Source organism: Scytonema millei VB511283 (assembly GCF_000817735.3).
Lineage (GTDB): Bacteria > Cyanobacteriota > Cyanobacteriia > Cyanobacteriales > Chroococcidiopsidaceae > Chroococcidiopsis > Chroococcidiopsis millei_B.
The window spans coordinates 748,602-863,944 of record NZ_JTJC03000002.1; the positions used below are offsets into that span (position 1 = coordinate 748,602).

At 45.4% G+C, this 115,343-nt stretch carries 105 protein-coding genes, 2 pseudogenes and 2 riboswitches (1 of these 109 only partly in view); of the genes and pseudogenes, 58 read left to right on the forward strand and 49 right to left on the reverse strand.

The window, feature by feature from the left end:
• On the forward strand, positions 1-840 hold the 3' portion of the coding sequence (gene mraY, locus QH73_RS11135; protein ID WP_039716371.1) for a phospho-N-acetylmuramoyl-pentapeptide-transferase. 270 nt of this gene lie to the left of the window's left edge; 840 of the gene's 1,110 nt are visible here — the last part of the coding sequence; its start codon lies beyond the left edge, outside the window; its stop codon occupies positions 838-840.
• A gap of 115 nt (positions 841-955) precedes the next feature.
• On the opposite strand, the gene QH73_RS11140 is transcribed toward mraY, so the two are convergent.
• The 3 genes from QH73_RS11140 to psb28 all read right to left on the reverse strand — a co-directional run bounded on the left by QH73_RS11140 (position 956) and on the right by psb28 (position 2,896).
• On the reverse strand, positions 956-1,642 hold the full coding sequence (locus QH73_RS11140) for a hypothetical protein (protein WP_039716370.1): 687 nt from the start codon (positions 1,640-1,642) through the stop codon (positions 956-958).
• Between the two features lie 399 nt (positions 1,643-2,041).
• A complete protein-coding gene (locus tag QH73_RS11145) occupies positions 2,042-2,545 on the reverse strand; it encodes a MogA/MoaB family molybdenum cofactor biosynthesis protein (RefSeq protein ID WP_039716369.1) in 504 nt (167 codons plus the stop codon).
• A 15-nt stretch (positions 2,546-2,560) separates the two neighbouring features.
• The gene (gene psb28 / locus QH73_RS11150; RefSeq protein WP_039716368.1) at positions 2,561-2,896 is read right to left on the reverse strand and encodes a photosystem II reaction center protein Psb28; all 336 of its coding nucleotides are present in this window, start codon (positions 2,894-2,896) and stop codon (positions 2,561-2,563) included.
• Positions 2,897-2,970: 74 nt separating this feature from the next.
• Between psb28 and QH73_RS28745 the strand changes: the two genes are divergently transcribed.
• A complete protein-coding gene (locus QH73_RS28745) occupies positions 2,971-3,096 on the forward strand; it encodes a hypothetical protein (protein ID WP_286194085.1) in 126 nt (41 codons plus the stop codon).
• Positions 3,097-3,135: 39 nt separating this feature from the next.
• Here QH73_RS28745 and QH73_RS11155 read toward each other — a convergent pair whose 3' ends face one another.
• From QH73_RS11155 to mtnA, 5 genes are all read right to left on the reverse strand, one after another.
• The gene (locus QH73_RS11155) at positions 3,136-4,902 is read right to left on the reverse strand and encodes a tetratricopeptide repeat-containing S1 family peptidase (RefSeq protein WP_052290148.1); all 1,767 of its coding nucleotides are present in this window, start codon (positions 4,900-4,902) and stop codon (positions 3,136-3,138) included.
• Positions 4,903-5,007: 105 nt separating this feature from the next.
• Positions 5,008-5,781, reverse strand: coding sequence for a S1 family peptidase (locus QH73_RS11160; protein WP_201278073.1), 774 nt, complete (start codon positions 5,779-5,781; stop codon positions 5,008-5,010).
• Positions 5,782-5,878: 97 nt separating this feature from the next.
• The gene (locus tag QH73_RS11165) at positions 5,879-6,541 is read right to left on the reverse strand and encodes a COP23 domain-containing protein (RefSeq protein ID WP_132866917.1); all 663 of its coding nucleotides are present in this window, start codon (positions 6,539-6,541) and stop codon (positions 5,879-5,881) included.
• A 313-nt stretch (positions 6,542-6,854) separates the two neighbouring features.
• The gene (locus QH73_RS11170; protein ID WP_052290146.1) at positions 6,855-8,291 is read right to left on the reverse strand and encodes a serine/threonine-protein kinase; all 1,437 of its coding nucleotides are present in this window, start codon (positions 8,289-8,291) and stop codon (positions 6,855-6,857) included.
• Positions 8,292-8,397: 106 nt separating this feature from the next.
• Positions 8,398-9,462 carry an S-methyl-5-thioribose-1-phosphate isomerase gene (gene mtnA / locus QH73_RS11175; RefSeq protein ID WP_039716366.1) on the reverse strand — a complete coding sequence of 355 codons (1,065 nt, stop codon included), beginning with the start codon at positions 9,460-9,462 and terminating at the stop codon, positions 8,398-8,400.
• A gap of 19 nt (positions 9,463-9,481) precedes the next feature.
• On the opposite strand from mtnA, the gene QH73_RS11180 reads away from it, so the two are divergent.
• On the forward strand, positions 9,482-9,685 hold the full coding sequence (locus tag QH73_RS11180) for a hypothetical protein (protein WP_132866919.1): 204 nt from the start codon (positions 9,482-9,484) through the stop codon (positions 9,683-9,685).
• A 44-nt stretch (positions 9,686-9,729) separates the two neighbouring features.
• On the opposite strand, the gene dxs is transcribed toward QH73_RS11180, so the two are convergent.
• Positions 9,730-11,640 (reverse strand): 1-deoxy-D-xylulose-5-phosphate synthase, encoded by a 1,911-nt coding sequence (gene dxs / locus QH73_RS11185; RefSeq protein ID WP_039716365.1) that lies wholly within the window; start codon positions 11,638-11,640, stop codon positions 9,730-9,732.
• A 373-nt stretch (positions 11,641-12,013) separates the two neighbouring features.
• Here dxs and QH73_RS11190 point away from each other — a divergent pair, with 373 nt between their 5' ends.
• Positions 12,014-12,904: a trypsin-like serine peptidase gene (locus QH73_RS11190; protein ID WP_165587662.1), complete on the forward strand. Its 891-nt coding sequence runs from the start codon at positions 12,014-12,016 to the stop codon at positions 12,902-12,904.
• A gap of 19 nt (positions 12,905-12,923) precedes the next feature.
• The gene (locus QH73_RS11195; protein ID WP_132866921.1) at positions 12,924-13,313 is read left to right on the forward strand and encodes a hypothetical protein; all 390 of its coding nucleotides are present in this window, start codon (positions 12,924-12,926) and stop codon (positions 13,311-13,313) included.
• Positions 13,314-13,412: 99 nt separating this feature from the next.
• Here QH73_RS11195 and cobS read toward each other — a convergent pair whose 3' ends face one another.
• From cobS to ftsH3, 3 genes are all read right to left on the reverse strand, one after another.
• On the reverse strand, positions 13,413-14,165 hold the full coding sequence (gene cobS / locus QH73_RS11200) for an adenosylcobinamide-GDP ribazoletransferase (RefSeq protein WP_039716363.1): 753 nt from the start codon (positions 14,163-14,165) through the stop codon (positions 13,413-13,415).
• A gap of 133 nt (positions 14,166-14,298) precedes the next feature.
• Positions 14,299-14,673 carry a type IV pilus biogenesis protein EbsA gene (gene ebsA, locus QH73_RS11205; protein ID WP_039716362.1) on the reverse strand — a complete coding sequence of 125 codons (375 nt, stop codon included), beginning with the start codon at positions 14,671-14,673 and terminating at the stop codon, positions 14,299-14,301.
• Between the two features lie 230 nt (positions 14,674-14,903).
• Positions 14,904-16,742 carry an ATP-dependent zinc metalloprotease FtsH3 gene (ftsH3, locus tag QH73_RS11210; protein ID WP_039716361.1) on the reverse strand — a complete coding sequence of 613 codons (1,839 nt, stop codon included), beginning with the start codon at positions 16,740-16,742 and terminating at the stop codon, positions 14,904-14,906.
• A 289-nt stretch (positions 16,743-17,031) separates the two neighbouring features.
• Here ftsH3 and QH73_RS11215 point away from each other — a divergent pair, with 289 nt between their 5' ends.
• Positions 17,032-17,889: an EamA family transporter gene (locus QH73_RS11215; RefSeq protein WP_039716360.1), complete on the forward strand. Its 858-nt coding sequence runs from the start codon at positions 17,032-17,034 to the stop codon at positions 17,887-17,889.
• A gap of 44 nt (positions 17,890-17,933) precedes the next feature.
• Here the strand turns inward: QH73_RS11215 and QH73_RS11220 are convergent, their stop codons facing one another.
• Positions 17,934-18,791: an aminotransferase class IV gene (locus QH73_RS11220; protein WP_039716359.1), complete on the reverse strand. Its 858-nt coding sequence runs from the start codon at positions 18,789-18,791 to the stop codon at positions 17,934-17,936.
• Between the two features lie 189 nt (positions 18,792-18,980).
• Between QH73_RS11220 and QH73_RS11225 the strand changes: the two genes are divergently transcribed.
• Both QH73_RS11225 and QH73_RS11230 read left to right on the forward strand, forming a co-directional pair.
• Positions 18,981-19,235 (forward strand): DUF4212 domain-containing protein, encoded by a 255-nt coding sequence (locus QH73_RS11225; protein ID WP_015156119.1) that lies wholly within the window; start codon positions 18,981-18,983, stop codon positions 19,233-19,235.
• A 9-nt stretch (positions 19,236-19,244) separates the two neighbouring features.
• The gene (locus QH73_RS11230) at positions 19,245-20,921 is read left to right on the forward strand and encodes a sodium:solute symporter family protein (RefSeq protein WP_039716358.1); all 1,677 of its coding nucleotides are present in this window, start codon (positions 19,245-19,247) and stop codon (positions 20,919-20,921) included.
• A 61-nt stretch (positions 20,922-20,982) separates the two neighbouring features.
• On the opposite strand, the gene QH73_RS11235 is transcribed toward QH73_RS11230, so the two are convergent.
• Both QH73_RS11235 and QH73_RS11240 read right to left on the reverse strand, forming a co-directional pair.
• A complete protein-coding gene (locus tag QH73_RS11235) occupies positions 20,983-21,588 on the reverse strand; it encodes a hypothetical protein (RefSeq protein WP_039716357.1) in 606 nt (201 codons plus the stop codon).
• 131 nt (positions 21,589-21,719) lie between these two features.
• Positions 21,720-22,457, reverse strand: a complete 738-nt coding sequence (locus tag QH73_RS11240) for a hypothetical protein (protein WP_039716356.1) — start codon at positions 22,455-22,457, stop codon at positions 21,720-21,722.
• 238 nt (positions 22,458-22,695) lie between these two features.
• Here QH73_RS11240 and QH73_RS28135 point away from each other — a divergent pair, with 238 nt between their 5' ends.
• Positions 22,696-23,169 carry a tetratricopeptide repeat protein gene (locus tag QH73_RS28135; protein ID WP_236146964.1) on the forward strand — a complete coding sequence of 158 codons (474 nt, stop codon included), beginning with the start codon at positions 22,696-22,698 and terminating at the stop codon, positions 23,167-23,169.
• 14 nt (positions 23,170-23,183) lie between these two features.
• On the opposite strand, the gene cimA is transcribed toward QH73_RS28135, so the two are convergent.
• Positions 23,184-24,842, reverse strand: coding sequence for a citramalate synthase (cimA, locus tag QH73_RS11250; RefSeq protein WP_039716355.1), 1,659 nt, complete (start codon positions 24,840-24,842; stop codon positions 23,184-23,186).
• A 94-nt stretch (positions 24,843-24,936) separates the two neighbouring features.
• Here cimA and QH73_RS11255 point away from each other — a divergent pair, with 94 nt between their 5' ends.
• From QH73_RS11255 to QH73_RS11275, 6 genes and pseudogenes are all read left to right on the forward strand, one after another.
• A complete protein-coding gene (locus QH73_RS11255; protein ID WP_052290268.1) occupies positions 24,937-25,317 on the forward strand; it encodes a 2Fe-2S iron-sulfur cluster-binding protein in 381 nt (126 codons plus the stop codon).
• A riboswitch (TPP riboswitch) is annotated at positions 25,306-25,401 on the forward strand. Its footprint overlaps the gene before it by 12 nt.
• A 97-nt stretch (positions 25,402-25,498) precedes the next feature.
• A pseudogene (gene thiO, locus QH73_RS29145) lies at positions 25,499-26,606 on the forward strand (glycine oxidase ThiO); the annotation flags it as partial.
• Between the two features lie 167 nt (positions 26,607-26,773).
• Positions 26,774-27,601, forward strand: a complete 828-nt coding sequence (locus tag QH73_RS29150; protein WP_445263846.1) for a thiazole synthase — start codon at positions 26,774-26,776, stop codon at positions 27,599-27,601.
• Between the two features lie 156 nt (positions 27,602-27,757).
• Positions 27,758-27,937: a photosystem II assembly protein Psb34 gene (gene psb34 / locus QH73_RS11265; RefSeq protein WP_039716353.1), complete on the forward strand. Its 180-nt coding sequence runs from the start codon at positions 27,758-27,760 to the stop codon at positions 27,935-27,937.
• Between the two features lie 510 nt (positions 27,938-28,447).
• On the forward strand, positions 28,448-30,133 hold the full coding sequence (gene ilvD, locus QH73_RS11270; protein ID WP_039716352.1) for a dihydroxy-acid dehydratase: 1,686 nt from the start codon (positions 28,448-28,450) through the stop codon (positions 30,131-30,133).
• A gap of 134 nt (positions 30,134-30,267) precedes the next feature.
• A complete protein-coding gene (locus QH73_RS11275; protein ID WP_039716351.1) occupies positions 30,268-31,164 on the forward strand; it encodes a carbohydrate ABC transporter permease in 897 nt (298 codons plus the stop codon).
• Between the two features lie 49 nt (positions 31,165-31,213).
• Here the strand turns inward: QH73_RS11275 and QH73_RS11280 are convergent, their stop codons facing one another.
• Positions 31,214-32,821 carry a sodium:solute symporter gene (locus tag QH73_RS11280; RefSeq protein WP_039716350.1) on the reverse strand — a complete coding sequence of 536 codons (1,608 nt, stop codon included), beginning with the start codon at positions 32,819-32,821 and terminating at the stop codon, positions 31,214-31,216.
• A gap of 484 nt (positions 32,822-33,305) precedes the next feature.
• Between QH73_RS11280 and QH73_RS11285 the strand changes: the two genes are divergently transcribed.
• The 3 genes from QH73_RS11285 (at position 33,306) to QH73_RS11295 (ending at position 35,573) form a co-directional block, all read left to right on the forward strand.
• Positions 33,306-34,898 carry an iron uptake porin gene (locus QH73_RS11285; RefSeq protein ID WP_052290145.1) on the forward strand — a complete coding sequence of 531 codons (1,593 nt, stop codon included), beginning with the start codon at positions 33,306-33,308 and terminating at the stop codon, positions 34,896-34,898.
• A 151-nt stretch (positions 34,899-35,049) separates the two neighbouring features.
• Complete coding sequence (locus QH73_RS11290) at positions 35,050-35,280, forward strand: addiction module protein (protein ID WP_039716349.1); 231 nt, start codon at positions 35,050-35,052, stop codon at positions 35,278-35,280.
• On the forward strand, positions 35,277-35,573 hold the full coding sequence (locus QH73_RS11295; RefSeq protein WP_039716348.1) for a type II toxin-antitoxin system RelE/ParE family toxin: 297 nt from the start codon (positions 35,277-35,279) through the stop codon (positions 35,571-35,573). The genes QH73_RS11290 and QH73_RS11295 overlap by 4 nt, the downstream gene beginning before the upstream one ends.
• A 233-nt stretch (positions 35,574-35,806) precedes the next feature.
• Here the strand turns inward: QH73_RS11295 and glcD are convergent, their stop codons facing one another.
• Positions 35,807-37,279 carry a glycolate oxidase subunit GlcD gene (gene glcD, locus QH73_RS11300; protein ID WP_039716347.1) on the reverse strand — a complete coding sequence of 491 codons (1,473 nt, stop codon included), beginning with the start codon at positions 37,277-37,279 and terminating at the stop codon, positions 35,807-35,809.
• A 485-nt stretch (positions 37,280-37,764) separates the two neighbouring features.
• Here glcD and QH73_RS11305 point away from each other — a divergent pair, with 485 nt between their 5' ends.
• The 3 genes from QH73_RS11305 to QH73_RS11315 all read left to right on the forward strand — a co-directional run bounded on the left by QH73_RS11305 (position 37,765) and on the right by QH73_RS11315 (position 42,883).
• A complete protein-coding gene (locus QH73_RS11305; protein WP_165587663.1) occupies positions 37,765-37,923 on the forward strand; it encodes a hypothetical protein in 159 nt (52 codons plus the stop codon).
• A 193-nt stretch (positions 37,924-38,116) separates the two neighbouring features.
• Positions 38,117-41,776: a chromosome segregation protein SMC gene (gene smc, locus QH73_RS11310; RefSeq protein ID WP_132866923.1), complete on the forward strand. Its 3,660-nt coding sequence runs from the start codon at positions 38,117-38,119 to the stop codon at positions 41,774-41,776.
• Between the two features lie 99 nt (positions 41,777-41,875).
• Positions 41,876-42,883 (forward strand): PRC-barrel domain-containing protein, encoded by a 1,008-nt coding sequence (locus QH73_RS11315; protein WP_039716344.1) that lies wholly within the window; start codon positions 41,876-41,878, stop codon positions 42,881-42,883.
• 93 nt (positions 42,884-42,976) lie between these two features.
• Here the strand turns inward: QH73_RS11315 and QH73_RS11320 are convergent, their stop codons facing one another.
• Positions 42,977-44,266, reverse strand: coding sequence for a sensor histidine kinase (locus QH73_RS11320; protein ID WP_052290144.1), 1,290 nt, complete (start codon positions 44,264-44,266; stop codon positions 42,977-42,979).
• A 625-nt stretch (positions 44,267-44,891) separates the two neighbouring features.
• On the opposite strand from QH73_RS11320, the gene QH73_RS11325 reads away from it, so the two are divergent.
• The 6 genes from QH73_RS11325 to QH73_RS11345 all read left to right on the forward strand — a co-directional run bounded on the left by QH73_RS11325 (position 44,892) and on the right by QH73_RS11345 (position 49,550).
• The gene (locus QH73_RS11325; protein ID WP_039716343.1) at positions 44,892-45,575 is read left to right on the forward strand and encodes an LbetaH domain-containing protein; all 684 of its coding nucleotides are present in this window, start codon (positions 44,892-44,894) and stop codon (positions 45,573-45,575) included.
• A 101-nt stretch (positions 45,576-45,676) separates the two neighbouring features.
• Positions 45,677-45,928 (forward strand): LbetaH domain-containing protein, encoded by a 252-nt coding sequence (locus QH73_RS11330; protein WP_039716342.1) that lies wholly within the window; start codon positions 45,677-45,679, stop codon positions 45,926-45,928.
• A gap of 33 nt (positions 45,929-45,961) precedes the next feature.
• Entirely contained in the window at positions 45,962-46,324 is a 363-nt protein-coding gene (locus QH73_RS29155; RefSeq protein WP_309476472.1) for a hypothetical protein, read from the forward strand.
• Positions 46,257-47,522 carry a proton extrusion protein PcxA gene (locus QH73_RS11335; RefSeq protein WP_309476476.1) on the forward strand — a complete coding sequence of 422 codons (1,266 nt, stop codon included), beginning with the start codon at positions 46,257-46,259 and terminating at the stop codon, positions 47,520-47,522. Before QH73_RS29155 ends, QH73_RS11335 begins: the two co-directional genes overlap by 68 nt.
• Positions 47,523-47,570: 48 nt before the next feature.
• A complete protein-coding gene (locus tag QH73_RS11340; protein WP_039716340.1) occupies positions 47,571-48,662 on the forward strand; it encodes a bestrophin family protein in 1,092 nt (363 codons plus the stop codon).
• A gap of 210 nt (positions 48,663-48,872) precedes the next feature.
• Positions 48,873-49,550, forward strand: coding sequence for a response regulator transcription factor (locus QH73_RS11345; RefSeq protein ID WP_039716339.1), 678 nt, complete (start codon positions 48,873-48,875; stop codon positions 49,548-49,550).
• Here QH73_RS11345 and QH73_RS11350 read toward each other — a convergent pair.
• On the reverse strand, positions 49,534-49,692 hold the full coding sequence (locus QH73_RS11350; protein ID WP_165587664.1) for a hypothetical protein: 159 nt from the start codon (positions 49,690-49,692) through the stop codon (positions 49,534-49,536). The two genes, QH73_RS11345 and QH73_RS11350, sit on opposite strands and share 17 nt — an antisense overlap.
• A gap of 240 nt (positions 49,693-49,932) precedes the next feature.
• Here QH73_RS11350 and QH73_RS11355 point away from each other — a divergent pair, with 240 nt between their 5' ends.
• From QH73_RS11355 to QH73_RS11395, 9 genes are all read left to right on the forward strand, one after another.
• A complete protein-coding gene (locus QH73_RS11355; RefSeq protein WP_201278075.1) occupies positions 49,933-51,150 on the forward strand; it encodes a response regulator in 1,218 nt (405 codons plus the stop codon).
• 113 nt (positions 51,151-51,263) lie between these two features.
• Positions 51,264-51,554: a Mo-dependent nitrogenase C-terminal domain-containing protein gene (locus QH73_RS11360; protein ID WP_132866925.1), complete on the forward strand. Its 291-nt coding sequence runs from the start codon at positions 51,264-51,266 to the stop codon at positions 51,552-51,554.
• A 111-nt stretch (positions 51,555-51,665) separates the two neighbouring features.
• Entirely contained in the window at positions 51,666-52,058 is a 393-nt protein-coding gene (locus QH73_RS11365) for a response regulator transcription factor (RefSeq protein WP_015156147.1), read from the forward strand.
• A 25-nt stretch (positions 52,059-52,083) separates the two neighbouring features.
• The gene (locus QH73_RS11370) at positions 52,084-52,659 is read left to right on the forward strand and encodes a chemotaxis protein CheW (protein ID WP_039716338.1); all 576 of its coding nucleotides are present in this window, start codon (positions 52,084-52,086) and stop codon (positions 52,657-52,659) included.
• A 142-nt stretch (positions 52,660-52,801) separates the two neighbouring features.
• Complete coding sequence (locus tag QH73_RS11375) at positions 52,802-55,645, forward strand: methyl-accepting chemotaxis protein (RefSeq protein WP_052290143.1); 2,844 nt, start codon at positions 52,802-52,804, stop codon at positions 55,643-55,645.
• 98 nt (positions 55,646-55,743) lie between these two features.
• Positions 55,744-58,839 (forward strand): hybrid sensor histidine kinase/response regulator, encoded by a 3,096-nt coding sequence (locus QH73_RS28750; protein ID WP_039716337.1) that lies wholly within the window; start codon positions 55,744-55,746, stop codon positions 58,837-58,839.
• Positions 58,840-59,070: 231 nt separating this feature from the next.
• Positions 59,071-59,295, forward strand: coding sequence for a hypothetical protein (locus tag QH73_RS11385; RefSeq protein ID WP_132866926.1), 225 nt, complete (start codon positions 59,071-59,073; stop codon positions 59,293-59,295).
• Positions 59,296-59,338: 43 nt separating this feature from the next.
• Positions 59,339-60,601 carry an ATP-dependent protease ATP-binding subunit ClpX gene (clpX, locus tag QH73_RS11390; protein ID WP_039716336.1) on the forward strand — a complete coding sequence of 421 codons (1,263 nt, stop codon included), beginning with the start codon at positions 59,339-59,341 and terminating at the stop codon, positions 60,599-60,601.
• 129 nt (positions 60,602-60,730) lie between these two features.
• A complete protein-coding gene (locus QH73_RS11395; protein ID WP_052290142.1) occupies positions 60,731-62,023 on the forward strand; it encodes a sensor histidine kinase in 1,293 nt (430 codons plus the stop codon).
• A 48-nt stretch (positions 62,024-62,071) separates the two neighbouring features.
• Here QH73_RS11395 and QH73_RS11400 read toward each other — a convergent pair whose 3' ends face one another.
• The 6 genes from QH73_RS11400 to QH73_RS11425 form a co-directional block, all read right to left on the reverse strand.
• Entirely contained in the window at positions 62,072-62,704 is a 633-nt protein-coding gene (locus QH73_RS11400) for a Vat family streptogramin A O-acetyltransferase (protein WP_374189021.1), read from the reverse strand.
• Positions 62,705-62,967: 263 nt separating this feature from the next.
• The gene (locus tag QH73_RS11405; protein WP_071925448.1) at positions 62,968-63,135 is read right to left on the reverse strand and encodes a metallothionein; all 168 of its coding nucleotides are present in this window, start codon (positions 63,133-63,135) and stop codon (positions 62,968-62,970) included.
• Positions 63,136-63,304: 169 nt separating this feature from the next.
• Positions 63,305-63,796, reverse strand: a complete 492-nt coding sequence (locus QH73_RS11410; protein ID WP_039716334.1) for a YajQ family cyclic di-GMP-binding protein — start codon at positions 63,794-63,796, stop codon at positions 63,305-63,307.
• Positions 63,797-63,874: 78 nt separating this feature from the next.
• Complete coding sequence (locus QH73_RS11415; RefSeq protein ID WP_039716333.1) at positions 63,875-64,294, reverse strand: MAPEG family protein; 420 nt, start codon at positions 64,292-64,294, stop codon at positions 63,875-63,877.
• 5 nt (positions 64,295-64,299) lie between these two features.
• On the reverse strand, positions 64,300-64,809 hold the full coding sequence (locus QH73_RS11420) for a DNA-processing protein DprA (protein ID WP_039717630.1): 510 nt from the start codon (positions 64,807-64,809) through the stop codon (positions 64,300-64,302).
• A 366-nt stretch (positions 64,810-65,175) separates the two neighbouring features.
• Positions 65,176-65,703, reverse strand: coding sequence for a PadR family transcriptional regulator (locus QH73_RS11425; protein WP_039716332.1), 528 nt, complete (start codon positions 65,701-65,703; stop codon positions 65,176-65,178).
• Between the two features lie 161 nt (positions 65,704-65,864).
• Between QH73_RS11425 and QH73_RS11430 the strand changes: the two genes are divergently transcribed.
• Positions 65,865-66,245: a monooxygenase family protein gene (locus tag QH73_RS11430; RefSeq protein WP_039716331.1), complete on the forward strand. Its 381-nt coding sequence runs from the start codon at positions 65,865-65,867 to the stop codon at positions 66,243-66,245.
• A gap of 16 nt (positions 66,246-66,261) precedes the next feature.
• On the opposite strand, the gene QH73_RS11435 is transcribed toward QH73_RS11430, so the two are convergent.
• The 3 genes from QH73_RS11435 to QH73_RS28755 form a co-directional block, all read right to left on the reverse strand.
• Positions 66,262-67,356 (reverse strand): phosphotransacetylase family protein, encoded by a 1,095-nt coding sequence (locus QH73_RS11435; protein WP_039716330.1) that lies wholly within the window; start codon positions 67,354-67,356, stop codon positions 66,262-66,264.
• A 248-nt stretch (positions 67,357-67,604) separates the two neighbouring features.
• The gene (locus QH73_RS11445; protein WP_039716329.1) at positions 67,605-68,675 is read right to left on the reverse strand and encodes a potassium channel family protein; all 1,071 of its coding nucleotides are present in this window, start codon (positions 68,673-68,675) and stop codon (positions 67,605-67,607) included.
• 59 nt (positions 68,676-68,734) lie between these two features.
• Positions 68,735-68,860 carry a hypothetical protein gene (locus tag QH73_RS28755; RefSeq protein ID WP_286194086.1) on the reverse strand — a complete coding sequence of 42 codons (126 nt, stop codon included), beginning with the start codon at positions 68,858-68,860 and terminating at the stop codon, positions 68,735-68,737.
• A 76-nt stretch (positions 68,861-68,936) separates the two neighbouring features.
• Between QH73_RS28755 and QH73_RS11450 the strand changes: the two genes are divergently transcribed.
• Positions 68,937-71,087, forward strand: a complete 2,151-nt coding sequence (locus tag QH73_RS11450; RefSeq protein WP_039716328.1) for a polyribonucleotide nucleotidyltransferase — start codon at positions 68,937-68,939, stop codon at positions 71,085-71,087.
• A 171-nt stretch (positions 71,088-71,258) separates the two neighbouring features.
• Here the strand turns inward: QH73_RS11450 and QH73_RS11455 are convergent, their stop codons facing one another.
• On the reverse strand, positions 71,259-73,874 hold the full coding sequence (locus tag QH73_RS11455; RefSeq protein WP_201278077.1) for an EAL domain-containing protein: 2,616 nt from the start codon (positions 73,872-73,874) through the stop codon (positions 71,259-71,261).
• Between the two features lie 264 nt (positions 73,875-74,138).
• Between QH73_RS11455 and QH73_RS11460 the strand changes: the two genes are divergently transcribed.
• The 3 genes from QH73_RS11460 (at position 74,139) to galE (ending at position 76,660) form a co-directional block, all read left to right on the forward strand.
• On the forward strand, positions 74,139-74,837 hold the full coding sequence (locus QH73_RS11460) for a gamma-glutamylcyclotransferase (RefSeq protein ID WP_236146965.1): 699 nt from the start codon (positions 74,139-74,141) through the stop codon (positions 74,835-74,837).
• Between the two features lie 121 nt (positions 74,838-74,958).
• Complete coding sequence (locus QH73_RS11465) at positions 74,959-75,489, forward strand: GNAT family N-acetyltransferase (protein ID WP_039716326.1); 531 nt, start codon at positions 74,959-74,961, stop codon at positions 75,487-75,489.
• 172 nt (positions 75,490-75,661) lie between these two features.
• The gene (gene galE, locus QH73_RS11470; RefSeq protein WP_039716325.1) at positions 75,662-76,660 is read left to right on the forward strand and encodes a UDP-glucose 4-epimerase GalE; all 999 of its coding nucleotides are present in this window, start codon (positions 75,662-75,664) and stop codon (positions 76,658-76,660) included.
• Positions 76,661-76,785: 125 nt separating this feature from the next.
• On the opposite strand, the gene QH73_RS27760 is transcribed toward galE, so the two are convergent.
• Both QH73_RS27760 and QH73_RS11490 read right to left on the reverse strand, forming a co-directional pair.
• The gene (locus QH73_RS27760) at positions 76,786-80,391 is read right to left on the reverse strand and encodes a PAS domain-containing protein (RefSeq protein ID WP_052290141.1); all 3,606 of its coding nucleotides are present in this window, start codon (positions 80,389-80,391) and stop codon (positions 76,786-76,788) included.
• A 261-nt stretch (positions 80,392-80,652) separates the two neighbouring features.
• The gene (locus tag QH73_RS11490) at positions 80,653-82,260 is read right to left on the reverse strand and encodes a serine/threonine-protein kinase (RefSeq protein WP_039716324.1); all 1,608 of its coding nucleotides are present in this window, start codon (positions 82,258-82,260) and stop codon (positions 80,653-80,655) included.
• Positions 82,261-82,539: 279 nt separating this feature from the next.
• Here QH73_RS11490 and pheT point away from each other — a divergent pair, with 279 nt between their 5' ends.
• Both pheT and guaD read left to right on the forward strand, forming a co-directional pair.
• Entirely contained in the window at positions 82,540-85,029 is a 2,490-nt protein-coding gene (pheT, locus tag QH73_RS11495; RefSeq protein WP_039716323.1) for a phenylalanine--tRNA ligase subunit beta, read from the forward strand.
• 55 nt (positions 85,030-85,084) lie between these two features.
• Positions 85,085-86,413, forward strand: a complete 1,329-nt coding sequence (guaD, locus tag QH73_RS11500) for a guanine deaminase (RefSeq protein ID WP_039716322.1) — start codon at positions 85,085-85,087, stop codon at positions 86,411-86,413.
• Positions 86,414-86,430: 17 nt separating this feature from the next.
• On the opposite strand, the gene QH73_RS11505 is transcribed toward guaD, so the two are convergent.
• Positions 86,431-87,330 carry an ABC transporter ATP-binding protein gene (locus QH73_RS11505; protein ID WP_039716321.1) on the reverse strand — a complete coding sequence of 300 codons (900 nt, stop codon included), beginning with the start codon at positions 87,328-87,330 and terminating at the stop codon, positions 86,431-86,433.
• A 384-nt stretch (positions 87,331-87,714) separates the two neighbouring features.
• Between QH73_RS11505 and QH73_RS11510 the strand changes: the two genes are divergently transcribed.
• Positions 87,715-89,367, forward strand: a complete 1,653-nt coding sequence (locus QH73_RS11510) for a transglutaminase-like domain-containing protein (RefSeq protein WP_039716320.1) — start codon at positions 87,715-87,717, stop codon at positions 89,365-89,367.
• 67 nt (positions 89,368-89,434) lie between these two features.
• Here QH73_RS11510 and QH73_RS11515 read toward each other — a convergent pair whose 3' ends face one another.
• Entirely contained in the window at positions 89,435-89,797 is a 363-nt protein-coding gene (locus QH73_RS11515) for a response regulator (RefSeq protein ID WP_236146966.1), read from the reverse strand.
• Here QH73_RS11515 and QH73_RS28760 point away from each other — a divergent pair.
• Positions 89,797-89,931, forward strand: a complete 135-nt coding sequence (locus QH73_RS28760) for a hypothetical protein (RefSeq protein ID WP_286194087.1) — start codon at positions 89,797-89,799, stop codon at positions 89,929-89,931. The genes QH73_RS11515 and QH73_RS28760 overlap by 1 nt on opposite strands.
• 81 nt (positions 89,932-90,012) lie before the next feature.
• On the opposite strand, the gene QH73_RS11520 is transcribed toward QH73_RS28760, so the two are convergent.
• The 4 genes from QH73_RS11520 to QH73_RS11535 all read right to left on the reverse strand — a co-directional run bounded on the left by QH73_RS11520 (position 90,013) and on the right by QH73_RS11535 (position 94,335).
• Positions 90,013-91,992 (reverse strand): ATP-binding protein, encoded by a 1,980-nt coding sequence (locus tag QH73_RS11520; RefSeq protein WP_309476473.1) that lies wholly within the window; start codon positions 91,990-91,992, stop codon positions 90,013-90,015.
• A 128-nt stretch (positions 91,993-92,120) separates the two neighbouring features.
• Complete coding sequence (locus QH73_RS11525) at positions 92,121-92,510, reverse strand: response regulator (RefSeq protein ID WP_039716317.1); 390 nt, start codon at positions 92,508-92,510, stop codon at positions 92,121-92,123.
• A 342-nt stretch (positions 92,511-92,852) separates the two neighbouring features.
• Complete coding sequence (gene tgt, locus QH73_RS11530; RefSeq protein ID WP_052290140.1) at positions 92,853-93,956, reverse strand: tRNA guanosine(34) transglycosylase Tgt; 1,104 nt, start codon at positions 93,954-93,956, stop codon at positions 92,853-92,855.
• 97 nt (positions 93,957-94,053) lie between these two features.
• Entirely contained in the window at positions 94,054-94,335 is a 282-nt protein-coding gene (locus QH73_RS11535) for a hypothetical protein (protein WP_201278078.1), read from the reverse strand.
• Positions 94,336-94,439: 104 nt separating this feature from the next.
• On the opposite strand from QH73_RS11535, the gene QH73_RS11540 reads away from it, so the two are divergent.
• The 3 genes from QH73_RS11540 (at position 94,440) to QH73_RS11550 (ending at position 95,964) form a co-directional block, all read left to right on the forward strand.
• Positions 94,440-94,808 (forward strand): Rid family detoxifying hydrolase, encoded by a 369-nt coding sequence (locus QH73_RS11540; RefSeq protein WP_063777345.1) that lies wholly within the window; start codon positions 94,440-94,442, stop codon positions 94,806-94,808.
• A 21-nt stretch (positions 94,809-94,829) separates the two neighbouring features.
• Positions 94,830-95,297, forward strand: coding sequence for a cupin domain-containing protein (locus QH73_RS11545; protein WP_039716316.1), 468 nt, complete (start codon positions 94,830-94,832; stop codon positions 95,295-95,297).
• Between the two features lie 127 nt (positions 95,298-95,424).
• Entirely contained in the window at positions 95,425-95,964 is a 540-nt protein-coding gene (locus QH73_RS11550; protein ID WP_039716315.1) for a universal stress protein, read from the forward strand.
• A 12-nt stretch (positions 95,965-95,976) separates the two neighbouring features.
• Here QH73_RS11550 and QH73_RS11555 read toward each other — a convergent pair whose 3' ends face one another.
• The 4 genes from QH73_RS11555 to QH73_RS11570 all read right to left on the reverse strand — a co-directional run bounded on the left by QH73_RS11555 (position 95,977) and on the right by QH73_RS11570 (position 97,247).
• Entirely contained in the window at positions 95,977-96,171 is a 195-nt protein-coding gene (locus QH73_RS11555) for a hypothetical protein (protein ID WP_165587665.1), read from the reverse strand.
• Entirely contained in the window at positions 96,168-96,329 is a 162-nt protein-coding gene (locus QH73_RS11560; RefSeq protein ID WP_165587666.1) for a hypothetical protein, read from the reverse strand. The genes QH73_RS11555 and QH73_RS11560 overlap by 4 nt, the downstream gene beginning before the upstream one ends.
• Positions 96,330-96,419: 90 nt before the next feature.
• Positions 96,420-96,806, reverse strand: coding sequence for a beta propeller repeat protein (locus QH73_RS11565; protein ID WP_132866932.1), 387 nt, complete (start codon positions 96,804-96,806; stop codon positions 96,420-96,422).
• A 204-nt stretch (positions 96,807-97,010) separates the two neighbouring features.
• A complete protein-coding gene (locus QH73_RS11570; protein ID WP_132866934.1) occupies positions 97,011-97,247 on the reverse strand; it encodes a hypothetical protein in 237 nt (78 codons plus the stop codon).
• Positions 97,248-97,696: 449 nt separating this feature from the next.
• Here QH73_RS11570 and katG point away from each other — a divergent pair, with 449 nt between their 5' ends.
• On the forward strand, positions 97,697-99,925 hold the full coding sequence (gene katG, locus QH73_RS11575) for a catalase/peroxidase HPI (protein WP_039716313.1): 2,229 nt from the start codon (positions 97,697-97,699) through the stop codon (positions 99,923-99,925).
• Positions 99,926-100,072: 147 nt separating this feature from the next.
• Here katG and QH73_RS11580 read toward each other — a convergent pair.
• The 3 genes and pseudogenes from QH73_RS11580 to QH73_RS28765 form a co-directional block, all read right to left on the reverse strand.
• A pseudogene (locus QH73_RS11580) lies at positions 100,073-100,822 on the reverse strand (ISKra4 family transposase); the annotation flags it as partial.
• The gene (locus tag QH73_RS29160; protein WP_039716312.1) at positions 100,711-100,950 is read right to left on the reverse strand and encodes an IS1096 element passenger TnpR family protein; all 240 of its coding nucleotides are present in this window, start codon (positions 100,948-100,950) and stop codon (positions 100,711-100,713) included. The pseudogene QH73_RS11580 and the gene QH73_RS29160, both read right to left, overlap by 112 nt.
• A gap of 9 nt (positions 100,951-100,959) precedes the next feature.
• A complete protein-coding gene (locus QH73_RS28765) occupies positions 100,960-101,082 on the reverse strand; it encodes a hypothetical protein (protein WP_286194088.1) in 123 nt (40 codons plus the stop codon).
• Between the two features lie 94 nt (positions 101,083-101,176).
• Between QH73_RS28765 and QH73_RS11590 the strand changes: the two genes are divergently transcribed.
• On the forward strand, positions 101,177-101,665 hold the full coding sequence (locus tag QH73_RS11590) for a hypothetical protein (protein WP_039717625.1): 489 nt from the start codon (positions 101,177-101,179) through the stop codon (positions 101,663-101,665).
• Positions 101,666-101,838: 173 nt separating this feature from the next.
• Here QH73_RS11590 and QH73_RS11595 read toward each other — a convergent pair whose 3' ends face one another.
• The gene (locus QH73_RS11595; RefSeq protein WP_039716311.1) at positions 101,839-104,250 is read right to left on the reverse strand and encodes a helix-turn-helix domain-containing protein; all 2,412 of its coding nucleotides are present in this window, start codon (positions 104,248-104,250) and stop codon (positions 101,839-101,841) included.
• A 488-nt stretch (positions 104,251-104,738) separates the two neighbouring features.
• A riboswitch (Glutamine riboswitch) is annotated at positions 104,739-104,797 on the forward strand.
• Between the two features lie 34 nt (positions 104,798-104,831).
• On the opposite strand from QH73_RS11595, the gene QH73_RS11600 reads away from it, so the two are divergent.
• The 5 genes from QH73_RS11600 to QH73_RS11620 all read left to right on the forward strand — a co-directional run bounded on the left by QH73_RS11600 (position 104,832) and on the right by QH73_RS11620 (position 107,866).
• Positions 104,832-104,987, forward strand: a complete 156-nt coding sequence (locus tag QH73_RS11600; RefSeq protein ID WP_165587667.1) for a hypothetical protein — start codon at positions 104,832-104,834, stop codon at positions 104,985-104,987.
• A 29-nt stretch (positions 104,988-105,016) separates the two neighbouring features.
• Positions 105,017-105,172 (forward strand): arginine synthesis PII-interacting regulator PirA, encoded by a 156-nt coding sequence (pirA, locus tag QH73_RS11605; protein WP_165587668.1) that lies wholly within the window; start codon positions 105,017-105,019, stop codon positions 105,170-105,172.
• A gap of 223 nt (positions 105,173-105,395) precedes the next feature.
• A complete protein-coding gene (locus QH73_RS11610; RefSeq protein WP_039716310.1) occupies positions 105,396-105,881 on the forward strand; it encodes a hypothetical protein in 486 nt (161 codons plus the stop codon).
• Between the two features lie 49 nt (positions 105,882-105,930).
• Entirely contained in the window at positions 105,931-107,685 is a 1,755-nt protein-coding gene (gene ggt / locus QH73_RS11615; RefSeq protein ID WP_132866936.1) for a gamma-glutamyltransferase, read from the forward strand.
• A complete protein-coding gene (locus QH73_RS11620) occupies positions 107,672-107,866 on the forward strand; it encodes an alpha/beta hydrolase (RefSeq protein WP_236146967.1) in 195 nt (64 codons plus the stop codon). The genes ggt and QH73_RS11620 overlap by 14 nt, the downstream gene beginning before the upstream one ends.
• On the opposite strand, the gene QH73_RS11625 is transcribed toward QH73_RS11620, so the two are convergent.
• The gene (locus QH73_RS11625) at positions 107,817-111,452 is read right to left on the reverse strand and encodes a WD40 domain-containing protein (RefSeq protein ID WP_039716308.1); all 3,636 of its coding nucleotides are present in this window, start codon (positions 111,450-111,452) and stop codon (positions 107,817-107,819) included. The two genes, QH73_RS11620 and QH73_RS11625, sit on opposite strands and share 50 nt — an antisense overlap.
• A gap of 469 nt (positions 111,453-111,921) precedes the next feature.
• Between QH73_RS11625 and QH73_RS11630 the strand changes: the two genes are divergently transcribed.
• Entirely contained in the window at positions 111,922-112,323 is a 402-nt protein-coding gene (locus QH73_RS11630; protein ID WP_201278079.1) for a nuclear transport factor 2 family protein, read from the forward strand.
• Between the two features lie 271 nt (positions 112,324-112,594).
• Here the strand turns inward: QH73_RS11630 and QH73_RS11635 are convergent, their stop codons facing one another.
• Together QH73_RS11635 and petJ are read right to left on the reverse strand one after the other, a co-directional pair.
• The gene (locus tag QH73_RS11635; protein WP_132866939.1) at positions 112,595-113,314 is read right to left on the reverse strand and encodes a tetratricopeptide repeat protein; all 720 of its coding nucleotides are present in this window, start codon (positions 113,312-113,314) and stop codon (positions 112,595-112,597) included.
• Positions 113,315-113,376: 62 nt separating this feature from the next.
• Entirely contained in the window at positions 113,377-113,712 is a 336-nt protein-coding gene (petJ, locus tag QH73_RS11640) for a cytochrome c6 PetJ (RefSeq protein ID WP_039716307.1), read from the reverse strand.
• 345 nt (positions 113,713-114,057) lie between these two features.
• On the opposite strand from petJ, the gene QH73_RS11645 reads away from it, so the two are divergent.
• Complete coding sequence (locus tag QH73_RS11645; RefSeq protein ID WP_015154911.1) at positions 114,058-114,477, forward strand: BlaI/MecI/CopY family transcriptional regulator; 420 nt, start codon at positions 114,058-114,060, stop codon at positions 114,475-114,477.
• A complete protein-coding gene (locus QH73_RS11650) occupies positions 114,477-115,322 on the forward strand; it encodes a M56 family metallopeptidase (RefSeq protein WP_039716306.1) in 846 nt (281 codons plus the stop codon). The genes QH73_RS11645 and QH73_RS11650 overlap by 1 nt, the downstream gene beginning before the upstream one ends.
• Positions 115,323-115,343: the final 21 nt, after the last annotated feature.

The following is a 115,343-nucleotide window of genomic DNA, read 5'->3' on the forward strand; positions in this document are numbered from 1 at the left end:
GGTACGCCGACGATGGGTGGCATATTTTTCGTACCTGTAGCGGTCATCGCTAGCACGATCTTATCGGCGCTGGCGCTGGGAATCCAAAACCTTGCTCCTGTATTGGCGATCGCTGGAATTACCCTTGGTTACGGGTTTATTGGCTGGTTGGATGATTGGCAAATTTTACGTCGTCAGTCTAATAAAGGTATTTCCCCACGTCTGAAACTGGCTCTGCAAGTTGGTTTCGGTTGCCTATATTGCCTGTGGCTGTGGAGTCGATCGGGAGATCTGACGACGATCGCGTTACCTTTTGGGTTTGCTCTGCCCTTGGGTTTGCTATTCTGGGCATTAGCAGTGTTTGTCTTGACTGCCGAAAGCAATGCCACGAATTTAACAGACGGTGTGGATGGTTTGGCGGGAGGAACGGTAGCGATCGCGCTTTTAGGATTAGGGGCGATCGTCGCGCCTAATTTCCCCGGTTTGGCAATTTTCTGTGCTTGTTTGAGCGGTAGCTGTATCGGCTTTTTAGTCCATAACCGCAATCCGGCTCGCGTCTTTATGGGAGATACGGGTTCTTTAGCACTTGGAGGCGCGTTAGCAGGAGTCGCTCTCATGAGTAACACCCTCTGGGCGCTATTTATCCTCAGTGGGATCTTTTTTGTCGAATCTTTATCGGTAATTGCCCAGGTTAGCTATTACAAAGCCACCAAAGGAGCTGATGGTAAAGGCAAGCGTCTGTTTAAAATGGCTCCCTTCCACCACCATTTAGAATTGTCTGGGTGGTCAGAACTACAAGTAGTTGCCGTATTCTATGCAATTAATGCTTTTTTGGCTTTGGTATCTATTTGGCTGGCTTGAGCGATCTAAAAATAGATCGTACACATTTCGTAGGGGCGCACAGCTGTGCGCCCCTACAAGTTTTATGTACTGGACTGAGAATCGCTATCAGTTAAACGGCGATCGCATCTCCGAACTACATGAATCCGCCGCCAGCACCACCGCCGAAAGGATTGCCCCCGCCACCGAAGGGGTTTTCGCCACCGCCAGCACCACCACCGAAGGGATTTTCGCCGCCGCCAGCACCGCCGCCGAAGGGATTTTCGCCACCACTAGCACCGCCGCCGAAGGGGTTTTCGCCACCACTAGCGCCAACATTACCAAAGACATCTTCAAAGCTGTCGATGCCAACTTCTTGCAACGAACCCCAAGGCGATCGTTGAAAGAGGCTATCCATATCGGTGCTATCGCTCATCTCAGTGCTGTCACCACTGCCATTACTATCATCATTAGTGTCACTGTTAGGGTTTGACTCCCCGCCAGATACCTCACTAAAATCCCATGTATAGCTACCGGAATCGCCAGTAGGCGATTGGTTAGCGCCGCTATCACCAGTCAGAGAATCGCTACCTTCTGTGTCGCCCCAAGGAGCTGAGTTTGTCCCTACAATGTTGTCCGAGCTTAACTGTTCGCCTTGTGGTTGACCGCTATCATCTGTGAATTGTATTGTCATATTCGTACCTACAGCAAAGGGTTCGCTACTATCACTTGGTGGGTTGCTATCAGCAGGAAGTTGCAATGTAATGTTCGATCCAACAGCAAAAGGTGTATCTTCACTATTGGTGGTGTTGCCACCGTTATTGTCGTTTTCAGACGTTGCCATTCAACACAAATCCTCTTACTTCTATGGCTGAAATTGCCTAGAGTTCAAGCACAAATTTTTGCTGAAAATATTTTTTGATTAGCAATCTATTTGTACTTAAAGACTCAAGGATTACCTTTTTGCTTCTAGTTTTGGCACTTTAAGCTAGAAGAATGTGGAAAATAGAGCATAGCAAGCTCGACAATTTGCCCGATTGCAGTCAAATTGCAAGCTTAATTCCATCGATAAAAATGCAACAACCGCTACACTATGCCTAGCAGTTTATGCAAGTTGAGAAAAGATTACTATGAGAAATATTTAGATTGACTTGTCAGTTCTTTTGAATGGTGGAGAAACCAAGTTTTATGTTTTTACTTATATCTTTTGCTAGATGTCTGCGCATCTACCAACAATCGCCAACTACTTGCGTAACTGTCGGACTAAATGAGTCAACTCTGGCAAAATTAGCTTTTCCATTGCCAGTTGTACGGCGTTAGTAGAACCTGGAAGCGAAAAAATTAGTTTACCCTGATATACACCCGCGATCGCCCGCGAAGCTATGGCGCGGGAACCAATGTCTTGATAGCTCAGATACCGAAATAATTCGCCAAATCCTGGTAAAGTTTTCTCTAGTAAAGAGGCGATCGCGTCGTAGGTTGTATCTCTGGGGGCGATACCCGTACCCCCGTTAAAAATTGCCACATCTAAATCTACACGCTGGCTGAACGATTCTATCTGCGATCGAATTTGATCTGGTTCGTCTTTAACAATCGCATAAAATCCCACAGTATGACGCGCTGCTACGAGCAATTGCTCGATGCGGCGACCGCTTTTATCTGTTTCTGGGGAACGGGTATCGCTGACGGTGATAACAGCACAACTGATTGTCAATCCTGGTATGTCAGGGTGAGGCTGATGTGTCACAGATTCCTAAAAAAACTATGATTTGTTGAATCCCAAGCCGTGTTCGTTGGCGTATCTTTCCATAAACCGCATAAACCGATCCCACTCTTCGGTCGATTTCATCAGGTAGATCGCTTCAATGGCTTCTGGTTTGCCGTTGATAAATTTTCCCTTGACTTCACGGGTCACGAGTTCCCCTTCTTCATCAATCAAGTACATCCCCGTCACTTCTTCATTGCTACCCTCGCTCAAAATTTGGGGGTTTTGAAAATAAAAAGTTGCCGTACCATTACTCCCATCGCGCGATCGCGTCAAGCGTACATCTGGGACTGTTTCTTCGATAACACCTTTAGAAAACTGAATCTGAGCCATAATGACGATCTGTAAATTTCTATGATGAGTTGTTTAAGTATTTTCTCATCATTTTGAGCTAGGTGACGCATCAGTTGTCAGTTGTCAGTTATCAGTTATCAGTTATCAGGGAGCGGGGGAGCTGGGGGAGCAATTCAAAATTCAAAATTCTCTACACCCCACACCCCACACCCTATTGGCGACTAGCCACCAGCCACTAGCCACTAGCCACTCCCGACTTACGACTTACGACTTATCTACTACCAAGTTGAGTTATTTTCGGGTTGCGTTGGTGCGGCAGATTCAGGGACATTACCCGAATCAGTAGAGTTAGTTGGTTGAGAGTTGGTTGGTTGAGAGTTAGTTGGTTGGTTTAGATTGGTGGAATTATCTGATGGTGAAGTTGTTGTTGGAGTGACTACAGGTGCGGGTACTGCTGGAATTACGGGCATTGCTTGAATGCTCTCAATTTTTTCTAATGCTTTTTGATAATTCGTGCTGTCGTTTTTTTGTTGGAATATATTAGCAGCCAGCTGTAAGTCTGCGATCGCACCTTGGCGATCGCCTAAGTCGCGCCGCACGAGACCTCGGTTGTAATGAGCTTCGGCATTTTTCGGCTCTATGCTAATGACTTTACTAAAATCATCTATTGCCCCTTGTCGGTCTCCCAAGCGACGGCGGAGAATTGCTCGGTTGTTGTACACTGTCGTCCAACTCGGATCGAGATCTAAGGCACGACTGAAATCATCCAGCGCTCCTTTAGAGTCTCGCAACATCGTCCGAGCCAAGGCACGATTGTAATATGCTCTAGAATTATCCGGTTCGAGCCGAACAACGCGATCGAAATCGTCAAACGTTCCCTGACCGTCTCCCATACTGCGGCGAATCGCACCGCGACTGTGATAGGCTTGAGCATCGTTAGGAACGAGAGTGATGTAGCGATCGAAATTTGACAGCGCTCCCTGCTTGTTGCCCCGATTATAAAGAATCACTGCTCTTTGGTAATAAGCATTGGCATAGTTGGGGTCAAAATTCAGCGCTTGGTCGTAGTCTGCTAGCGCCCCCTGCTTGTCTCCTTGGTCGTAACGCGCGTTTCCCCGTTGATAGTAAGCGTCGGCGTAGTTAGGGTTGCGGGCGATCGCTTGAGTGTAGTTAGCAATTGCTCTCGATCGATCGCCGCGATCGCGTTCTACCGATCCTTTAGCGAAAAAGTCTGAGGCAGATTTGGGATTTTCTAACCTTTGAGCTGGTTTATCCGTACTGGGGGCAGTATCCACTGCGACTGCTGGAGCTTGAGGGATCTGCGATCGCATTGCCAAAAACGTATTAATCGGAATTGCCCCATTAAAGCCAGTTTTCATATTCACCGCCATCGTCGCGTCGCTCCCCTGCTGCTTCACGTCTACGCGATCGCTACCTCCCAACCCGTGAATCCCAACGACTCGACCATCAATATCAAAGACAGGACCACCGCTCATTCCACCTTTTGTCACTGAGTTATAACGCAGTGTATAGCCTTCTGGCGCACTGCTGGGGCGACTGGTCACGAATCCAGGCGAAAAGACAAAATCGCGGTCTGCACCAAATTTTCGATCTAAAGCAGGGAAGCCCATGACAAAAATTTCTGCTCCTACAGGCACGTTAGACGGCGCTAGCTTGGCAACGGGGTATACAGCCGCACTACTAAATGTCACCAATGCCAAATCGGGTTCATTCGGGCTTTTTTGCAATTTTTCCGTACTCACAACTGCATAACTCTGACCGTCATGAGTACGAATCGTATGCGGTGCAGGCATTAAAGCAACATGATTGCACGTCAGGACAGTGTAAGTATTGCCCTGTCGTTGAATAATCACTCCAGAACCGCCATCTTTAACTCCCATCGGAGGATTGACCTGCACCGTCATGGGACTGCCAATTTTGACAATTTCTTGCGGAGATAGAGCCACCGCTAAATTATGGCTCGTTACCAGCACCGCTAAAGTTACCGTTCCGGTCAAAAGAGGATAAGTAAAGTTTGTTTTCATAAATCAGTTATCAGTTATCAGTTATCAGTTATCAGGGAGCAGGGAGTAGTGACCAGTGACCAGTTAATTCTCTACTTACGACTTACGACTTACGACTTACGACTTCTACTTCAGTGCTTGCCAAAAAGCCGTGGCGGGGATTGCCCAGCTCAATGCTTCCATTTGTTGGTACATTTGCTCGGATGGTGCAGAGCCATCGGTAAATGTAAATGCACTAATACCTTGCGGCGGATATTTCAAGCGACCGTTGATTCCAATTAGTTGTCCTTTGCGGTTTAAAACTGGTCCACCACTCATCCCTGGATCGATCTCGTTGGTATAACCCAGTTGATATCCTTCCTGTAGAGATTTTTCTGGCAGCATTGCCACTTCACCATCCGTCACTCGTAAGGCTTTAATACCCCAAGTCCGAGTGTCCTCGACTGCATCCGCACTCGTCCATTGCCAATTAGGAAATCCAGCAGCATAGATGGAATCGCCGACAGCTACAGCTTTGGTATCGGCGATCGCCACAACTTGATACGCTGTTTTGCTGGTAAACTCTACCAAGGCTAAATCCGAGCCAGACAATACAGGCGATCGCAACCGCTTGCCTACGTGCTTTTGTCCGTCTGCGGTTAGAATCGTGAAGCGCTCGTCCTCACCCTCACCCACAATGTGAGCGCAGGTCAATATGGTGTATGTTTCTCCTCTGTGCCGCACGATCGCGCCCGATCCTGTAGCATCTGCGGCAAAAATCCGTACGGTCACTTGTCTGGCAACTACTGGCACTGCGATCGCTACGGCGGGTTCTGCACTTGTAACCTGACTCATCAGCATCGGCTGAGACTGCGATCGCGCTAAGGCTTGCCCACACTTATTCAGTATAGAAACATACACCAAAATTATAGTTATCAGTGTACTTACCAAGACTTTAACAATCAATTTGCCCCTTACCTCTCACCTCTTACCTCTCTCACCAACTACCAACTACCAACTACCAACTACTACCATTTGTCGGAACGTTAGGTTGCTGTGGAGATGCTTCGCTTGCGCCACCTGCTGATTCGTAACCAGCTGAAAAAGCCTCCTCTACTGCTGCTTCCATATCAATAGCGCCAGTAGATGTAGTCTCACCTTCACCGCTAGCACTCTCGCGAATTGCCGAATAGTCGGCACGCTGACCGAAACGCAGCAAATTGGCTAAAGCGGCACCAGGGTTTTTAGCATTTTCTGGAGAGAGGGTAAATAGCGTATTGCTTGTATCGCAGCTAGCGCCAGAATTGACATAACAGATAACCGTCTCATTTTTAATGATTCCGGTCGTCAGTAGTAAATTACTTAGTCTTCCACCATTAGCAGCAACTGCTTTAGTCAATTTCTGGGAAACTAGCTGACAGCGTTCTTGAGGTGTATATTCTGCACTGACTTGTCTCTGCCAGGTAATCATGGGAGCAGAGCGTTGATTTCCCCTAGCTGCAACCGTAGCAAAGCCATTACCAGAACGGACGCAGACAAAAGTGGTTGCCTGATTGGAGGGGTTTTGTGGGGTTGCTTGACTACGACTAGTATTCTGCGCCCCTACTCGATCCTGAAATCCTATGACACTAGCACATGTCACGCTAGTTACTAAAACAAAGATTGGAAATTTAAATTTCATAAGAAACTTTTTTAATTATCAGTTGTCAGTTATCAGTTGAAAGCGGTGCGTGGTGTGTGAAATACTTACGACTTACGACTTACGACTTACGACTTATGGCTTTCCATACACTACTCACTCTCTATACAAACTGACATCTTAAATTTTCGTGAAATGTCTCGAAGAATTTATTCAATTTTTCTTAACTTACATAGAAAATAGTACCTTTTTTCTAACCGTTCACAGAGGATTTAAGGATTTTTTCGGTTAATTTTTGTGATTTATTATACTGCAATTGTACAAGTGATTTGAGGGCTGTGGCGCGATCGCTTGCTTACCACGGTTCTAGCGGTTGTGGTGATGCGGGTGGCGTTGAAGGTGTTTGAGTGGGAGGCTTGTGTTGAGGCAGCAAAAAATATAAGTAGAAAATGCCAGCTACAAGTCCCACTCCTGCTACTCCTAACACAAAGCCCGCACTAGATAATAACCATAAGTTTCTTCTGGTTCTTTGTATTTCGCGGCTATCTTGCTGGATAGGAGGGTTTTGCAATTGAGTTTGACTTAACTGTGGCGATCGACTTAAGTTGGTTGGATTCGCGTTGCTGGGATTCAAGTTTATGGCATCGGTGTGATGAGTTGGTGGCGTATACTGCTTGGGTTGATGTTGGTGCAGATCGAAAATGCGCGTTTGAGGAGTCTGAGTTTGATTAGATGCGGGGGAAGTAACTGACGGTGGTATAGGCTTGCTCTCATCTGTAGCTGAGGTTGGCGAATTTGGGGCGATCGCCTCCTTAGTGGGTTGAAAATGGATAAAACCAGCAGTATACCCCAAAGAAGTTGGTAGCACGGATTGTAGTGCCGCGCTTAATTCCCCCACCGAGCCAAAGCGTTGCTCTGGTTGCTTGTTTAAACAGCGCATGACAATTGCTTCTAGCTCGACCGACAAGTGTTCGCATTTAGGTTGCGATCGCAATGATTGAGGCATTTGGGAAGTATGGGCAATTCCCCATGACACGCCACTCGTTTTGCGGGCTTCAGTTCCGAAGCCAAATGGATCGGAACCACTCAGCATCTCATAGAGAATCATCCCCAAACTGTAAATATCTGCCCGTCCATCGATATTTTTCTCTATTTGTAACTGTTCCGGTGCAGCGTAGCGGAACGTACCCAAAAACGTACTGGTCAGATTAGTTAACTCTAGTGCTTCATCGCGGATTTTAGCTATCCCGAAATCGAGAATTTTAACTAACTCCCCCAAAGCGGTTGGAATCAGAAAAATATTATCGGGTTTGAGGTCGCGGTGAACGATTTGGATCGGATCGCTCGTGGTGACAACTCCCTCGCGCCGAATCCTAACACCTTGGTGAGCAAGTTGCAGCCCCGCACAGACTTGACAGGCAATTTCAATCGTTCGTTCTACAGGCAATCGTGTCTCTCGCCGTAGGAGTTGACCTAGTGTTTCGCCAACGAGGTATTCCATGACGTAAAAAGGATATCCCTCTTCCGTCACGCCGTAGTCACTAATATCGACAATATGGTCGCTTTTGAGGGCAGCACAAAGCATCGCCTCGCGCTCAAAACGTTTATGCAATGGAATCGAGACAGCGAGCGTGTCTCTCAGTAATTTCAGCGCTACCTCCTGTCCCAGCCGCGTATCCATAGCTAGATAAACGTTACCCATACCACCCGCACCGATGCGCTGTTCTAGATAATAGCGTCGGCAATCGCCAATAAAACGACCGATCCAGGGATCTGAGCTTGAAGTGTTCATCAAGAAGGTGGTACGTGGTGCGTAAAGAATTCGGAATTCGGAATTCGGAATTCGGAATTAATGCGTGAATGCGTGAATTGGAAGTTGCTCCGCGACTCTCCCTTTCCTATGCTACATATTTATGCTGTAACTCTTGCTGCAACTGACTGGGAGAAAATGCCCCATGCTCGGTAATAATTGCTGTAATCAAATGAGCGGGAGTTACGTCAAAAGCTGGGTTGTAAAATTCCACGCCTGCTGGAGTCAAGATAGTATTGTCAATCTGATAGACTTCAACCGGATCGCGTTCCTCAATCGGAATTTCTCGACCAGTTGCGATCGCAAAATCAATTGTTGCTACGGGTGCAGCAACATAGAAAGGAACGTCATGTGCCTTAGCTACCAGTGCTAAGCTGTACGTGCCGATTTTATTTGCTGTATCGCCATTAGCGGCAATGCGGTCAGCGCCCACCACAACGGCGTGAATCATACCTTGCTGCATACAGTGGGCAGCCATACTATCTGTAATTACCGTAACGGGTATCCCTTCTTGGACGCATTCCCAAGCAGTTAGTTTTGCCCCCTGAAGACGAGGGCGAGTTTCATCGGCATAGAGGCGCGATAACCTACCACAAGACCAAGCAGAACGCACAACACCCAAAGCCGTACCGTAACCTGCGGTTGCTAAGGCTCCAGCATTGCAATGAGTTAAGAGATTGAGTTGGGCGGGAGTTTTTGGCAAGAGTTCCAGACCGCGATCGCCAATTGCCTGACAAGTTTGTAAATCTTCGGCTTGAATTGTCTGTGCTGTAGTTAACAAAACTTGGCGAATTTCCTCAACCGTGCCGATCGTTTCGTAGGCAGTTTTTAACATGCGGGCGATCGCCCAAAACAAATTTACCGCTGTCGGACGGGTTGTTCGCAACATCTGAGCCACTTGCTCTAGCTGCGACAAAAACTGCTCTCGATCTTGGGTTTCAATCTCTCGCGCCCCTAAGTACATACCGTAAGCAGCAGCGATCCCGATTGCTGGTGCGCCTCGGACAATCATCGTTTTGATTGCCTGTGCCATATCTTCACAGCGATGAATTTCCACAAAGGCATACTCGGCTGGCAAGTGCGTTTGGTCGATGAGTAAAACCGAGCCTTCGTACCAAATTACAGGGTAGACGTGGGTAGGACTGGAGATCATAGGGAGTTAGAGAAATTGGGTGTGGGTTCTGGGTACAAGGAGGACAAGGGAGAGAAGAGAGCTGAGGAAGCGCAAGGTTGCTGAGGGAGCTGAGGGAGCAAAACAATTCAAAATTCTTACACCCTACACCCTACACCCTACACCCCACACCCTTCTTTATTTACTCACTACACCCCACACCCTACACCCTACACCCTTTCTTCATGACTCACTAACAACTTAACCAATATAAAAAAGGTGGGCGATCGCCCACCTCAAAATCAAAAATTACGAACCTACAGAAGATAGCTGCTGGCTAAAGAAGGCTTGACGCACGGTTTCAGCAATTTGCGGACTGGTCAAACCCAAATCGGCTTTCGATTCATTTGGTTCGGCGTGATCTACCAAAGTATCTGGGATGCCAATTCGCTTGACAGGAACGACAACATTTGCGTCGAGTAAAGCTTCGGCTACCGCAGAACCAAACCCACCCATCAGACAGCCTTCTTCTAAAGTCACGACGCGCCCGATTTGCTGCGCTAGAGGTAGAATTAGCTCTGTATCTAGGGGTTTGGCGAAACGAGCGTTAATTACTGTTGCTTCAATGCCGTGTTCGCGCAAAATTTCTGCGACTTGCATTGCAGGATGAACCATCGCACCAAAACCAATTAGCAACAGATCGTCCCCATGTCGGAGGATTTCCCCTTTACCAATTGGCAAGGATTCCCAACCTTCTTCCATGAGGGGAACGCCGTAACCATTACCGCGTGGATAGCGCATGGCGATCGGTCCATCCGTGTAGTTAACTCCAGTAACGACCATTTGCTGTAACTCGGCTTCGTCTTTGGGAGCCATCAAAACCATGTTGGGCAAGCAGCGCAGGTAGGCAATATCGTACATACCTTGGTGTGTTGGACCGTCAGACCCTACAATTCCCGCTCTGTCCATACAGAAAAAGACGGGTAAGTTTTGGATGCAGACATCGTGGACTATCTGATCGTAGGCACGTTGCAAGAAAGTTGAATAGATTGCCACCACGGGACGCATTCCCTCGCAAGCTAAGCCAGCGCCTAGAGTAACGGCGTGTTGTTCGGCAATCCCAACATCGATATATTGCTTGGGTAGCTTGCTGGCAAGTTTATCCAGTCCCGTTCCTGTTGCCATTGCTGCCGTAATCCCAATAATTTTAGGGTTATTTTCGGCTAGTTTGACCAAAGTATGAGCAAAAACCTTAGAGTAGCCCGGGGGTTTGGGCTTGCTGGAGGGAATGGCTTTACCCGTTGCCAAGTCAAAGGGAGACTGGGCGTGATATCCTACTTGGTCTTTTTCGGCAATCTCGTAACCTTTCCCTTTAACTGTCGCCACGTGGACGAGTACTGGTCCTTGGATGTGATGCGCTTGCTCGAAAGTCGCAATCAATTCTGTCAAATTATGACCGTCTACTGGTCCGAGATAGGTGAATCCGAGTTCTTCGATAATTGCTCCAACTTTTGACACGGCTAGCCGCTTCATACCACCCTTAAGCCGATGCAGTTCGGGGGTGAGAGATTCGCCAACAAAGGGAATGTGTTTAACTTGTTCTTCTAAATTATCGGCAAGAAACTGTACTGGTGCAGAAAGACGCATTTTATTTAAGTAACGAGAGATTGCACCAACATTCGGTGAAATTGACATCTCGTTATCGTTCAATATCACGAGTAAATTTGTCTTAGGCAAGTGTCCGGCGTGGTTAATTGCTTCGAGTGCCATACCACCTGTCAGCGCGCCATCACCAATAATTGCTGCGACTTTAAATTTATCCCCCTTAAGATCTCGTGCCAGTGCCATTCCCAGTGCAGCAGAAATACTCGTAGAGGCGTGACCCGCGCCAAAATGGTCGAATTTGCTCTCACAGCGCTTGAGATAGCCAGCGACTCCATCTTTCTGCCGGAGAGTGTGAAACTCACTGTATCGACCAGTAATCAGCTTGTGCGGATATGCTTGATGTCCGACATCCCAAATCACCTTGTCGCGATCGAGGTCTAATGTTTGATATAGTGCTAGGGTCAATTCCACCACGCCTAGCCCTGGTCCCAGGTGTCCGCCACTAGCGGCGATCGTTTGCAAGTGTTTTTCGCGAATTTGACGAGCAATCTGTTGTAATTGACGAATCGACAAACCGTGCAACTGATTAGGATGGGTGATTTCACTCAGGTGCATATTGGGTGTTCCCTCTGCGTTGCGTCTTGTGCTTCACCGCTCGACTGTTGCCAACTGTCTTGGGTGGAGTCGTAGAGGTGAAGTATGTATTCCTTCCTCAATGTAAAAGATTTCGGGTGCAATGCATATTGGTAAATATTTTGTGTTCAGATATTTACTGCGATCGCCCTCTCTGCTATACCTTAAATTCACATCCTACAGGTTATACCCGAGTTTTAGTCATTAAATTGACATAAAAAGTTGTTGCCTTACCAAGACTTTAACTCTACTGTGAAGATTGGGTAAATAGCTAGTAAACGGTAGGAAATATGTCATCTACCTTATGTATTAGCTTTCATCCACAAATTAAGGATTATGGATGAAGGTACTCTTTATGAGTAAAAATCTTAATTGCTTAAAGTTTTTGACGAAAAACCGTAGGTTAACTGCAAGTATCTTGTCGCTTGGCAGTTGTTTGGGAGCGATCGCAACCACACTCCAATCTGCAAAAGCAAGTATTATTGGGCAAGATGACCGCGTTTTGCCTGCGTATGAGTGGTTGACAGTAGCGCCTCGTAAAGCAGTGGGGCAGTTAGAAACTCAGAGAGCAGATGGGCAATGGGGACTTTGTACTTTCACCGTTGTCGGTCGTAATATTGGCTTGACAAATAGCCATTGCGTGAGGGATGAACAAGGCAGGATACCATTACAAGCCAAAGCTTATGTGATACGCTATGGCACGACTCAATTAGCCGTAGCAAATGTTGATGCTTATTGGACAGGGCTAAAAGTTGCTCCTAAAAACGTAGAAGAATGGAAACGAGATTGGGCAATTATCCGATTTACCACAAATTTAGGAGATGCCACAGGTTGGTATGGTAATGTCGAGTGGAATCCAAACGATATTAGCAAAGCAGGAGACACTGTTGTCGGTCAGCCCACAAATTACATCGGTTATCCTACTGATTGGCCCACAGATCCAGCTTTGAAAGCCTATCAAGGATACTTACCAGCCTTGCAGGGTGGCTGTAATATTTTGAATAAAGATCCACAGTTAGAAATCCTCTTACATGACTGTGACATCATGAAAGGAACCTCTGGTTCGTCTCTATTCTCTGCGGTTTCAGAAACAGACTTTCGGACTATGGCTTTGAATAACGGTTTCTTGACATTTCCTGACGGCACATCAATTAGTACGGCAGTACCTCTAGAGCGGTTTATGCCAGCTATTCTCAAACTGAGAGCCACAGGAGCAACTAACGACACCGCAGTCCCCGTTCCATAGGTTAACTCAATCGCCATCAATGATAAACAAGCAAAACCAATACTTACTATTATTAGGGTTAGTCACGACATCAATATCGGTCGCTGCAACCGCATTTATTTCAAGTGCTAGTGCTAACGAGCTACTCTGCTACCTTCAAACTCGGGATGGTAAACAAGTGGATCTTTCTCAAATATGTAACAAGAAGACATCTCCCACTCCCGCTAAACCTGAAACTCCGAATACAAGCCATCCTACTACCACTCCTGGCAATTTACAAACAGCACCTAACCAGTCCAAAATTCCTGTTATCGATCCCAAAATGCCAGCCAAGGTTCCTCTCGTCCTCAAAGACAAACCATCTGCATTGTGGAACTCCGTTCCCGATCTACCTTATCCTGCAATCGAAGGACGGACAATTCGGCGTTAAATGAGTGGCTAGTGGCTAGTGGTTGGACTCTTTTCTTGTCATCAATTCCACTAGTAGAGACGTTACATGTAACGTCTCTACACTGATAACTGATAACTGTCAAAAAGCTGTCAACAAGCACAGAAACAAAGCTTCTGTCCATTCTACGATCGCGCCGTAGGTATCTCCCGTATGACCACCTAACTTATAATTCAACCAAGCTCCAGTCAGAATAGCGATCGCGCTGCCACCTAATGCCATAGCAAGAGACGCTACAATGCGATCGCGATTTAGCAAGATTTGGACTCCACTCAGACCGAGTAATAATAACAATCCTGGCAATAAATCCCAATAAGACTGAATTGCCGCTTTGTGAAACGCTCCTTTACCTGTAGGTTTGAGATAAGGATAACAGGCGATCGCGACTTGTTGTCCCCATCGTCCCCAACCACAAGCTGCCATCAATATTAAAGGGCGATAAGTATCGAGATCGGTTAAGGCTGATATTTTTAAGAGTAGGATAGCGCTCGCTACCATTGCTCCAAACGCACCTGTAACGCTATCTGCCATTACCTGCAAGCGCCTTTGCGGATCTTGTACTGCCAAGCCATCAGCTGTATCCATTGCTCCATCTAGGTGCAGTCCCCCAGTAACCGCAATCCAACTCACGACAACTACAGCACTGCGAGTCAGTATGGGTACGCCTAATAAAAATAAGCCTAGATCTATCAATCCCAGAATTCCACCAACAATCAAACCTACCAGCGGGACAAAACGCGCCACGCGCTGAAAGTCTAATTTCAACTTAGGAATGGGCAGACAAGTATAAAATGCGATCGCTGCTAGAAAATCTAATCCAAGTTTTAATATCACAATTTACAAGTCTCCCTTTCTAAAGGGGATTGAGGGCGATATAGTCTATGTTCTCACCCTCATGCGATCGCGCTACCAATTATAGATCGCTAGTAGCTAATTGCTCAGAACTACTCATAAGAATAACTGTTTGCTATTCTTCAATGCGGAGTAATTTGCGGTAAAAAGGTTTAGAAAAATCTGTACTGCGACTGCGTTGAAAATTGAGAATAACATCGATTAAATAATCGATATATTCCGAACTTTGCATCAGCAACTCGTAACTCAATTCGGCATTACCATCAAATTGTAGCCGACACCGGATCAGGTCTGCTGGTAATGTGGAAATATTCCAAGTTGCTATAAAGGGAATACCATCCGCACCTTCAATTTTACGCTGTCCTTCCATCACTCCTTTTTTGAACAAACTGATGGCAAGGGGTAAGATATTACGTTTATTGCCTTGAAAATAGGGAAGGTAAACTCTTAATTCTTGCTGGTTGGCGGGTTGAAGTTGTTGAATAGACATAGGTATTTAAGGGATAATAGTTACTGGTAATTGGTAGTTGGTAGTTGGTAGTTGATAACTGATAACTGATAACTGAACTGACAACTGTTCGCTATTTTTCAGTATTCCCAGAAATTGCCCTATGACAACACTTACTCGCTGAAAGAAAAAAGGTGGGCATTGCCCACCCTACTATTGAAATAAAAAGGTGGGCATTGCCCACCCTCTGAGAATATGAGTGTCTTGAACAATTATGCGATCGCAGCTGTTCTGACATCGTTATTTGCTAACAACTCTTGCAGTTCGTCTGCGTCTACGGTTTCTTTTTCTACTAGCATTTGGGCTAGTCGATCTAGAATGGCGCGGTTGTTAGTTAATACTGATTTTGCTCGTTTGTAAGCGGTATCAACTAGCTGATGCACTTCTTCGTCAATGACGGCGGCTGTCTCTTCTGAGAAATCGCGTTCGGCAACGATATCGCGCCCGAGGAACATATTACCTTGTTGACGACCCAAGGCAACGGGACCGAGGCGATCGCTCATACCAAAACGAGTGATCATTTGTCTGGCAACTCTGGCGACTTGTTGTAAGTCGTTGGATGCACCAGTGGTGACTTCTTCTTCACCAAAGATAATTTCTTCGGCAATCCGACCACCTAAAGCCACAGCCATTTGGTTTTCTAAATACGAACGGCTGTAAAGTCCGGTGTCCATCCGGTCTTCGCTAGGCGTGAACCAAGTCAAACCACCAGCGCGACCGCGAGGAATGATGCTAATTTTTTGTACGGGGTCGTAGTCTGGCATCAGCGCCCCTACTAAGGCGTGTCCGGCTTCGTGATAGGCTACGAGTTGCTTGCGCTTCTCGCTCATCACGCGGTCTTTCTTCTCGGGACCTGCCAAAACGCGATCGATCGCGTCGTTGACTTCATCCATCGAAATTTCGCTTAGGTTGCGTCTAGCAGCTAAAATTGCAGCTTCGTTCAACAGGTTCGATAGGTCTGCACCTGTAAAACCTGGCGTACGACGGGCAATTCTGTCTAGATCTACGTCTTTTGCCAAAGTCTTGCCACGGGCGTGAACTTTGAGGATTTCCAAACGTCCGGCATAATCGGGTCGATCTACAACGACTTGGCGATCGAAACGACCAGGACGCAATAACGCTGCATCGAGTACGTCTGGGCGGTTAGTCGCAGCAATAATGATGATTCCAGTATTGCCTTCAAAACCATCCATTTCGGTGAGTAACTGGTTCAGGGTTTGCTCCCGTTCGTCGTTACCACCACCTAAACCAGCACCCCGCTGCCGTCCGACAGCATCGATTTCATCGATAAATACGATACAAGGTGCGTTTGCCTTAGCTTGCTCGAATAGGTCGCGGACGCGAGACGCACCCACACCAACGAACATTTCAACGAATTCAGAACCGGAAATTGAGAAGAAGGGAACGCCAGCCTCACCCGCTACAGCACGAGCCAGTAGGGTTTTACCCGTTCCTGGGGGTCCAACTAGCAATACACCTTTAGGAATTTTCGCCCCGACTGCGGTGAAGCGATCTGCATTTTTCAGGAAGTCCACAACTTCGTTCAATTCCAATTTGGCTTGATCGATTCCAGCCACATCGCCAAATGTTACCTGAGTTTGTGGCTCCATTTGTACCCTGGCTTTAGACTTGCCAAAGTTCATTGCTTGGCTACCAGGACCATTTTGGGCGCGGCGTAGTAAAAAGAATAAGCCAACTAAAAGCAAGACGGGGACAAATAAGCTGCTGAGGGCTTTGAACCAAAAACCTTCATCGGTTTGAGGTAGAACCGCAATATCAACTCCTCTCTCCGTCAAGATTGAAATTAATTCGGGGTCATCGGGTAAATTAACGATGACTTGGCTGCCATCTTGAGGCTTGACAAGCGCCCTGGTGCGATCGGCACTAAGTCTGACCTGAGCAACTCTACCTTTTTCAACTGCTTGAATAAAATCGCTGTATCGCCATGTCTCTCGACTCTGAGGCTGTTTGTCAAAGAACGCTGTTCCCAGCGCAATGACCACAATTGCCAGTAATGCGTACAGCCCTGCGTTTCTCCACCGTTTATTCACCGAGGGTTAGCCTCCTAAAGCTTACGGGCAAGGGCGTTTTTTTCTTATGTTAATTAATTTTAATCTACCTTAGAATCTTGCCACTTGTCAGGTATCAGAATGAGGAGCGAGGAGTGAGGAGCGAGGAGCGAGGGAAAAAATGTACTTTTTATCTCTCACTTTTACCTCTTTTCACGCACCGCACCACGCACCACTCTATTCTTAGGGGTGATTTGTTGCGGCGGCTGATGTTGAATTATGGTGGATTGGGGTGACGCGATCGCACTTCGATCGACGATGTTGGTGAACGATGAAAAAGATTGGTTCTCAGCCTACTCTATCGCCTACAAGTTTGGTGCTGCTGTCGATCGCTTCGACTCAGTTAGGTTCGGCGATCGCGAAAACGTTGTTTAGTACGCTTAGTCCTGCTGCTGTAGTGCTGTTACGGGTGGGTTTTGCAGCGGTGGTGTTGTTGGTGCTATGGCGATCGCAAGTTAAGGGGATTCAGCGCCAGAACTACGGGGTGCTGATTTTGTTTGGTTTGTCTTTGGGTTTGATGAATCTCTCATTTTATTTGGCAATCGAGCGGATTCCAATTGGCATTGCGGTGGCGCTGGAATTTATCGGACCTTTGGGTGTGGCGATCGCCAATTCTCGGCGCTTGCTCGATCTGTTGTGGGTGTTGCTGGCTGGATGCGGTATCGTGTTGCTGGCTCCAATTGGCGGTTTGACTGTCAATCTAACTGGAATTATTTTGGCGCTGACGGCGGGGGGATTTTGGGCGGCTTATATTCTCCTTTCTGCTAAAGTAGGGCGGGTTGTACCTGGAGGCGTGGGGCTGGCTTTGGCGATGGCAGTGGCGGCGATCGTCATGTTGCCAATGGGAATTGTTACGGGTGGCTCGGCGCTGTTAAATCCACAAATGTTATTGATTGGGTTTGGGGTGGCGATTCTTTCTTCGGCGATTCCATACTCGTTTGAGTTAGAGGCGTTACGGTGGCTACCTGTAAGGGTGTTTGGCGTGTTGTTGAGTTTGGAGCCTGTGGCGGCGGCTGTCATTGGTTTTATTGTTTTGCGGGAAACTTTGGAGTTGCGGGCGATCGTGGCGATCGCTTTGGTGACAGTTGCGGCGGGTGGGGCTTCTCTTTATGGGAGTGGGAGAGGATAATGTCACGCAAAGACGCTAAGGCGCTAAGAGGAAGGCGCTGAGAGTTAGTCTGCAAACAATTTGCGTAGTTGCTCAAAGGCTGGATGATAGGGGTTGTAGTTTAGTTGATTCATTTTTTCTTGCCCTCGCTCCACTCTTTGAGAAGCCGCTATCGCGTCTACGCTCCTGACTCCTCGCTCCTCAAATACGGTATGAATGGGAATGAGTTGCACGATGCTGTTGCTGTAGGCGATCGCTTCCATTGTTTTGATTATTTCTGGTGTCCAAGGTTTTTCCATAACTGGTTGGTTTTGATTTTTGAGCCAGTCAATGAGTTGCGATCGCATGATTCCTGGTAAGATTCCTGTTTCTAGTGGGGGTGTCCACCAGCTACCGTCTTGCCATCCCCACAAATTACCCGTACTGGTTTCCAGCCAGTTATCGTTGGGATCGACGAAAATTGCTTCGCTGGCTGTCATGTGTTGGGCTTTTGTTCTGGCTAGCCACGCACCTAAGTAGTTACCTGTTTTGTGGGTGGGTAGGAAGCGATGAAATTCTTCTCCTGATACTAAGCTAGCTGCTACTCCATGTCTTTGCTTTTCTGTCAAGTCTGTTGGTAGCGATCGCCCAGTTATCCACTCTCTCCCGTCTGAAAAGATTGTGATTCTCAATACGGGAAAATCTTGCAGTAAGATTTCTGCGCCTTGTCGAACTTTCTGCCAGTCTGGTTCTTGCCAGTTTAAGAATTGAATACTGGAGCGGAGGCGATCGCCATGTCCTTTCCAGTTTGTTAAGGGGCGATCGAGTGACTGACAATAAACTCGCAGGGTAGTAAACACGGTTGCTCCGTACAATAACCCTGGATCGTCTATTGCTAACTCGATGATATTTGTTTTGATTAAGTCGCCGTTATACCAAAAAATTGCCGTTGCCTCAGTTTACTTGTCTTTAAGTTTTAATTTCTTTTTCAGTTAATTCATGCTTCCTTACAACCGAAAAGCAAACATTTTATGTATCGATTAGATTGTTAAGTTTTAAGCTATTTTTACAGTCAAAGCCTTGCATTTTTACACCTTAATTCATATCATTTCACAAATTCAATTTATAAAACTATGGATAGAGATAGACAAGAGGCATACTGGCGGGCAAACACGGCTTTAATTCGGAATCTATTAATTGTTTGGGCGCTGGTATCGCTGGTGTTTAGCATCCTGTTAGCACAGCCATTGAATGCAATCCGACTTGGAAGCGTTCCTCTAGGCTTTTGGATGGCACAACAAGGCTCGATCTTAACTTTTGTCGTCTTGATTTTTATCTATGCCTTTCAAATGGACAAGCTCGATCGCAAATATGGGATTAGGAAGTGAGGGAAAATCATGTCAGCAGAGCTTTGGACGATTATTTTAGTTGCCCTCTCTTTCCTACTGTATCTCTACATCGGATGGCGATCGCGCGTCAAAGATAGTTCCGGCTTTTACGTTGCTGGGCAAGATGTGCCTCAAATTGCAAATGGAGCTGCAACAGCGGCGGATTGGATGTCAGCAGCTTCTTTTATCTCGATGGCTGGGTTAATTTCAACTCTGGGCTACGATGGCTCGATTTATCTAATGGGTTGGACTGGCGGTTACGTGCTGCTGGCGCTATTACTTGCCCCATATCTGCGCAAGTTTGGCAAGTATACCGTGCCGGATTTTGTCGGCGATCGCTATTATTCTAATGCAGCTAGGTTAGTCGCGGTAGTCGCCGCCTTATTTGTCTCTTTCACTTATGTTGCCGGACAAATGCGGGGTGTGGGAATTGTCTTCAGCCGCTTTCTACAAGTCGATATCAGCACGGGCGTGATTATCGGGATGGTGGTGGTGGCATTCTTCTCCGTCTTGGGCGGCATGAAAGGCATCACCTGGACGCAGGTAGCCCAGTATGGTGTATTAATTGTGGCTTATCTGATTCCAGCAGCGGCGATCGCTTATCTTTTGACTGGTAATCCGATCCCGCAACTGGCATTTACTTTTAGCGATATTGTCGGCAAACTGAATCAAATTCAGTTGGATTTGGGTTTTAAGGAGTACTCGCAACCATTTGCTAATCGCTCAATGTTGGATGTGCTGTTCACTACCCTCGCCTTGATGGTAGGAACGGCAGGATTACCCCACGTGATTGTCAGATTCTACACGGTTCCCAACGTCAGAGCGGCGCGTTATTCGGCAGGTTGGGCGTTATTATTTATCGCCCTACTTTATACCAGCGCTCCCGCCTTGGCAACTTTCGCCCGTTACAACTTAATTAACACTTTGCACAACCAACCAATTACCGAAGTGCGACAGTTAGACTGGGCAAATAAATGGGAAAAAACCAAGTTATTGACCTTTGACGACAAGAATAATGATGGACGAATTGAGTTAACGCCCGATAAAACTACGAGCGAAATCACGATTGACCCCGATATTATTGTCTTGTCTACCCCAGAAGTAGCTAAGTTAGCGCCTTGGGTGATTGGACTTGTCGCGGCGGGAGGGTTAGCAGCTGCTTTATCAACAGCTAGTGGTTTGCTGCTGGTAATTTCTAGTTCTGTCGCCCACGATATTTACTACCGCATCATCAATCCCAATGCTTCGGAAACCCAAAGGGTGTTTGTCGGTCGCATCATGGTGGGGTTAGCTGTGGTGCTGGCGGGATATTTTGGGATCAATCCGCCGGGATTTGTGGCGCAAGTGGTGGCTTTTGCCTTTGGTTTAGCCGCTGCTAGCTTTTTCCCCGCAATCGTTCTCGGTATTTTTGACAAACGAACGAATCGAGAAGGTGCGATCGCTGGTATAGTAGTCGGTCTATTGTTCACCCTGTTCTACATCGTCGGGGTGAAATTCTACGGGATGCAACCTTGGTTATTTGGGATTTCTCCCGAAGGGATCGGCACTGTCGGGATGATGATTAACTTCATCGTCACCCTTGTGGTTTCTCGCCTGACTCCACCACCACCAATTGCCGTACAAGAAATGGTAGAAGATTTGCGCTCTCCTGCGGGCGCAGAGTTACCAGTTGAATCAGTCCACTAATTATTCTATTGTAGGGGCGTACAGTTGTGCGCCTTTATAATTGTGCGTCTCTACCATGTTTTTATCCTAGCGTGAGGTAATCTAGCCGTTCAAAATCACTGCGCTCTAAATTCTCCAATTCAGGACCCAGTAGCCGCAAATAACCTTGCTGATTTTCAACTCGACGAATAGCTGGGATATAAATATCTTGCTCAACCATAAAATCGTAGATAAATAAGTATACGCTTCCCATGTCTTCACGTTGAAGCTGACGATTTTGAGATTGGAAGTAAAAAGAAATATCTTCTTCAAAGTCTAGCGTTTCTATAAAGTTGCCATTTTCATATAATTCATATCCAATATAGCCACCCGTATCGCTCACTCTATAGTAAACTGTGCGAGTTTGTAGCAAGTTAGAAAGAGTTTGAGCATCCTTTTTTTGAAGTGGAGTACGACCTGGTACAAAACCGAAGTTGTATATTGATGTCCAAGTCTGTTCTTTAAATTGAAATACAATAAAGCCTTGACCTGTAGTTACTATTTCGCGATCGTACACGTCCTGTTCCCATCTGTCTGCTTGTCTTACTTGAACAAAGGCTGGTGCAACAGTTTCTATTGGAGCTTTAACGAAAACAAAAGTTTGATTTAAGTCAATAGATTCGATCCCTCTTTTCTGTTCTAGAGTCATATTTTTGTCTAATTAAAACAACGAAATGAAATTATTAATTTAAATGAATTCAACTAAAGACATAGAGTAATGATAACACTAAACTCTATGCCTTTATTGAGGTATAACTCAGATAATCTCTAATCCAGTAATTAATCTGGATCTGAATTTGGTGGATTGAGGAAAAGTCTTCCAGGCATTCCAGGACCTATGAATTCTGGAAAGGTGAGGCGGATAAGATATACTTCAGGATTTCTCAGCGAAGCTTGACCAAGCTGGAGGTTATTGAAACTACCTGGAATTTCACAGCCTATGGAGTGCCAGACACCTACACCTTTAAATGTAGCTTCTGCCACTGTTGCAGCACTAATTTGTCTAACATCTGCGGTAGTAAGAAAAATAATTGCTGGTATTCTTCCTGCTAATCCTGCATCGCTTCTGCGGAGAGCATCAAGGAAGCCAAGAATTTGGTATTCGTCGTAACTTGGTGGTAACAAACCTCCACTTAATGCTTTAACCTCATAGAAAACACTGTCTTGATATTCTTCCGGTGGGAAAAGCGGAGGGTAAACCATAAGTGAAAGCACCCCATCTGGTATTACATTCTTTAATTTACCACCCGTCTTAGCTTCCCTTTCTGGTGATGCAAATTTGCGCTTATTTTCTGGAATTGGAGTACCTGGTCTGATAGTAGCTAGTGCAAAGTTTTGAAAGGCTAGTGGAGCCTGCCCCACTGGTATACTTTGATTACCAGCAATTTCATCTAGTCGAGCTTTTGTTAGTGCTGTCTGAGAGGCATCAGCACAGAATTGAGCTTGTGCTTTGAAAGTTATGCCATTAATTGCAGTTGCGATACCGATAAATATAGCGAACTTTTGTAAGTAATTCATAGTTGCAGCTCACAGGCTGTTTAGAAACTATTTCGTAAATAACGCTATTTTTACAAACAAATCCAGCGAAATTTCACTGAAATTTCGCTGGATTTGTTGAATTTTGAAAAAAATTAAGTAGATTTACTACGAAGTTTAGATCGAATATTGTGCTTGTATATAAACTAGTAAAATTTATGAGTTTTACAATTTTTGAAAACTAAAAACCAAGAGAAGATAAATTAACACAATATAGATAATGCTAAAACTAAGACATTTGATTTCCGGTTTTTCTTTTATTGCTATATCAACTCTATCTCTTTTTCAGAATGTAGTGATAGCTCAGGATTATCCTGGTTGCTATATAATTAATTCATCGGGAAAAGTAGTTAACCTTGACCCATTATGTAAGAAGCGTAACGAAGAGCAGAGATTAAGGATTGCCATGAAAGCTAACGAACTTTATCAACAAGGGCGCGAGCGAGGTAGAAACGGACAATACAAAGAAGCATTTGACGATTTTACTCAAGCCATTAATCTCAATCCTGACTTTGCAGAAGCTTATATTTACCGTAGTCATGCTAGAACTTTAACAGGAGATAAACAGGGGGCAGTGACAGATTTCCAAAAAGCTATAGATATCTACAAAGCTAGAGGAAGAGCTGACATAGCTGATATGCTTCTAACCCCATTGCAGGCGCTAAAAAATGAAATTGAATGGGGTGACGAATAATCGCTAAAATTAGCCTAGCTAGAGGTACTGAGAACTGTTTCTGCCATCATATGCAACATCAAACCGTATTCCAATCCTTCTACAACTGCTTGATAAGAAGCTTCTAAAATATTAGGAGAAACACCAACGGTCGTCCAACGCTGATGACCGTTTTTTGATTCTACTAAGACGCGAGTTTTTGCTGCCGTACCGCTGTGTCCGTCTAAAATTCTGACTTTGTAATCGCTCAATTCAAACTGAGCAATTTGAGGATAAAAATTAACTAAAGCTTTTCTCAATGCCCTGTCTAATGCTGCTACAGGACCATTTCCCTCAGCGGCTTCGAGAATATCTTGACCGCTAACAGTTAGTTTAACAGTGGCGAGGGCATTAGTATTCGTTCGCCCTTCAACTAAATCGCAGTGAACTTGAAAACCTTTAATTTCAAAAAAATGCTGTCGCTTACCTAAAGCCTCGCGCATCAGGAGATCGAAACTAGCTTCTGCGGCTTCAAATTGATAACCTTCACTTTCTAATTCTTTCAGTCTTTGCAGAATTTGTCGCGCTGTCGGATTTTGTTTGTCTAATTCAATGCCAAATGTACGGGCTTTAGCGACAACATTACTAATTCCCGCTTGATCTGAAATTACAATTCGGCGGCGGTTGCCAATTTGTTCTGGTTGAATGTGTTCGTAGGTGAGGGGATTGCGTTCTACAGCCGAGACATGAATGCCTCCCTTGTGGGCAAAAGCAGAACGCCCTACAAAAGGCGCGTGTTCGTCAGGGGCAAGGTTGACAACTTCGCTGACAAAACGACTGACTTCAGTTATTTGAGGCAGTTGCGCGTCAGCAAGGCATTTGTAGCCGAGTTTGAGCTGTAAGTTAGGAATGAGAGAACAGAGATTAGCATTACCGCAGCGTTCGCCGTAGCCGTTGATCGTTCCCTGCACCATCTTCGCCCCTTCCATCACAGCTGCGATCGCATTGGCGACAGCTGTATCGGAATCGTTGTGGGTATGGATTCCTATTTGGGGAATCGGTAGGGGCGCACAGCTATGCGCCCCTACAGAAATAAATGCAGCTACGTTGCGGACAATAGAACTAACTTCATGCGGGAGAGTCCCGCCGTTGGTGTCGCACAGGACAAGCCATTCTGCTCCAGAGGCGATCGCGGCTGCTAAAGTTTTTAAGGCATAATCGCGATTGTGTTTGTATCCATCAAACCAATGTTCGGCATCGTAAATGACTCGTCGCCCTTGACTGCGAAGGTAGGCAACACTATCGCGAATCATCTCTAAATTTTCTTCCAGGCTGCATTTTAGCCCTTCTGTAACGTGGAGATCCCAAGATTTGCCAAAGATCGTTACCCAGCGAGTCCCAGCGGCCAAAATCGCTTGCAGGAGCGAATCTTCCGCCGCACTAACATGAGGGCGACGGGTAGAACAAAAAGCAACGACTTCAGCTTGTTTGAGGGGTTCTTCCTTCAGCTGCCAGAAAAATTGTACATCTCTAGGATTTGCTCCAGGCCATCCACCTTCGATAAAAGGAACACCCAATTGGTCTAGCTGGCGGGCAATGCGTAATTTATCTTCTAAGGATACAGACAAGCCTTCACGCTGCGTGCCGTCACGCAGGGTTGTATCGTAAATCCAGATTTGGTTCGGGTTGGAGGTAGAAGGTAATGCTTCGGTCATAGGGAAAAAACAAACACAGGAAAGCTCGAACTCTAGAAAGCGATATTCTGATTTTAGGTAGAACTAGATGGCGAAGTCGCTAACTAACATGAAGATGGTAAAGGTAATCGCTCAAGGGAAAACAATTGAATGCGATCGCGGTGCTGATTTACGACAAGTCTTGCTTAAGCATGACATTGACTTGTATAACGGCGGCGCTAAAGTTATTAATTGTCACGGTATTGGCAGTTGCGGTACTTGTGCGGTGTTAGTTGAAGGCGAAGTTTCCAAACCAAATTGGCAGGACAAAACCCGTCGCTCCCTTCCTCCCCATTCTCCCACGCGCAACTTAAGGTTAGCTTGCCAAACAAAAGTTTTAGGTGATGTAAAGGTAACAAAATTTGACGGTTTTTGGGGACAAGGTAGGGAAATTGTGTGGAATTCGGAATTTAAACTTTCCTCTGATGCAAGTGCTAGGATGAGCGAATATAGCTAGGGGTGTCTGGGAAACCAGGCTGAGATAGTCCCTTAGAACCTGAGACTGGGTAATACCAGCGGAGGGAAGCTGTTTATGGAAAGAACTCAAAATGCATACATAATGGCTGGCAAAGCGCTGCTGGTGACAGCGATCGCTCAATTTCTCGCCTCTTGCCTAACTCACAAATGACAAATGACAAATGACAAATGACATTTTAATTATTGGTGGCGGGGTCGTTGGTTTGGCGATCGCCGTTGAGTTAAGATTGCGCGGTGCATCTGTCACGTTACTTTGCCGCGATTTTCATGCTGCGGCAAGTCATGCAGCGGCGGGAATGCTAGCACCTCAAGCCGAACAAATCCCGCCAGGGGCAATGTTAGATCTGTGCTGGCGATCGCGATCGCTCTACCCCGAATGGACGCGCAAGCTAGAAGAAATTAGCGGGAAACCAACGGGTTACTGGGCTTGCGGCATTCTCGCGCCTGTGTATGAAGATGTAGGAGCGCACGGCTGTGCGCCCCTACAAGAAAATAATTCTTCCCCCGCTTACTATCTCGATAAAGAAGCAATCCACCTCTACCAACCAGGATTGAGCGAAGCAGTTGAGGGCGGTTGGTGGTATCCCGAAGATGCTCAAGTTGATAATCGGGCTTTGACATTGGCTTTATGGTCGGCAGCAGAATCTTTAGGCGTAGATTTGCACGATGGGATTGCTGTTGAAGGCATTTTACAGCATCAAGGACGAGTCATTGGCGTTCAGACTTCGAGTGGCAACTTCCCAGCCGATCGTTATATTCTGGCATCTGGTGCTTGGTCGTCAGAGTTGTTACCCTTGCCCGTGCGTCCGAAAAAAGGGCAAATGTTATCGGTACAAATACCAGATAGCGATCGCGCTGATGCGACTCTCCAACGGGTTTTATATGCCCCAGATGTTTACATTGTGCCGCGCCGCGAATCTCGTTCCGAGACGCTACGCGAACGCCGGATTATTATCGGTGCTACCAGCGAAGATGTAGGATTTACCCCTTACAATACTCCAGCGGGAATTCAAGCTTTACTGCAACGCGCAATCCGCATCTATCCTCAATTACAAGATTATCCGATTCGCGAATTTTGGTGGGGTTTTCGTCCTACTACTCCTGATGAACTACCCATCTTAGGAAATAGCCCCTGCTCGAATCTTACCTTAGCCACTGGTCACTATCGCAACGGCATTCTCCTCGCACCCATCACTGCCAAGTTAATTGCTGACTTAGTTTGGGAACAAAAGTCGGAGCCTTTGTTAGATAGTTTTAGTTATTTGCGATTTATGAGAGGGAGCAGGGAGCGCTTCGGTGCAGGGAGCAGGGGGAAGAGAGCAGAGGAGACTAAGAGACTAGGAGCAGAGGAACAGGAGAGCAACAACTGTCAACTGTCAACTAAGAACCAACTACCAATTACCAATTACCAATTACCAATTACCAACAATTCACAAATGCAAACTTTAGACCTACCACAGCAACAATCCCTCGATCGCCCTTTAGTTATTGCCGATCGCACTTTTTCTTCCCGCTTGATGACTGGTACTGGTAAGTATCGTAATGTAGAAGAAATGCAGCAAAGTGTGGTTGCTAGCGGTTGTCAAATTGTCACCGTTGCCGTGCGACGAGTGCAAACGAAAGCACCAGGACATGAAAATTTAGCCGAGGCTTTGGATTGGACAAAGCTGTGGATGTTACCTAATACGGCTGGCTGTCAGACGGCGGAAGAAGCAATTCGCGTTGCTCGTTTGGGGCGCGAAATGGCGAAGGTTTTAGGACAAGAAGATAACAATTTTGTCAAGTTAGAAGTGATTCCCGATCCAAAATATTTGCTGCCCGATCCAATCGGGACTTTACAAGCAGCAGAACAATTGGTAAAGGAAGGTTTCGCTGTATTACCTTACATCAATGCCGATCCAATGTTGGCGAAACGGTTGGAGGAAGTCGGCTGCGTGACTGTGATGCCTTTGGCTTCTCCAATTGGTTCTGGACAAGGATTGAAAACAACCGCAAATATTCAAATCATCATTGAAAATTCTGGCGTACCAGTGGTGGTAGATGCGGGAATTGGCACGCCTAGCGAAGCCGCGCAAGCAATGGAGTTAGGGGCAGATGCTTTACTGATTAACACGGCGATCGCCCAAGCTAAGAACCCCCCTGCGATGGCACGCGGCATGAAATTAGCCACCGAAGCCGGACGACTCGCTTACCTCGCCGGACGGATACCTATTAAAGATTACGCGATCGCCAGTTCTCCCCTGAGCGGCACTGTTACTAGCTAAAGCGGTAGTTTCCCCAATTCCCGATTCCCGTACGGGCGAGTTTGGAAACCCGCCCCTACGACTCCCGCATATGTAAATTTTCTTAACCAAAGTAAGAGAGTATTTCTACTATTTTTTGTTACAGTTAAGCAAAGAAAAGTAGAAAGGATTTGATTCATGCCCTATACCACCGAAGAAGGCGGTCGTTTAAATAACTTTGCTGTAGAGCCGAAGGTTTACACCGCAGAACCACCAAGCAACGCTCAGAAGCGTAACTACATTATTGGTGGTGTTGCAGGTGCAGTTTTGGTTGCAGCTTTAGTCTTTGTTGCAGTAGCTGTCTCCGGTGCCAGTTAATATCGAGAGTTTTTTGAAAATTCAACCACTGATTTTCGCCAAATACCCGAGAAGCGCGATCGCACCTACAATACGAGGTGAAAGAGCTAAGCAGTCAGGATGTATTTGGGCGAAATTTTTATTTTTTGAATTGAAGCTTGCTTATCTTTATTGGCGCTTAACTGTCAACTGTTAACCGTCAACAACCAACAGTATTTACGACTTATTGACAGATACTCAAAAGACTATAGTGCGATCGCTACTTTTTTACCACCAGTCAGTCAACAATCGCGATCGATGTGAATCTTAAGATTAAGACTTTTTACTATCTCGTATCGATTCACTGTCCTTGTCGAGAGGAAGAAATTTAACTAAATTTCCGCTCTCGACATTATTATTATGTATCTTTGCTGTAAATGTCAGTATCTATCTGCGGCATGATTAAATCGTAAGAAGTTGCGTTACCAAGTCCAATCTTTTTTTGCGACAATACAAAGTCTCCCCCTACGATCGCATCCTCAAGGATAGAACATGTCGGACAACCTCAGAAGTCAAGTCGTTACCCAAGGCGTACAGCGATCGCCTAACCGTGCTATGTTACGGGCTGTCGGTTTTGGCGATGCAGATTTTAGCAAACCCATCGTTGGTATTTCCAACAGTTACAGCACGATTACCCCTTGTAACATGGGGATTAACGATCTTGCCAAACGTGCCGAAGCAGGAGTGCGTAACTCTGGGGGAATGCCGCAAATGTTCGGTACAATTACCATCAGCGATGGTATTTCGATGGGAACGGAAGGGATGAAATATTCCCTCGTATCGCGGGAAGTGATTGCCGATTCAATTGAAACTGTCTGTAACGGACAGAGTATGGATGGAGTCTTAGCGATCGGCGGCTGTGATAAGAACATGCCAGGGGCGATGATTGCTATGGCGCGGATGAATATTCCCGCGATTTTCGTCTATGGTGGAACAATTAAACCAGGACACTACAATGGCAAAGATCTAACAGTCGTCAGTGTGTTTGAAGCCGTGGGACAATACAGTGCTGGCAAAATTGACGAAACAGAATTAATCGAAGTCGAACGCCTTGCTTGTCCTGGGGCTGGTTCCTGTGGTGGAATGTACACGGCAAATACAATGTCTTCTGCGTTTGAAGCAATGGGGATGAGCTTGCCCTATTCTTCCACAATGGCAGCGGAGGATGCAGAAAAAGCCGAAAGTACGGAAAAATCAGCTTTTGTTTTAGTTGAAGCGATTCGCAATCAACTTTTACCCCGTCAAATTCTGACTCGTCAGGCGTTTGAAAATGCGATCGCGACGATCATGGCTGTGGGTGGTTCGACTAATGCTGTTTTACACCTACTGGCGATCGCCTATGCAATTGGAGTAGAACTCACTCTAGATGACTTTGAAACTATCCGCGCCCGCGTTCCAGTCCTATGCGATCTCAAACCGAGTGGTAGATATGTAGCAACAGACTTGCACAAAGTCGGCGGAATTCCTCAAGTGATGAAAATGTTGCTCGTACATGGTTTATTGCATGGCGATGCGCTGACAATTACAGGACAAACCATTGCTGAAGTTTTAGCCGATGTCCCCGATACTCCACCTGCTAACCAAGATGTGATTCGTCCTTGGGAAAATCCCCTTTACGCCGAAGGACATTTAGCCATCCTGAAAGGAAACCTAGCAACGGAAGGTTCGGTAGCGAAAATTACGGGGGTCAAGACACCGAAAATTTCGGGTCCAGCGCGGGTATTTGAATCTGAGGAAGCCTGTCTAGCGGCAATTTTGGCAAATCAAATCAAAGCTGGAGATATCATCGTCGTGCGCTACGAAGGACCCAAAGGAGGTCCTGGGATGCGAGAAATGCTAGCCCCCACTTCAGCAATTATTGGCGCTGGTTTGGGAGACTCGGTAGGATTAATTACTGACGGGCGTTTCTCAGGTGGAACATACGGTATGGTTGTCGGTCACGTTGCCCCAGAAGCCGCTGTAGGAGGTGCGATCGCCCTGGTACAAGAAGGGGATACTATCACCATTGATGCTCGTTCCCGTGCCTTACACCTGCACGTATCGGATGAAGAATTAGCTCAACGTCGTGCTAGTTGGAAACCCCGCCCGCCACGGTATACTACAGGCGTGTTAGCTAAATATGCCAAGTTGGTATCTTCTAGCAGTCTTGGTGCGGTGACGGATCTAGGTCTGGGTTGAGCGAACGTGACTCGATCCCCCCTAGCCCCCCTTCAAAAGGGGGGAATAGTCTTGTTGGTACTAATGCGACCGCAAAATTAGCGATCGGGTAATTCCGACTTACGACTTACGACTTACGACTTACAATCAGTTCCATGCAAAAATCCGTTCCCGCCAACTGGACGTTAATTCAACAGCGCCTTACGCCATATTTATTCTTACTACCAGCACTACTCGTTCTAGGGCTGACAGTCTTTTATCCTGCCCTGCAAGCATTTTACTTGAGTTTTACCCGTTACGAATACGACTTAACCCAAGCACCTGAATGGGTTGGTTTCGCCAACTTTCAGCGTTTGTGGCAGGATAAAGTTTTTTGGCAAACTTTGGGAAATACAATATTGTATTTAGCGATCGCCGTGCCGATTTTGGTTGCAATTCCTTTAGTTTTGGCAATTTTAGTTAACCAGAAACTACGAGGAATGCACTGGTTTCGCGCTGCCTATTATACGCCTGTGATTATTTCTATGGTCGTAGCAGGGATTGCTTGGCGATGGTTATATGCTCAGAATGGCTTGCTGAATCAATTATTGAAACAAACTGGAATTTTAACCAGTGGTCTACCCTGGCTGACTAGTCCCAGATTCGCCCTTTTTAGCGTCATCGCAGTCACAGTGTGGAAAGGACTAGGGTACTACATGGTCATTTATTTAGCTGGGTTACAATCGATTCCAGCAGAATTATACGAAGCCGCTGCGATCGACGGTTCCGATGGCGCGCGAAAACACTGGGATGTTACAGTGCCATTAATGCGACCTTACTTAATGCTAGTAGCCGTCATTTCTGCTATTTCCGCCACCAAGGTATTTGAAGAAATCTACATCATGACCAAAGGCGGACCCCGCAACAGTTCTAAAACTATTGTTTATTACCTTTACGAGCAAGCTTTTGGCAGTAGTTTAGACATTAGTTATGCCTGTACGATCGGTTTGGCAATGTTTTTAATTATCTTGGTCTTGTCAATTTTGAATCTGAAGCTGTCACCGAAGAATTAGTAGTGTAGAGACGTGACATGCCACGTCTCTACACTTTCTTTTCTCACCATTAACTAACGACAAGGGGACTAAAAACAACCCAAAATACCAAGACGATCGCGGCAAGGATAAAACTCGATCTAACATTGAGATTGTGCGATCGATGCGAACCAGCAAACTTCTCCAACTCTGCATCTGAGTGCTGGAAGATTTCTAGTTGTCTCTGGTTCGGTGCAGCACTGGTTAAACTGACAAGTACCAAAATGGCAATAGAAATGACAAACAGCAGAATCGCGAAGTGTAAGAAGTTAATCGTGGCATAGGCTACCAAAGGTCGCCAAGTTATCCAACCTGCTTTTACGGCGATTTCGGCGATAAATCGAATCGCACCCAAAATAAAACCAGTAATTAAGGTATTGAAAGCCGCCCTACCAGTAGCGCGTTTCCACAATATCCCCATCAAGAAGACAGCTGCAATCGGTGGCGAAACGTAGGCTTGTACTGACTGGAGATAGACATAAAGCTGATTGCTCATCAACCCGATAAAGGGGAGCCATAGCAAACCAGTCACTACCAGTAGAATAGTCGAAATTTGTCCGGCTCGCACTAACTCGCGATCGCTTGCCTCTGGTTTCCATTTTTGGTAGAAGTCCATCACGACTAGCGTGGAACTACTATTAAAGACGCTGGAAAGAGAACTCATCAACGCCGCCAGCAACCCAGCTACCACTAATCCTTTAATTCCAGGCGGGAGGAGATTATTCACCATCGTGGCATATATCCGGTCTGGTTCCACGTCGGGAAACAGAATTCTCCCGGCGATACCTGGTAAAACGAGGATGAATACGGGTAGGAGTTTTAAAAATCCGGCAAAAATTGTCGATCGCCTGGCAACTTCAATATTAGGTGCGGCAAGGGTGCGTTGGACGATCATTTGGTCTGTACACCAATACCATAAACCTAAGATGGGTGCGCCGAATAAAATTCCCGTCCAAGGAAAATCGGGATGGTTGATGTCTTTCCACAAACTAAAGAAGTTGGGATCGACTTTTTGATACAAAGCACCAAAACCACCCACATCAATAATCGCCGTCGCAGTCAGGAAAATTCCCCCAGCAATCAAAACAAATGCTTGGAAGAAATCAGTGTAAATGACTGCCCTTAAACCGCCAAAAATTGTATACGCACCCGTGGCTACAATTAAGGCGATCGCGCCTAGCCAAATATTCCAGCCTAAAATTGTTTGCAGAACGATCGCCCCTGCATAAACTGCTACGCTAATTTTTGTAAAGACATAAGCAATTAATGAAATTGCGGATAGATAGGTGCGGCACTGACGATTAAACCGCCTTTCTAAAAACTCCGGCATCGTAAATACACCAGTGCGGAGATAGAACGGCACAAATAGCCAGCCTAATAGCAACAGCATAAAACAGGCAATCCATTCAAATTGCCCTACTGCTAAACCAGAACTAGCACCGCTACCCGCTAATCCAATGAAGTGTTCGGCAGAAATATTGCTAGCAAATAAACTCGCACCAATTGCTGCCCAACCAATACTTCCACCGCCCAAAAAATATGATTTGCTAGTCGCTAAACTTTTCTGACTCGACCAATAACCAATCGCCGCTACACCTACAAAGTAAGCAACGAGAAACACGATATCTATAGCAGCCACCGTCTTCTCCTACAATTTTTAATTTTTTTAGCTAAACGTTGAACGAAAAGTTTTGTGAAGAAAAATTAAGAAGTAGGGGCGGGAATGCTCCGAGCGCCTACTTCCTGGTTTTCTCGTAGTTTGTCGATCCCTAGCTGCAAAAAGCTGTAATTTTCAGTGAAAACTAAATTTTGTTTAATTGTTATCAGTCGTGGGTTAGATATTTTCTTAATACCTAAAAACTCCTAATAATTAATCGTAGAAATAATTTGTGCTTTCTAGCAAATTAATTTAGAATTTGTAACCAATTTCTTGAACTTTTCTTAAGTCAATCCAAACTCATCCGTAAGATATATGACTATAGCTAGATGCTCGGTGATATTCTTAATTTATGAAGATGTAATGCTGCTAAAAAACAGCTATTGTTGAGCCTAAAGGTTTTCTCTTTAGACCAAATAAAAGCAGAGTAAAATTTTTTGTAAAAAATAAAGTGAGTGGCGAACGGATGAACAAAAAATTGCCGCACGCTAGATTGTTTCTGGCTGTGAATTTAGTAGCGGCTTTAGTAGGAATGAGTGCGGAAACTACCTTAGCATTGCCGCTAGAAAATAATATGGCTCAAGTTACGTCAGTCTCTCAACTATCTGACGTGCAACCGACAGATTGGGCATTTCAAGCGTTGCAATCTTTGGTAGAAAGATATGGTTGCATTGCGGGATATCCCGATGGAACGTATCGAGGAAATCGTGCTTTGACCCGCTATGAATTTGCCGCAGGATTGAATGCTTGTTTAGATCGAGTCAACGAACTAATCGCTACAGCTAGTGCAGATGTAGTGACGAAAGAAGACTTAGCAACATTACAACGATTGCAAACAGAATTTGGTACAGAACTGGCAACTTTGCGCGGTCGAGTTGATAGTTTAGAAGCACAAACAGCAGAATTAGAAGCCAATCAATTTTCGACGACGACAAAACTTAATGTCAGTTTAATTACAGCAATTACAGATACATTTGGCGATCGCATAGCCGGAAATGAGGACGATTCTAATACGATATTCGGCTATCGTTCGCGGATGAATTTCGAGACGAGTTTTACCGGACGAGATTTACTGCGGACTCGTTTGGAATTTGGTAACTTTGGCGATATGGAAGACGTGTCGGGTACGAACATGACACGGCTTAACTTCGATACAAACACCGATAACGATGTAACTGTACCGCACCTGTTATACCGCTTTCCCGTGGGTTCCAACCTCACCTTTACTGTAGGTCCCGCCGGAGTCGGTTACACCGATATTACCGATACCCTGACCCCTCCTAGCATTGCTGATGACAGCAGAGGTATTCCCTCTCTGTTTGGCGAGTACAGTCCCCTGTATCGTCGTGGTGGTGGTGGTGCGGCGGTGAATTGGGAGATTGCCGAGAGTTTAACTTTGACTCTAGGATATTTGGCTGGTAGTCCCAGCGATCCTGGCGATGGTGCTGGTTTATTTAACGGTACGTATCACGCCTTAGCACAACTTGCTGTTGATGGCGATTGGGGTGCGGCTGGAATTGCTTACTCGCGCAGTTATAACCCTGCGGGAGTAGTGGATCTCACTGGTAGTACGGGTAGTTTGCTAGCTAGCGAACCATTTGGAGACGATATTGCGACATCCGCAGACATCTTTGCTTTTCAAGGTTTTTATCGCTTTTCACCCAAGTTTCAACTACATGGTTGGGTAGGTTACATTAGTGCGAGTGCTAATGGTTCGGGTTTGAGTGCGATCGCCGATGGTAGCGGGGGTACGATTACTAGTACTGTTGAAGATGGGGATAGTGCGGATCTCTGGTATGGTGCAGTAGGTTTAACTTTCCCAGATGTGGGGGGTGAAGGTAATCTACCAGGAATTTTGGTTGGCTTGCCTCCTAGAGTTACAGATAGCGACGTGCGCGATGAAGACGATACTTCCTATCACGTTGAGGCTTTTTACCGTTTTCAAGTTAACGATTACATTTCTGTGACTCCTGGTTTTTGGGTAGTTTTTAATCCTGAAAATAACAGTGACAATAGCAATCAATATGTTGGGGTGATTCGGACGAGTTTCAATTTTTAAGATCCATATTATTGTAGGGGCGGGTTTATTGAGGAATTCCTGTAGGTATGAAGATCTCTAGTAAAACCCGCCCTTTGGATATGATGATGTTTTGCACTGCATAAATTAGTACAATGAATAAACACATTGCACCAAGAGAGTTTGGGTATCTATGACACTTGAACAACTTGAAGCCGAAGTTCTTGCACTTCCAAAAGATTCTCAAATAATGTTACTAGCCCGACTACTTGAGCATTTGGGACAAACCAGTGACATTGACACAGAGGTTGCAAACATTTGGATTGAGGAGGCTGAAAAGCGCGATTTAGCCATGAATGCAGAGCAAATTGTTGGTATTCCTGCTGAAGAAGTTTTTCAACGAATTCGAGCGTCTTTGCAATGACAAATGCCGTATTTCATCCGTTGGCAGAGCAAGAAGTAATTGACGCAGCAGCCTACTATGAAGAACAGAGTAAAGGTCTTGGACTATCGTATTTATCAGAAGTAGAACATGCAATCAATTTTCTCATACGCTATCTCGAAGCAGGATCGGTAGTTCGAGGTTCTATTCGTCGGTTAATTTTACCAAAGTTTCCTTATTCACTCTTGTACCGTATACTTGCCGAGAATCGAATTCGGATTTTAGCTGTAGCACATCATAAACGTAAGCCGCAGTACTGGAATAGTCGAGAGTAGCTACGTTTTAAAGTATCTCAATCAGAAGTCAAAGCGATCGCGCCTATACGCAAAGATACTAAGAGTTAACTTGGTGTCTTTGCGTTTTTGCATATTAATTGTTAGTAGCTATTTGCCTTATGGGAATACTGAGTGAGGATGCGATCGCATTACTTCTCTTAATGTCCAAACTAATATTATTCCACTCACTCATAGCCCCCCTTTTTAAGGGGGGTTGGGGGGATCTCGCGGATCTAAAATCTCTCAACCCCAGCAAACTCTTTAATATCAGTCATCTTAGCTGCTTCCCCACAAGTGCGCGGAGTCGGAAAGATCTTACCAGGATTAGCTAAACCTTTTGGGTTAATCGCCTCCCTAACATATTGCATCGTTTCCAAATCTGCCTCGGTAAACATATCGGGCATAAAACATTTCTTATCTGCACCAATACCGTGTTCGCCGGAAATACTACCACCAACTTTAACGCAGAGTTTCAGGATCTCTCCGCCTAATTCTTCGACTTGGTGCAAAGCCCCTGGTACGGAATTATCATACAAAATTAACGGGTGAAGATTACCATCACCCGCATGAAATACGTTCGCAATCCGATAACCATATTGCTGACTTAAATTTTCAATTTCTTGTAAAACGAATGGTAATTGAGTACGCGGAATCACCCCATCTTGGACGTAGTAATCAGGGCTGAGATGTCCGGCAGCGGCAAATGCTGCTTTGCGTCCTTTCCACAACTTGAGGCGCGTTTCAGAATCGCTGGCTGTGGTAATTCCCCTCGCCCCATTTTTCAAACAAATATCGCTAATCAGCTGTTTAGTTTCTGCAACTTCTACAGCTATGCCGTCAATTTCTACTAACAAGATTGCCGTGGCATCTCTGGGATAACAACCCGTGGCAACCACATCTTCTACAGCATTAATGCTGAGGTTATCCATCATTTCCATCCCAGCTGGAATAATTCCCGCACTGATGATGTCTGAAACCGCCGCCCCTGCTGCCTCTACGCTGGTAAAATCGGCAAGCAGAACGCAAATTGATTCGGCTGATTTGAGAATCCGTAGCGTAATTTCGGTAGCAATTCCCAACGTTCCCTCGGAACCGACAAATACGCCTGTAAGATCGTAACCGGGCATTTCTGGTACTTGTCCGCCCAAATCGACAATCGAACCATCGGGGGTGACGACTTTTAAACCTAAAACGTGGTTGGTAGTGACACCGTATTTAAGACAATGTACTCCACCAGAATTCTCGGCAACATTCCCGCCCACCGAACAGATAATCTGACTGGAAGGATCGGGGGCGTAGTAAAATCCATCACCGCTAACTGCTTGCGTCACCCAGTTGTTAATCACACCTGGCTGTACCACAACTTGCTGATTTTCCAAATCTATGCTGAGGACTTGCCGCATCATTGAGGTGACGATTAACACGCAGTCTTCTATCGGTAATGCCCCACCAGATAAACCAGTACCGGAACCACGGGCAATGAAAGGAATATTATGGCGATCGCAAATCTTTACAACTTCCGCTACTTGTTCTGTCGTTCTTGGCAACACGACAACTGCGGGACGCTGGCGATAACTCGTTAACCCATCGCACTCATAAGTGATCAATTCCTCTCGACGCTGTACCACACCATTTTTGCCTAACACTGCTTCAAATTTTTTAATAATTGTCTTCCAGTCACGCTGCTGCTTATCTTGGATTAGCATAGGGAATTCTCGCAAATTAAATTTATTTTTAAAACTGCTGGATACTGCAACTTAAAGATTGAAACTTCAGTGATGGCGGATAAAAAGTATCGTAGTGTTACTTAATTTGGATTGACTCCCTGCGATCGCCCTCTCCCATATTGTTACAGAAACTACAACCCATAAAATTATCTGAATTCATCTTTGTTACAATTTTTTTTGTAACTTCGACTACTTTTCTATTCTCACTTGTCGAGAGCTTATTGACAAGCCAAGCCGAAGTCAAAAGTTAAAAGTCAAAAGTCAAAAGTCAAAAGTCAGAATTAGTTCTACGGTTAAACCCGCCCGTACAGAAGTCATATATATGGGTAGTTCCACAGTTTGTAGATAGCCAAATATCATTTCATCGTTAAATTCAACAATATTGATAGGTGAATCAGAGATAAATTTTATTGGGAAGTTACGCAATTTATAATTATCTGTACAGAAGATATCCGCGCGGATTTATGAAATGTCTTGCACCGAATGTGATAATATGTCCGGCTGAATGTTTCATCCAAAGATTGTATGTCTTGGTGCTACAAATACCTCACATTCTTGCTGTTAGCGATCGCCTTGTTGCCTTTGAATGCGAGCGCAGTATCATCCAGAGATATGACAACTAATGCCTCTGCAACCAAAAATCTAAAATCCAAAATAGTAGCGAACGCCCTGATTTTGGTAAATATTTTCAACAAGTAGGGGTCTAGGGTACATTTTTGCTGTAAGACCTGAAGCAATTGAATAATCTATGCTAACCTGTTGGGCATCCTGTCTTTGATACACTTGTTCCTCACACTCCTTCACTGACCAGCCTACATGGTTCATGTCAAGCGCGTAGAACTCACGAACTTCAAATCCTTTGGTGGCACGACTAAAATTCCTTTGCTGCCAGGATTTACTGTTGTCTCAGGTCCCAACGGTTCCGGTAAATCTAATATTCTCGATGCTCTCCTGTTTTGCCTCGGTCTAGCAAGTTCTAGAGGGATGCGGGCGGAACGCCTACCCGATCTCGTCAACCACGACAAAGCCACACGGGGAAAATCGGCAGTAGAAACGATTGTGACGGTGACTTTTGATTTAGAGGGAGCAGGGAGCAGGGAGCAGGAAGCAGAGGGAATAGAGGTTAATGGGAATGGACATTATGTTGAGGATTTAGAAGACAAGGGGGACAAGGAAGACAAGGGAGACGAGGAAGATACATCCCTCACTCCTCACTCCTCACTCCTCACCCCTAATGAATTGACGATTACGCGCCGCTTACGAGTGACTCAGCAGGGTTCGTATACGTCAACTTATTACATTAATGGTTCTACCTGTACTCAAACTGAGTTGCACGAACAACTGAGTCAGATCCGCATTTATCCTGAAGGCTACAATGTCGTGCTGCAAGGGGACGTGACGAGTATCATTTCCATGCACTCGCGAGAACGACGAGAGATTATTGACGAACTGGCGGGGGTAGCAAATTACGATCGCAAAATTATTCAGGCAAAAGAAACTTTAAATGAAGTTAAAGACAGGGAAGACCGCTATCGCATCGTTGAAACTGAATTAATTACGCAACGCGATCGCCTGTCTCACGATCGCATCCAAGCTGAGAAATATCAAAAGCTGAGAATAGAATACCAGCAAAAGCAGCAGTGGGAAATTGTTTTAGTCTGGCGATCGCTACAACAGCAACAAGAAAAGTTGGTGGCGGAAATTCAAACGGGCGATCGTACGCTAACTGAATTAACAACTCAACTTACTACCCTCAACACCCAAATTCAACAGGTAACGGCAGAATTAGACGCACTCAACGCACGGGTGAAGACTCTGGGGGAGGAAGAACTCTTATCTCTGCAATCAACTCTAGCCACCCAGGAAGCCGAACGGCGACAGCTACAAAATCGCCAAAGAGACTTGACAAATGCTTATGAAAATGCTGGGAATGCCTACACGCAACAACAGTTAGAAATTCAACAACACCAAAATTCTCTGGTGCGGTTGCAACAGCAGCAACAGGAAATCGTTGCTCAACTCTCTACCCTGCGTCAACAACGGGATGAGGCGCAACAAACCTTAGAACAAAGTCGTACAGAAGCTAGTGCAGTCGCCGATGCTTCCGATGCTTGGGTGCAACAACAAGCCGCTTTAAGCCGCCAAGTTGAATCTCTGCTGCAAACTGTAGAACCCCAGCGTACCGAACAAGCGCAATTAAAAGAGCGATCGGATCAATTAGAAAGGCAAATTCAAGAGCAAAGTCAGTTAATTCAAACTTTAGAGCCAGAGCTGGCGACAAAGCAAGCGCAGTTAACTGAATTAGAAACTCAATTATCAAGCCAAATCGAGCAAATTCAATCTTTAGCCCAATCTTTAGCTGCGGCTGAAGCCGAGTTACAAATTCAACAGCAAACTCAAAATCGCCTACTCCAAGAACAAAGAGATAAACAGCGTCAGTTGGATAAGTTGGAGGCGCAGTCTCAAGCCTTGCAGGAAACTCAAGGGACTTTTGCCACAAAAATTTTGCTGCAATCAGGTTTAAGCGGGATTTGTGGTTTGGTAGCCCAACTCGGTAAAGTCGAACCTCGGTATCAACTGGCTTTAGAAATTGCGGCTGGGGCGCGGTTGGGACAATTGGTAGTAGAGGATGATGGCGTAGCGGCTTCGGGGATTGAGATCCTGAAGCAAAAACGAGGCGGAAGGGTAACGTTTTTACCCCTAAATAAAATTCAAGCCCCGCGATTTTCCCCAGCTTCGGGGATGCGCTATGCCAATGGTTATATCGACTATGCGATTAATTTAATTGAATGCGATCGCCGCTATCAAGATATTTTTGGTTATGTTTTCGGTAGTACGGTTGTTTTTGCGGATTTGCAATCGGCGCGTTCTCATTTAGGGCAATATCGGATCGTCACCTTAGCAGGAGAATTGTTAGAAACCAGTGGGGCGATGACTGGGGGTAGTATCAGCCAGCAAAATTCCAGTTTGCATTTCGGTACGAGCGATGCTACTGAATCGCAGGAAGTTATAGAGTTAAGAAATCGCTTGCAGGAAATCGATCGCATTTTAGCTCGGTGTGGTGAATCGATTGGTAATTTAGCAGCTAAAACTAAAAATCTATCTCAAGAGTTAACAGAAGCGAAGACCAAACAAAGAGAAAATAATCTCCTGAAGGATCAATTACAAAAAGAAATTCGCAAGCTAATTCAACAAGTGGAAACTGGGCAATCGCAACTGGCTCAGAACACAAAACAACTATCTACGGTACAAGCTAGATTAGAAACTTTAGAACGAGATTTACCCGTTCAAGAAGAACAATTACAACAACTACGTCAAGCTTTAGTGGAGTTGGAACAAGCTCAAACTAACAGTCAGTGGCAGCAAATTCAAGCCACAATTAGACAGCAAGAACAGGAATTACAAACTAGAATCGAGATAGTTCGTAACGCCGAACAGCAATTGAAAGATATAGAAAATCAAACTCAAAGATTGCACGAGAAAATTCAAGAATGCGAAGTGCGATCGCGAGACTACCAACAGCAGCAACAAGAAAATCAAGCACAGCAAGCTGCTGTCAAGGCTCAATTGCAGGAAATTAGCGAACATTTAAAACAGATCCATACATCCTTGAAAGAAATCGAACAGCGGATGACGGCGGAAAGACAAGAACGCGATCGCGCCGAACAAAAGCTGCGGGAACTGCATTTAAACCAACAACAGGTAGAATGGCAACAGCAGAAGTTGCAAGAAACGCAAACATCGCGGCGGGAAGAATTAGTTAATTTACAAGCGCAAATTCAAACCCAAGCCGCAGAAATGCCCGATCCCTTGCCAGAAGTACCGGTAATGGTAGATCTAGAACAATTGCAGAAAGAATTGCGATCGCTTGTCAAGCGCATGGAAGCGATGGAACCTGTCAATATGTTGGCGTTAGAAGAATACGAACGTACCAACGCTCGATTAGAAGAATTGAGTCAAAAATTATTGACATTAGAAGCCGAACGCACTGAACTGTTATTGCGGATTGAAAACTTTACCACTCTGCGTCAAAGAGCGTTTCAAGAAGCCTTTGATGCGGTGAATGAAAACTTTCAAACTATTTTCGCCACTCTATCGGATGGGGATGGATTTCTGCAACTCGATAACCCCGAAGATCCATTCACCAGCGGACTTAATTTAGTTGCACATCCCAAAGGTAAACCCGTGCAGCGTCTCGCTTCCATGTCAGGGGGAGAAAAATCTCTCACGGCGCTGAGTTTTATCTTTGCCTTACAACGCTATCGTCCATCACCTTTTTACGCCTTTGATGAGGTAGATATGTTCCTAGACGGGGCAAATGTGGAACGATTAGCTAGAATGATCGAACAACAGGCTAAACAAGCACAGTTTATTGTCGTGAGTCTGCGCCGACCCATGATAGAATCAGCCGAACGTACAATAGGAGTGACCCAAGCGCGAGGAGCTTATACGCAAGTTTTAGGCATAAAATTGTAACCCTCAGACAACTTTGGTTGAGGATTCCATCATAATAGTATCGATCGTTAGAAAGTATTAACCGTTAACCCTGATTCGAGATCGGGACTCCGCAAAGCAATGACCTCTGAAAACACTATTAAACGCTCCGACATCTTAAACACAAAGGTGATCGCGGATGACAACGCCAAAGTATTAGGGGTTGTCAGCCAACTATGGGTAGATATCGATCGCAGGGAGGTTGTAGCTCTTGGTTTGCGAGACAACCTGATCGCCTTTGCTAGCGTACCGCGTTATATGTACCTGAGCAGCATCAGCAAAATCGGCGATGTAATTTTGGTGGAGAACGAAGACGCGATCGAAGATATCGATGTAGAAATTTACAGCAACTTAGTTAATTGTGAAGTCATTACAGAAACAGGTCAACCCTTGGGGCGAGTGCGTGGCTTTACATTTAACGCTCAAACAGGCAAAATCCATTCTTTAATTATCGCTTCGTTGGGTTTACCCCAGATCCCCGACCAGGTAATTAGTACTTATGAATTGCCAATTGAAGAAGTTGTCAGCAGTGGACCCAATCGGCTAATTGTATTTGAAGGCGCTGAAGAAAGAATTAATCGTTTGAGTGTTGGAGTGCTAGAACGGCTTGGTATTGGTAAAGCACCTTGGGAGAAAGAAGAAGACGAGTACTATACTCCCACAGCAGTGCGACCGGAAAACCAGCTGGGAAGTGGCGTACCGTTGCAAGCACCAAAAGCCCAACCTCTACGGACAACTCAACCTGCGGTACAGGAAGCTTGGGACGAGGATGAATACGAGTATGAAACAGTCCAGCCTCGGATCGAACAGCAGCCATTACGCCGCCAGCAGTACGAACCCAACAGATACGATCGCGATTTAGAGGAAGAGGAAAACTGGAGTGAAGCGTCGGGAAGCGATCGCTATACGCCTGCGCCTCCACCCCGTTACCCCGAACCCCAGCCGTTTGAACCGAAGTCATACACAGCACCGAAAGATTTAGATGACGATCTCGATGGCGATGCTTGGGGAGAAGATGAGGAACCGCAGCCTTTGAATATTCCCAAGAAAATCAAGCAGCCAGAATACGAAGAAGAAGGCGGCTATTAGGAAAGTCAAAAGTTAAAAGTTAAAAGTCAAAATGTAATTCATCATCTAAATGTAGAGGCGTTACATGTAACGCCTCTACATTTTTTATGCCATTTACGCCTGAGCATCTAGCGGTAGCAATACGCGAAAGCTGCTACCAGCACCTAATCTACTGCTAACTTTTATTTCACCTTTATGCTGTTGGACGATCGCTTGAGCGATCGCTAGCCCTAAGCCTAAGCCATCTTTTTCAGATTTAGCAGTATCGGCTCGCCAAAAGCGCTGGAAAATGAGTGGTAGCGAATCCGGTGGAATACCAATTCCCGTATCTTCGATCCGAATCACGGCAAATCGTTGCTCTCGTTCCAAAAATAGCGCTACTCTTCCCCCTTCTGTGGTGTATTTGAGAGCGTTATCTAGAAGGTTAGAAAATAGGCGGCTGAGTTTATGGCTGTCGCCTTTCACGACTATACCAGTACGTAAATGCGGGGTGAACTGAATTTGCTTGTTTTGAGCTTGTGGTTCAAAGCGCTCAACTAAATCTTGCAGTAACTCTTCTAAAGGAATTGATGCAAAGTTAAAATCGCGATCGAGGCGATCGCTATCAATATTAGCTCTGGATAGAAATAGTAAATCTTCTACTAAATGAATGATTTGCTCGTTGGCGCGATCGATAATTGCTAACTTTCTCACCTGAGCCGGACTTAACTCTTCTGGACTATTACGTAATAAATCTACTGTAGTACCAATCGCGGTTAGGGGATTGCGTAGTTCGTGCGCTACATCTCCGGTAAAGTGTTTTAATCGCCTTAAGTTACGTTGCATTGGTTGAAGAGTGAGCCAAGTTAAACCAATCCCGCTAATGCTACTTAATAGTAATACTGTGACTCCTCCCACAATCAGACCTGAGCGTAGTTGCTCTAACTTCCACAGCAAATCTTGAGTAGACTCGCTAGCGCGAATATATCCTTCTAAGCGTAAGGTAGTTTTATCTCGATCTTCGGTATAAACAGCAATAGAAAAAGTCCGAACTTGTCCTTGTTGCTGTAGGATTGGAAACCCCTCTTGTAAACCATCAGCTAAGGCTTGCGACAATGACGAATTAGCAAAAAATTTTCCCTCTTTTGCTAAGAGCTTACCTTTAGGATTAAACCATTCGAGGCTTTGATTGTGGCGAAATAACTCTTGCCAAGGAAGTTCATCATCTAATCTTTGAATTCCTCGACTTTTGATAATTCGCAAACTAGGAATAGCAGCTTCAGCCAAAATTTCTAAGCGATCGTTTAATTGTTGTTCTAGACTACGGCTAAAAAAGATATAAATAGCTGTACTAGACGCGCCAAATATAGCAGACATTACTAATAAATAAGTTAGTAAAAATAACCAGCGTAATGATTGAAACATTGAATATTTACACTGCTCTCAACTCAATTGAATATCGCTCTCAAGTTTCTGAAAAATGAGATGCGATACGCTTCAGTTCAACTCGAATCGTACATGAGAATAGTGCAAAAAAAGTAATAAAGTAGCGACTTCAATCTTAAATTACAATCGTGAACTTAACATGAAGATTGCATGAGAAAACTCTCATGTTTTGAGAGCAAGGCTTCATATTGGTCATTGGTCATTGGTCATTTGTAAGTTCTTCCCTACTCCCTACTCCCTACTCCCTACTCCCTAATAACTGGTCATTGGTCATTGGTGAGTAACTTACGACTTACGACTTACGACTTACGACTTACTAAGGTCATTGATAGTTCTTCAAATGAACTATGGCGTAAACGAGAAGGTGAGATGTCAGAACGCTGAGGTACTTGCCTTGGTTCAAATGTCGTGTCTGTAAAGTATACAGGACGAGAAGAACTCAACTAGCGAGATTCTCTGCTTGGCGAGATAGAGCGCTATTTCACCGATTCTCAACTTTGTCTCAACTTTGTCACTTTTTTATTCCAGGTTTATTACATTTATTGGTTTAACTTATGACATGCATAAGCAAATTCCTAAGTCAAACCACGAAAGAGGTAATCCCATGAGCAACATCTTCTCTATCAAAAGCGATCGCATCCAGCAGTCTGCTAACGTTCACGCTAATGTGCTGGCATCCTTCAATCAAGAGCAAAGTTCGCCAAAAATTGACTTTAGCGCTTACATTCATCCCTTAGCTGCGGTAATTGGTAACGTTTATCTCGGCAAGCGAGTCATGGTAGCTCCCGCAGCATCAGTACGAGGCGATGAAGGACAACCAATCTGGGTAGGAGATGATGTCAACGTACAAGATTGCGTAGTGCTTCATGCTTTAGAAACTCACGTTAATGGCGAAATGGTGCAAGAGGCTGTAGTAGAAGTTGAAGGTAACTTCTATGGAGTATACATCAGCGATCGCGTTTCTCTGGCGCATCAATGTCAAGTCCACGGTCCAGCCAGCATTGGTACTGATACTTTTGTCGGAATGCAATCTTTAGTATTTCGAGCCACAGTCGGCAATAACTGCGTTATCGAACCCAAAGCTTTAGTCATGGGAGTTAATATCGCCGATGGCAGATACGTCCCCGCAGGTTCTCTGATTACGACACAAGAAGCTGCTGACGATTTACCTTTAATTACCAACGAATATCCCCTCAGATTCCTCAATCAAGCTGTGGTTCACGTCAACACGCAGCTAGCCACTGGTTATCAAGGCATTGGTACTGACGAGCAATTGAAAGCAGCATAATTAAAAATTCGGAATTCGGAATTCGGAATTCGGAATTGATACACCACGCGCCACGCAACTACCAACTACCAACTACCCATTACTACCCAGAGAAATTCACCATGACACCCAAACTGAAATTAGTTACCACCAACGGTCAAACAGCATCGCGTCAACCACTGTCTATGGCTGTTGGCATTCCCAATCAAAAACATATTCCTGCTGGAGCAATAATTACTAACCAGTCGGATGTCGAGAATTTACCTGCTGTGACTCAGAGTCACCGCTATCAAAATAGCTACCGTCAAATTAATTCCTGTCAAAACAACTTCTGTCAAAAGAACAAACACCCTTTGTTGAAACTTGTTGCCTAGTTACCCTGCAAGTATGGAGAGGAGGACTGAGGGATGAGTATGCACTGTCCCGAACAGTTACGATCCTTGACGAGTAGCATACTGATGACATTACTACGCAACCAAGACATCGTTTGCCCCACGGTCACATTTATTACACGAGTTCCCATCCCAGCCGTACTCATTGGCATCCAAAAGCAGTGGTCGATCGCCTATAAAAAAGTTTCAGGTAACAGCGATCGCCTCACGCAGAATTTAGTCCAAAATGCACTCCAAATACCCCAGTTGCAGCATGACTTCTACCTTCTTCAACAAATCCACAGACCCCCTTTCTCAACTCAAAGGAAAAATCTTTGGTACGCCAGAGCGATCGCTAGAACAAGCTTATCAAGCCGCGCTGAGCATAAAATCGATTGAAGACCGATATTTTCATGGTGGTAAAGTAACTGTATCAACCGCTAACGATGCTCAAATTCCTACTAGCGTGCAATCTGAGTTTGAGAAGCATTTAAGTATACTCAAACAGCAAATGAAGGAGTTTAATACGAGCAGTTCTACGCAGGGAAATTTGGGACAAGACCACCTGATGCGACTCTTTTTTACCGAAGGAACTCTGACGAAATACACTCTCGAACCTCAATCATCGGCGGCGTTAGTACCCTTTTCAACTAATCTACCAACCAATAGTTCATCTCAGCTACCCACTCCACCAATTCAAGTCATTGAGGTGAAACAAGCGATCGCCCCAGAAAAAACAAGAGCGAGGCAACTTCACCGCAAGAATTCTAGAAATTCAGCTCCAGAAAATGCCGAACCGCAAGTCAAAGCTGGAGTTCTACCGCGTTCTCTTGAGCGCACAATTAATAAAATCAAGAACGAGCTTGACCCAAATGCAGAAGCAGAAGTTGTCAAATCATTTCGGCGATCGCAAAAAAAGACTGTCGTTGCCATTAGGTTACTGGCATTGTTGATTTTGATTCCTTTAATAACTCAGCAAGTGTCCAAACTTTATTTGGTGCAACCAATTGTCGATCGCGTGCGAGACGAAGCAGTTACGCCAGTCTTCTTAAACTCTGAAATGAAAGAAGAGGCGCTCAAAGAACTGCAAACCTTTGAAGAAGAACTCAAGCTAGAACGTTTGATGGGTGCAGCACCTGCCCTAACTTCAGAAGCAATTGAAGAGAAAGTCAAAGATAAAGCAACTGAAATTTCTCAGGAATTTCGTCATCGTAGCAATAACGCTGTTAGTAATGTTTTTGCTGATATCATCGCTGTTTTATCTTTTGCTTTAGTGTTACTATGGCGACGTAAAGATATTATGATGCTCAAGTCATTCATGGATAATATTGTGACTGGCTTGAGTGATAGTGCTAAGGCTTTTTCAATTATTCTGATTACCGATATCTTTGTCGGGTTTCACTCTCCTCATGGTTGGGAAGTTTTGTTAGAAGGGCTATCTAGTCATTTAGGAATTGCAGCAAATCGCGGTGTAATCTTTCTATTTATCGCCACAGTTCCGGTCATTCTCGCCACAATTTTTAAGTATTGGGTTTTCCGTTCCCTCAGCCGGATGTCACCATCAACGGTAGCGACTTTGAAAGAGATGAACGATTAAATTTGTGTCATTGCTGCTAGAAAATGCTCGTAGAATGAGGTTGAGTTGATGATTTTTCCCATCAGTAAAAAAGCTCGCAGTCGCCAAAATCGATCGCCAAAAGTTTCTGTTTCCGGCAAGCGATCGCAGTCATATCACCGTAAATTAGTCGCATCGCGATCGTTTCGCGAAAAGTTCCAAATTTATACCGGAGAACAATTACACTGGTTGCAAGTTACTCAGCGACTTTTATTCTCTATCATTCATGGAATTCTGCCTTGGGCGATCGCGTGTGGAAGCTACGGCTTACTAATTTCTGTACTGGATCATTATGGAAAGCTGCCTGCTTTCTTTGGTGACAGTAAAATCATTCAAAATGTCGTTATTAGTTTTAACGTCATTCTCAGCCTACTACTGGTGTTTCGCACCAACACAGCTCACGAACGCTTTTGGGAAGGACGCAAACTATGGGGTTCAATGGTAAATACTACGCGCAACTTAGCGCGAGGAATTTCGATTACAATTGAACAACGAGAACCGCAGGAGCGAGACGAAAAAAGTGCTGCTGTCTATCTAGTTGCTGCCTTTGCTGTGGCGATGAAAATCCATCTACGGCGAGAACCAATGAATTCAGAATTGGAGCCGATGATGCCACCGTTGCAATATCATCAACTGCAAAATGTCAATCACGCTCCCTTAGAAATTGCTTATTGGATTGGAGATTATTTGCAACATCAATTCGAGCGCCAACGCCTAAACATTTTTCAGCTGACATCCTTGCACGAACTATTAGATGATATGGTAGACATCTTAGGTGGCTGCGAACGCATTCTAAAAACCCCCGTTCCCTTGGTATATACCGTTACTCTCAATGCTTTGCTGTGGATTTATTTCCTGCTTTTACCTTTTCAGCTAGTTGGTGGTATCAAGTGGTGGACAGCACCGATCCTTGCCTTTATGAGTTTTCTCTACTTAGGTATCAATGAAGTAGGGGCAGAAATTGAAGAACCTTTCGGTCGCGATGCCAATGACTTGCCCTTAGATGCAATCTGCGCCACAATTGTTCGTAACCTCGAACATATCATCCAATTTGCCCCCTGCGCCCGCGTGCTGCGCCCTGCTAGTGGTAACGTTCTCGATTTACCCCGAAAAACTGCTTGAATCGTGCCGATATCTAACATTTTGTCTTTCAGTGTAAGTTTTTGACAATTAAGTTCAGTTTTCATTACCTCTGGTCGCAGCAATTACCTGTACCATGAACTAGTCCGAGAATTAGTCTGAGCAAAGAATTAGTTCGAGCGATCGCCATCTAACAACCTTCTGAGAAGTAGGTTCACCCTTGCTAACCTGTTTTTGGAATGACATACCATCATGAGATTGTTACTAGTCGAAGACGATAAACTCATCAATCAGTTACTTGCAGAAGCACTCAGCAACCAACATTACGTCGTTGATGTTGCCGCTGATGGTCACGCTGGTTGGGATTTTGTCAAGTCTTTTGATTACGACTTAGTTCTGATTGATGTCATGCTGCCTAAAATGGATGGCATTAGCCTTTGTCGCCAGCTGCGGACTCAAGGCTACCAAATGCCAGTCTTAATGTTAACAGCCAGAGATGCAACCGAAGATCGCGTCAATGGACTTGATGCGGGTGCAGATGACTACGTGATTAAACCATACAAACTGCAAGAATTATCGGCACGTATCCGCGCTTTATTACGCCGAGGTGGTTCGTCCCTACCGCCAGCAATGAAATGTGGCAATTTATCTTTGGATGTAAACACGCGGGAAGTGACTTATAAGGGTTGTCCTCTCAGACTGACTCCAAAAGAGTATCGCTTACTAGAACTCTTCATGCGAAGTGGCTCTAAGGTTCTCAGTCGTAGTGCAATTTTAGAAAATCTTTGGTCTTTCGACGAACCACCGGATGAAGATGCAGTCAAAGCTTTAGTCAAACGTTTGCGTCAAAAGCTCAAATTAGCAGGTTCGCCAGGAGATCCGATTGAAACCGCTTACGGTGTAGGTTATCGCCTCAAGCAAGACCCGTAAGAAGAAGGCGTAAGTCGTAAGTCAGCAGCGATGGTGGTTGGTAGTTGGTTGACGGTAAACGCTGCACTACACTCCGTGAAGACGGTTGACGGTTGACGGTTGACGGTAAACGCTTCGCTACACTACCCCTTCGGGGAAGCAAGCTACGTGAAGACGGTTGACGGTTGACAGTTGACGGTTAACCGATCGCTGATAACTGACAACTGGTCACTGATAACTGATAACTGATAACTGTTACATTTGTCCCGGCTTTGTCACCTTTTGTGGTTTATTTTATACACCAAGGTGCTAACGGCAGAAATTGAATGTCTTAAATGTATCCTCAACGCAGGGTAGTCAACAAATCCCAAGAGTTAAGAAAAACAGATTGCAGGAACAGGCAATGAATAACAGCATTCTTGAAAAATCAGTTGATGCCCTGCTAACTCGAAGAAGTGATGCCCCATTCATTCGAGATTTTACCCCCTCAAAGCAGGTTGAATTGTTTGAAACCTTGAAGCAGTTGCGGTTTAACGGGCAACTGATTCTGACAAACTCCTGCGGTAGAAAATGGATTCTGCACGTTCACCGAGGTTTGATTATCTACGCGACTGGTGGAGAACATCCAGTCAGGCGATGGAGACGGAATCTCGCCACACACTTACCTCAAATAGCGAGCGATCGCTTGCTATCAAACGAATCGTGGGAGAATCAATTAGCCACAACTTCGATTGAAGGTTCTAGCGTCTGTTGGCAGTATCAGTTATTGACTTCATGGCTCGAACGGCAGCAGATAACTCCAGAACAAATGGCAAGAATTGCATGGTCGGTCATTATTGAAGTTTTGTTTGATGTGACTCAAGCAGTACAGGTTGCCTACGAACTCAAGCCGAGTAGCAGCAAGCTGACTCCCGTAGTTGCGATCGATGCCGCTCAAGCGATCGCCGAAGTCGAACGATTGTGGCAAGCTTGGCAAGCAAACAGACTCAATTATTCTCCCAACAGCGCTCCAGTTATTAAACAATCGGCAGAATTGCAACACGGCATCTCTGCTCCAGCTTATCAAGCCTTGAGCCAACTACTAGACGGACAACATACACTACGGGATATTGCCACTCAGATGCAGCGAGATGTCAACTCGGCACTGCGTTCTCTCCTGCCATATATTCAGTCAGGATTTGTGGAGTTGATTAATATTCCCGATCTTGCCGCTCCGGTTCTCTCATCACCTACACCTCATGAGACTCAAGCACCGTTGATTGCTTGTGTAGATGACAGTTCTTGGGTATGCCACATCATGGAAAAAGTGATGACAACAGCTAACTATCGATTTGTTGGCGTAAATGATGCACTGCGGGCGATCGGAGTTTTGCTAGCCATCAAACCAGATCTAATCTTTCTCGATTTGATGATGCCAAATATTAACGGATACGAACTTTGCAGCCGTCTGCGTCAGCTTTCTTGCTTCCAGCACACGCCAATTGTCATCCTCACTGGCAACGACGGCATTATCGATCGCGTCAGAGCTAAAATTGTCGGTTCCTCAGATTTTCTGGGCAAACCCATCGATCCCGATCGAGTTCTAGGCGCAATTCACAAACATCTCAAACATAGTGCATGAACAGTTATCAGTTATCAGTTATCAGGGAGCGCACGAGTAGTTAACCGTCAACTGTCAACTGTCAACTGTCAACCGTTAACCAACAACCAAAAAATGCTTCTGTGAGGTTTTCCATGAATACCAGAGCAAACACTAACAAAATTTGGCAAAGTTTAATACAGCCAACTCAACAAAGACTGGAATCTATTGAAATTCGTCGCCCGAAAACAGCTCGATTTGTCTGTCGTGTGATTCCAGCAAGTTGTCCCTTCGAGCGAGACATTCGATTTTTCGATCGCAGTCTGCTGCACGTTCCACCCTTATGTAAGCTCAATCCTTTCTACGAGCAGTTGGTGTTGTTGCGAATGAAGAGTTTAACTTATCTGGCGCAAGCATGTAGCCAGGGAATGAAAAACTGTTGCTGAGTTTAGGGACAGGGAGCAGGGAGCAGGAAGCACAGAGCAGTTACTAATCGCTAGTCGCTCGTTGCGAATCGCTAACCGCTAATCGCTAATTGCCAATCTTTGGTGAATTCTATGGATATTGCCCTCGTTGTAGAAGATTGTTTGACCGAGCGGGAAGCGATCGCCAGCTATTTGCAACAAGGCGGGATCAGCGTCTTGGCTGCTAAGAGTGGGGAAGAAGCCCTGGAAAAAATGAGTGACTGCAAGCCTGACATCATTATTTTAGATGTTGTCTTGCCAGGTCGGAGTGGATTTGAACTCTGCCGTGCTTTAAAAGCTAACCCATCCACCAAAAACACCCCCGTTATCCTCTGTTCGAGAAAAGGGACTGACATGGATAAATTCTGGGGTTTAAAGCAAGGAGCAGACGCTTACTTACCAAAGCCTGTAGCGCCAGAGGAATTTATTCGCACTGTGAAGCAACTGCTATTAGTTTCACACGGTGAAACAACTCTCATGGTTTGAACCTAACGTGTGAGGCGAGACAATTATGGTATCCAAGTCACCAAAGTTAGACTCCCAGGAGGCATCACCAGAAAGAGTAACTTTCACCGATGCTGACGAGCAATTTCTCCGCTTTTACCTCGAACCAGACACAGCAGCCTTGCTTCCCGTGACTCAGTTGCTAGAAATCTTGAAGCTATCTGCGGAACAGATCGTCCCGATCCCGCACATGCCAAGTTGGGTTATGGGAGTTTACAACTGGCGGGGTGAAATTCTCTGGATGGTCGATTTAGCTGAATTAGTCGGACTGACTGCTGGCGATCGCTACCAAACCAGCAACGTTCCAACTTATACAGCAGTTGTCTTGCAAGCTAACCTCTGCGATCGCCTACCCGCACCGACAGCAGAAACCCAAACAATCGGTTTAGTCATAGAGCAAATTGACGACATCGAATGGTGCAATCCAGACACAATCCAACCGCCGCCATTTACTGCTGTTTCCACTCCTTTCGCTCCCTTCGTGCGCGGATATAAGTTAAGCGGCGATAGCGAAATGACAGCAATTTTATCGGTCAAAGCGATCGCGGCTGCTGTCAGTTATCAGTTGTCAGTTAACAGTTAACAGTTGTCAGTGGGAATTAGGAACGCGGTAGTTGGTGGTTGGTAGTTGGTGGTTGATAGTTGATGGTTAATAGTTTTGAATTTTGAATTTTGAATTTTGAATTCTCCCCAGCTCTCTTCTCTACAGCCATGAGGTAAATTTCATGTCGCAGTCAACTCTCAAGTTCGATCCGCCAAACCCCGATCGCGATCGCATCTCGCCTCAGTGGGAGCGAGTTTCGGCAGTAGCGCCGGATTCAACTGCAATGCCGAGCCAATCGCCATCAATACAGAAAAACGTACCTTGGCAATCTTCACTATCTAGGGGTCTGCGTTTCTGGAAAGGTTTGAGTTTGCAACATAAAGCCACAATTTTGGCGATCGCGATCGGTGCTATTCCAGTGGCAACTGTTGGCGGCGTTGCCTATACCATAGCCAATAATTCTCTAGAGCAGCAAATTATTGCCGAGCAGGAAAACCGCACGCTTGATGTTCGGCGCGGCATTGGCATGGCAACGCAGCAAATCATCGATGATGCAGAGACAATTAGTAATTCTCCCATATTGGCAAATTCTAAGCTGAGGGCAGTGGCGACTGAAGGGCAGAAAGTTGCGCTGTTAGATAGCTTTGTTGAGGCACGTAGCGGTAGATATGACAGTATCGTCGCGTTCGACCTCAAAGGAAATTTAATCTTTCAATCTAAGTCAACACAGCCGTTTAAGCGTACGGAAAACTATAGCGATCGCGAATATTTTCGACGGGCGATCGCGACTGGAACTCCCGCAGTGAACAATCCTAAAGTTGCGCCTACCTCCGGCAAAATTAGTTTAGAAGTTGCAGCTCCAATTAAAGATATAGAAACAAATAAGCTCGTAGGAGTTGTTCGCTTGCGGATGCCGTTGACTCATCTGAATGAAACCTTTGAGTATATCGAAGCACAAGGATGGGAATACAAGCTGATCGGCGCTGACGGAAATGTGTTTGCGGCTGATGAAATTGGGCTAGTTGGACATTACATGGGAGAAGATTTTCGCGATCTGCCGCAGTTGCGTGCCAAGGTTTTAGCCCTTGCCTCTACAGATCGACCCAAACATGAAGACAAGTTAATTTCAACTCAAGTCGCGTGGGACAAAAACGATGGTGAGAATGCACTGATGAGCTTCACGCCGATCGGGAAATTGGATGGACTGCCAGAACCAGGTTGGGGATTGGTGGTTTCTCGTCCGGTCGATCGCGCCTTTGCACCTTTACTAGAACTACGCCGAGTTCTCTGGTTGGGAACTGGAGTAGCCGCCCTATCGATCGCCGCGATCGCCGCAGTCTTAGCTAAGCGAGCGACTCGCCCAATTCTAAATGCTGCTAGGGCTGTAGCTCAAATTGGTTTAGGCAAGTTAGAGACTCGCTTGGCAGTTCGTGGCACGGCTGAAATAGCTGTTTTAGAAACTAGCATCAACAGCATGGCGAAGCAGTTAGAGGAACTCGTGCAGCTCAAAGCAGCAGAAGCTCGGCGATCGCAATTGCTCAAAGATATTACCGTGAAGATTGGTAGCGTTATCGACTGCCCAGCTATTCTCAACACTGCTGTAGCCGAGACCCGCAGCGCTTTGCTAACCGACCGCGCGATTGTCTACTGGTTTGATGGCGATCGCAATGGTAACGTCGTTGTCGAAGCAGCCAGCGCGGGTATAACTCGCATACTGGGTAAAAATATCGAAAACTATGCCTTAGAGCAATACGCACAGTACCAAAAAGGACAAGTCGAGGTAATTTCTCATATACGATCGGCAGATACGAGCGATGAGTACTGGCAACGACTGACAGCACTTGCCGTCAAATCCAGTCTAGCCGCACCAATTTTGCTCGGCGATCGCTGTGTGGGTTTACTTGTCGTCCATCAGTGTAACGTTCCGCGTCACTGGCAGAAAGTAGAGGTTGATTTCTTTGCCCAGATTGCGACTCAAATAGGACTAGCGCTAGAGCGTGCCGATCTCTTAGAACAACAGAAAAATGCCAAAGAACAGTTGCAAAGACGAGCGTTGGATTTGCTGATTGAAGTCGATCCAATTAGTCAGGGCGACCTGACGATCCGTGCCAGAGTCACAGAAGATGAAATCGGTACGATCGCTGACTCCTATAATTCTACAGTCGAAAGCTTGCAAGAAATTGCCGTACAGGCACAAATAGCCGCCGATCGAGTCGATGCAGCAATTAACAGTAACGAGCCGTTAATTCAAGCCCTCTCGCAAGGAGCTTGGCAGCAATCAACAGAAATTGTCACTGCTTTGGAACGGATTCAAGCGATGGCTGATTCTGCCCATACTGTTGCCGATAACGCCAAACGCGCAGAGGTAGACGTGCGCCAAGCGATGGAGATCGTCGCATCTGGCGACATGGCGATGGATCGAGCCGTGGATGGAATGCTGACAATTCGGGGAACCGTTGCCGAAACCGTCAAGAAGATCAAATGTTTGGGAGAGTCATCGCAAAAGATTTATAAAGTGGTAAATTTGATCGCTCACTTTGCCGAGCGGACTAGCTTGCTCGCCATGAATGCTTCCATTGAAGCAGCGCGAGCTGGAGAAGAAGGACGCGGCTTTGCGGCTGTTGCCGATGAAGTGCGATCGCTAGCCCGACAATCAGCCAAAGCAACGGCAGAAATTGAAAAGCTCGTCTCGGGAATTCAACGGGAAACCAATGAAGTTGCTACAGCAATGGCAATCGGCACGGAACAGGTAGCGGTTGGGACTCAACTCGTCAACGATACCCGCCAGAGTTTAAACCACATTACCACCGCTAGCGATCGCATTCATCAACTCGTAGGAGCAATTGCCCAAGCTGCGATCGAGCAATCTCAAGACTCAGAAGCAGCCACGACAACCATTGCCACAGTCGCCGCGATCGCCGAAACTACATCCCTAACTGCAACCGAAGTCTCCGCTTCCTTCCAACAATTATCAACCGTAGCGCGATCGCTCCAAGCTAGCGTCGGACAATTCAAAGTGGAATGAATCAGTTATCAGTTATCAGTTGTCAGTTATCAGCGAGAAAGGCAAAAGGTTTCTGACTTACGACTTACGACTTACGACTTACGACTTTTTTCCCAGTCATGCTAATTACTCCCGACATTCGCGACCAAGCTTACCGTCTGTTTATTGAAGAAGTGCCAGAGCTGTTACAGGAGATCGAAGCAGGCTTGCTCAGTCTGAAGCAAGAGCGCACGAACGAACGCATTCACGATCTGATGCGTGCAGCTCACTCTCTTAAAGGTGGTGCAGCTTGCTTGGATTTAGAGCCAATTAAAATTATTGCCCACCGTTTAGAAGATGTTTTTCGGGCTTTGTATAACCGCTCCGTAGCAGTAGATTCAGAGTTAGAAGGTTTATTACTGCAAGCTTACGATTGTCTGCGCGTCCCCCTACTGCAACAAATTACTATCGGCAGCATTGACTGCGTGGCAACATTAGCAGTAGCCGAACCCATATTTAATCAAATAGAAGAACGTTTGGGAGATGCTTTAGCTCAGATCGATCGCTACATACCCATGTCCTCAGAACTCGGGGTCGATCTGGTAGCATCAATCTTTGAAACAGATGTCGTGCAAGGACTGGAACGATTGGCGGCTGTGGTCGCCAACCCTCAAGATTTCGAGGTAGCTGGAGAATTACGAGCGCAGGCGGAAGTCTTTGCTGGATTTGCCGAGCTATTAAATCTGCCAGGATTCGGGGCGATCGCCCAAACAGCCTTAACTGCACTAGACACCTATCCCAAGCGCGCCAGAGAAATTATTCAAGTCGCCTTAGCTGATTTTCACAATAGCAGAACCGCCGTACTAGCAGGCGATCGCACGACTGGAGGAAATCCGTCTGCTGCCCTTTGTGCCTTAACAGAAAAGAGTGTCGATTTGGCTCCTAGCCCAGAACCACAATTCTCGCCTTTACTAGACGAGCTGTTATTTGGCGACGAGACAGTACCAATAGAAGCAGTGGCGATCGACCCTGGGATCGTTTTCGTCACTGAAACTGAAAATGATTCCAATGACGCGATCGAATCAGAAGCTCATTCCCTAACTATCTCCCCTGCGGCAAATTTATCGCCGATTCAGTCCTTATCCCACTCGACTGAAATTTCTCAAAGCAACATAGAGGGCGATCGCCCTAAAGTAGGAAGTATCAATTCTTACACTGAGGAACCACAAATAGCAACTGCCGTTTCTACGCGGGTAGAACTAAGCCGATTAGAGCGGATGCACAAGTTATTGGGTGAATTAGTCGTCAATCGCAACTCCATTGCGCTGCAAACCGAGCAAACCCAAAACTCAGCTCAAGAGTTGCTCCGCCGTTTTGCTTACTTTCAAGAACTGATCGGTCAGCTAGAGAGGAGAACTGAGGCTGACGAGGGAGCAGGGAGCAGGGAGCAGAGGAGCAGAGGAGCAGGGGAGAACCAACTACCAACTACCAACTACCAACTACCACTTACAACTGACTTCGATCCTCTAGAAATGGATCGCTATGGAGCGGTTCACCCTCTATTACAAAGAATTCTAGAAGAAATTGTCCAATTGGAAGAGGCTGTAGAGGATATTGCTTTATTTGCCGAGCAATCGAGCCAAATATTAGAGCGGAAACAACAAGTTTTCTCCCAACTCCAAGATGAATTAATGCGAGCGCGAATGCTCCCTTTGGGTGAAGTTCTCAAGCGTTTCTCTCGGATGCTGCGGGATATGTCTCATACCTATTCCAAGCCTGTCAATTTGAAGCTGAGAGGGACAGAGGTACAGGTAGAAAAGGCAATTTTGGAAAAGCTCTACGACCCGCTGTTACATTTACTCCGCAATGCCTTTGCTCATGGCATTGAATCGCCTGAGATCCGCCGACAGCAAGGTAAGCCGGAAAACGGAGAAATTCTAATTTGTGCTTATTACAAAGGCAATCAAACAATTATTGAAGTTAGAGATGACGGTCGGGGTCTAAACCTGGGGCAAATTCGCAGCCGGATTGTAGAGTTGGGTTGGTTATCGCCAATCGAAGCAGCCAGTGCTTCTAAAGAGCAGTTACTAGAATTTATCTTCGAGCCAGGATTTTCTACCACTCACCACGTTAGCGAACTTTCCGGTCGTGGCATGGGTTTGGATGTTGTCCGTTCCCAACTGCGATCGCTGCGCGGTTCTGTAAGCGTCAGTTCCTTCCCTGGTGAGGGTACGACTTTTACTTTACGCTTGCCTCTCACGTTGACGATCGCGAATTTGGTTGTTTGCTCTACGGGGAAAACTACTGTAGCATTGCCATCTGACAGCATTGAAAATATCGTCACTACGCCAAGCGATCGCATCAACCGCACGGGGACTCAGCAGCTATTGCGCTGGAGAGAACACATCATACCGATCCATCGGTTGGCAGACCTTTTAGAATACAACCGTCCAATGTTAGAAGTTGCTAAGTTAGACGTTGCTAATAGCCAATCTCTAATTACAACTACGATGGAAGAAAAGGAGTTGCCAATGCTTCTACTACGTTGGGAGGGCGAATTATTGGCGCTAGAAGTCGATTGCTTGTTGGCAGAACAAGAACTAGCAATTAAACCTTTTGGATCGCTCGTTTCGCCTCCCAATTATACCTATGGCTGCACTCTACTAGGAAACGGTAGTTTAGTTCCTGTAATTAATGGATCCAGCCTTTTAGAATATGTCATAGAACGGCAACAAAGTACAGTTCAAGCAACTGAAAATCAATCAAAAGATAAAGAACAAAACATCAATATTTTGTGGCGCGATCGAACAGCAATTGTTCATAAAACCGAAAGTCATACAATTTTAGTTGTAGACGACTCAACTACGATGCGCCAAACACTGACACTATCGTTGCAAAAGGCTGGCTATCGGGTTTTATCAGCACGGGATGGATTAGAAGCACTAGAAAAATTACAGCAATCTCCCACGGTACAATTAGTACTTTGCGATATTGAAATGCCGAATATGAACGGCTTTGAATTTCTCTGTCAGTGGCGACAAGAGCCGCAATTTGCCAAAATTCCCGTGGCTATGCTGACATCACGCAGTAACGACAAACATCGCCGTTTAGCAACTCAATTGGGTGCTAGCGCCTACTTCACCAAACCGTATATAGAACTTGAGTTTTTGCAAGCCCTCAAGAATATTTTCGAGCAGAACGTAGAAGAACAAACGACTTTGCAGCATATTGCCTAGTCAGTGACCAGTGACCAGTTATCAGTTGTCAGTGAATAGGAGTCAGGAATAATTTTGACTTTTGACTTTTGACTTTTGACTTTTGATACCTGTACGGGCGGGTTTACCAATTGTCTTTGACTTTAACCAGTATTTCTGGTGAACCCGCCCCTACAATTTTTGACTTTTGACTTTTGACTTTTGACTTTTGACTTATTCCCTGTATTTCATTTTTTTAGGTAGGTCTAATCTATGCAGATCGCATATTTAATTTTTTGGACTATGAGCTTCGGTTTTACTTGGATTGGTTGCAAAACAACTGAGGAAATTCATCGACTTGCTATTTGCTTAGCTGGCTCAATTCTACTCATTTGGGGATTTGCGATCGCCCCTGAATCAATGCATTGGCTAGTTGAGATTCTTTCGATAAGTCTGTGCGGATTTTTATCGATAATGGAAAGACAAATTCCTAGTTAAAACATTTCAGTTAATACATTTTAGCCCCAAGGAAAAAGTAAATATGCCTGACTACACTTCATTATTAAGATGTTCGTTTTGCGGCAAACCTCATACTCAAGTCGATAAGTTGATTTCTGGTGCGGGCGTTAACATTTGTAGTGAATGCATCGAACAGTGTCAGGAAGTATTGGATACTTCTCCACCTCAACCTAGTACCCCAAAAACTACGACTAATTCTAACAACTACCACATCCCCAAACCAAGGGAAATAAAACAGTATTTGGACAACCATGTTATCGGTCAGGAACAGGCGAAGAAAGTTCTTTCAGTAGCAGTTTACAATCACTATAAGCGTTTGTCCAGCAATCGCAATGATGTGGCATTGCAAAAGTCAAATATTCTTTTGGTTGGACCAACGGGAAGCGGTAAAACACTCCTAGCTCAAACTCTAGCGCATGTTATAGACGTACCGTTTGCTGTCGTGGATGCAACAACTTTTACCGAGGCGGGTTACGTCGGAGATGATGTAGAAAATATCTTACTGCGATTGTTGCAAGCGGCAGAAATGGATGCAGAAACAGCACAACAAGGAATTATTTACATTGATGAAATTGATAAAATTGCCCGCAAAAGTGAAAACCCCTCTATTACTCGCGATGTATCGGGCGAAGGAGTGCAGCAAGCACTGTTAAAAATATTAGAAGGTACGATCGCTAACGTACCACCACAAGGAGGACGCAAACATCCTTATCAAGACAGCATCCAAATTGATACAAAAAATATTCTGTTTATCTGCGGTGGCGCTTTTGTTGGGGTGGAGAAACAAGTCGAGCAACGGATGGGAAAAAAATCTATGGGGTTCGGGCGATCGCAAGAAAGATCTACAACAAAGCAAACAGATTATTTATTAAACCATCTGGAGCCGGAAGATTTAGTAAAATTCGGTCTGATTCCAGAACTAATCGGACGTTTACCAGTCATTACAGTGCTGGAACCTTTAGGTGAAGAAGGACTGATAGCGATTTTAACCGAGCCGCAAAACGCGCTTTTGAAACAGTACCAACAGCTACTACAAATGGATAACGTTCAACTTGAGTTTGAATTAGATGCTGTCCGCGCGATCGCTCAAGAAGCATATCGGCGTAAAACTGGTGCAAGAGCCTTGAGAGGAATTGTAGAAGAGCTAATGTTAGATATTATGTACGAACTGCCCTCTCGCCCAGACTTAGATCGCTGCACGATCTGTAAAGCAATGGTAGAAAAACACTCTACTGCCGATCTTCTCATTCATCCTACAGCCTTCTTTCAACCAGAAACAGCTTAATTGGTCATTGGTTAGTGACTAGTGGCTAGTGGCTAGTAGCTAAACTCTTTTCTAGTCACCAGTCACTACTCACTAGTCACGGATAACTGCCGCATCCTTTCTTGAAGCCTATGGCTTCTATCTTTAGGTATGGTTCCTCAAACAAAGTTCAAATATTCCTATAAACGTATATTATTTGCTTACCTAGCAGCAACGGCAGCTATCTTAGGAGGGTTTTCCCTGACGACGTACAACTCAATTGGTAATTCTCTGAAAAAACAATCGGACGATCGCCTCTATACTTTGGCACAAGCTGCAATTCCGAGTTTTGAGATAGTGAAATCTCAAAATCGGCAAAACCTACATGAGTTTCCTTGGCGCAAACTTTTTGCTGCTAAAACCCAAAATTGGGAATGGTTCGACGCTGATGGTAAATTACTTTTGAGTCAAGGAAATCGCTTTCCTTCTCTTCCACTCTCCCGAAATGTCTTCCATTCTCGCTGGCAACCCATCGCGCCTATTTTCCAACAGCAGGGAGAATTACGGATTGCCACCATTGCTGTCTATGTCAGCGATCCGAAGCTAAAAACGCTACATCTAGAAGGATATATTCGGGTAAGCGAATCTACGCAGCCATTAGAATTGATTTTGACTCGGCTGCGACTATGGCTTGGCTGTCAGGGAATCGCTATTTTATTTATCTTTAGTATCAGTGGCATCCACCTCAGTCAATGGAACTCCCAGCCGCTACAACAAAGCTTTCGACAGCTCAAACAGACTGTTACAAATATCTCTCACCATCTCCGCCACCCGTTGACGCGAATTACCCTCGCGATCGCACTGCTAGCAGGAGAAGCAGAATCAGCCATACCACTCGATCGGCAAAAACTAACTATCGTTGCTAGCGCTACTGACGAACTAGAGCATTTAGTGGAAGATTTACTGATTTTGACTCGGAGCGAGGTAGCAGTTTTACCAACTGAGTTAGAGACAGTAAATATTCGCTTAGAAGAACTGCTTTTACCTCTATTAGAACAGTTCGATGCCCGTGCTACGTCCCAAGGTATTGCTTTTCAAGCTCAATTGCTCCCTGGTTTATCTGTACGCGGAGATCCAATTCATTTGAGTCGTTTATTTTCAAATTTACTGGAGAACGCGATCGCTTATACGGAAAAAGGAGGTAGTATTTCTCTCGCAGTACGCAAGTCTAAACGCAAAGCGATCGTTTCAGTGGAAGATACAGGCATTGGTATTCCACCAGAGCATCATGCTTCAATATTTCAGTGGTTTTGGCGCTCCGAACAAGCGCAACAACAGCAAAAGGGTTTGGGATTAGGTTTGGCAATTGCTCAAGCAATTGTGAAGCAGCACGGCGGGGAAATAGCCGTTAAAAGCCAGGTGAACGTTGGTAGTTGTTTTCAGGTGATTCTACCCTTATTTTAGTAATTAGTAAAAGGAAACACAACATAAAATCTATTTACTAAAAACTTATTAACAACTTCTCAAAGCATCGAGATCGGCAGCTACAATTTTCTCAAGATTGCGCGAGATTTTCTCAATATCCCAGTTCCACCAAGAAATTTCTAGTAATGCGTCTACAATGTCACTAGGGAAACGCTGCTTGATAATTTTGGCTGGATTACCTCCTACAATGGTGTAAGGCTTTACGTCACTAACAACTACAGATTTCGCAGCAATAATTGCTCCATCACCAATTTTAATCCCTGGCATAATGACGGATTCGTAACCAATCCAAACATCATTACCAATTACAGTATCGCCTTTGTAGGGGAATTCATGTATTTGTGGCATTACCTTTTCCCATCCATTATTAAAAATTTGAAATGGATAAGTTGAAAACCCAGACATTTTGTGATTGGCGCTATTCATAATAAATTTTATACCTTTAGCTAAGGCACAAAACTTGCCAATAATTAGTTTGTCAGTGCTAAAAGGATAGTGATACAGAACGTTGCGATCGAAGTTTTCTGAGTCTTCAGGATCGTCGTAATAAGTATAGTCACCAATAATAATATTGGGGTTAGAAACAGTATTTTTTATAAAACAAATCTGTGGAAACCCTTCCATCGGATGCTTATTTTTTGGATCTGGTCCTAGCAAAATAGCCTCCCAAATTAATTAAGAGTAGAAAACTTTCATTTCCTACTCTCTTTTAACACAGTAATGGAAGCTACTCTAGCAATCCTATTTGAGTTGTAAAATTATCGTTATGGTGGTTGACAGTTGACAGTTAACCGTCTTCACGGAGTGTAGCGCAGCGTTTACCGTTAACAAGCAATATCCCAGATTTACAAATTATTTAGGATTGCTACAGATATGGAAAGCTGATAAAGTTCAACATCCAATTTTCAAAATCTCAAATCAGATCAGCCGCAACCGCAACCAGTGTGACCGCAGCCACTGCTACCATCGGGATGACCGCTAGCACAGGCTTCACTACAGTAAGCCTTGCCATCTTTTTGAATCGCGTCCTCTAGGGAAACAACGCACAAGCAATTGTCACAAGCACATTTCATTGAAGTTACTGTCGTCATAGTCTTAATCCTATTCACCTCTCTCATCAAGATAACATATGAACATACATTCAGGCATTTTTTAAAAAAAGTTCACCTTGATTGTCGCCGAGAGAAGAACTGATTCCTTAAAATCGCACCGACGCAAACCAAGTTTAACTTTTGACTTTTGACTTTTGACTTTTGACTTTTATCGATAATTGGTAAACTGTAAAGCCACGGGATAATCTTCTTGCTTCAAGCGTCCCATTACAGCTTGCAAGTCATCTTTAGATTTCGCCGATACCCTTACAGCATCACCTTGAATTGAAGCTTGCACTTTTTTAAACTCGTCACGGATCAATTTAGAAATTTGTTTGCTAATTTCTTGACTGATGCCCTTCTTGAGCTTAATTTCTTGCCGAACGCGATTCCCGCTAGCAGATTCCACTTTGCCGAAATCGAAAATTTTCTGCGATAATTGGCGCTTTGCGGCTTTTTCGCGCAGTATAGTATGAACGGATTCGAGTGTAAATTCGCTATCGGTGTTGACAGTAATCGTATCTTCACCTAACTCTATTGTCGTTTGAGTATCTTTAAGATCGTAACGGCTTTTGATGTCGCGGCTAGTCTGATCGACAGCATTAACTAGTTCTTGGCGATCGAAGTCGCTGACAATATCGAAGGAAAAAGTAGAAGCCATAAGCAATGAGGGGCTAGAGTAAGAAGTCGTAAGTCGTAAGTCGTAAGTCGTAAGTTACTACTCACTACTCACTACGTACTATTCACCGATAACTTGTAAAATGCTGGTAATAAACAAGATACCAGAGCAAAGACTGCCGATCGCAAACATCAGCGATCGCGCTAAGGGGATATTCGCTATGTAGAATATCGAGTAAAACAATCGCACTACTACAAAAGCGATCGCCGCTCCCACAGCCAAGGTAGAATTAACTCCCGTAACATATGCCATCAATGCACCTGGCGCAAAAATGGTGAAATTCTCAAATGAATTTTGGTGCGCCCATGCTGCTCGTTGTGCGTAGGGTGGTAGCTTGTCAAACATAGCGCGAGGAGCTGCCATATCGTAGCCAGCTTGCACCCGCCCGTAACCGACAAGTAGAAACGGTAAATAAACCAGTACTGCTGCTATTGCAATACAGACGAGAAAAATTGCTGAAGTAGGGAGTTGTGAGTTCATCTCGATCAGTCAAGGTAGAACAGCGTCACGATCTTCCTTTGATCTTCTGCCTCTTGGCAAGTTTGCAAAAGCGTGCGGCTATCGTGGAAGGCAAAGCAGATTAACTGTTGGCAACGAGAAACGATCTCTTGGTTGCATACAGCACTCGCTTCTGCCAAAGACATTTGGTCGTTTTTGGCGTTTTCTACTAAATGCATCACCTTTTCTAATTGCTGGCGCGATTCCAGGGGTTGACGGTCTAAACTTTGTGGCAGAATTACCGTCAACATATTCGCATCGGCACGCATCGCACCGCGAATAGCAGCTGAGTTCGTCCCCGTCGCACCGGAAGTTATAATCCGATTGCCCGACAGAACCAGAGCGTAGCTCATCATTTCGATCAAGTGCTGATGAGTCAGGGGGACGTGACGCGACCCCAGTAAAGCAATTCGTTTTGCGCCCGTTTGCTGAATCGTTGCCAACTCTTGGGCAAGGGTATCGACATCGGATACATTAATGGACTGGCTCTGCTCGATCAAGGACGTAGGTTCGGATACACAACCTAGTTATTCTAGCAGAGAACAGTTATCAGTTATCAGTTATCAGTTATCAGTTATCAGTTATCAGTTATCAGTTATCAGTTGTCGTAGGGGCGGGTTTAGCAAGCAGCTTCACGGGCTTTAGCCATAATCTTCGTTCCAAACCCGCCCTTACAGTTGTCAGTTATCAGTTATCAGGGAAGAATAGTAGTTGGTAGTTGACAGTTATCAGTGGTGAGTAGCAGGAGGTTTGTAAATTGCAAATTGCGTTCGTGTAGCTTGCTTTCCTGTAGGGGAAACGCCTTGGCGAAGACTAGGGGTAGTGTAGTAGGCGTAAGAGTGCGAATTGCGAATTGTCCCCTGCTATTTAAGTAATTGCATTGCTGTGTCAATCCAAGACAGCCAGTGAGTTTCGTAACTAATCCCATTCAAGAGGGTGAGGTATTGAAACTTTTCGGCTTCGGATAGTGTTTGCGGATTGGTAAAGTACTTTTGCTCTATAGCTTTGTAGACTGCTAGCTTTTCCTGATGCGCTTTTTGATGACGCTTCAACTCGATCGCGATCGCTTGGGGAGCGAGATCGCCTGCAAAAATTTTGACTAATAAATCGTCCTTAATCGGTGAAGGATCGGCAGGTTCGGTCATCCAAGCCTTCAAATGTTGCTTGCCTAGTTCTGTGATCCGATAGAGCTTCTTGTCTGGTTTTCCTGTCTGAAGTACGGTTTCGGATGCAATCCAGCCTTGTTGTTCTAATTTGGATAATTCTCGATAAATCTGCTGGTGGCTGGCTGCCCAGAAATATCCAACCGAGCCATCAAATTGTTGCGCTAGATCGTATCCGCTGAGAGAACGATCGAGCAGACATGCCAGGATCGCGTGTGCTAAAGCCATAATATTTCTTTACTTGACTTATGCAAAAAAGTGCATATCATATTAACATATTCAATTAATTGCATATTAAACGATCTGCAATGGCTGTAAAGACATTACACGTAACGTCTCTACTGGTCAAAATGACTCGCTCGACCACTAATCAATGAGGTGATTCTCGTATGAGTTATTCAATCTATCAAGTTGAGTTACCAGAAAACCCGGAAGCGATCGCTTTTGTGAACGGTTTCTTGGCACGCGATCGCGCAGGCTTGATTTGGATGTGGAAAAATCTCTTGTGGATTAAGAACGCGACGGCAGTAGCTGAAGGCTGCGTGCAAGTTAAAGCAGGGATTTGCGCTGCTAATGAAATCGTCATGGTAAGTTACTGGCGATCGCCGCAAAGCTTGCAAGCATTTTTTAGGGGGGAAATTCATCGCCAGATGATGCAATTTGTTGCCAAACATCCTGAGAGTTTATGTTTATATAACGAGACATATAAACCTACAGCAAGTGGTAAATACTCGCACGAACCGCAGGGAATGGCAACTATTTATAGCTAATTTAGATCTAATAGATCTAAGGCAAAGCGACAGCAGGGCTGAGATCGAGTTGGGATAATAAGCGATTGAAGTCAAAATGTTCTGCCATTAACTGACGAATGCATTCAACTTTAAAAGGTTCGTGCAGGCGCACTTGTCCGAAGGTGCGATCGACGATCTCTACCGTAGTTAGCGTATCGAGATCGACTGAGAGGATGGGAATTTCGAGTTCTTCTGCTTTACTAAGGATAAAAGTTGGTGCGGGAAGCTTACCAGTTAGAATGAGACATTGAGTGGAACTTTCCAAAGCCGCCAATTGAATTTCAACGCGATCGCCTCCCGTGACGACAGCCATATTTCGCCGCTGTCCGAAATATCTCAAGGCTGAGTTGACATTCATAGCTCCAATTGCCAAACTTTCCACCATCAGATCGAGGCGATCGGCACGGCAAAGGACATCTGCTTTTAACTGATTGACTAATTCCCTAACGCTGACACTTCTGAGTAAGCGGTTACTAGGCAGCATTCCTAAAACTGGAATACTACGTTTTTCTAGATAAGGACTGACTTCTGCCGCTACAGTTTCCATCTGTTCGAGAGGAATATCATTTAGTAGCACGCCGATTAAGCGATCGCCCAAGCGCCGTCGCGCCGAAATTAAAGGTTCGACAGAAAACGCCGATTTATAGCGAGATACCAGGAGAATTGAGGCATTGATAATTTCAGCTACTTGTAACATTCGCAGATCGAACAAACTGCCCTCTTCTAGGGTTCCCGGTCCTTCCAAGACTGTTAAATCGCCTGCCGGAAGTTGCAGATATTGCTTCAGGCGTTCGCGGTAGTCGGTGTTGTCTTCGCCTCGCAAGCGTTTGCCAATGGCATTTTCGTCCAAGGACAAGATTGTGGGAAAGACTCGCTGTGGTGGGAGTTTCAGCAGTTGGGTGACAAACTCAACATCAGCATCAGCGATCGCGGCTGTGGTATCTTCACCAAAACAGCTACCCAAAGGTTTACCATAGGCAAGATCCAGCCCCATTTGTTGCAATCGATGAGATAGACCTAATACAGTGGCAGACTTACCACTGTAAGTCTCAGTTGAACCAATCAGCAAAAACTTAGCAGCCTTCGACACCCACCCACTCCTAACCCCAGCCAGGGAAACAAATTAACTTTTATACTATTTTAATTAAGTAGAACTAAATGAAAGATGTATTTTTGCTAAAGCAATAAAAAGCGACAAGCGATCGCATTTGACAGTGACTGGTGGCTAGTGGCTAGTGGCTAGTGACCAGTGACCAACTACCAACTACCAACTACCAACTACCAACTACCAACTACCAACTACCAACTACCAACTACCAACTACCAACTACCAACAACTCATAACCGATCCGATCGCGCTTTTGCGCCTCTATATCTGATATCCCGTCGCAGAACGTATTTTTGCGCGAATTGAGGGATGTCGCCACGATGTCCCATGAGGATCACCGTGTCACCTGCTTCTAACAACATTTCATGCTGGGGGTGAATAATCATCGTACCATCTGGTTTACGCAGTGCTACAACGAGAAAACCGCCTTTCCCCCGTACTTCCATGTCGCTCACGACTTTACCCGCAAATGGAGAATCGGACGAGATCGTTAACTCATCCATATAAACATCAATTTGAGCGAGTAATTCATTTAAAGTATGCCGTCCGTCGTCTTGGTTGAGAAAATCCATCGCCGCAGGATGAGTAATCATCTGTGCCATCCGTTCTGCACCAATAGAAGCAGGCATAATCACGCGATCCGCACCAGCTAATTTGAGTTTCTTTTCCGTAGAGGGATATTCACCCCGTGCCAAAATTATCAAATTGGCATTCATTTCGCGGGCAGTCAGAGTAATAAAAACATTAACTGCATCGTCAGGCAGTACAGTAGCTAGAGCCTTAGCGCGTTCGATGCCAACAGCTTGCAAGATCGTTTCGTCAGCAGCACTACCCAGTTTTGTCAAATAGCCTTTAGATTCAGCCATAGCAACGCGATCGCTACTATTGTCAACTACGACAAACGGCTGCTGCATTTTATCCAATCGTCGTGCAAGTATCTGCCCAATCCGACCGTAACCGCAAATAATCACGTGTTGTTGCAGGGATTCAATTTCGCGTTCGAGCCGCCTAGCACTCAAAGCTTTATTAATTTCTCCCTCAGTCACCATTTGCACGAACCCTCCCACGATATAAACCACCGAAGTATAGCCAGCTACAATCACCAGAATGGTAAAGACTCGCAGTGTAGGTGATGTAATCGGTTTAACTTCGCCATAACCCACACCAAAAACGGTAATTGTAGTCATGTAAATTGCATCTAACAAATTCCATCCAGCCACTACATAGCCAGTAATGGCGACCAGGATAGTCGTAGCAAAAGCGATCGCCCCTAAGATAATGTTTCTAAAAGATGTTTTCACTTATTGCATGTATGAGTGGCTAGTGGCTAGTGGTTAGTTTCTTCTCTAGTCACTAGTCACTAGTCACTAGTCACTGATAACTGATAACTGACAACTGATGTTGTATAGAGTAATGCTTTAAATTTTTCTGTCCCGACTCCCGACTCCCGACTCCCGACTCCCGGCTCCCTGCTCCCTTCTTCCATGACAACCCACTAGAGGTATATCGGTGCTAGGATTGCGACAGAATCAGAATAGCGATTAAAAAGGACAAAAAACTAAATGGTAGAGATGGATAGGTCAATATCCTTCGATGGAAGGGATATTCGACTTAGAGTAGGTATGTTAGCCCCTCAAGCTGGGGGAGCAGTGTTAATTCAATCAGGCGATACAGCAGTTTTAGTTACTGCAACCCGAAGTACAGCCAGAGAAGGCATTGATTTTCTTCCCCTAACGGTAGATTACGAAGAAAGACTCTACGCTGTCGGTCGAATTCCAGGTGGTTTCTTGCGGCGTGAAGGTCGTCCGCCAGAAAAGGCAATCCTGACTAGCCGCTTGATCGATCGCCCCTTGCGTCCGCTGTTTCCTGGTTGGCTGCGGGACGATCTGCAAGTTGTGGCAACAACTCTGGCAATGGATGAGTTAGTCCCGCCGGACGTGCTAGCGGTGACGGGTGCATCGATGGCAGTTATGTTAGCGCAAATTCCTTTTAATGGACCAATGGCAGCCGTGCGCGTCGGCTTGGTAGGGGATGATTTTATTATTAATCCTACCTATGCTGAAATTAAGGCAGGCGATTTAGATTTGGTCGTGGCGGGTACTCCAGACGGCGTAATTATGGTGGAAGCTGGAGCTAACCAGCTATCAGAACAGGATATGGTTGAGGCGATCGATTTCGGCTACGAAGCCGTGCGAGACTTGATCGCTGCTCAACAAGACTTTCTCAAAGAGTTAGGGGTCGAACCGCCACAAGTCACGCCGCCAGAAGTAGATTCTACTTTAACAGACTTCATCCGCGATCGCGCCCAAACTCAAATCAAACAAATTCTCTCGCAATTTGACCTGGACAAAAACAGCCGCGATGCTGCCCTCGATGAAGTCAAAGCCGCTGTTGCCGAGGCGATCGCCGAACTGCCAGAAGAAGATCCGGTAAAGGTGATTACGACTACCGAAAGCAAAGCACTGGGTAACACTTTCAAAGATTTGACCAAGCAATTGATGCGACGGCAAATTGTTGAAGATGGCGTGCGGGTTGACGGGCGCAAACTAGACGAAGTACGCCCCGTTTCCTGTAGAGTTGATGTTTTACCCAAGCGGGTTCACGGTAGCGGTTTATTCAATCGCGGTCTGACGCAGGTTCTCTCGGCTTGTACCCTGGGAACACCAGGCGACGCTCAAAACCTGTCTGACGATCTGCAAGAAGATCTAGAAAAACGCTATATCCATCACTACAACTTCCCACCCTTCTCAGTTGGGGAAACAAAACCTCTGCGCGCCCCAGGTCGGCGTGAAATCGGTCACGGAGCGCTAGCAGAACGCGCCATTTTGCCCATTCTACCATCCAAAGCTGATTTTCCCTACGTCATCCGCGTAGTCTCAGAAGTCCTTTCTTCTAACGGTTCTACGTCGATGGGTTCGGTTTGCGGTTCCACTCTTTCCTTGATGGATGCAGGCGTGCCGATTCTCAAACCCGTGAGTGGAGCGGCGATGGGACTAATTAAAGAAGGCTCTGAAGTCCGCGTCCTGACTGATATTCAGGGGATTGAGGATTTTTTAGGCGACATGGACTTTAAAGTGGCTGGGACAGATACGGGAATTACTGCCCTGCAAATGGACATGAAAATTTCTGGGTTGCCCCTGGAAACGATCAAACAAGCCATTGACCAAGCGCGTCCTGCCCGGATGCACATCTTGGAAAAAATGCTTCAGGCGATCGACCAGCCGCGTAGCGAAATGTCAGCTTTTGCCCCGCGTCTGCTGACAATTAAGATCGAGCAAGATCTCATCGGCATGATTATCGGACCTGGTGGCAAAACAATTAAAGGGATTACCGAAGAAACTGGAGCCAAAATCGATATTGAAGACGATGGCACGGTGACTATCTCTGCGGTGGATGAGAGCAAAGCGAAAAAAGCTCGTAACATCATCCAGGGAATGACCCGCAAGCTACAAGAAGGAGAAGTCTACGCTGGTCGCGTGACTCGAATTATTCCCATTGGCGCGTTTGTGGAATTTTTGCCCGGAAAAGAAGGCATGATCCACATTTCTCAACTGGCTGACTATCGTGTAGGGAAAGTCGAAGACGAAGTCACAGTTGGTGATGAAGTGATAGTCAAAGTCAGAGAGATCGATGGCAAAGGTCGGATCAATCTGACTCGCTTGGGCATTCATCCCGACCAAGCAGCCGCAGCGCGAGAAGCAGCGGTGAAGTAGATCGGAGAACGCGGCTTCATTGGCGACGAATTCGCCAACCGCTCGCTTCAGGAGACAGGAGACAGGAGACAGAATAATTTGCCGTTATTTGTCTGTGTTTCCTTGCTCTTGCTCTAACGGTTTTTGTACAAGAGAATAAAGCGCGATCGCCTCATTTGCTTTCGCCTCAATTCACCACCGGGGATTTGTCACGATCAATGCCTCTGCTGCTGACGCTTCTAGTGGCATAGAGAAAAAATATCCCTGTCCGTATCCACAGTTCAATTCTCTCAACTGTGCTAACTGCTCCGCTGTTTCTACTCCTTCTGCTGTCACGTCTACATCTAGCTTTTGGGCAAGCGTCACGATTGTTTCAGTAATTTCTAAACTGACCGCACTAGTCCCGATATTGCTAACAAAAGAGCGATCGATTTTTAACATATCGATCGCAAAGCGGTGAAGACGACCTAAAGATGAATAGCCAGTGCCAAAGTCATCAACAAGCAACCGAATTCCCATAGCTCCGAGTTGCGAGAGCATGACACTTGCCGCTTCATGATTCTGCATAATCGCATTTTCTGTAATCTCTAGCTGTAGACTAGACGCATCTAGATGAGTCTCCTGTAGGACTCGATCAATGTGCTGTAGCAGTTCAGCTTGCCCAAACTGGGGACTACCAAGATTGACGTTAATGGTTAAGGATTGGATTGCTCTTGAGGAATCACTCGCGGCGCTTTCCTCGTCGGCTGGGCTAGATAAGAATTGCTCTTGCCACTGTTGGAGCTGGCGACAAGCTTCCCGCAGCACCCACCGATCTAGAGCAAGACCTAGCCCGATTTCTTCGGCAATGGACATGAACTCGGTTGGGTAAACAAGACCTCGATTTGGATGCTGCCAGCGGATTAGCGCCTCAAAGCCTACAATTCTACCAGTTTGCAGCGATATTATTGGCTGATAGTGAATCCGAAACTCCTGACGCTCAATCGCTCGTCGCAGCTCCGTTTCCATCTGCAACCGTGCAACGGCGCGATTGCGCATCTCTGGGTTGAAGATCTCGTATCGCGCTTTACCTAAGTTCTTGGCTCGGTACATAGCGATGTCAGCGTCGCGCAGTAGGTCTTCTGGCTGGTTGTTACTTGTCGTTCTCAGGACAATGCCAATACTTGCTGTAGTAAATACCTCTTGCCCGCCTAAATTGAAGGGCAATGTCAGTTGGGCTTGTATCCGTTCTGCGACTTGGATCGTGTCGCCGATGTCATCAATATCCTCAAGCAAGATTGTGAATTCATCTCCCCCAAGTCTCGCCGCCGTATCTGTAGGACGTATGCAAGCTTCTAGTCTTCTAGCAATAGCAATGAGAAATTCGTCCCCAAGTGTATGCCCAAGACTATCATTGATGACCTTAAAACGATCTAAGTCAAGAAAGAGGACAGCAAAAAGATAATCTTCATCTCGTTTACTATGTTCCACCGCACGCTCTAGGCGATTCATGAATAAAGATCGATTGGGTAGACCCGTGAGGGCATCGTGAAACACATTGTGCAGCAGTTGCTCCTCTGCGTGCTTGCGCTCTGTAATATCTCGACAAATTACGTGCAACTCCGTAGGCATTCCATCTTCGTCAAATAGCAGTTGGCTGCGTTCGCGAACCCATACAACCGACCCATCTTTACGAATTTTTCGCAGTTCATTTTCACTAGTGACCAACCTTTCCCTCAAAACTCTATCTAACCATTGTTGAGCCAACTGCCAATCTGGTTGGTAAATCGTCAGCCAAATTGGTCTGCCGATCAACTCTTGTTTGCGGTAGCCTAGAAAATCAGCCCCGATCTGATTGATCGATCTAATAATTCCATTAACTGCGATCGAGGCATAGGAATCGGGAGCAGAATCGTACAAATTTTGATATTGTTGCTGACTCTCTCGCAGTGACGCTTCTACTCGCTGGCGTTCTGTAACCGCAGCACCCACAAGCAAACCCGTGTATGAAACTGTCATCAAGCAAAACTGTAAGGCTAATGTATTATTTCCAGAGCGAATGTAAACCAGGAGCGTGACACCAATATTGATGACTAAAACTGCTAGCACTGCTCGCTCGAATCCGTGCCGCACAGCGATCCAAATCAACGGCAAAAACACAAAATAGCTGTACTCTAAAGATAATCCTGGCGGAAATCCATAGCCGAGCCAGATAGCGACAATTAAAGCAATCAAATCTGTGCTGCACTCCAGTACCGTTTGACTCCTCAACCAACCTGCGTCGATCTGCTGCGTCGGTCTTTCTTGAGTAACCTGCCACTTAGCCTCAGATACTATGCGTAACAAAAGCAAAAGCGGCGGCGCTAACATTGCAATGCCAGTAGCCTCTCCAGCCCATTCGCGGATGACTTGTACCGTCCATTGAGACCAAGAAAGACTGCTAGCTGCCGCTAACGTCGTTACATATAGTCCAGAAACTACGAGTGATGTAATAAAAGTGACAATAGCAAATCTAAAAACGTCACGAAAACGGCGGAGGTATGGATCGATATGTAACTTGTGCAGCAACAAAGCACTGGCTAGACTGTAGCCTAGCATTATCCAGATAGCACAGAGCAACACGTATAACGGAGCAATGTTTAGTGGACTCACCACTAACATATGTAGCAACGGGATGAGCAGCAACTCAGGGGTATAGCGCAGACCAAACCCCAACAAAAGCACGAAGTGAAGTCCGGCTGATGGCTCCCAAGGGCTGATCGCTGCCGCCGTGTCAAAGACAGCGGCTAATTCTTCTAGACCTAGCCCAGCTAAAACGTAAACCGCCACAAGCAGTAGAGTACGCAGACTTGAGGGGAGATGTCGCAGCCATCTGAATAGTCTTGGGAAAATGTGCCAGTTGTTACGCCCTATTCTCACTGCCTCACCCGCTTTCTACTACTTAGATAGTGTAGGGTTCTGTTGGCTAACTCGAATCTAGCTACTTACGTAGAAACGCTTCAAAATCGCAGCAAGATGATACAGTAGACAGCTCAAACTTATTGCAAATGTATCTTCTTGAGTTTTATCTGCAATAGGTCTATTGTAGGATGGTTGAAGTCTGAGGCAGTTCTTCTCGCCGTTGCTATGATTCTCAACCGCGCCTATCTCGAATCAGGGCTGCTACAAAAAGCGATCGCTCAATCTAAATTGGGAAAACACCTGCTGAGTGAGGCGGAGTTGCAAGCCTCGATTCAACAAACTTTAGCGCGACAAAAACCCAATTCCGATATTTGGTTGTTTGCCTACGGTTCTCTGATTTGGAACCCAATTTTTCATTTTGCTGAATATCGCACTGGGACGATTTACGGTTTGCATCGCCGTTTTTGCCTCTGGACTCCTCTCGGTCGCGGTACGCCGGATAATCCTGGTTTGGTTTTGGGACTCGATCGCGGTGGTAGTTGTCGCGGCATTGCCTACAGAATTGCTGCGGCTAATGTTATGTCGGAATTAACGATTGTCTGGCGGCGAGAAATGATTGTTGGTTCTTACGTCCCTACTTGGGTCAAATTCTATCACGATAAGCAAGTTGTAGAGGCGATCGCTTTTGTTGTGAATCGACATCGTTCGGGTTACGCGGGTAATATTTCTTTTGACGCTACTGTTGATACTCTTGCCACTGCTAAGGGAGAACTCGGTTCTAGTGCTGATTATTTGTTTCAAACTGTGGACGGATTAAATAGTGTCGGAATTAAGGATAAGCCGCTTTTATGTTTGCGCGATCGCGTGATTGCTAAGCAACAAGGGATTTAATGTCACCTCATGATACAAAGCGATAACTGAAATATTTTGGTTCGATCGAAATATACTGGTAGGGGCGCACTACAGCTGTGCGCCCCTACTACGGATTGTGTATTTCATCCTACCAAAGGCTATGACTACCATTGCCCAAAGCGATCGCCTCATCATTCGTAGTTGGATTCCTGAAGAGGATGCAAGATCGGCTTTTCAGATCTATAGCGATCCAGAAGTGACGCGATTTATTAAAACTAAAACTACTAGTATTGAAGATGCAATTAAACTACTTCAACGCTGGGTAATATTATCAACTCAACTTAATGGTGGAGGCTTTTGGGCAGTTGTAAGTAAAGCAACGCCAGAAATTCTCGGTACGATTATTCTCATTCCCTTGCGAGATGAAGCAGAACAATGGACGCAAAATTATGAAATTGGCTGGCATTTGAAAAAATCTGCTTGGGGAAATGGATACGCTACTGAAGCGGCAAAAGCCATTCTCGATTATGGATTTAATACTCTAAAATTACCCACAATCTACTCAATTGCTAGACCCGAAAATACAACTTCAATCCGCGTGATGCAAAGATTGAACATGATACCAATTGGACGCACTAATAAGTACTACCATATGGAACTTGAGATATTTAAATTGGGCAAACTCACATAACAGATACTTAGCGCTGGAACTGGTAATGGTTAAGGCAGGAGATAGGAGACAGAAGTAGTTCTTCTCCCCCAGCTCCCTCAACCCCCTCAGCCCCCTCAGCTCTCTTCCCTGCTCCCTGAGAACTGAATAATCGGTTAAATTAAAAGATTGTTGCAGCAAAGGGGAGAAGAGAATGTCGTCTGTAAAACCTACAATCTTAGTTACTGGTGGAGCGGGATATATTGGTTCCCATGCAGTATTAGCACTCAAACGGGCTGCATACGGTGTAGTCGTTCTCGATAACCTTGTGTACGGACATCGCGATTTGGTCGAACAGGTTTTACAGGTGGATTTGATTGTTGGTGATATTAACGATCGCCCCTTACTAGACGAATTATTTGCTAAGTACGACATCGCCGCTGTCATGCACTTTTCCGCATATGCATATGTGGGCGAATCTGTCACGACTCCAGATAAATATTATCGTAATAACGTCGTTGCCACGCTCACCTTACTAGAGGCAATGCAGGCTGCATCGATCGATAAATTCGTCTTCTCTTCTACTTGCGCTACTTACGGCGTACCTAAAACAGTACCGATTCCCGAAGACCATCCCCAAAGTCCAATTAATCCCTACGGTGCGACTAAATTGATGGTAGAGCGAATTTTAGCTGACTTTGATGTTGCCTATGGCTTCAAATCTGTCTGTTTTCGCTACTTTAATGCTGCTGGTGCAGATCCAACCGGATTGCTAGGAGAAGACCACGATCCAGAAACTCATTTAATTCCTTTGGTATTGCAAACAGCTTTAGGTAAGCGCCAGTCTGTCTCAATTTTTGGTACTGATTACGATACTCCTGATGGAACTTGTATTCGCGATTACATCCACGTTACCGATTTAGCCAACGCTCATATTCTGGGCGTGGAATATCTTTTACAAGGTGGAGATTCAACAATTTTTAATTTAGGTAACGGTAATGGTTTTTCAGTTAGAGAAATCATTGACACTGCCAAGCAAGTTACAGGAAGAGAAATTAAAGTTGTAGAAAGCGATCGCCGCGCTGGAGATCCACCCGCACTCGTCGGTAGTGGTGAAAAAGCAAGAAAAATTCTGGGTTGGAATCCCCAATATCCAGAGATAGATAAAATTATCAGTCATGCTTGGAACTGGCATCAAAAACGACATGGATAATAACTGAATTGCATCCGATATTTTTGGTGATGTTTGTCATTGGTCATTAGTCATTTGTTAAATATTAGGGTGGGCAATGCCCACCTTCGATCGAACTTTGTCTTAAAGTTGAACTATTTGTTGCGTTAGGAGCGATCGCACGAGCGAGTTGTCGAGACAATCTCCGCGATCGCTTTCACCAATTCATCAGGATCTACAGGCTTAGGCAAATGCAACTGAAATCCTGCGGCAAATGCCTTTTGTTGGTCGTATTCTCCAGCATAAGCAGTTAAGGCAATTGCAGGAATTGACAGCGATCGGGACTGTACCAGACTTCTGACTTTTTCTAGAAACATATAACCATCGATCAGCGGCATTCCAATATCGCTCAAAATGATATCTGGCAATTGTTGAGACAAAGACACTAGTGCATCTTCTGCCGAACTCACGACTGTCGCTTCTGCTCCATGCTGTTTTAACACGCAAGTCACATACTCTCGCATATCTGGATCGTCGTCTACTGCTAGTACGCGCACGCCTTGCAACGGTAATTGCTGGGTCTGGGATGGCGAGTGGTGCATCTCCCGACTCCCACTCTCCCACTCCCGACTCCCTTCTAATAAAGGCAATGTCACGGTAAACGTAGCTCCTTGTCCTTCACCGAGACTATCTACCCCAACCGTACCACCGTGTAACTCTACTAAGTGACGTACAATCGCCAATCCTAACCCCAATCCACCAAAAGTCCGAGTTGTACTGCTATCGGCTTGGCGGAAGTAGTCGAATACATAAGGCAGAAAATCAGGACTGATGCCTTTTCCCGTATCGGAAACTTGGATTTGGACAAAGTTGGTAATTGGTAATTGGTAATTGGTTGTGGATGAGTGGCTGGTGGCTGGTGGCTGGTGGTTAGAATTACTCCCTGCTCCCTGCTCCCTGCTCTCTGCTCCCTGCTCAAGTTGAAGCGAAATCTCTACTCGTCCGCCAGCAGGAGTAAATTTAACCGCATTAGATAGCAAATTCCAGACTACCTGTTGCAATCGTCCTGAGTCCCCTAGAACTAGGGGAATCGGGAGTCGGGAGTCTCCCGATTCCCCCTTGTCTTTCCCTGCTCCCTGCTCACTGCTCCCTGCTCCCTCAAAAACTAAATGAATCTGCTTCGCTTCGGCACTTAGTTGCACCGTTTCCATTGCGGCTTGAATTGTGCTAGCAAGATTCACTGGGACGAATTTTAATGCCAGTTTGCCTCGGAGAATGCGGGAGACATCAAGCAGATCGTCTACGAGTTGGGCTTGGAGTTTAGCATTGCGCTCGATGGTTTCTAAGGCGCGGTTTCTTGCTGCTTCATTATATTGACGCGATCGCAATAATTTTGCCCAACCCAGGATCGGATTGAGGGGCGATCGCAATTCGTGGGATAGTACGGCTAAAAATTCATCCTTAATCCGATTTGCCGATTCCGCTGCCTCTCGTGCCACTTTTTCAGCAGCGTACAATCGCGATCGCTCCAGAGCTTGGGCGCATTGCCGCGCTAGAGTCATCATAAAGGCACGTTCCGCCAGATCGAAATCGCGGGGCTGACTGAAACTCAATCCTAAAGAGCCGATCGTTCGTCCTTCAATTGTCAACGGCAAACAAGCAATTGCTTGAGAACCAGAAGCAATATATGTGTCTGCCAGACTCGGATAAAGCTGTTGATATTCAGCAGGCGATCGCGCTATAACCATTTCCCCCGTGCGGATTGTATCGGTAAGGGGAAGTGAAGCGCTGAGCGGAACGCGCCGATAGGGGGCAATTTCTGCTTCCTGGTAGCCAATCGAGCAGACAATCTCTACTGTCTTACCATCTTCGTGCAGCAAGCCGATCCAGCCTCTTGTGGCATTGAAGGCAGCTAGTCCTTGATGTAGTAAAATTTCTCTGACTTGCTCTGTCGTCAATGCTTGAGCTAAAGCTGCAGTCAAATTTTGTAATTGGTAAATTCGCTGGATATTTAACTCCGCGAGTTGACGTGCCGCTTGCTCTTGCTGCAACAGGCGATCGCGCTCTAGTTCTGCATGTTTGCGATCGGTAATATCGCTGACTAAAGAGACAAACCCCTCTACCCGTCCTCGGCTGTCGAACTGAGGAATATAAACTGCCTCAATGTAGCGTACTCCACCATCTTGATAGGGAACTTGACTTTCGTATCTGACTGCTTGCCCTGCCAGTGCTTGCTCTACATAAGGGCGAATTTTATCGTAAGCAGCTTCGCCTAAGACTTGCCGTATATGCCTGCCGCAAATTTCTGTAGCGGGATGACCGAACCATTGTTCGTAGGTACGATTCACAAAGCGATAGCGCTGTTCGAGATCGACATAGGCAATCAGCGCGGGTACGGTGTTGGTAATTAGGCTTAATTCTGCCTCTCGTTGACTCAACGATGTCTGGATTTGTTTGAGTTGAGTGATATCGACTACAGTTGCACCTACACCCAAGATCTGACCGTCCGTCAGACAAACGGGATAGAAATTGACAAGCGCGTGACGATATACTCCTGGGGGATTTGTTTCACCGCTGAGTTCTTGGTTAAGCAGTGGCTCTCCCGTCTGCATCACTTGCCGCAAAACTGGTTCTAGCATGTCGCCCCACTCTGGTAGCACTTCCCGCACGCTGCGATTGAAGTGGTCTTTGAGGGGAATGCCATTCATGGTTGCTAAAGCTTGGTTGACGTGGATATAGCGGAGATTGGTATCTAAAAAAGTTAAACCGACAGGAGAACTAGCCAACCAAGTATCGATTAATGCCAGGGTTGCTTCTTGTCGTTGCATTGCTTGCTTTAATTGGCGATGCAAGCGAGAGTTTTCCATTGCCAATCCGACGCGCCGACCCAGTTCTTCAGCTAAGGTTAAATCTTCGTTACAGTAATGACGCTGAGATGTTGTCAGCATCAGCGATAGTACGCCGAACACTTCTCTACCTGCAATTAACGGCACGCAAATCGCAGATTTAATCCCTACTTGCCGAAAAAATTGTAAATGTTCGACACTTCGTGCCATAGCTACATAATTTGCATCTGTGACTTCAGGGATTAATTCCGATCGCCCTGTCTGAAAAACTCTAGTAATTGGGTGTGTTTGGTCGTTTAAATCTAAAGGATAGGCAGCTGTAAGTTGACGCACCAAGTCTGCTCGATCGGGATCTTTGGCTTGGACGGCAACCAGAGGATTAATCGCCAAGTCTGCGGGGAGAATATCGACAGTGCAGAGATCGGCAAATTCGGGAATAGTTAGTTCTACAACCGATCGCAACGTTGTTTCATAGTCAAGAGAAGATGTGAGTACGGTGTTGGCACGATCCAAAAAAGCCAATCTTTGTTGCATTACCTCTGCTTGGGCTTTGGCTTTCTGTTCCCGCTGTCGGTCGATCTCTGCTCTGTGCTTTGCTATGCGTAACTCCTCGCATAGATAGCTCACCATTACCCCCTGTAAAGCAAACAATCCTAGCCGCAGCAAGTCATCTGGATCGACCGTGAGTGTACGAATCGGATAGTGAAAGAAGTAATTACTGAAAAAAACTGATAAGACAGTAGCTACTAGCCCAGGTTTTAACCCTCCATACCAAGCGGCGATCGCTACTGCTCCATAAAACAGCAAAAACGGAGTTTTTGTCATTCCCAACCAAGAGTCTAACCCCAGCATGAGCGCCAGAGCTAGCATTACAACAAGGATGGCAACCCCGTAGGAAGCAATCTGGGAGCGGGTAACTTGTGGCATGGAATGTTTAGAGGTATCTATTGCATACCTTAGTTAGCTGCTATCTTCTACCATATGAGAGATAAATGTCTTTCTCTATTCTTCCTGAGATAGATTTTGGCTTGCAATCGACACCACAGGCGCGATCGCGAATCGTCATCGCTGGGGGCAAAAACTAAGCAAAGATATATCTTTACAAAGTTGCTTGAGAGATATACAATATTTTCTAAAGCGAAAACTTTATTAAATCGGTCATGAATACTCAACGAGCAGCAATTTAGACTATCCCCTTCTATTAGGCTTTTTAGTAAACCAATCTGTCTTAGCTAGTGCCAGCTGATCGTCAGAAAGAGTCGCACCAGTTAGATTCGCACCGCACAAATTTGCACCTCTGAGGTTAGCATTGCTTAGATAAGCACCGCTCAAATCTGCACCGCGTAAATCGGCTCCCGACAAATCGGTATAACTCATGTATGCTTTGGTCAATACGGCATTTCTTAGATTGGCTTGACTGAGACAAGCTTGCCCAAAATCACCGTTACACAAAACTGCTTCTTGCAGATTTGCGCGATCGAGCTTGGAAGCGTAACATTTGATACCCGCAAGATTTTTTTTCCGTAAATCGATCGCGCTCAAGTCTTGAGAGGTAAAATCTCTTCTGCCATTGATGTATGCATTCAGTAAACTACCAGAATCTAAACGCTCAGCTTCTTTTGATTTTAACTTGGTTGGGCTAGGGGTTTTTACGGTTGTTACAGCATTTGCTCTAGCAGTAACTGGCTGTTGGCGAGTCATTTGAGTATTTACACCAGTCGTAGCACCCAACTCGCGCCGCGTCCGAATGTTCTGGGCTAATGCTGCTACGTACTGCTGATGGGAATTCAAGCCAGAGTAAACTGGTTGCGAAGGTTGAGATGGTTGGGAAGCAGGGATACTCGTAGGGCGCGGGCGAATTTGTGTAGCCATCCCAGACGAGATGCTGTCGAAGTATGGTTCCATCTCCAAAGCTTTCAGGACTTCATCAGCCGATTGATAGCGGTGGCGGACGGAAGCCTCAACCATCTTCCGCAGGACGATAGTTAGGTGCTGACTAATTCTGACTTCTTGCTCCCAGAGCATTTCACCTGTAGAAGGGTGATAGTCAAAATCTTTAGGAGATTTTCCAGTTAAGAGGAAAATACAGGTGATGCCTACAGCATAAATGTCACTGGCGTAGACTGGGCGCATTGCGATTTGTTCTGGTGGTGCAAAGCCATTCGTTCCCACAGAAAAAGCAGTCAGGGTGGTATTTTCGATTTGGCTGCTATAGGTTTTGCTAACTTGGTTTTTGACCGCACCAAAATCAATCAGGACGAGTCTGCTATCTTCACTACGGCGGATCAAGTTATTGGGCTTGATGTCTCGATGGATGACTTGTTGCGAGTGAATGTATTTTAAAATGCCCAAGATTTCACTTAAAAATTGCTTGATTCCAGCTTCGCTCATTGGACCTTTACGTTTGATCTCTTGCTGGATGGTTAAACCGTTGACGAATTCTTGAACTAGATAAAATTCTCGATCGGTTTCAAAATAGTCTAATAATCTTGGCACTTGGGGATGATTGCCAATTTTGCCAAGGGTCTGTGCTTCTCTGGCGAACAATTCCCGCGCCATTGACAAAATATCAGGTGTGTTGATTGAGGGACGTAGTTGTTTAATGACGCACCAGGGTTGTCCGGGTAAACTATCGTCTTGAGCTAAGAAGGTTGCACCAAAGCCGCCTTGGGCTAGTGCTTGCGTCACGCGATAGCGATCGCGCAGTTTTTGCAGGGGCGACCCACAAGACTGACACTGTGCGACAGAATTTGGGTTTTCTGGAGACTGGCAAGTTGGATTTAAGCAGTAGCTCATAACAGACTCGACGTTGCACAATGGAGGCAAACAATAGAAGCGAACAGAGTTTTTATACTCTGAATCAATTATTCAAATAAAAATTGACTTTTCCTAGGTTAGTCTTGCGGAGAATCGTTGAAGAATTGCTAAAGTTATCGGCAGCAATATCGGGTAATTGTAAGTTTTGTTTAAACATCAATTAGCCAGCTACTGGACTAGCAGGTAAAAGCACGTAGGTTTTGGATCGAGAATTTTGTAAGATAGATGAGCTGCGATTGAAACAAGCAAACACACTCCATGCGTATCTCTTTGAACTGGCTGCGGGAAATAGTCGATATCACGATGACTCCAGAGGAGTTAGCCCATACGCTCACTATGGCTGGCTTTGAGGTGGAAGAGATCGAAGACCGTCGTACTTGGGCTGATGGTGTCGTCATTGGCAAAGTGCTGGAGTGTCAGCGCCACCCTAACGCCGATAAATTGAGTGTTACGAAGGTGGATATTGGCAAAGGTGAGCCTTTAAATATTGTGTGTGGCGCACCGAATGTACGTGCAGATATCTATGTAGCAGTTGCTACCGTCGGCACTTGCTTACCTAAAATTAACGTAAAAATTCGTGCTGCCAATCTGCGGGGAGTGCGTTCCGAAGGCATGATTTGCTCCCTAGCAGAACTAGGACTATCGAAAGAATCAGCCGGAATCTATATATTTGACGAAGTAGGGGCGCACGGCTGTGCGCCCCTACAGTTAGGTGATGACGTTCGCCCCCTGCTGGGTTTAGACGAGACAGTTTTAGACTTGACAGCAACGGCAAATCGTGCAGATGCGTTATGCATGGTAGGGATTGCGCGAGAGGTGGCGGCTTTAACTGGAGCAACGCTGAGATTACCACAATCAGATGCTTTATCAATTCCAACAACGGCAGAATTAGCGATCGCCGTTCTCCAACCGCAAGCTTGTCCGGCTTATATCGGTACTGCGATCGAGGGAATCAAAATTGCACCTTCTCCAGAATGGTTGCAACAGCGCTTGCAAGCAGCAGGAATGCGACCGATTAATAATGTGGTGGATGCAACCAACTACATTATGTTGGAGTGGGGACAACCGCTACACGCATTCGATCGCGATCGCCTATTAGCAGTCACCAAAGAGGAATCCAACCCCTCACCCCTCACTCCTCGCTCCTCACCCCTCACAATTGGCGTTCGCTTTGCTGAATCGGGAGAAAGCTTAAAAACTTTAGACGGACAAAGCCGCAACCTGACAAGCCAAACTCTGCTGATTACTGCCAACGACAAACCCGTGGCTTTAGCTGGAGTCATGGGAGGAGAAGCAACGGAAGTCAGCGACACAACCCAAAATTTATTATTAGAAGCAGCGTTATTTGATTCTGTGGCGATTCGGCGTTCAGCGCGCAGTTTGGGTTTGCGCACAGAAGCTTCGGCAAGGTACGAGCGCGGTGTGAATTATGCTGAATTAGAATTAGCCTGTCGTCGCGCCATTAGTTTAATCCAACAAATAGCTGGGGGTACAGCGGTAAGTCAGCAAATTGCCGATCGCAGACCCGACATGGGTACGCTATCGCGATCGATCCAACTGCGCCTCGATCGCGTCAATCAAATTTTAGGCTTAGTCGATCTGGGCGATACGGATGGAGAATTGCAGCCAGACGAAATGCAACAAATTTTGACGGCATTGGGCTGCCAAGTGACGCCAGATGCAGAAAAAGAGCGAGTCTGGATCGTTACCGTACCACCCTATCGCTATCGCGACCTAGAGCGGGAAATCGATTTAATTGAAGAAATTGCCCGCGTTTACGGTTACGATAAATTCTGCACCACGCTGCCAGAAGCAACAGAATTTGGCTTTCTTTCGGTCGAACAACAGCTAACGCGGCAAATCCGAGAAGCCATGCGATCGGCAGGATTAACAGAATTAATGCACTATTCTTTAGTGAAACCAGGGGAAGATCGGCAAGTGGTGCTGGCTAACCCTTTATTCGCCGAATATGCAGCCCTACGAACGGATTTGATGGCTGGTTTAGTCGATGCCTTCCAATATAATTTGGAACAGGGAAATGGGGCGCTCAATGGTTTTGAAATTGGACGAATCTTCACTCAAGATGAAGCTGGAATCGATGAAATGGAGGCGATTGGAGGAATTTTAGGTGGCGATCCAACACAAGGTAAATGGGTCAACGCCGGACGCGATCGCCCTATGAGTTGGTATGAGGCAAAGGGTATATTAGAAGGCGTATTTCAGCGTTTGGGATTGTCGATTGAATATCAACCCAGCCGACAAGATACGCGCTTGCACCCAGGACGAACGGCTTCTTTATGGTTGCAAGGAAATCGCTTAGGTGTCTTCGGACAGTTGCATCCTCAGTTACGGCAAGAAAGAGGTTTACCGGATGAGGTTTATGTTTTTCAACTCGATTTAGATTTGCTATTTGATGCTTTGGATGTAGAGGAAATGCTCGTTCCTCGCTTCAAACCTTATTCTACTTATCCAGCCGCCGACAGAGATATTGCTTTTTTTGCTCCCGTCGATGTCTCGGTAGCAGAATTAGAACGGGCGATCGCTCATGCAGGTGGTCAGCTCCTAGAGTCGGTAGAATTATTTGATGAGTATAGGGGTCAAGGCGTTCCCGCAGGACAAAGAAGTTTGGCTTTTCGATTAGTTTATCGGGCAAGCGATCGCACTTTGACTGATGCAGAAGTAGAACCCGTGCATCAAAAGGTCAGAGAATCTTTAGTCGAGAAGTTTAGTTTAAATTTGAGAAGTTAATCGTAGGGGCGCACATTTGTGCGCCTGTTTTGAAGTTATTCGTCGGAACTTCTTTATGTCATCTCTCAAGGCTTTTCGTAGTTCGTTTCTAGATTTTATTGCCGATCCATTCTACGTATCTGAATTAGAAAGCGCGCGCTATATTCCTGATGGATTACTAGTTTTGGAAGATGGCAAAATTAAAGAAATAGGAACCTACGACAGTCTGCAACATAAATACCTAGACATTTCAATAACTGCTTATCCTGGGATGCTGATAATGCCAGGATTTATTGACACTCACGTTCACTTTCCCCAACTAGAAATAATCGCCGCCTACGGGGAACAATTACTAACATGGTTGAACAAATATACATTTCCCACTGAAGGGAAATTTAAAGATAAAATCTATGCCCAAAAAGTAGCCGCTATCTTTCTCGATGAATTATTGAAAAATGGTACGACAACAGCATTAGTATTTGCTACCGTTCATCCTGAATCGGTAGATGCTTTTTTTGAAGAAGCTAACCGCCGTCAACTACGGATGGTTGCTGGTAAAGTGATGATGGATCGTAACGCTCCAGATTTTCTGACCGATACCGCAGAAACATCATATCAAGAAACAAAAGCACTGATTCAGAAATGGCATAAAAAAGACCGCTTGCTGTATGCTGTGACTCCTCGCTTTGCCATAACTTCAACCAACGAGCAATTACAAATAGCCGGAAGACTTTTAAAAGAATTTCCCGATGTTTATTTACATACTCATATATCAGAAAATGTAGATGAAGTTGCATTTGTCAAACAATTATTTCCCGAAAGTCAGGGTTATTTAGACGTGTACGATCGCGCCGGATTAGTAGGCGATCGTTCTGTGTTTGCCCACGGAGTTCACTTAACTGATGCAGAGTTTCACAGATTATCCCAAGCAAATGCCGCGATCGCATTTTGTCCGACATCAAATTTATTCTTAGGTAGCGGACTATTTAGAATTGAAACAGCTAAATCAAAAGATTGTCCTGTGAAAGTTGGTTTGGGTACAGATGTAGGTGGTGGAACGAGTTTATCTCTCCTACAAACCGCAAATGAAGCCTACAAAATTGCTCAACTAAGACAGCAAAAACTCTCACCTTTTCAAGCACTATTTTTAGCAACTTTAGGAGGAGCAAAAGCACTCAACTTAGAAGATAAAATTGGTAATTTTGCCCCTGGCAAAGAAGCAGATTTTATTGTCTTAGATCCGCGTGCTACACCATTAATGGCATTTCGTAATTCTGACACAATCCCAACATCTTTAGCAGAATTAGCAGAAAGAATCTTTACCTTAGTCATTATGGGAGACGATCGCGCCATACATGCTACTTATATTATGGGGAAAAATACGGGAGTCGGGAGTCGAGATTGATTAATAACAGTTAACAGTTAACTGTTAACTGATTTAGTGACTTCTAAGTAAATATATTCTAATCGCACGGGTTGACGGGAAATAGCATTAAGAGGAATACCTTCAAAGAGGGAGATAATTTCTTTTAGATCTAAAGATTCTGGCAGCCAGAAAGCAAGATCTCTACCATAGTAACGGTAGTTAAAACCTAATTTTATTGCCCGAGCGATCGCTTTTTCCTCTTCAGATGTCTGTACGATAATAATTTCTTCAGCAGATATGTGTTGACGTAGTTGAGCTAAACTACCTTCAGCGATTATTTGACCATTTTTCAAAATTCCAATTCTGTGACAAAGACGTTCGGCTTCGTCTAATAAATGAGTGGTGAGTAAAATAGTAGTCCCTTGACGTTGGAGTTGTAGAATTAATTCCCAAATCTCGTAACGCGCCTCTACATCTAAACCTGTAGTTGGTTCGTCTAAAATCACTAATTTGGGTTGATGAACTAAAGCGATCGCAATATTCAATCGCCGTTTCATGCCTCCACTCAGTTTTTCAACAGGAGTTTTTGCCCAATCTAATAAGTTGACAGCAGCTAAACAAGACTGAATTTGTTGCTTTCTTTGTTTAACTGAAATACCGTAAAGTTGAGCAAAAAAATTAAGATTTTCCGCGCAAGTTAAGGTTTTGTAAAGTAAATTTTCTTGAGGGACAACACCAATAATTTTTTTTGTAGCATCAGAAACAGGTCGCTCGGCGATCGCAATTTCTCCGCTATCTGCTTGTAGTAGATTACAAATAATATTTATTGCAGTTGTTTTTCCTGCTCCATTTGCCCCTAATAAACCGTAAATTTCTCCTGGTAAGATATGCAATGTTAGGTCTTGCAATACTCGCCTTTTTCCATAAGATTTGTTAAGCTTCTGGATATTTAACATGAGTAATTTAGGAGCGAACAGTAAAGTAGGGCGGGCAATACCCACCCTACTTAATCTTGCAGAAAAAGTGGGCAGAGTTCACACTATCAAATTAGATGAAAAAAGTAAATATTGATTCGATTGATTTTATTTAAATTGTAATTATAGAAGCAGTTGCCCATTAAGCGGAGATTGGAACGCTGCACCTTAATACTTGCTTCCTGTCTCTTTCGGTACTTAACTGTATTCCACAGACAGTATAAAATTGCAATTCATATACTTTCGTGTTTCCCTTTGGAAGTACGGGTGAGTTTTGAACCAAGATTTATTGTCACCAGCGATGAATCTGTTGCTCAACCAGCCCCTACCACTCCTGACTTCTCTCTTGTCCCCTTACGCACGCATATGACTCAACCCCTTTGGCAACGGACAATTAGACCTTTTGGTGCAGCTGCCTTGCATGGTATTGCCAGTTATGGCGATCGCCTGTTAGCCATTGATAAGGTCAAAGGGTATTTGCTGCAAATCGATCCAGTGAGTGACAACACCACAATTTTGAATTGGCAAACCGCAGAAGAGTTTGTTGACGTAACGGGAATCTCAGTGTGGGAAGACACGCTATGGTGTACGCGGGACGATACGGTTTACTGTTGCCAGTGGGGAGAGTTTAAACTCAAACCTTTTGTTACCTTACCTTACACTGCCGATGGAGTCACGGTATGGCGATCGACGATTTACATCACTTGTCAAAAAGCAGGCTATATCTTAATTTTTGACAGCAATACAGGGGGACAAATTACCAGATTTTTTGCTCCAGGGGTAGGGATAGAAAACATTACAGTTAAGGAAGAGCATTTGTGGGTATGCGATCGCACGGAACAGACAGTATACTGTCTCGATCGCGCCACAGGAGACATTCAATTTAGCGTCCTGACTCCGTTTGAATGCCCTACGGGGTTAACTTTTTATACCCAGCCACAAACTAACGAAACATTACTCTACATCGCTTATGCATCAGAAGAGGCGTATATCAGGGATAATCCTAACTTAGACCCATCGCACGAATTAACCTATCGCGATCGCACCTTTATCCATCCGCTGCAATACCACTACAACTCCCAAGGACACTACGCTCTTTCCAACGGCTACGCGATCGAAATGGTCTATGCTGAGGAATTATCGCCGCTAGACGAAGTAGACTTAGAACAGGTAGAGTGGCGAATTGCCTTACCTGCATCCACCGACCGTCAAAAAGTCGTCCACGTTGAACCGATTGGTCTGCCTTTTACAGAAGAAATCCAAGAAGGACAGCGAGTTGCAGTATTTAAATTCGATCGTTTAACAACAGGCGATCGCCATCTTTTCGGTTGGAAAGCGATCGTTGAAGTCCGCAGCATCAAGTATCGCATTGCTCCAAGAGAAGTAGAAAATATCCCTCCTCTCCCGCCAGAATTTGCCCAGCGTTATTTGGTAGATGATGATGAATTAGCAATGGAATCATACATCGTCCGTCGTGCTGCTCGCGAGGCGATCGGTAGCGAAACCAATATCCTGCGCCAGATGTACAGTATCCGTAATTACGTCTACGACCAATTATCCTATGGGATTAAACCTCACATCGACACACCCGATATTGTTCTCGATCGCGGTGTTGGTTCCTGTGGCGAATATGTTGGTGTTTTACTGGCTTTGATGCGCTTAAATGGAATCGCTTGTCGTACAATCGGACGCTACAAGTGTCCTCCCTATGCCGAACACCAGCAAGTCCCCCTGCAACCGGACTTTAACCACGTTTGGGTAGAATTTTACTTACCAGGACTAGACTTGTGGTTGCCGATGGAATCAAATCCCGACGACGTAGTAGAACAAGGTCCCTACCCTGCCAGATTTTTTATGGGTTTAGCCTGGTATCACATTGAAATTGGCAAAGGTATTTCTTTTGAAACGGTGAAAAGCAATGGCGTACCGCTAAATAAAGAAGAAGTTTCGATTGGTGACTTAGCAATTAATCATATTCGGTTTACAATTTTGCACGAATTACCACCTGTTAAGTCGTAAGTCGTAAGTCGTAAGTCGTAAGTCGTAAGTAACTGATAACTGATAACTGATAACTGATAACTGATAACTACTCACTATTCGCAAGGTAACGAATGAGGTTTAGAAAAGAGTTGTAGTCAGTAATCGGCTTAGCCACGAACTCGTCAGCTTGGGAAGCAGCAAGCAGAAACTGACGTTCGCCTGCCAAAGCGTAAGCTGTTACGAGAATAATCGGAATTCGGGCTGTTTGCGCTTGATTTTTTAACACGCGCGAAATATCAGCACCACTAACAGCTTGACCTTGCCACTGTGCATCTGGCAAATTAATATCCATGATCACCAAATCAACAGCTTGCGTCTGACAACGCCGGAAGATTTCTGCTGGATCGTCTGTAATGTAAACGTAATGTCCCCCCAGACGTTGCAAGAGTTTGGCAGTACTACGAGCCAATGTGTAATCGTCATCAACTAAGAGAATATTCAAGCAGGCTACGAAGAAAAATTAGAGCGCGATCGCAATTATATACAGTTATTAGGGAGCAGGGAGCAGGGAGTAGGGAGCAGAGAGTAGGGAGCAGGGAGTAGTGATTTGACAGAGATACTCTAGATACCAATAACAAATGACAAATGACAAATGACAAATGACAAATGACAAATGACAAATTATCACTTTTTCACAGGAAGAGTAAAAGTAACTTTCGTGCCTTGTCCTAAACCTGGACTCTCTAGACTGATTTTTCCTCCCATCAGTTCTACTAAACGCTGACACACGGTTAAGCCTAAACCCGTACCTCCATAGCGCCGTTTCACCGAACCGTCTGCTTGGACAAAAGGCTCAAATACCACTTCTGCTTGGCTTGGTTCGATCCCAATTCCAGTATCAGTTACCGAAATTTCAATTGCTGGTTCGTCCGTTTTGGTAATTGCCCGAATGCAAACTTGCCCAGTTTCGGTAAATTTAAAGGCATTAGCCAAGAGGTTAGTTAGAACTTGTCGCAGTCGAAATTTATCGGCATAAATCCGCTCCACTTGACAATCTATACTTAAGGGAATTCCTTTACAGTTGCTCTCAATTTGAAATAAACGTTGTAGTTCTGTCAATAGAGGCATTAGCTCAAATTCTTCCCAATGCATCACCAATCTTCCGGCTTCAATTTTTGCCAGATCGAGAATATCGTTAATTAAGGTGACGAGATTTTCTGCTGATTGATAGGCAATTTGAATGTATTCTTTTAACTCTATTTCGTTGTAGTAAAGCCCTTCTTTGAGCAATTTCAAATAATTAAGCGTGGCTGCTAAAGGCGTGCGTAATTCATGACTGGTGGAGGAGAGAAAATCTGATTTGAGGCGATTGGCTTCTTCTGCCAGGGTGCGGGCGGTATTCAGTTCTTGATTACGTCTTTCTAACAATTGCCTCTGTTGTCGTTCGTATTCATGCAATCGATGTTGCATGACGGCAAGCGAAAGATGATTGGCTAGGGCTTGGACTAATTCTATTTCCGAACTCGTCCATTCTTTGCTTTGTCCTCGTTTCAATTCTCGCCAAGCCTGGAAAGAATCCCTTACTCTGGAAATACGTTCGTCAGGATCGAATCTTCCCGCCCAAGTAATATCAGTATCGATCGCATCGCGGAAAATGGTCAGGCAACCCAAGGTTTCACTACCATAATGCAAGGGCATAACAAATAGGCTGCGGATATTCGTAGTTTGAAAGGCGGAAACAACCTCTTGTAACTCTGGCGCTTGATAAAGATTGGCGATCGCTACATACTCGTGCTGGGGATTTCTACCAACACCAGCCATCAACTGTTGCCAAAATGGAGCGTTCTCCAACATTCCTTGAGGTTGGGCTTTATCAGTATAAATTTCTGTGATTTGTGCTTGCCCTGTAGGACAAAGATATAGTCTACCACCAGAACCATCAACGCTGTTGACAATACTTTCAAGGGCAATTTGCAAAATTGTTTGAATTGAGTGGGGAGAGTGGAGGAGAGTCGAAATTTTGTTGATTAATTCTTGGCGAATAGCTCTTTCGCGTGCTTGCGTCAGTAGTTGAGATTGAGAAATTGCGATCGCGAGGTGTTCTACAACAAGTCGCACCACGTCTAATTGTTCCTGACGAAAAGTTTTGGGTTGCGTGTGGTGACAAGCTAGCAGCCCCCACAAGGAGCGATCGTGAAGAATTGGGATGACTAAGGAAGACTGCACCCCCATAGCTGTGAGATATTCGACGTGACAAGGATCGACGGGGCGTTGGAGAATTTCTGTGATGGTTTTTTGTTGAACTTCTTCTACTGTCAAATCTCCCGTAGTCTCTGGGAATTTCAAATAGCTGAGGCTAATCTGTTGTTGGGGAACGTCCACAATCGATCGCGCCCCAATTTTGACAAACATCTCCCGTGCGTGGGGAGGAACATCATCTGCGGGAAAGTGCAATCCTAGTAAAGATGGTAAGCGCTTTGCTGCGATCGCTTCGGCAATAACTTGTCCTGTTCCGTCAGGATGAAATTTATAAACTTTGACTCTATCTATTTGTAAAAATGCCCGAATCTCCTGCACCGCAACAGAGAGAATCTGCTGTAGTTCCAAAGATTGATGGATGCGATTCGTAATCTGATTTAACAGAGAATTTCGGTTCAGTCCCACTCGATTCTGATGTTTTTTGGGTCGCATATTTTTGGAAGTCGGGAGTCGGGAGTCGGGGACAAGGAAGACAAGGGAGCAAGACAAGTCACAAGTCAACTGATAACTGATAACTGACAACTGATAACTGATTACCCATTTACTAATAATTCTTGCAATTGCCGTGAAATCTCATCTAACCCTGCATCTTTAGCTAAGAAAGCGTCAGCTTCTTTACAGAAAATCTCGCCACTGTTCAATTCATTTTTTCCAATAAATGCGGTCACTAACACGAGAATTGGAGGTTCTAGTAAAACTTCTCTGATATAGCGAATAAATTTCCGCCCGTCAATTTCTCCGTAAGCATCGGGTGGCAGAGACAGATCGACCATAATTAAGTCATATTGCCGCACATCTTGAATCAAATCTTCGATGAGCGAGTTGGCATCATTGAAAACAGACACTTCAAAGGTGTTTTTCAAAAAGCGCTGAAGTGCTATGCACCAATTGCGATCGTCATCTAGTACTGCGATTCGGCACATGAAAAGGTAAGCCCATAAAACTTGATAAATCTTTACTAAACGCAGGCAAATTTTGACTAACTTCTTTTAGCTTAAAACTAGATAACCACTCGTTAGTTAAAAAAATAATTAAGCTAGAGGCGATCGCAAGGCAGGTACGATCTCTGCCCCAGAAGATAGCACTTTTAAGGAGAGTTGGACGGCAAAGTTTTAGTAAATAAACTTCTATACATCAATCTATAAATCTCAGTATTATCTATAGTAGGTTGCATCCTTGCAGCGTTCATTCCGCGTGCTTTGGCAACGATTGCCCCGGCATTGTCGGCAAAACCAGTCCAGGAGATCGCAGTTTGTCTCCAATTATTAACTCAACCACTGAGCAAATTCTGTCGCGAACCGATCGCTAATTATTGCCTCGCGAATCTTTTGGGTAAACCGAACCAATTCTGTAATATTATGAATGGTCAACAGAGTATAAGCTAAAATTTCCTGCGATCGCACCAAATGAGAAATATACGCCCGCGTAAAATTTTGGCAAGTATAGCAAGGGCAAGTTTCATCTAAAGGTTGAAAATCTTCTCGATATTGAGAATTTTTTAAATTCCACCGTTCACCCTTTACCAAAGCTGCACCATGACGGGCAAGGCGTGTAGGAATCACGCAGTCAAACAGATCCATACCAGATGCGATCGCTTGTGCCATTTCTTTATACGTCCCCACCCCCATCAAATATCTGGGTTTATCTACTGGTAGCATCGGGGTTGTGGCTTGTACGATCTTGGCAATTAGTTCTGGTGGTTCCCCTACGCTTACGCCACCAATTGCATATCCAACTAAATCTAACCCTGCCAAAGCCTCAGCCGCCGCCGCCCGTAAATCTGGGTAGATTCCCCCTTGGACGATGCCAAACAACGCTTGATCGGGGCGCTGGTGGGCGCTAATACAACGTTCTAACCAGCGATACGTCCGTTGTGTCGCCGCTTCAACTGCCTCGCGACTGGCGGGATAGGGCGGACATTCATCAAATGCCATAATCACATCAGCACCCAAAGCATTTTGGATTTGGATCGATCGCTCTGGGGTTAGATTAATCATTTGTCCGTCATGAGGCGATCGAAATATCACCCCATCATCGGTAATCTGACGCATTTCGCTCAAGCTGAAAACTTGAAAGCCGCCAGAATCAGTTAGGATTGGTTGATTCCAGCGCATGAACTGGTGTAACCCTCCAGCCTTTTCGACAATGCTTTCCCCAGGCTGTAAATGCAAGTGATAGGTATTTGCCAAAACCATCTGCGCCCCCGTTTCCTGAAGCTGTGCGGGAGTGATGGTTTTCACATTTGCTAGCGTCCCTACGGGCATAAAGCGAGGAGTTTCAACCGCACCATGAGGAGTGTAAAAGACACCTGCACGGGCTTTGGTTTGGCTGCAACGAGTAGAAACTTGGAAGGAAAATTGCGTAGTCAAGTCAGTTATCAGTTATCAGTTATCAGTGATTAGTAACTTGTGACTTGTGACTAGATAAAGAATCTAGTTCACTAGCCACTCCCCAAAATTGTAGATATCAATCAGCATCGACTAATTGAGTCACAATAGGCTTCAATCTTACATCAAAACCTTCAATTCCAAATAAGCGCCGTTGGGTAAATGCGCCGTCAATTAATAAGAGGAGGTGAACGCCTAACTGTTTAGGGTTGTCTACTCCTACCACTTCAGCTAAAGATACTAGGCGATCGCGAATTGCGAGCCTGTTTGCGACAGCCATTTGGTGAGCAGGATGTTCTAGTTCTGGTAATTCCGATGCTGTCACCAAGAACGGACAACCATAACATTCGGGTTTTGCCAAATACTTGTCTAACCAGGCAAATAAAGCAATTATCTGCTGTTTCGGCTCGTTTGGGTGTCGGGCGATCGCAATTTCAAATAATTGAAATCATGCGTAAATAAGTCGTGTACGCGCCAGAGGTAGCAATTCCTGTCAAAGCCTATTCCCAAGCAATCGATACAGGAAGTTTGGTATTTTGTTCGGGACAACTGGCTTATGATGCTCAAAACGATAGGGCAATTTCAGGTTCGGCGGCAGAACAAACTGAGTTTTTAATGGAGAATATTAAAGCTGTTTTAGCTGCGGCTAGTTTACAGTTGCAAGATATAGTCAAGGCAACTATTTACTTGACTGATATGACTGATTTTGTTTCGGTTAACGAAGTGTATGCTAGCTATTTTGATACCGAGCTGCCAGCGCGATCGACCATTGGTATATCTGCTTTAGCCAAGGGAGTCAAAGTCGAAATAGAAGTTATTGCTAGTAGAACTTAAAATCTTAAGAGGCTTAGAATCATGACAGCAATTGACTGCGAAGTTCAGCGAAGCGAAAACGCTACTGTAGCCAATATAGGTAAGTTGTCACAACTAAATCGTTTTGTATTTCAGCTACCATCGAGAGCAATTGAAGTTGAGGGCAAGTTATTTATCAAGCAAATTCTAGACTTAACAAGTTGCGAAATATCCTTCAATAAGTTACCAGCAAAAGCAGCAATTCCCTTTTATCATAAACACAAGCAAAATGAAGAAGTTTATCTCTTTATACAAGGTAAAGGAGAATTTCAAATTGATGGTAAAGTTTTTCCAATCGTGGAAGGTACAGTAGTACGAGTTGCTCCTGACGGTGAGAGAACTCTCAGAAGTATTTCAGATAAAGATTTGGTCTATATTGTCATTCAATCTCGGGCTAACAGTTACGAGGGACATACAATTTTGGATGGTGTGGCGATAGATAAAAAAGTGAGCTGGCTAAATTCTGACTAACATCCTCACAACTTCCTCAAAGTTTTTTACTATGACTAAATTAGTAGGGAGTAGTAACAAATGACAAATGACGAATAACCAATGACCAACGATCAATGACCAATGACATATTTGGAGATAACTTCATATGTTTCAAAAAATATTAGTAGCGCTCGATACTTCTAGCCTCAATCGAAGCGTTTTTGAGGCAGCACTAGGCTTAGCAAAGCCACTTAATACCAACGTCATGCTATTACACGTACTTTCTGCTGAAGAAGAGGGTAGCCCAGATATTTATATGATGTCCCATGCAGACTACTATCAGGGATATGGGATGAGTAGCGAAATCATACAAATGGAGCGCCAGCGATGGGAAGAGTTTGCTAATAAAGGACTGGAGATGCTGCAAAGTCTTACAGATGAAGCAACTGCGGCGGGAGTGAAAACGGAGTTTAGTCAGATAGCTGGTAGTCCTAGCCGTACTGTTTGCGAGTTTGCGCGAAATTGGCAAGCTGACTTAATTATTATGGGTCGTCGGGGTCATTCTGGTTTGAGCGAATTGTTTATGGGTAGTGTCAGCAACTACGTCCTGCATCACGCTCCCTGCTCTGTGCTTACAGTACAACATCCAGGGGTGAATCGCGACACAGAAGCAGAACACGTTACACCTGCCATGAGACATTGTTAAGTAAGTCAAAAGTTAGAAGTTAAAAGCTCTACCAGATAAGCAGAGTGGCGATCGCTTACAGTGGTATGTACTTTGTCTACTTTTTTGGCGAGTCATTTGGTGGAAAATGTAGATAGTACTGGGAGAAGCACTGTAGTTACCAGATGGATTGCGGATCGTAACGCGATCGCCATTATCGAGACATGAATACGCGAAAAGTTCTATCAATCAGCAGGCGCATCACCTGTTTTAGGAACTTCACCTGCTTCTGAAATAGGATCTTCTGGGTTTTCACTGTCCTCAGCCGCAGGAGATTTAACTTCTACTTCTGGTGACACTTTTTGTTGAACTTCAGAGGTAACTTTTTCTTGTTTTCGATCTGTCATAACTCCTCTCCTCTTTAATTAGAACTGGAGTCCATTCTAAGAAGATTCTCAATATTCATTCCTCTTCCTAAAAGATTGTTTGTGGCTGCGTCATGAAAAATTCAAGCAGTGAATTGGTGGCAGATCTGAGGCGAACTGTTTCCATGTCAAGCCAGCATCCTCTGATAGGAAGATCTGACCGTTACTCGTACCAAAAACAGTTCTATCCTTTAACGCCACAAGGCTTCCCGTATCAATGTTGTGCGAAAACCACTGCGGCAAACCTCGATCGCACTTCTCGAAAGTCCCCGCTCGGTCGAGCGATCGCCGATAAATTGCTGCCTTAGCACCAGATGGACCGCTAGAGGTACTTATCAAGACTGTCTCCCCACAAACAGCAACAGCGCGGGAGTATGTGGAGTGTAGGTTAGCTCGCTCCAAGCCTGAACGGACTCTGGCTTGGAGCGATCGCAGTAACACCGTGACCCTCCAGTTCAATCCACTGCTGGGATGCTGTAAACCATACCAAACCCGCAGATGTTCCTAACTGTTAATGGATGCTCCTGGCTTACACCAGTTTCTTTTGACGCTATTTTTTGTTGCACAAATTCAGTCATATCTAAACTCCCTTTCCCGATCTCTCCGGTTGGCTCAGACAAAAGAGAATTGCGGAATTAACTTTCTAAACATATTTCTTTAGTTTCACTCTAGCACCTTCAGTAGTCCTACACAAGTAAGGATGTAAGGCGATTCATAGCAATTCTCGATTGCGTGCATGACATCTGTAGGGGCGCACAGTCGTGCGCCCCTACGGTCGTGTGTTTTATCCAATTGAAAACCGCGATTCATATGCCTGCTCACACCTTGCCCATTACCTTGCGCCAGTGCGATCGTCTCTCTCACGTTGGTTGGGTTGAGTCGGCAAAACCCAACATCCACCTGCATCCCCTGAAGGGGATGCTCATACCATTTTACTAAAACTATGCTGCAGAAGATCTGAACTAGCCCCCCTTGATAAGGGGGGTTGGGGGGATCTCTTTTGTCGTAGTCAAAGAGTAAATTGGTATCAGATGCAATGTGAATGATTGGGAAGGACAACGATCGCATCCAGTTGACTGTAACCGATGGGGTTGAATCGGCTACAGGGGATTGAATGTAACAGGAGAGCGTATTGGGTTTACTCTGTCGTTAAGCCAACCTACGCCGCGGGCGATCGCACTACGGGAGATTGGAGATCGCACTTGTTACAATAGCTTAAGTGTGCCGCTAAAACGGACTCATATCGATTATGATTAAATCCGTGACTATTTCATGATAATTTAAATCGCTTTCTCGGTAGCTCTAATTTGCAACCGTAGATGAGCGTTTTTCCAAAGACAGGAGATAATATGAGCAGCGAAAGCGGATGCCCGTTTACAAGCGGAGGTCAGAAACTTACAGCTCGTCATAAGCCGTCGAACCGAGACTGGTGGCCGAAGTATTTGAATCTGAGCATCCTTCACCAGCACTCACCCCAGGCTAATCCTATGGGGGAGGCATTCAACTACGCTGAGGAGTTCAAGAGCCTTGACTTAGCTGCCCTGAGGGCAGATATCTTCGAGCTGATGACCACCTCTCAGGACTGGTGGCCAGCCGACTACGGTCATTATGGACCGCTCTTCATCCGGATGGCGTGGCACAGCGCCGGCACGTATCGAATTGGCGACGGTCGCGGTGGCGCAGGTTCGGGTAGCCAGCGGTTTGAGCCGCTCAACAGTTGGCCCGACAATGCCAACCTTGACAAGGCGCGCATGTTACTTTGGCCCGTCAAGCAGAAATACGGCAAGAAAATCTCCTGGGCTGACCTGATGATCTTCGCAGGCAACTGCGCCCTTGAGTCGATGGGCTTCAAGACGATCGGCTTTGCGGGCGGGCGTGTGGACGTTTGGCAGCCAGAAGAGGACATCTACTGGGGGTCTGAGAACGCCTGGCTTGGCAGAGAGCGTTATGACGATGACCAGGTACTCCTGAATCCCCTTGCCGCCGTTCAAATGGGTTTAATCTACGTGAACCCGGAAGGACCGAACGGCGAGCCCGATCCGGTTGGCGAAGGGCGCGATATTCGCGAGACCTTTGGTCGGATGGCGATGAACGATGCCGAAACGGTTGCGCTCACCGCTGGTGGGCATACCTTTGGTAAATGTCACGGTGCGGGCGAGGCGACGCACGTCGGTGCCGATCCTGGGGGTGCTACCATCGTAGATCAGGGACTTGGCTGGAAGAGCACCTTTAACACGGGTATCGGCGTTGATGCGATCACTAGCGGCATCGAAGGCGCATGGACCCCGACCCCGACGCAGTGGGACAACAGCTATCTCGAAACCCTGTTCAAATATGACTGGGAGCTGACCAAGAGCCCCGCTGGCGCGTGGCAATGGAAGCCCAAGGGCGACGCTGGTGCGGATACGGTGCCCGATGCCCACGATCCGTCGAAACGCCACGCCCCAATGATGACTACGGCGGATATGGCCATGCGGATGGACCCCATCTACGAACCGATTTCGCGGCATTACCTCGAACACCCAGATGAGTTTGCTGAGGCGTTTGCCAAGGCGTGGTTCAAGCTGACGCACCGCGACATGGGGCCCCGATCGCGCTATCTCGGCCCAGAGGTGCCAGCAGAAGAATTCTTGTGGCAAGATCCCATTCCCCCAGTCACCCATGAATTAATTGATGAGCAGGACATCGCTGCTCTCAAAGACAAGATTCTTGCTTCGGGATTGTCCGTCTCCCAACTCGTTTCGACCGCTTGGGCATCGGCGTCAACATTCCGCTGCTCTGACATGCGCGGTGGAGCCAACGGAGCGCGGATTCGTCTCGCGCCTCAGAAGGATTGGGAAGTTAACCAGCCGACTCAACTGGCAACGGTGCTGCAAACCCTAGAGGCGATCCAACAGGAGTTCAACAGCTCGCAATCTGGCGGAAAGCAGGTTTCGATCGCTGATTTGATCGTTCTGGGCGGATGTGCAGGTGTCGAACAAGCGGCGAAAAATGCCGGTCACGACGTGACGGTTCCCTTCAAGCCGGGACGCACGGATGCGCTGCAAGAGAAAACAGATGTCGAGTCCTTCGCCGTGCTTGAGCCAACCGCGGACGGGTTCAGAAACTACTCTAGCGGTAAACACAGCGAATCGCTTGAGGAGTTGCTAGTCGATCGGGCGCAATTGCTGTCCCTGTCAGCCCCTCAGATGACGGTTCTCGTGGGCGGCTTGCGCGTTCTGGGTGCGAACTTTGGAGGATCGAAGCACGGTGTCTTTACCCATCGTCCAGAAACGTTGACCAATGACTTCTTTGTGAACCTGCTTGACCTGGGCACGACGTGGAAGGCGACTACTGAAGATGAATATGAGTTCGAGGGGAGCAGTCGCAAGACAGGCGAACTCAAGTGGACCGCTACCCGTGTCGATCTCATCTTCGGCTCAAACTCTCAGTTACGCGCCCTCGCGGAAGTCTACGGATCTGAGGACTCGCAGCAGAAGTTTGTGCATGACTTTGTGGCGGCATGGGACAAGGTGATGAACCTTGACCGCTATGACCTTCGCTCAGTCTTAGCGCAAAGCTCTTCGAGGGGTTTCTAAGCGTAACTTCAACCGATCGTCGGGCGATCGCACTTTGAGGCTACGTAAACCTGCAGAAATGCTGAGCGCAGGTGGAAACCAGAGACAATAATGAGGGCGGCGTTTCAAGACAAGTTGAAACGCCGCCCTAGCTTCAGCCCCTTACGTCAAAGCTGCGGGTATGTCTTTCTCTAGTTCGGGACTTTTTTGCTAAGTCCTTTTGCCATTTGATTCATCACTGTCAGCCGCATGGTGATGTGAAACCAATCCAGTAAATATCTGCGTTTGGTTGAGAGCGAACTGTAGTTCGCGGCTCTTCTCATCACCGCCTGATAGGAAAGTTACTTGTTGATTCATCTGCATTCCTGGAGATTTTCAGACCTCAAAGAGCCGACGCTGGGGTTTAGTATCGTAACAATAAACTCCCCCAAATTGCTTGGATGTACCGTCTGCTTTTCTACTCTTACCAACGAGAGCTTCAAAATTCCCTTTGGAAAGCAATGTTTTGTCGTAGGAACGAACATATCCGCCATCCATTCCCAGTACCAAAGGTAAATCAGGTCGGGGCAATTCCTGCCAATCTCTTGGACAACCTTCGATGTCTCCTCCTTTTTCTTCACTCAATTCGTCCTCTAAACGTTGACCAATTGAGTGTAAGTTATTCCGTACCGATGTAGTGTTGATTTCTTCTTCTGTTGCTAGTACTTCCTGCAATAGTTTCACACAGAGTCCGTAAGACATCAAAGAGCCAAACTTGGACTCTAGGTACAATAGTTCTGTTGAAGTGCGTTCTGGTAGTAAGTCGGCTAATGGGTTAAAGCTACGAGTTGGCTGTTCTTGGCACGGGCAGTGAAATAGTCGATGGCATTTAAGATGTAACTTACCAAATAACGTGCGGTATACAATCCCATTGCTATCTGGATAATGTAACGCAAATCGGCGATTGTGCTGTCACTGCGGATCTTTACCCTACGCCAAATCATGGGACTGATGCCCAGGATAACAATCTGAAGTTGGTAGATGGCAAGTTGCTCAGAATCTGACATTGGGTCATCTTACCGCATTGCCAGTCCATCTCCCCCAAAAAAAATCGCTCTCCTATGAGCTACCTCAAAGACAACACCATACATTCCTGGCAAATTGGTAGCAGGATGAGTTGAAAGGAATACAAAACACATAGCTATTTGCAGATTTCGCTACTATTCAGGCGATCGCACAATAGAAACTCTACTCAATCCCAAAAAGTTTCAGTTGTCTTTTGGATTTGAAATGATGCAGCCTACTTTAGACACTTTTGTCCAACACTTAGATTTGTCGCGCGATCGTTTAGAAGCCTTACTCTCCCAACCTCTTACTGAATGTCTAAATTCTCCCGAAATACAACAACAGTTAAGTAGCTTAGATGTTTCGTTACTAAAGCAAACTTTACCGATCGCTGGTAGCGTTTTAGCTGAGCGATTACCTCCTTTTTATCACTGGCTACAAACAGAGTTGGGTGTGAAGCGCGTTCCCGATAGTCCAGAGCATACAACAAAATGGGTCATTGGTTTTGTCAATAATCAAGAAAGTCTATCGCGCTTAGTAGATCTCCATCGTCCAGTTCCGCGTTTGGCGATGGAACGATCCGTTCCTTCTCTGGTACGAGTGTTTGAAGGTGTGGAAGATGTGCAAGTTAGGCAAGAGTGGCAAAAAGCTATAGCGGCTCTTTGTTTGGTGCTGGTTGTTGCAGCGCGTGAAGCTGAACGATGTGTGAGTGTGTAGCCTCACCAACTAATACTACTACGCCATAGAAGATCCCCCCAACCCACGCCACTTTGCGGTAGCGGGGACACCTCCGCACGCAAGTGGCTCCCCTTAAAAAGGGAGGCTAAGAATCTTATTATGCACAGCTCCAAAACCCGCGCAGGCGGGTTTCGTCTGTGTAATCGCGAATTCTATTCGCCGATTTTCGCTTGCAAAACTTTTTCTACTTGTCTTGGTACATTCATCCGCGTAAATAACTGAAGCGATCGCTCTAAATTTCGCTGCCCATTTTCCAACTCTTTCATACTTGTATAAGTCAATCCTAACTGAAAATAAGCTTCAGCTAAATCGCATTTTGCACCAATTTGCTCCAAAATTTCTATTGCTTCTGCATGTTCACCCAAAGCTCGTTCAAATAAATACTGTTGGCGATCGCTTTCTGCTAATCCAGTCAGCGTTTTAGCTTTAATTTGTAAATAATGGCTTTTTTCTGCATCAGATAGGGAACGAGAAAACATCTCCTGCGCTTTATGTCTATTACCTAAATTGACATAAGTTTGACCTAGAATTTGAACAAAATAAGCAAAACTTCCACTTTGTTTATTGAACTCAGTTATGATTGAGCTATAAATCGGTTCTGCTAGATTATACGCTGTTTGATATGAACCTAAATAAGAATTTACTAAAGCTAAACATACGCTAGCTTTTTCTGCCCAGCGATGATGAGTTGTATTTTGAGCTAAATCGATAACTTGCTGAAATAATTTTGCGGCTGTCTCCAATTCCCATAAATCTATATTGTAGAGTCCCATACTGAGTAGAGAATCTATTTCTAGCATTTTTAAGTAATATAATTTGTAGCGATCGTCCTGACCAAACTCTAAAGATTGTAATAATTGAGTCGCTAGATTGATGGTTTTCTCTTGACATTCTATCGCTGCGTAAATTTTACCAGCAGTCCAATATAAATCTCCTAGTATATTGTATAATTCTCCCAAACAAGGATGGGATGGCAAATTTTGGACAACTTGAGTTATTGCCCCCAAAACAGGTTGAATTAAACCCATACGGTACAACGTTCCACCCAGAGGTAAAAACTGTCCCCATTGATTATTTCTACTTTTAAGAATAACTCTAGCCGCTAATTCAAAATCGTTAATTTCAATATAGTGATAGTATGCCTCAAGAGCTTGTAAAGCATCTTGTATGGTGTCGATTGTTGCTACGCTATCTGTCCAAAATTCTGCGACTTTACAATTCACAAGTATCCATTCATCGCTAGCACGCAACCTCGCGATTGCCTCAGCACGAATTGCTGGATGCAGCCAGTATTCCCCCTGTTGAAATTCAAGTAAACAGCGATCGCGTAAAGCTGTCATAATTTGTCGTTGCTGTTGGGGTGGTACATCCCACAATAAATTTAAAACCCCTTGAGTAGGGATTTTGGGTACATCTTGGTAGCGATAGCATCCTAAGCGACACAATAAGCGGTAGGCTAGCAGATCCAGTGTTTGCAAGCGGTGAAATTGACTGTCAATTAAATTTTTCAAATCGGTGACAGCCAAGGGATCGGTATGATTTTCTTGCCAATAGGCGATCGCATCACCTGCAAAATCTGCTTGAATTGTACCGCAAAGAATTCCCATGACTTTAGCATTACCACCATAGGCTTGATGTATCTGTTGGATTGTTGGTAAGTCAATTGCAATTTGACGGTAACTAAAATATTGCTGCCATGCTGGAAGATCTAAACCAGGTAAACGGTAGTGTTCTATATTTAAACTCGGTTCGCACAGGCGATCGCGACTTGTGATTAAAGTCACGGATTGTACTTTCGGATCGGTTAAAATCCGAAACAACTCTACATAGCTACGATGGGAATCGATCAAACGTCCTTGGCGATCTAATGCAGGTTCTAAGTTATCGATTAACACCCCTATCCGTCGCGTTTGCAACTGGCGTTTGAGTCTATCTAAAGTCACACCAAATTCTAAACCTGGTTCCTCTTGTAAGTCTTGTTTCAGCCACTCTTCTACAACTCGTTCAGCAGAAGTTAAATGCTGTGTTTCCTTTGCTACTAGTAGTTCTAGCACCACTTCAAAATTTTGAGTTTGCAAGTATTGCTGTGCTAAGGTGGTTTTTCCCAATCCGCCTTCACCCTGAATGACAATCGCCTTACTATCCAAACTTACCAGGCGATCGAGGTGCGCGATCGCTTCGGTTCTGCCGACGAAATTTGTCTTTTCAGTAGAGACGCACAGCTGTGCGCCCCTACAATCATTTTGTACGCGATCGCAAATTACTGTAGAATCTCTGGCGTGCAGATTTCCCTTATCTTTCGATGTATGCAGACATCGTTCTAAAACCGCACGACAGTTAATCTTATTAATCTTCTCTCCTAAAGTTTGAGACAGTACGCGCCACAGATGGGAACCAACATCTTTAACGTGTCCTTCTGTATAACCGCAGTACGCTGCAATTTCAGGGTATTTGCGTCCTTGCCAAACCTGCTGAAGAATGTGTTTTTGTAGAGAATTTAACCCTTCGCCAGTTTTGGTCAATATGAGATTATCCACCCATGCCAAAGCTGTTTCAGCGTCCATAGGTTGCTGAGGATGAAAGCCATACTTAGTATAACTTGTCACAGTAAAAGGAGACAGGAAACAGAAAATAGGAGACACGAAACAGAATTTAAAAATTCAAATATCCCTTGTAGGGGCAGGTTTACCGCGTCATTCCCGCCAGAATCGCAGAAATTGCGGGAAAACCTGCCCTGACAAGTTTCATCATAGGGGCAGGTTTACCGCGTCATTCCAGTCAGTACAAAGGTTTATCATCAAATTACCCTGACAAATTTTATAACAAAGCGCGAGCAAGTTAAGACATCAAAGTAAACTCTCACCTTTAAAATACAAGGGTTTTCCTTCTGCCTTCTGCCTTCCGCCTTCCGCTCCTGCTATATAATTAATTAGCCAAATTAAAAAGTTTGTAGTTTAAGTTACATTAACTTATTTAGATTTATGCATCATTCCGTCCTCAGATAGACCCAAATGAGAAAAATGACTGATATTGTAATGAATGTAAAGGATAAATCGTTCATCTCTCCAGTGGAGGGACGGAAGTAGAGAAAAACTCTCGAAGGAACGCGCCTCATTCGTAACACAACAACAAGAAAGAGGCGAATATGAAATCTAACAATATTGGTATTCAATCTAAATCCGATCGCGTGTCTGTTTCTGCCCAAGCAAGATTGTTAATGAGCTTGAATCGTCAGAAGCAACACAACCGCCAGCAGTCCATGCTACAACGCACAGCATCAGAAGTAGGTACTGAAGGCTAGAAAAAGATCGAAGCAAGGAGTAAATAATCATGAATGCAAGTAGAAAGCCAAGCTACAAAGAGGTAGCAAGCGTTCATCGCTCGAATATTTTGGAAAGCTTAGAACGGCGCTTACAAGCTGCCAAAGCCAAGGGAGACAATCGCTTGACCTCTCAATTGGAAGCAGAGCTGAAGTACTATCAATAAGTGCTAGCTAATATTAAGTTTGGCTAAAGTGGGGGATGCGATCGATGCATCCCCTATTTGCTCTCAGTGGTGAGTAGTGACTAGTGGCTGGTGACTAGTGGCTGGTGACTAGATTCTTCCAGCCAAAGCGCCACGCTGCCGCTTACCACTAATAACTGATAACTGATAACTGACAACTGATAATAGGGTAAACTCAGGGTGATAGTAGCAGCTTTTATGTCATATGGATTTAGACCGACAAATTAAAGTCCTGATTGACGAAGCGCCTCAAGATGGCGTGACTCCGCAAGTTGTTGCTGCTGTCGCTCCCGTATTGGTACTGCTGGCTGGCAGGCTGCGCCATTTAGAATACTATATTTTGCAAAACTTACATCAAGACTGGGTAGTCACTACGTTAAGCGATCGCGCTAACACGAAAGTGACCAAGCGCGTTATTTATGCTTTCCCCACGCTGGCAGATGTTTCAGCTGTAGCCGTCTCGGAACAAGACCCGGAGATTGTTGCTTCACCCTTACCCGTCACTCACATATTATTTCAGCTTTTTGCGCTGGAAACTGTAGACAGTATCATTTTCTTCGATACCCCAGGAGAGCTAAATCGGGGAACGGAAATTCAACGGGGAGAATTGCAAAAGTTAATCAAGCTGCAAATGCAACCGCGATCGACTCCTGCTAGTCCTTTCAATCAAATTCCTCCCGATATTGCTTGAGCGATCCTCGTAGGGTGGTATCCTGCTAACAAGAAGTAGTATTGCGCTGATGAAAGCAAATAAATTTTGTCTTTCCTTTAGTTTACTAGCGCTTGTCTTCAGTACAGCCCTATCTCCAACTGTAGGACAAGAGCCAGTTGCACCAGTAATTAGCACCGATCGCGCGGTTCGCAAAGTCATACGCACTCAAAAGTATATGGCAGTGGCAGCTCACCCGCTAGCAGCGGCAGCAGGTAGCGATATTCTGCGGCGGGGAGGTAGTGCTGTTGATGCGGCGATCGCCATTCAAATGGTACTGGGTTTAGTCGAACCGCAGTATTCTGGGATTGGTGGCGGGGCTTTTTTGACTTATTACGATGCCAAACGCAAACAAGTTCGTACTTATGATGGTCGCGAAACGGCTCCAGCAGCGGCTCGACCAGATCGTTTTCTAAATGCAGATGGCAAACCACTCCAATTTTACGATGCAGTTGTAGGTGGAAAGTCTGTCGGCGTGCCTGGGGTAGTCAGGATGCTGGAAATGGTACACAAAGCACATGGTAAGTTGCCTTGGCGAGAACTATTTCAACCCGCAATTCAACTGGCGCAGCAAGGCTTTCCCATTTCGCCTCTATTGTACGATCGCCTGAGCAAAGAAAAGTATCTACCAAACCTAGAACCAGCTCGCAGCTATTTCTATCAAGCAGATGGCACGCCTAAACCTGTGGGGACAATTCTCGTCAATCGTCCTTATGCTGAAGTATTGAGCCGCATTGCTAATTTTGGTGCTGATGCCTTTTATCGGGGTGAAATTGCCAGAGACATTGCGAATGCAGTCCAAAAAGCTGCCGTACCAGGAGACTTAACAACTGATGATTTAGCAACATACCAAGCCAAAGAGCGATCGCCCGTATGTGGAGTTTATCGAGTTTACAAAGTATGCAGCATGGGACCACCTAGTTCTGGCGGTTTAACCGTGTTGCAAATTCTTGGTATGCTGGAAAACTTCCAATTATCCACCCTCAAGCCAGAATCAACCCAAGCGGTGCATTTATTTGCCGAAGCAGGAAGGCTAGCTTATGCCGACAGAGGCTTATACATGGCTGATGCTGATTTCGTTCCCGTACCAGTTAATGAATTAATCGATCCCGAATATTTAAATAATCGCGCCAAGCTGATTAATCCTCAACGCGCCTTAACCGATGCCGAACCAGGTGAATTGCGATCGCCGCAAAAGTTAGTTTGGGGACAAGATAATGCGATCGAATTTCCCTCAACCAGCCATACAACGATTGTCGATCGCAACGGTAACTCAGTCTCTATGACCACCAGTATTGAAGATACTTTTGGCTCGAGATTGATGGTACGGGGCTTCTTGCTCAACAATCAACTCACAGATTTCTCTTTTTCACCCACAACAGCCGATGGAAAAGCGATCGCCAATCGGGTAGAACCGAGAAAGCGCCCCAGAAGTTCGATGGCTCCCACGATGGTATTCGATCGCCAAGGTAAGCTTGTTATAGCGGTTGGTTCGGCTGGCGGCGCTCGAATTATCAACTACGTCGCGCAAACATTAATTGCCGTTTTAGACTGGAAATTAGACAGCCAGCAAGCAGTAGCATTACCGCATTATGGCAATCGCGACGGGGCAACGGAACTAGAGACGAATACAAGTCTGGTTAACCTTCAACAAAGCTTAGAAGCGATCGGTCATACCGTGCAAGTTGTCGAACAAATCAGTGGTTCCCATGCGATCGTCCGTACCGAAAAAGGTCTAGTCGGTGGAGCCGATCCCCGTCGCGAAGGAATTGTTGCAGGGGAATAACAGTTATCAGTTATCAGTTATCAGTTGTCAGTTATCAGTTGTCAGTTATCAGTTATCAGTTACCACACCACGCACCACGCAATTACCAACTACCCATTACCAACTACCAACTACCAACTACCAACTACCAACTACCAACTACCCATTACCAATTCTGTTGCTCCTAAAGCTTTTAATGTAGCGATCGCCGCCTCAGTCAAAGCAGTTACGCCAGCAATATTCATCCCTTCATAGGGTCTTTGCGCTCGTAATATCTTGAGAGATTTGCCCGTATTTGCATCCCACAGTCTAATCGTCTCATCCTGGCTGCCACTAGCAAGAATTTGTCCGTCGGTACTGAAAGCAACCGACCAAATTAAATCGGTGTGTCCCTGGAGGGTATGTCTGCACTCGCCAGTTTTGACATTCCACAACTTGATGCTATAGTCGCTGCTGCCACTTGCTACAGTTTGCCCGTCAGGGCTGAAGGCAACTGACCAAACTCGGCTTGTATGTCCCTGGAGAGTTTGGTAACATTTTCCGGTTTGCCAATCCCATAACTTGACTGTGTGATCGCCGCTACCACTTGCCAGAGTTTGTCCGTCAGGACTAAAGGCAACTGCCCATACCCAGTTGTGATGTCCTTGTAAAGTGTCGTAGCACTCTCCAGTTTCAATATTCCATAACTTGATTGTGTGGTCGTCGCTACCGCTAGCTAGAAATTTGCCATCTATACTAAAGGCAACTGACCAAACTCGGTTAGTATGCCCTTGCAACTTATGCAGAGTTTTCCCGCTGAGAATATCCCATAACCTCACCGTATAGTCATCGCAGCCGCCAGCCAAAATATCGCTATTGGGATGAAAAGCCAGAGATCTGACACCACTGTAAGCTTGGATCGTGTTGTAGCGATCGCCTGTCGCAGCATTCCAAAGCCCGATGGTAAAGTCACCGCTACCACTGGCTATGGTTTTCCCATCGGGGCTAAAGGCAACAGCCCAGACTCTATTACCATGACCGTGTAACGTGCGATCGCACTCTCCCGTTTCAACGTTCCACAATCGCACGGTTTTATCGTCGCTACCGCTAGCTAGCATTCCGGTTGGATGTGAGGCTAACGGACGGGGATGAAAGGCAACCGACCAGACGCGGCTAGTGTACCCTTGAAGGGTTTTAATACATTTCCCATCCGTAACATTCCAGATCTTGATCGTATGGTCGCCGCTACCGCTAGCCAAGGTTTTGCCGTCAGGACTAAAAGCTACAGATCTAATCCAATTTGTATGTCCCGAAAGCGTGCGACAGCATTCTCCAGTCTGTACGTCCCAGAGTCGAATTGTATAGTCTTCGCTACCGCTAGCTACTATATCTCCCCCAGCGCTAAAAGCAACCGTTCTAATCCAGTTGGTATGTCCGCATAAAGTGTGCAGACATTCTCCCGTACTGACTTGCCATAACTTCACGGTGCGATCGCTACTACTAGCAAGTATCTCGCCATCGGGACTAAAGGCAACTGACCAGACTTGAGTTGTATGTCCCTGCAAGGTTTTAATACACTCTCCCGTGCCGACATTCCACCATCGCACGGTACAGTCTACACTACCACTCGCTAAGGTTTTGCCATCGGGACTAAAGGCGACGCTTCTAATCCAGTTCGCATGTCCGTACAAAGTCTGGCAGCATTCTCCTGTCTGCCAATGCCATAGCTTGACAGTACTATCTTCACTCCCACTAGCTAGAGTTTTGCCATCGGGACTGAACGCAACTGACCAAATGCGATGCGTATGTGGCAAAATACAACGGCATTCACCGCTACGGGTATCCCACAAACGAATTGTTTTGTCATCGCTGGCACTTGCTAAAACACTACCGTCAGGACTAAATGCAATCGACCAGATCCAATTCGTATGTCCTTTAAAAGTCAGCAGTTTTTTCCAATCTGTAACTTGCCACAGCCGAATTTCTCCATCAGCATCGCCTGTTGCTAATAACTTGCCCGTAGGACTAAAAGCTACGGCTGGAGTCACGCTTAAATCTTCGGTAAAAACCGATTTGGCAAGATCGGCACGGGTAAAGTTGACTTGTTTTAAGTTGCGTCCGGCTAAATATGCCTGCCACACAGCGAGATCGGAAAAATCCCACCCCCGCAGATCGATCTTGAGATGAGTTAGTAGATTGAGAATATTTCCTGCTAAATATCCTGGCGATCGCGCCGATCTTTGTCGCCAACTAGTTAGAATTTGCCCTAAGCGATCGACAACACTATTGAGATTTGTTTGAGCTAAAAGTTTATCGACAATTGGGATGAGAATCAGACGATTTTGTGTATCTCGAATGTAATCTTTCGCTTGCGCTTCAAGAATGGCGTGACTGTTAAATAAATTAATTTCGCCTGTAACGATTTCCACGCAGAGGCGATCGATAAAGCGATCGATCGCAAAATCCATTACAACTGGTTGTTGAGTAAAGCCTGTAGCAGTTTTTTCAATCAGCGATCGCTGCCCTAAAGAGCGAAGAGTTTCTGGTAGTTTTTGCTTGGCTTCTAAGGACAAAACATTCTCTCGCAGTGCTGTAAAAGCGATTGGTTCCCGTTCGATTGCCAGCCAATACATCACTTCTATTTCTAATTTTGATATCCGATACATCTGCCGCTCTAATAAATCGCGGATATCATCAAAAACTAATGTTCCCGTGCGTAAGGTTGATAAAAATATAGTTAGATTGCTATCAAATAAATCCTGAATTCCCGCAGCTACCATCTTTAAAGCAAGAGGATTCCCAGCATAATGCTCGATTAACCTTTGCCATTCCAAATCAGAACCGACAAAATTTCCCTTGGCGCGAAAAATTTCTCGTCCTGCGGCAATATTTAAACCTTCCAACTGTAGAGAACGTACTGGTAAGGTTTCACCTTCGAGCAAGACCATTTCTTTTGGTTTTTCTCGGCTAGTTAATACTAAACAACTCGTATGACGGACTTCTCCAATACGTTGTAATAATTCGCCATAGGCTTGATATCCTTCCCGATATTGCCCTGCATGTTCGCCTCCACGCAGAATACTTTCGACGTTATCTAGTACTAACAAACAGCGATGGTGGCGCAAATATTCCAGCAGCATACTGATACAGCGATCGAGTTCTTGGGATAATGTCGCTGCTGTTTCTTGTTGATGAGAGAGAAATTGAACGATCCCACCGAGTAATTCTGCTAGAGGCGGAGCGTTACGCAAACTGCGCCAAACAATATATTCAAATTCTGATTGTAAGTTTTCTGCTAGGGCGATCGATAAGGCAGTTTTTCCCATGCCACCCATACCCAATACTGCCACTAAACGACAGAGATCGTTCTCAATCCACTGTCCTAAAGTAGCTAGCTCCTCACTCCGCCCGTAAAATGTTACTACATCTACCGCTTCGCCCCAGTCTATATAAGGTGTTGTTGGTTGTTGGTTGACGGTGACTAGTGGCTGGTTATCGCTCCTCTGCTCCCCCAACTCTCTTTTTCCCTGCTCCCTGCTCCCTGCTCCCTGCTCCCTAACTTCTGAAGCTCGCCGCCGCAAGACAGCACGAAAGTTACTTTTCGTGACTTCTTCTGAGAGAGCTTTAGAAAGCAACTTCCATAGCTTAGAACCTACATCTTTAATGTAATTAGCATCGTAGTCAGAGCTTTCGGCGATTTCGGGATATGTCTGACCTTCCCAGGCTTTGCGAAAGACGAGTTCCTGAATGTCGTTGAGTCCCCGATCGAGAAATGCATCTAGAATTACTAGTGCTTCGTCAACGTTCATTTTTTAACAAAAATTTGTTCTTTGATGATTTTGACTGTTCTAAGCTAAGTTTGTTTTTTTTCGCTGGTTTGTATTTATTTTTTTGTGTTTCCCTATTAAGTTACACTAGAAATCAGTCGCAAATCCCCCATATACTTAAAAGTTCAAAATTCTATATATTTTAATTTTATCTTAATAAATTAAGCCTTTTCTAAATCAGTTATCAGTTATCAGTTATCAGTTATCATTAACCTCTTGCCACGCACCACGCATCACGCACCACGCACCAAGTAAATCTGACTTTTTCAGACGATTCATGACTTCTCGATTGAGACAATTGAGATGGTGTGGATAACTTCTGACTTTTTCAGGCTGTAAAAAATAAGAGCTTCATTTAATTTGAAATTAAGGATGACATCAAGCTAAACCCGAGCGGCATTAAGGTTATAGCTTTTAGCCTTAATCCTTCATCTTTTCGATTAATTTCAGCATGGAATTTCGATCCAGTATGGCAGCTATTACCCAAACAGAGATTATCAGAAGTTTGATCGGTTTGTTCGAGGCAATGGATGTAGAGAGTGCCATGACTTATTTTACTGAAGATGCCCTATATCGATTTGGCAATCATTCCCCGGCAGTGGGGAAAGCCGCGATCGCATCCGTAATCGAAGCAAATCAGTTCAGTCGGATCGCACGAACTTCTTTTGAGATCAATGAAATTTGGGAAATTGACGATGCTGTGATCTGCCAAATGGAAACAACTCATACGTGCGATCGTAGCAAAGCGATCGCAATACCATGCGCGATCGTCTTTCGCATGGAAGACGATCTCGTGCGAGAAATGCGCGTCTACATTGACGCTTCTCCCTTAAATAGAAAATGTGAGGGATAGGGGAAAGAGCAAGTCAAAATTCAAAAGTCAAAATTCAAAAGTCAAAATTAGAGTGCGTACCACGTACCAATCTCTTGCCAAGAACCGATAACTAATAAATTTGTTGTTGCATGTAACGCAATACAGTTCAGTTAAAAGCAATCGATCCTCGGAGATCCCCCCAACCCCCCTTAGAAAGGGGGGCTACGACTCCCCCCTTTTTAAGGGGGGCGAGGGGGGATCGTCTTATCTGAACCGTATTGGCATGTAACGTCTCTACACTGATAACTGGTCACTGATAACTGGTCACTGATAACTGGTCACTGCTCCCTGCTCCCTGCTCCCTTTTCGGGTGACTTAATTCATGGAGAGATTTGAGTTCAGCAAGCAGGCTGGTATAAGCATCGAATTTGCCGCGTTGCAAATACATTTGAGCAACCGTGCGTAAATCTTCTGCTACACCTACCATGTCACCTAATTTATAACGCACGAGACACCGACAGTGATAAGCACTTGGGTCTTTAGGATCGATGCGAATAGCACGGTCAAAATCAGCGATCGCACCGTGATAGTCTTCGAGCTTGGAAAGCGTAAAACCTCGGTTGTAATAGGCGATCGCCGAATCTGGATTTAGCGATAAAGCGCGATCGAAATCCTTTAATGCATCTTGGCGATCGCCCCTAGCAGCCAGCGCTAAACCGCGATTAGCATAGGCTGTAGCGTTGTCGGGTTGGAGCAAAATAACCTGAGAAAAATTTGCGATCGCAGCTCGATATTTTCCCACTAGCGTTTGATATACTCCTTGTTTGAATAAGTCTTCTACCGATCGAAATTTAGTTTGATGGTTATGCATCTCCAAAGTATTCGCTGCTGGCTGAGCCTGAGCGTTTAACGGAAACAGCAAAACCGCAAATGTCACGCAGCAGATGAAAATAACTCGATACATAGCTAGTGAGGGGAGAGCTGAGGGAGCGATCGGGAGCTGAGGGGTAGAGGAGAAATGACTAGTCACTAGTCACTAGTCACTGACAACTGAATAACTGACAACTGATAACTGACAACTGACAACTGATTTCAGCTCCATCCTTTTTCGGATTTTTCCAGCACGTAAGAGGCGACATCCTCAATCTGCTGGGCATTTAATTTTCCTTTGAAGGCAGGCATGGCATTTTTACCATTGGTGACTTGGTTGATAATTGCTTCTAGGGAATTCATACTATATTTTTCTAAAGCATCTTTCTGTAGCGTTTTTGTCGCCATCACCACATTTCTCCCTCCCATGTGACAAGCAGCGCAGTTACTGTTAAACACTTTGGCTCCATTGGCTATGTCTGCTGCTAGAGCTGCACTGGGAAAAATTAGAGTACAGATAGCAACAACCAATAGCAAAGCTAACGCGATCGTTCGCATTCTTTCAATCTCCTTCTTTAGCAAAATAGGCTCGGCGGATTAATTCAGCTAAGATGTCGAACTAAGATGTCGAAAAAGGGTGGAGGTCTTCCACCCCAGAATCAAGGACTTTTTGACCCTTCGTATAAAAGCAGGCTGGAATCGAACACTTAGCTTAGTCTGCCTTCTGGATGACAGTCAAAAGACAAGATGTCAAACTTTCACAAAAAATATCGCGCGAGATAACTCTGACGGTGTAACCTGGAAAGCAGTAACCAGTTGTCAGCTATCAGTTATCAGTTATCAGTTATCAGTGACCGTTATCAGTAATTTTTGACTTTTACCTTTTGACTTTTGACTTAGCTTATGTCCCCGCTGCCTAATTACCGTCCCAAACAGCTATCTCTTGGTCCATTAGAGACAGAGATTTTAAATATCGTCTGGGAACTCGATCGCGTGACTGTCAAGGACGTACACGATCGCATTCTTGCCGATCCCGACCGAGAGTTAGCCTATACTTCTGTCACGACTGTACTGCGCCGCTTGACGGAAAAAGGCTGGTTGGCTTGCGATAAACAAGAACGAGTTTTTTATTGGCGACCGTTGGTAACGAAAGAACAAGCGCAAGTGATAGAGGCGCATGAAAAGCTACATCGCTTTTTGGCGGTTGGCAACCCTGATGTTGTGGCTGCCTTTGCCGATAGCCTCGATCGCACTAGTTTAGAACAGCTCGACGCGATCGCGAAACGCATTCAAGCCGCACGCCAACAACGGGAGGAGAAGTAATGCATACCATCATGATTTTGGCTGCACTGGCAGTAGCTTGGAACGTGCGACAGAATTGGTCGTCAGCTTCAGGTGATTGGCAACAACGCTGGAAACAAACGCTATGGTTTTTTCTTTTTCCTCCACTAATATTAGCGATCGCCGGAATCTCGGTATTATTCATGGGAACCCAAGGCTCGATGCTGGGTTTATCTGTAGGTTGGTATAGCTACGGACTGACAGTAATTGGATTTATCGTGGCGATCGCGCTGGGAGTTAAACTAGCATGGCAAGGCTGGCAGGCTGTGAGACAGACTCGTACTTATCCCCAGGAGCAAGTAGAGGGAGCATCTTGTCGGATTTTAGCAACTCCCGTTCTGTTCAGCGCCTTAGTTGGCTTCTGGCGACCGGAATTAGTTGTCAGCCAGGGATTGTTATACGTCCTCACCCCAGAACAGTTAGCCGCTGTAATTGCCCACGAACAAGCGCATTACCACTACCGAGATACTTTCTGGTTTTTTTGGTTGGGTTGGGTACGGACTTGTACCGGATGGTTGCCTCAGACAGAAGCGTTATGGGAAGAATTATTACTGTTACGGGAACTGCGGGCAGATAGTCGGGCGGCTCAGCAAGTCGATCCGCTGACTTTGGCAGAATCTTTGTTATTAGTCGTGCGTTCCGCGATCGTGCCAATGACGAGTTTTTGTGCTGCTTTCAGCGCCGCTAGTCAAGCAGAGCGGTTGAACGAACGCATCAATGCTTTATTAGAGCCATCAGCACCTTCCAGCCAACCGCAATTTAATTGGTCTTGGTTGTGGTTGTTATTGGCTCTTTTACCCTTAGTTACCCTACCATTTCATTCATAAGACGTGCGACGAACAAGCATT

Bases quoted from the DNA above. Each gene is read 5' to 3' on its own strand.
- QH73_RS11140 (WP_039716370.1), bottom strand. From the start codon at position 1,642: ATGGCAACGTCTGAAAACGACAATAACGGTGGCAACACCACCAATAGT.
- psb28 (WP_039716368.1), bottom strand. From the start codon at position 2,896: ATGGCTCAGATTCAGTTTTCTAAAGGTGTTATCGAAGAAACAGTCCCA.
- QH73_RS11155 (WP_052290148.1), bottom strand. From the start codon at position 4,902: ATGAAAACAAACTTTACTTATCCTCTTTTGACCGGAACGGTAACTTTA.
- QH73_RS11165 (WP_132866917.1), bottom strand. From the start codon at position 6,541: ATGAAATTTAAATTTCCAATCTTTGTTTTAGTAACTAGCGTGACATGT.
- QH73_RS11170 (WP_052290146.1), bottom strand. From the start codon at position 8,291: ATGAACACTTCAAGCTCAGATCCCTGGATCGGTCGTTTTATTGGCGAT.
- mtnA (WP_039716366.1), bottom strand. From the start codon at position 9,462: ATGATCTCCAGTCCTACCCACGTCTACCCTGTAATTTGGTACGAAGGC.
- dxs (WP_039716365.1), bottom strand. From the start codon at position 11,640: ATGCACCTGAGTGAAATCACCCATCCTAATCAGTTGCACGGTTTGTCG.
- QH73_RS11190 (WP_165587662.1), top strand. From the start codon at position 12,014: ATGAGTAAAAATCTTAATTGCTTAAAGTTTTTGACGAAAAACCGTAGG.
- QH73_RS11195 (WP_132866921.1), top strand. From the start codon at position 12,924: ATGATAAACAAGCAAAACCAATACTTACTATTATTAGGGTTAGTCACG.
- ebsA (WP_039716362.1), bottom strand. From the start codon at position 14,673: ATGTCTATTCAACAACTTCAACCCGCCAACCAGCAAGAATTAAGAGTT.
- QH73_RS11215 (WP_039716360.1), top strand. From the start codon at position 17,032: ATGAAAAAGATTGGTTCTCAGCCTACTCTATCGCCTACAAGTTTGGTG.
- QH73_RS11225 (WP_015156119.1), top strand. From the start codon at position 18,981: ATGGATAGAGATAGACAAGAGGCATACTGGCGGGCAAACACGGCTTTA.
- QH73_RS11230 (WP_039716358.1), top strand. From the start codon at position 19,245: ATGTCAGCAGAGCTTTGGACGATTATTTTAGTTGCCCTCTCTTTCCTA.
- QH73_RS11235 (WP_039716357.1), bottom strand. From the start codon at position 21,588: ATGACTCTAGAACAGAAAAGAGGGATCGAATCTATTGACTTAAATCAA.
- QH73_RS11240 (WP_039716356.1), bottom strand. From the start codon at position 22,457: ATGAATTACTTACAAAAGTTCGCTATATTTATCGGTATCGCAACTGCA.
- QH73_RS28135 (WP_236146964.1), top strand. From the start codon at position 22,696: ATGCTAAAACTAAGACATTTGATTTCCGGTTTTTCTTTTATTGCTATA.
- cimA (WP_039716355.1), bottom strand. From the start codon at position 24,842: ATGACCGAAGCATTACCTTCTACCTCCAACCCGAACCAAATCTGGATT.
- QH73_RS11255 (WP_052290268.1), top strand. From the start codon at position 24,937: ATGGTAAAGGTAATCGCTCAAGGGAAAACAATTGAATGCGATCGCGGT.
- QH73_RS29150 (WP_445263846.1), top strand. From the start codon at position 26,774: ATGCAAACTTTAGACCTACCACAGCAACAATCCCTCGATCGCCCTTTA.
- psb34 (WP_039716353.1), top strand. From the start codon at position 27,758: ATGCCCTATACCACCGAAGAAGGCGGTCGTTTAAATAACTTTGCTGTA.
- ilvD (WP_039716352.1), top strand. From the start codon at position 28,448: ATGTCGGACAACCTCAGAAGTCAAGTCGTTACCCAAGGCGTACAGCGA.
- QH73_RS11275 (WP_039716351.1), top strand. From the start codon at position 30,268: ATGCAAAAATCCGTTCCCGCCAACTGGACGTTAATTCAACAGCGCCTT.
- QH73_RS11285 (WP_052290145.1), top strand. From the start codon at position 33,306: ATGAACAAAAAATTGCCGCACGCTAGATTGTTTCTGGCTGTGAATTTA.
- QH73_RS11290 (WP_039716349.1), top strand. From the start codon at position 35,050: ATGACACTTGAACAACTTGAAGCCGAAGTTCTTGCACTTCCAAAAGAT.
- QH73_RS11295 (WP_039716348.1), top strand. From the start codon at position 35,277: ATGACAAATGCCGTATTTCATCCGTTGGCAGAGCAAGAAGTAATTGAC.
- glcD (WP_039716347.1), bottom strand. From the start codon at position 37,279: ATGCTAATCCAAGATAAGCAGCAGCGTGACTGGAAGACAATTATTAAA.
- QH73_RS11305 (WP_165587663.1), top strand. From the start codon at position 37,765: ATGAAATGTCTTGCACCGAATGTGATAATATGTCCGGCTGAATGTTTC.
- smc (WP_132866923.1), top strand. From the start codon at position 38,117: ATGGTTCATGTCAAGCGCGTAGAACTCACGAACTTCAAATCCTTTGGT.
- QH73_RS11315 (WP_039716344.1), top strand. From the start codon at position 41,876: ATGACCTCTGAAAACACTATTAAACGCTCCGACATCTTAAACACAAAG.
- QH73_RS11320 (WP_052290144.1), bottom strand. From the start codon at position 44,266: ATGTTTCAATCATTACGCTGGTTATTTTTACTAACTTATTTATTAGTA.
- QH73_RS11325 (WP_039716343.1), top strand. From the start codon at position 44,892: ATGAGCAACATCTTCTCTATCAAAAGCGATCGCATCCAGCAGTCTGCT.
- QH73_RS11330 (WP_039716342.1), top strand. From the start codon at position 45,677: ATGACACCCAAACTGAAATTAGTTACCACCAACGGTCAAACAGCATCG.
- QH73_RS29155 (WP_309476472.1), top strand. From the start codon at position 45,962: ATGAGTATGCACTGTCCCGAACAGTTACGATCCTTGACGAGTAGCATA.
- QH73_RS11340 (WP_039716340.1), top strand. From the start codon at position 47,571: ATGATTTTTCCCATCAGTAAAAAAGCTCGCAGTCGCCAAAATCGATCG.
- QH73_RS11345 (WP_039716339.1), top strand. From the start codon at position 48,873: ATGAGATTGTTACTAGTCGAAGACGATAAACTCATCAATCAGTTACTT.
- QH73_RS11355 (WP_201278075.1), top strand. From the start codon at position 49,933: ATGAATAACAGCATTCTTGAAAAATCAGTTGATGCCCTGCTAACTCGA.
- QH73_RS11360 (WP_132866925.1), top strand. From the start codon at position 51,264: ATGAATACCAGAGCAAACACTAACAAAATTTGGCAAAGTTTAATACAG.
- QH73_RS11365 (WP_015156147.1), top strand. From the start codon at position 51,666: ATGGATATTGCCCTCGTTGTAGAAGATTGTTTGACCGAGCGGGAAGCG.
- QH73_RS11370 (WP_039716338.1), top strand. From the start codon at position 52,084: ATGGTATCCAAGTCACCAAAGTTAGACTCCCAGGAGGCATCACCAGAA.
- QH73_RS11375 (WP_052290143.1), top strand. From the start codon at position 52,802: ATGTCGCAGTCAACTCTCAAGTTCGATCCGCCAAACCCCGATCGCGAT.
- QH73_RS28750 (WP_039716337.1), top strand. From the start codon at position 55,744: ATGCTAATTACTCCCGACATTCGCGACCAAGCTTACCGTCTGTTTATT.
- QH73_RS11385 (WP_132866926.1), top strand. From the start codon at position 59,071: ATGCAGATCGCATATTTAATTTTTTGGACTATGAGCTTCGGTTTTACT.
- clpX (WP_039716336.1), top strand. From the start codon at position 59,339: ATGCCTGACTACACTTCATTATTAAGATGTTCGTTTTGCGGCAAACCT.
- QH73_RS11395 (WP_052290142.1), top strand. From the start codon at position 60,731: ATGGTTCCTCAAACAAAGTTCAAATATTCCTATAAACGTATATTATTT.
- QH73_RS11405 (WP_071925448.1), bottom strand. From the start codon at position 63,135: ATGACGACAGTAACTTCAATGAAATGTGCTTGTGACAATTGCTTGTGC.
- QH73_RS11410 (WP_039716334.1), bottom strand. From the start codon at position 63,796: ATGGCTTCTACTTTTTCCTTCGATATTGTCAGCGACTTCGATCGCCAA.
- QH73_RS11415 (WP_039716333.1), bottom strand. From the start codon at position 64,294: ATGAACTCACAACTCCCTACTTCAGCAATTTTTCTCGTCTGTATTGCA.
- QH73_RS11425 (WP_039716332.1), bottom strand. From the start codon at position 65,703: ATGGCTTTAGCACACGCGATCCTGGCATGTCTGCTCGATCGTTCTCTC.
- QH73_RS11430 (WP_039716331.1), top strand. From the start codon at position 65,865: ATGAGTTATTCAATCTATCAAGTTGAGTTACCAGAAAACCCGGAAGCG.
- QH73_RS28755 (WP_286194086.1), bottom strand. From the start codon at position 68,860: ATGGAAGAAGGGAGCAGGGAGCCGGGAGTCGGGAGTCGGGAGTCGGGA.
- QH73_RS11450 (WP_039716328.1), top strand. From the start codon at position 68,937: ATGGTAGAGATGGATAGGTCAATATCCTTCGATGGAAGGGATATTCGA.
- QH73_RS11465 (WP_039716326.1), top strand. From the start codon at position 74,959: ATGACTACCATTGCCCAAAGCGATCGCCTCATCATTCGTAGTTGGATT.
- galE (WP_039716325.1), top strand. From the start codon at position 75,662: ATGTCGTCTGTAAAACCTACAATCTTAGTTACTGGTGGAGCGGGATAT.
- QH73_RS27760 (WP_052290141.1), bottom strand. From the start codon at position 80,391: ATGCCACAAGTTACCCGCTCCCAGATTGCTTCCTACGGGGTTGCCATC.
- QH73_RS11490 (WP_039716324.1), bottom strand. From the start codon at position 82,260: ATGAGCTACTGCTTAAATCCAACTTGCCAGTCTCCAGAAAACCCAAAT.
- pheT (WP_039716323.1), top strand. From the start codon at position 82,540: ATGCGTATCTCTTTGAACTGGCTGCGGGAAATAGTCGATATCACGATG.
- guaD (WP_039716322.1), top strand. From the start codon at position 85,085: ATGTCATCTCTCAAGGCTTTTCGTAGTTCGTTTCTAGATTTTATTGCC.
- QH73_RS11505 (WP_039716321.1), bottom strand. From the start codon at position 87,330: ATGTTAAATATCCAGAAGCTTAACAAATCTTATGGAAAAAGGCGAGTA.
- QH73_RS11510 (WP_039716320.1), top strand. From the start codon at position 87,715: ATGACTCAACCCCTTTGGCAACGGACAATTAGACCTTTTGGTGCAGCT.
- QH73_RS28760 (WP_286194087.1), top strand. From the start codon at position 89,797: ATGTGTAATCGTCATCAACTAAGAGAATATTCAAGCAGGCTACGAAGA.
- QH73_RS11525 (WP_039716317.1), bottom strand. From the start codon at position 92,510: ATGTGCCGAATCGCAGTACTAGATGACGATCGCAATTGGTGCATAGCA.
- QH73_RS11545 (WP_039716316.1), top strand. From the start codon at position 94,830: ATGACAGCAATTGACTGCGAAGTTCAGCGAAGCGAAAACGCTACTGTA.
- QH73_RS11550 (WP_039716315.1), top strand. From the start codon at position 95,425: ATGTTTCAAAAAATATTAGTAGCGCTCGATACTTCTAGCCTCAATCGA.
- QH73_RS11560 (WP_165587666.1), bottom strand. From the start codon at position 96,329: ATGACAGATCGAAAACAAGAAAAAGTTACCTCTGAAGTTCAACAAAAA.
- katG (WP_039716313.1), top strand. From the start codon at position 97,697: ATGAGCAGCGAAAGCGGATGCCCGTTTACAAGCGGAGGTCAGAAACTT.
- QH73_RS29160 (WP_039716312.1), bottom strand. From the start codon at position 100,950: ATGTCAGATTCTGAGCAACTTGCCATCTACCAACTTCAGATTGTTATC.
- QH73_RS28765 (WP_286194088.1), bottom strand. From the start codon at position 101,082: ATGTGTTTTGTATTCCTTTCAACTCATCCTGCTACCAATTTGCCAGGA.
- QH73_RS11590 (WP_039717625.1), top strand. From the start codon at position 101,177: ATGCAGCCTACTTTAGACACTTTTGTCCAACACTTAGATTTGTCGCGC.
- QH73_RS11595 (WP_039716311.1), bottom strand. From the start codon at position 104,250: ATGGACGCTGAAACAGCTTTGGCATGGGTGGATAATCTCATATTGACC.
- QH73_RS11600 (WP_165587667.1), top strand. From the start codon at position 104,832: ATGAAATCTAACAATATTGGTATTCAATCTAAATCCGATCGCGTGTCT.
- pirA (WP_165587668.1), top strand. From the start codon at position 105,017: ATGAATGCAAGTAGAAAGCCAAGCTACAAAGAGGTAGCAAGCGTTCAT.
- QH73_RS11610 (WP_039716310.1), top strand. From the start codon at position 105,396: ATGGATTTAGACCGACAAATTAAAGTCCTGATTGACGAAGCGCCTCAA.
- ggt (WP_132866936.1), top strand. From the start codon at position 105,931: ATGAAAGCAAATAAATTTTGTCTTTCCTTTAGTTTACTAGCGCTTGTC.
- QH73_RS11625 (WP_039716308.1), bottom strand. From the start codon at position 111,452: ATGAACGTTGACGAAGCACTAGTAATTCTAGATGCATTTCTCGATCGG.
- QH73_RS11630 (WP_201278079.1), top strand. From the start codon at position 111,922: ATGGAATTTCGATCCAGTATGGCAGCTATTACCCAAACAGAGATTATC.
- petJ (WP_039716307.1), bottom strand. From the start codon at position 113,712: ATGCGAACGATCGCGTTAGCTTTGCTATTGGTTGTTGCTATCTGTACT.
- QH73_RS11645 (WP_015154911.1), top strand. From the start codon at position 114,058: ATGTCCCCGCTGCCTAATTACCGTCCCAAACAGCTATCTCTTGGTCCA.
- QH73_RS11650 (WP_039716306.1), top strand. From the start codon at position 114,477: ATGCATACCATCATGATTTTGGCTGCACTGGCAGTAGCTTGGAACGTG.